The sequence below is a fragment of the Curvibacter sp. APW13 genome (assembly GCF_032337135.1).
GTDB lineage: Bacteria > Pseudomonadota > Gammaproteobacteria > Burkholderiales > Burkholderiaceae_C > Allorhodoferax.
In genome coordinates, this window is record NZ_JAVXZZ010000001.1 from 227,973 (window position 1) to 341,753 (window position 113,781).

Sequence of the window (113,781 nt, forward strand, 5' to 3'; positions counted from 1 at the left end):
CCCCGCCCTGCAGGCGGCCGCCTATCTGCCCAATGCCGTGGCCATGCACCAGTTCCATGCCCTGGGACTGATCGCGGTGGGCGTGCTGCTGCGAGCTGGACCGACCAGCCGCTGGTGGCCCCTGTCAGGCACCGCCTTCGCACTGGGGCTGCTGCTGTTCAGCTTCAACCTCTACGCCCGCGCCCTGTGGGACTTCAACGCCCTGCGTGCGCTCGTGCCCACCGGAGGCATTTGCTTCATGGTGGGCTGGGTACTCATGGCGCTCGGCGCCTGGCGTCAGCGCGGCTGAATCGCGGCGTGCAGTCGCTCCTGCACACAGGCCAGTGCCGCTGCTTCGGTATCGAAGATTTCGAGCGGGTAGTCGCACTCGACATAGAGCTGGCGCCAGTGCATCTCCATGAGCGCACGGCCTTCGACCGAGGGCGGCACGTACCAGACGTTGACGACCTCGCGCGGCAGCATGCCACGGCCTTGGCGCAACACCCCACGGTAGGCCTGCAATGCGTCTGGGGACGCCAGCATGCTCTTGTGCCAGTACGACACGGTGGCAAATGGGCCTTTGGGCTTCCACGACATCAGCAGCTGGGCCATGGCATACCCCAGGGCCTGCAATGCCTCGGCATTGAACGGCCCATGGACGTCGAAACGGATCAACTCTCCGTCCGGGGTAATCAGCACCTCACCATGCGGTGCAAAGCGGCTGCGCGCGTGCTCGGTACTGACCAGCGATTCCTTGGCGGTCTGCATGGCACCAGTGTGCCCCCCGACAAAAGCACCGGTGTCCGGCAGGGTTTTGGGGCGTGCCGCCCCACCGAAACGCGAATGCCCTATTTGACCTGACGCATGGCCTGCGCCAAGGCGTCATGGCCCCGCCCCTGCAGCATGTCGGCGGCATGGAGCCGGTCGCGGTCTTCGCGGTTCTGGCTCAGCTTGGCCTTGCCCTCCATGCGCGTGATGCGGATCTCGATACCCACGATGGCCTGGAGCATGGTGTCGATGACACCGGGGGCGGCGTCGGCCATCTTCCAGGGCTGGGGCTCGGTGGCTTCATGGGTGCGTGTCAGGCGCCCCACCACTGCGCGGGTGAACTTTTCCTGGTCCTGCACCGTCAGGCGCCCATGCACATGGACCACCTCGTAGTTCCAGGTCGGAACCAGGCGGTGGGTTTCGTGCTTGCTGGGATACCAGTTGGGCGAGACATAGCCCTCGCTGGCACGAAACACCACCAGGACGTCCGCACCATCACCGCATTGCTGCCAGACCGGGTTGGCGCGTGCCACATGGCCGGTCAGCACGCCCGCTTGCGCATCCAGTTCGAACGGAATGTGGTTGGCATCCAGCCCCTGTGGGGTCTGGGTGACCAGCACGCCCAGCGGGTGGGCACGGATGATCCGGTGCATGGTCTGGGGGTCCGGCATGGCAAAGTGGGCGGGAATGTACATGGTGGCTCCGGTTCGGTGGGCAGGCGCGTGACACGCATTCTCGGGCCCACATGGTTTAGCATGAAGATCCCGTTTTGAACAAAATAGGCATACCAGTTTTCCATGCCCCCTCCTGCATCGAGCCCGCGCATCTGCGAGCTGTTCCGGCGCCAGATCGACGCTGGGGAGTTGCGCCCGGGCCAGGCGCTGCCTTCGACCCGGGCACTGGCCCAGGAACTGGGCGTTTCCCGCTCCACCGTGGTCAACGTCTACGAGCAACTGGTCAGTGAGGGCTACATCGAAACCCGCCCCGGCGCGCGCGCCCGCGTGGCCCCAGGTGCAGTGGTGCAGGCGGCGAAGCGCCGCCGCCCCGCGCAGGCCGCGCAGCGTGGCGCGCCGCGCCCGCTTTCGGCCTACGGGCAGCGCACCGCCCAAATGTCCCTGGTGCTGCCCAGCAGCGACAGTGCCGACATCAACTTCCTCTACGGCGCCATTGCAGAAGACGACTTTCCCAAACTCCTGTGGCGCCGGCTCTACAACCAGGCGCTGATGCAGCGCCAGCCGGCCCTGTACTACGGCCCGCCGGAAGGTAGCCTGGAGTTGCGCGCCGCGCTGCAGGACTACCTGCTGCGCGCGCGGGGCCTGTCATGCACCCAGGAACAGATCATCGTGGTCCAGGGCTCGCAGCAGGCCATTGACCTGTGCGCACGGCTGCTGGTGGACCCCGGCGCCGCCGTGCTGATGGAAGAGCCCTGCTACCAGCGGGCCCGCGCCGCATTCGCGGCCGTCGGCGCTGACATCACCCCGATTCCGGTCGACGAGCACGGGCTCGTGACCGCAATGTTGCCCGACACCCGCCATGCACTGGCCTATGTCACGCCATCGCACCAGTTTCCGCTCGGCTCGGTGCTGTCCATCGGGCGCCGGCGCGAACTGCTGGCCTGGGCCACCCAAAACCGCTGCTGGATCATCGAGGACGACTACGACAGCGAGTTCCGCTACGGCCTGCAGCCCACGCAGCCCCTGCATGCACTTGATGGAGACGGCTGCGTGCTCTACATGGGCACGTTTTCCAAGACGCTCTCGCCACAGTTGCGGCTGGGCTACCTGGTGCTGCCTGAAGCGCTGGTGCCGGTCTTTCGCCAGGCCAAGCTGCTGACCGACCGCCATGCCCCCTACCCGGAACAGCAGGTGGTGGCACGCTTCATCCGCAGCGGTGCCTATGAACGGCACATCCGGCGTGTGCGCCGGGCCAACGAACACCGGCGCACCGTGCTGGTAGACGCCATCCAGCGCTTCCTTCCCGCTCGCGTGGAGGTGGAAGGCACGGCCTCGGGGCTGCACATCGTGGTCTGGCTGCACGACCTGCCGATTGACCAGGAGCCGCAGCTGATGGCCGAAGCGCGCAAGCGGGGTGTGGGCCTGTGGAGCATCACGCCGCTGTATGCCGCCGGCCAGCGGCTGCGGCGCCACCGCTGTGCCGGCCTGGTCATGGGCTATGCAGGGCTCACACCGGAGCGCATCGTCACGGGGGTGGAACGCATGGCCCAGGCGGTGCGTGCGTGCCTGGAGCAGCATCAGCGCGGGGGTTCACAGCAGAAATGAAAAACGCGCCGGAAGGCGCGTTTTTGCGGATTGGCGGAGAGGGAGGGATTCGAACCCTCGGTAGTGTTACCACTACGCCTGATTTCGAGTCAGGTACATTCGACCACTCTGCCACCTCTCCTGAAATAGCGTCGCTCTGGTCGAAGCGAAGCGCGCATTCTACCGCACTCAGGGGGCGATTTTCTCGAGGCCGCCCATGTAGGGGCGCAATACCTCGGGTATCACCACGCTGCCGTCGGCCTGTTGGTAATTCTCAAGAACGGCCACCAGGGTGCGGCCTACGGCCAGGCCGGAGCCGTTCAAGGTGTGCACCAGTTCGTTCTTGCCCTGGGCGTTCTTGAAGCGGGCCTGCAGGCGGCGGGCCTGGAAGGCTTCGCAGTTTGAGACCGAGCTGATCTCGCGGTAGGTGTTCTGCGCCGGCAACCAAACCTCCAGATCGTAGGTCTTGGCGGCGCCAAAGCCCATGTCGCCGGTGCACAGGCTCATTACGCGGTAGGGCAGGCCCAGCTTCTGCAGGATGGCTTCGGCGTGGCCGACCATGGCGTCCAGCGCCTCGTAGCTCTTCTCGGGATGGGTGATCTGCACCATTTCCACCTTGTCGAACTGGTGCTGGCGGATCAGGCCACGGATGTCGCGCCCGCCGCTGCCGGCTTCCGAGCGGAAGCACGGGGTGTGGGCGGTGAGCTTGATGGGCAGGTCTGCTTCGGCCACGATCTCGTCGCGCACGAAGTTGGTCAGCGACACCTCGCTGGTGGGAATCAGGTACAGCGCCACGTTCTCGTCGGCACCTTCCTGCCCGCCCTTCTTGGCGGCAAACAGGTCTTCCTCGAATTTGGGCAATTGGCCGGTTCCACGCAGGCTGTCGCCGTTGACGATGTAGGGGGTGTAGCACTCGGTGTAGCCGTGCTCGACGGTCTGGGTGTCGAGCATAAATTGGGCCAGGGCGCGGTGCAGGCGGGCGATCTGGCCCTTCATCACCGTGAAGCGGGCCCCAGTGAGCTTGATGCCCATCTCGAAGTCCAGGCCCAGTGGCGTACCGACATCCACATGGTCTTTGGTGGTGGCATCGGGCACGCGCGGTGTGCCCCAGGTGCGCACCACCACGTTGCCGGACTCGTCGCTGCCCACCGGCACGCTTTCGTGCGGCAGGTTGGGCACGGCCAGCAGCATCTTTTCCATGTCCGCCTGGATGGCCTCCAGGCGCGTGGCCGAGGTTTCCAGCTCGGTCTTGATGCCGGCCACCTGGGCCATGGCCGCTTCGGCCTCTGCGTGCTGGCCCTTGCCCTTGAGCATGCCGATCTGCTTGGAAACCGTGTTGCGTTGGCTCTGCAGTTCTTCGGTGCGCATCTGGATGGTCTTGCGCTCGGCTTCCAGCGCGCGGAAGGCATCCACGTCCAGGAAGGCCTGCGGGTTCTTGCGGGTGAGCAGTCGCGCCACGACCGAATCGAGGTCCTTGCGCAGCAGGGTAATGTCTAGCATGTCGTTCTCTTTTACTAATCAAATCAGGCTCTAGCCCGCTATTTTATTGCGCAAGCCGCTAGCATTTGCATAGCGGCTGCAGACCAATCACTCCGGTGACTCTTCCAGCCGCAGCCCTTTGGGCAGCGGGAACTTGATGGTCTCCTCGATGCCGTCCATCTTGCGCACGGAAATGGCACCCAGTTCCTTGATGCGGGCGATCACCGCCTGCACCAATACATCGGGTGCGGAGGCCCCGGCGGTGAGGCCCACGCGGCGGGCGTTGGCAAACCACTCGGGCTGCAGCTCGGCCGCCGAATCGACCATGTAGCTGTCGGTGCCCAGCTTGTGGGCCAGTTCGCGCAGGCGGTTGCTGTTGGAACTGGTGGGGCTGCCCACCACGATCACCACGTCCACCTGGGGGCTGAGCACCTTCACGGCGTCCTGGCGGTTCTGGGTGGCGTAGCAGATGTCCTGCTGCTTGGGCTGGCGCACCTGGGGAAAGCGCGCCTTCACGGCGGCGGTGATCTCGGCGGCGTCGTCCACGCTCAGCGTGGTCTGCGTCACCACGGCAATCTTGTCGGTCTGCGGCAGCTGCAGTTTGGCCACGTCTTCCACGTCTTCCACCAGGTGGATGCCGCTGTCGAGCTGGCCCATGGTGCCTTCCACCTCGGGGTGGCCCTTGTGGCCGATCATGATGAACTCGAAGCCTTCCTTGTGCAGCTTGGCCACTTCCACGTGCACCTTGGTCACCAGCGGGCAGGTGGCGTCGAAGATGCGAAAGCCGCGCGCCTGGGCCTCCTTCTGCACCGCCTGGCTCACGCCGTGCGCCGAGAACACCAGCGTAGCACCGGCCGGTACCTCGTCGAGTTCCTCGATGAAGATGGCGCCGCGGCTCTTGAGGTCGTTCACCACGTAGGTGTTGTGCACGATCTCGTGGCGCACGTAGATGGGCGCTCCGAACTTCAGCAGCGCCTTTTCCACGATGTCGATGGCGCGGTCGACCCCGGCGCAGAAGCCACGCGGCTCTGCCAAAACAATTTCGCCTTCACCCCGCATGGGAACTGCGTGAACAGCTTCCGAATTCATAGCACCCCGATCACATGCACGTCAAAGCGCACCGGTTGCCCGGCCAGCGGGTGGTTGAAGTCGAACTGCACCGCCTGCAGCTTGCCATCCGCCTCGCGCGTGGCCAGCACCACGCCGGCAAACTGGCCGGCCCCGTCGGGGGTGGGGAAGTGCACCACGTCGCCCACGGCGTATTCCTCGCCCGGCTCGCCCATGGCGCGCAGTTCCTTGGCATCCAGCCACTGCTGCATGGTGGCGCTGCGCTCGCCGAAAGCCGCACCGGCTGGCAGGTCGAAACTGGTCTGCGTGCCCTCCTCCAGTCCCATGAGGCAAGCCTCCAGCGCCGGGGACAGCTGGCCGCTGCCCAGGGTGAGCGTGGCCGGCTTGCCCTCGAAGGTGCTGATGGCGTCGCCCGCTGGGCCGCTCAAGCGGTAATGCAGGGTGAGGAAGGCCCCAGGCTGGACCTGGGCAGGGGTGGTGGTCATACAAAGTCCCGATAAACTGACCCGTATTGTAAAAACCCCTGCCCTTCCCGCCCCGCCATGCCCCTGGATGACCTTCCCCCGGACGCCCGCCCGCGCGAAAAGCTGCTGGCCAAGGGCGCCTCGGCGCTGAGCGACGCCGAGCTGCTGGCACTGCTGCTGCGCACCGGCATTGCGGGCAAGAACGTGCTGCACATGGCCCAGGAACTGCTGGCGCTGCCACACAGGAATGGCCAGGGCGGCGGCTTTGACGGCATTGCCGGGCTGCTGAACGCCACCGCGCAGGACCTGGAGCGCGTCAAGGGCCTGGGCCCGGCCAAGCGCGCCGAACTGCTGGCCGTGCTGGAACTGGCCCGCCGGGCCGCGCAGCAGCAACTGCGCGAGCGCACCGTGCTCGATGCCCCGGCCACGGTACGCGAATACGTGCAACTGCACATCGGCCAGCGCCGGTACGAGGTGTTCGCCGTGCTTTTCCTGGACAGCCAGCACCGCCTGCTGGCACTCGAAGAACTGTTCCGGGGCACCCTGAGCCAGACCAGCGTCTACCCGCGCGAGGTGGTGCTACGCGCCCTGCACCACCACGCCAGCAGCGTGATCCTGGCGCACAACCACCCCAGCGGCAGCGTGGAGCCCAGCCGCGCCGACGAAGCGCTGACGAACACGCTGAAGGCCGCGCTCGCCCTGGTGGACGTGCGCGTGCTCGACCACATCATCGTGGCGCCGGGCCAATCCCTTTCGATGGCCGAGCGGGGGCTGCTGTGAAGAACCCCGCACTCACCGTGCGTGGCCTGGGTGAACTCGCCCAGGTCCGAAAAGCCTTGGTGCAGCGGGCAGAGGCTGCGGCGCAGGAGGCCGCACGGCAGAAGGAAGAAGCGGCCCGCGCCCATGCGCACAAACACCTGTTTCGTCTGTCGGTCGGCAAGGTACAGCCGCTCAAGACCGCGCCGGTGGCCGACCTGCGCCCACGCCCGGCCGAGCCCATCCCGAAGCAGCGCGAGCTGGACGAGGCCGCTGCGCTGCGCGAGGCGTTGAGCGACGAGGTCGACATCAGCACCCTGCTCGACACGGACGAGCACCTGAGTTTTCGCCGCCGCGGCGTCGGTGCCGACGTGACGCAACGCCTGCGCAAGGGCCACTGGGCCGTGCAGGCCCAGATCGACCTGCACGGCCTGCGCACCGACGACGCCCGCGAAACCCTGGGACGGTTCGTGCACGACTGCCACGCCCAGGGCCTGCGCTGCGTGCGCGTGGTGCACGGCAAGGGCCTGGGTTCGCCCGGCAAGACCCCGGTGCTCAAGGACAAGGTGCGCAAGTGGCTGGTGCAGAAAAGCGAGGTCGTGGCCTTCGTGCAGTCGCCGCCCGCGCACGGCGGGGCTGGGGCCCTGCTGGTGCTGCTGCAGCCGGTGCGCCAGCGGGCCAGTACCCGCCCACAGGGCACCTGATTCGGGGACTTGTCACCCACGCCCGAGGCTGGTACGGTGGCGCCCTGAAGCAACGTTTTCTGGATTCAGTCACAGGAGGAGCTTGGGCATGGCAATCCGTACTGTCCTCATGCTGCTGGCGGGGTTTCTGACCAGTCTGGCCGCGCAGGCCGAATGCGACAAGCTGGTGCTCACCGCCGACCCCAGCTACCCACCCATGCACTGGTACGACGGCACCCAGTTCCATGGTGCCTCCGTCACGATCGCCAAGCGCGTGCTCGACGAGCTGAAGATTCCCTACGAAGTGCGCTACCTCGGCCCGTTTCCGCGCGTCGTCAATGCGGCCGAACAGGGTGATGTGGACATGGTCGTGACACTGAAGAAAACGCCGGAGCGCGAGCAGTTCCTGCTCTACCCGCGTACCGCGGCGCTGGCCAACCCGGTGGCGGTGTTTGCCTCGCGTGAACGCATGTTCAAGTTCAAGGATCGCACCGACCTCGTGGGGCGTCGCGGCGGCATCACGCGCGGCAACGTGTTCGGCGACGACTTCGACGAGTTCCTGCGCCACCACCTGAGCATCGAGGAGGCGGACAGCCCGGAGAACAACTTCAGCAAGCTCGGGGCCGCCCGCATCGATTACTTCATCACCGGGTACTACGCCGGCATGGCCTACCTGCTCAAGCGCGGCGACGAGATGCGCTTTACCGCGCTGAGCCCATTCGTGGTCGACACCCCCAACTACCTCGCCCTCACACGCAAGGGCCGCTGCGCCGACAAGCTCGATGCCATCGACGCCAAGTTGGCCCAGCTCAAGAAGAGCGGTGTGGTGGAAGAGTTGATCCGCCAGGCCTTCGCGCAGTGGAAGCAGAACCCTGTGGTAGCGGTGAAGTAGCTATTTTTCCGCAAAAACACACCCAAGCCGGCGCAGATACTGCGCATGCAGCTCCTATTTTCGTAGCGACTGCAATACCTTCTCGCGCCGCCACTGCAGCGGGCTCTGGCCCAGCCACTGCCGAAACGCGCGCGTGAACGAACTCTGCTCTGCATAGCCCAGCAGCAGGGCCACGTCGAGCATGCTCAGCGAGGCATCGCGCAGGTAGACCTTGGCCAGGTCCTTGCGCACCGCATCGAGAATCTGCCCGAACGAGGTATTGGCTTCGGCCAGCCGACGCTGCAGGCTACGGGCGGGCACCCCCAGTGCACGGGCCACGTGCGCCAGCGTGGCCTCGCACTTGGGCATGAGCGGAATCAGCGCCGCACGCACCTGCTGCGCCACGTCGGTGCTGCCAAAGGCCTTCTCCATCGCGGCCCGGGCCTGCTCGCGCATGGCCAGGTGCAGGGTTTCATCGGCCTGCACCAGGGGCATGGCCAGCAGACTGCGCTCGAACACCAGGGCATTGGTGTGCTGGCCAAAGGCCACGGGGCAGCCGAAGAACTGCGAAAAGGCCTCACCGGCACCTGCGGCCGCGTGCTGGAACGTGACCTGGCGCAGCGGCAGCGGCACGCCCGCCATCCAGCGCCCGAAGGCGAACCAGCTGGCGATCAGCGCCTCGGCCAGTACCGGGCTGTAGGACAGCTGGGGCTGCAGCACATGCCACTCCAGCACCGCGTGCGCACCCTGCTCGCTCATGCGCATTTCGCTGTAGCCGATGTCGAACACCAGGCGCCGGTAGTGCGGCACCAAGGCCAGCGCTTCGCCCAGGGTGCGGCAGGTCATGAGCGCATAGCCCAGCACCTGGAAGGTGCCGGGTCGCACCTGGGCTGCGAACTCCAGGCCAATATCGCGGCGCCCCGTCAGCCGCTGCGCCGCCTCGAACAGGGCCACCACATCGCCCACGGGCCAGCGGGCCTGTCCCTCCTGGGGCGTGTCCTGCGCCAAGCCCGCGGCACGCAGCAAGGCACTGCGCTCCACCCCCAGTCGCTGGGCGGTTTCGAACAGTCCGGCCACGAAGCCGCCACCGACGGTACTGAGTGTGTGCATGGATGGGGTGTTGAATGCGCCGACAGACTGGCGCAAAATGACAAAAACAAGGCATTGTCGGACAAGCCGAAATCTGCCGCAAGTCCTAGCATCCGGTCATTGCCCAAGCTGCGCGCAACAACACATCCAACCAGGAGACACGCATGCTGCCCATCGACCAGGTACAACTGCAATTCAACCCGGCCACGCTGGCCGGGCTCAACGCCATCCTCGGGCTGGTGATGTTCGGCATCGCGCTCGACCTGCGCGTATCCGACTTCCGCGAGGCCTTCCGCAGCCCCAAAGGACTGCTGCTGGCCACCATCGGACACCACATCCTGTTCCCGGCCATGACCTACGTCCTGATCTGGATCATGCAACCGAGCCCCAGCATTGCGCTGGGCATGATCCTGGTGTCGTCCTGCCCGGCCGGTCACCTGTCCAACTTCCTCACCCACCTGTCCAAGGGCAACGCCGCGCTGTCGGTGAGTGCCAGCGCCATCTCCACCGCGCTGGCCATCGTGATGACCCCGCTGAACTTCAACTTCTGGGGCAACCTGCACCCCATCACCCACGACCTGATGCAGACCATCTCCATCGACCCGTGGGTGATGCTCAAGGACATCATCATCCTGCTCGGCATCCCGCTGGTGGCAGGCATGGGTGTGGCGCACAAGTTCCCGGCGTTTGCCAAACGCGCCGAGAAGCCCATGAAGCGCTTTTCGATGGTGGTGTTTGCGCTCTTCGTGGTGGGTGCCCTGGCGGCCAACTTCCAGCACTTCCTGCAGTACATCCAATTCGTGGTGCTGCTGGTGTTCATCCACAACGGTCTGGCACTGGTCACGGGCTACGGACTCTCCACCTTGCTTCGCTTGCCCGAACGCGACCGCCGCGCCGTCACCTTCGAAATGGGCATCCAGAACTCCGGTCTGGGTCTGATCCTGATCTTCAACATGTTCCACGGCCTGGGTGGCATGGCCATCATCACCGCCTGGTGGGGCATCTGGCACATCGTCTCGGGCCTCTCGCTGGCACTGTTCTGGAGCAAGCGCGACCCGCAACCCGGCATCCGTGGCTATTGATCGAAGGCATTCCATGAGCACCCAGACCATTCTCGTCACCGGCAGTTCGGGCTACCTGGGCAGCCAGGTGCTGGCCACGCTGGCACAGCGTGCCGACCTGCGCATTGTCGGCCTCGATGTCCGTGAGCCAACCCAGCGCCTGGATGGCGTCACCTACGCGGTAGCCGACATCCGTGCGGTGGAAGTGGACAGCATCGTCGCCACGCACCGCCCCGACGTTGTGGTGCACCTGGCCAGCATCGTCACCCCCGGCAAGGACAGCAATCGCGCCTTCGAATACGACGTGGACGTGAACGGAACGCGCAACCTGCTGCAGGCCTGTGTGGCGCATGGCGTGCGCCGCGTCATCGTGTCCAGCAGCGGGGCCGCCTACGGCTACCACGCCGATAACCCGGAATGGTTGGTCGAAACCGACCCAGTGCGCGGCAACGAGGCCTTTGCCTATTCGCACCACAAGCGCCTGGTCGAAGAGATGCTGGCCGAGTACCGTGCCCAACACCCCGCGCTGGAACAGGTGGTGTTCCGCATCGGCACCATCCTGGGCCCGACCGTACGCAACCAGATCACCGACCTGTTCGAGAAGCCGCGCCTCATTGCCATTGCGGGTAGCGACAGCCCCTTCGTGTTCATCCACGACCAGGATGTGGTCGGCGCCATCGTGCATGGCATCGATTCGGCCCAGACCGGTATCTTCAATGTGGCCGGAGACGGCAAGCTCAGCATCCACCAGATCGCGGCCAAGCTCCACAAGCAATGCGTGGTCTTCCCCGCATGGGTATTGCGCAGTGCGCTATGGATTCTGAAGCAACTGCACCTCACCCAATACGGCCCGGAACAGCTCGACTTTCTGCGCTACCGCCCGGTGCTGCTCAACACGCGGCTCAAGACCGAGTTCGGCTACACGCCCAAACTCAGTTCGGCACAGGTGTTCGACCTGTACCTGCAAGCCCGCAAGGGCCAAGTGCAATGAATGCTCGACGGGTAGTGCTGATCAGCGGCGCGGGTGGTGGCCTGGGCACTGCCCTGTGCCGCAGCTACATCGCCCGGGGGGATTGCGTGGTGGCACTGGAGCCTGACGCCGCGAACGCGACAGCACTGGAGCGATCCCTGCCAGCCAAGCAACTTCTGGTGTGCAGCGGGGCCCTGGGCGACGTCACCAACGCCGAATCCTGCAGGCAGGCCGTAGCCGCCGCTGTGGAACGCTTCGGTCGCATCGACATCGTCATCAACAACGCCGGCATCACCCAGCGCAGCCTGTTTGTAGAGGCAGACCTGGCGCAGCTGCGCCGCGTGATGGAGGTGAACTACCTCGGTGCCGTGCACCTGACCCACGCCGCCCTGCCCCAGTTGGTCCAACACCGGGGCGTGGTCGCTGCGGTGTCCAGCGTGGCGGGTTTCGCTCCGCTGCTGGGGCGCAGTGCCTACTGCGCCAGCAAGCATGCGCTGCACGGCTTTTTCGATACCCTGCGCTGCGAGCTGGCGCCCCAGGGCGTGGCGGTGTGCCTGGCCAGCCCCTCCTTCATTGCCACCGCAATCGCCCGCAGCGGTGAAACGGCGCGTGTGGCCACCGGTGGCGAATCCAGCCCGGACCAGATCGCTGCGGCCATCCTGCAGTCCATCGACCGACGCGAACCGCAGCTGCTGCCCGACCGCACCTCCCGCATGGCGTGGTGGGTCAGCAAGCTCGCACCCCGCTTCTATGCCCGCACCATGACGCGGCGCATTGCCCCGGAATACCCCTCATTCATCCCGAAGGAAGGCGCATGAAAAAAACCGTATTTGCATTGCTGGGCCTGGTGGCGCTGCAAAGTTTCGCCGCACCGGTGCAGGTGGTCGATACCCACGGCAAGCCGTTGGCCACCGTCATGGTCAGTCGCCAGCCAGTCAAGGCGGCCGTGCTCGACACCTCGGACGAAGGCTATCCCGCCAGCGGCAAATTGCAGCAGTCCTATATCGAGCTCACGCGCTTCACCGATTCCCAGGGTCGTGCCGACATTCCCGCGGCCGAGCACGCCTGGAAGCTGCGCCTGCGCAAGGCCGGCTACAAGGACCGGATCGTCAGTCCCGCCGAGGCCTCCAAGCCGGTGGTCATGCAGGCCGAGACCGACCCGGCAGAACTCGCAGCCCAACGGCCCTCGAACGCCTGGACTTCCACCATCGACTTCGGTGATGCGGCACTCAAGAAGGAGTTCATGCTCCAGTGCAACTATTGCCACCAGCAAGGCGGCGCCCTGCTGCGCCGCGAGCGCAGTGCCGACGAGTGGAAGGAAGCCATGAAGCGCATGGTGCGCTACGGCTCGCGCCTGTCCAGCGAAGCGCGCGAGAAGATTCCCGCGCTGCTGGAGGCGCACTGGAAGGACATCGCCGCCCACCCCGAGAAAGTGCCTGCCGGCACGCCCTGGTCCGCCGATCTGTCCAAGGTGACAGTGCGTGAAATGCCCGTGGGCGACGCCATGTCGCAGATGCACGATCTGCTGGTGCACTCCAACGGCAAGGTGTACATCGGCGACAACCTGCAGGACCGCCTGTACGAGATCGAACCCACCACCGGCAAGTTCACGGTATTCCATGTGCCCAAGCAGGACGGCGACCGCCTCGGTGGCCTGATGCCCGGGCGCCTGGTGGACTTCCCCAAGCACCAGACCTACCAGGGCATCCACTCGCTGGCCGAGTCCACCAAGGACGGGCACATCTTCCTCACGCCCTCGCACCAGCGCCGCCTGATCGAATTCGATCCGGTCAGCAAACAGTTCGTCCAGCACGAGATGGAGCGCGGCTTCTACCCGCACACCGTGCGCATCGACGCCAAGGACCGCGTCTGGTTCACCCTGGCCCTCTCCAACCAGGTGGCCATGTTCGACCGTACGACTAAGCAATTCACCTACTACGACCTGCCCGCGCGCTCGTTCATGGAAGGCCTCACCATCAAGCTCACGCCCACACTCATGGGTCTGACGCGCTTTGGCATTCCCGTAGCCAACCTCGTCAAGGTCGACCACCAGAGCACCGGCGTGCCCCTGCCCTACGGCCTGGACATCACCCCGGACGGCAAGGTCTGGATCGCCCGCCTCTACACCAACGAGATCGGCGTCATCGACCCCGACAAGGGCTCGGTCACCATGATCGCGACCCCCTTCACGGCGCCGCGCCGACTGCGTGCCGATGCCCAGGGTAACCTGTGGATCGCGGCCTTCAACGAGTCGCTGATTGCCCGCTACAACCCGGCCAAGGCCGAGTTCACCACCTTCGACCTGCCCGTGGTGCCCAAGGGCAGCGACACCCCCTACTCGCTCAACGTGGACCGCCAGCGCAACCAGGTGTGGGTCAACGGCACCAATTCGGACTCGGTGTACCGCTTCGACATTGCCGCTGGCAAGTGGAATGTGTACCCGATGCAGCGCAAGGTCACCTTCACGCGTGACGTCGAAATCACCAAGGATGGCAAGGCCTACGTGAGCGGCGCGGCCTTTCCGAGCTGGCACATCGAGGACCAGCAGCCGACCCTGATGGAAATCACGCCGTGACGCGGTTTTACCTGTCGTGCCTGCTGGCCTTCACGGCCGGGCACATGGTGAACTACACCGTGATCCTGTACCTGCAGGAAACGGTGGGCTCGGACCTGCTCTCCGGCATAGGCTTCGGGCTCTCGTTCGGCTCCTCGCTGCTGTTCGGCTGGTTCGCCGGCGTGCTGTGCGACCGTGTGGCCCCGCACCGGGTGATCCAGTGGGCGCAGACGCTGTTCGTGGTCTGCCTGGGCTTGCTGTGGTGGATCGACGCGAAAGCCAGCGGCGACACGCGTGTGGTGCTGGTCATGCTCGCGGCGCTGTTCTCGGGCCTGGGCTGGTCCTTCGTGGGACCGGCGCGCCTGGCCGCCCTGGGGCAACTGGCCGACCCGGCACGCCTGAAGCCCGCCACCATCCTGTTCAACGTGCAGGTCATGCTGGGCTTCGGCCTGGCCCCCATCGTGCTGGCCGTACAGCGCCACTACGGCGGCTGGCCCTGGGTGTTTGCCACCGGCATGGCACTGTTCGCGGCCTCGGGGCTCATGCTGCTGGGCATCCGTACCCGCGAGGCGGCGGCCTCCCAGCAAAGTGCCACCCGCGACCTGCTCGACAGCTTTGCCTTCATCGGCCGCACCCCCTTGCTCAAGCAGCTGCTGCTGGCCGCGGTCATTGCCTACGCCATGACCGGCCCGCTGCAGATCATGCTGCCCAAGCTGGCGCGCGAGACCCTGGGCCTGAGCGAAATCGAACGCGGCATGTACCTCGGGCTGCTTGCCCTGTCGCTCATCGGCGGCGGCATAGCGGCCCTGGTGGTGGGCAAGCACCTGCACCATGGCCGCGCCATCCTGGCCGCCACCCTGGTGGCCTGCCTGCTGTTCGCCAGCCTGAGCCAATGGCAGGTGCCGGCGCTCTCCGCCACGGTGCTCGCGCTCGTCGGTCTGCTCGGTGGCATGACCATCAGCTTCGTGGTCGCAGGCATACAGGCCCAGGTGCCCGACGTGCTGCGCGGCCGGGTGATGGCGGTCTACGCCATCATTTCGCAGGTCATTCCGGCCCTGTCGGGCGTGGTGGCGGGTGTCCTGGTGCGCAAGGCCGGGCTGACCGATGCCCTGCTGGGCGCCGGCATCGGCCTGGCCCTGGTCGCCGTGGCAGGCGCCGCAGCCATGCCCCAGCTGCGGCGTATGGCGCAGTAAGTTTCTTCGGTCATCCAGATTATCGGAGTTTGACCGTTGTCTTTGCTGGGCTGGCAGTAACGGCAGCGGTGGACTGGAAGCGGTCGTACGGTCATCAACAACCAATTCACGCAATCGACCCATTGCGGAAGTCTAGGCCAACAGTTTCAGCGCCTGAAAGCGGTCATTCAGAGATGACTGCGTTTCATGATGACGGGCCACGGGATTGCAGCGATAGCAGTCAGTCTACGACAACTAAAAGGCAGGCCGCATTGAGCAACACACAGCAACATAGGTCGAAAGTCTGATCTGGATAGCTAAAGGTTGTCAGCGACCCAACTGCCCAGGTCGACTAAAGAACTTCCGAATAAATGCAATCGTTGCCTTCGCAGAGACCGTTGCCGCGTATGCCTGATACTTATCGGCTTTTTCCTTATCCCCTACATCGCAGACCGACTTCAAGGAGACGAAGGCCTTGACCGAGCTTGATGACTCTGCGGCGACATATACAGGGTAGGTTTCCATATCGAGTCCGACCACAGCGCGATGCTGAGTCTGTGCGATAGAGTCGCGAACTTTCGCGTCTGCAAGAACGGCCGCGCCCGTCGCAACCGGGCCGCACACCAGCTTCGGCGTGGCAATGCCAGCTTCACGTGAAGCGGCGCCAAATGCGTTCCAAATTCCATCGTCGCGCATCATTTCCAATAGGCACTGTTTGACCAAAGGGCTGACATGCACCTGGTGAGGCGACTCCTGAAAAGCCGAGACTCCATCCGTCACCGAGAACTTCCCGTCTTGCCATAGCCAGGAAGTCTCCGCAGCTAACACATCACCAATGTTCGCTTTCTTGGGGAACCCAGCGCAGATGCCAGCCATCACAACGAGTTTTGGTGTAAGCGCCTGACAGAGCTTTGACGTCGATACTGCAGCATGCACTGGCCCCATCCGCTCGCAATGAGCCACTGCAATCGACAGCTTTCGTGCATCCGAGAGATCCAATTCTCCCAGTCTGTAGTACTGCCGTACGTCCAGCGGACGAACTGCGCCTAGCGAGGGCAGTGCTCGTTCGACCGAAACGAACTCAGGTTCAAGCAGCGCGGTGATGATGAGGACGTCAACATCAGGACTTCTTTCCGCCTGACCTGCTTGAGCCTTCTGGATGTACCTGGCAATCGAAATGATGTCCTCAAGACAAACCGTAGTGTCGTCTCGATAGCGCAGTAGCCCCCAAGGTCGACCTGAGAAAAATTTCTGGGTCTCAGGAGATAACTGATCCGCACGCGAAATCGATAGTGTGTAGGCGGCTCCGCATGCATCTTCGAACTGCTCAACTGACTCAAGTAAGTCCACTCCATTCGCTTCAGATGCCTCTCCACGGTACTGACGGGGAAGAATTAGGTCAGCCAATAGCAAGTCGAAGCGGCTCGACGCGAGTCGCTCAAGCGCACTGGCCGTCGTCTCGACGACTTGAGGCTCGTCAAAGAGTTCAGGGTGCGCTCTTATGGTCTCCAGCAGGCGAGTCTTTTTATGAAGCTCGTCTTCGACAAATAGAACTTTAAGTGGCTTCACGTCTTGAGCGCCTTTCGAATGAGTTCAGATAGCTCGCTAGCCCATACTGTGTATACGGAGTCAAAAAGGACGCTTCCTCGAAAGAGTCCTGGATAGGCTACGCGAAGCTGCGTCGAGATCTCTTCAAGTGAGATCAACGAGCCCTTTTCTTCCAGTGCCCCGTATGCGCTTACGACGATGACTGGAACTTCAATACCAATCCCGTCTAGATGCGCGAACAACTCCATTCCGCCCCGAGGGCGTGGAGTGCCGCCACCTTCTGCCTTCGTAAGGTCATAGGTGGGCAACGACATGTCCAGAAGTACAAGGCAGTAGTCATGCTCATTTAGTAGCTTGATTGCGGAATTGACTGAAGCTGCGGAGTCGACTTGAACGTCGGAAAACGCAGCTACAACAAGCTGTTCCACGCTCAACCTCTTGGTTTCGATGTCTTCGACGATGAGCACGCGAAATGTCACGGCGCACCGCCTTCAAGCTCGTCGTTTGAACGCTTGCTGATGTGCAAAGGAAGGGCAAACTTTGTAACCAAGGTCGACGCTTCGTGGTCCAAGGTCATTGACAGTTGTCCGCCGCGACCAATTGTGAGGCTCGATAGCTTTCCTAAACCGGACCCCTTGTTTTGCTTAGCGACCGATGCCGCACCACGCGCTGCGATCTCACTCTGAACTCCAGCGAGCCTACCCGCCTCAAGCTCAGCAAATACTGCCGACGCAATCGTGCAAGTGAAGCTAACCCACAAACTGGTGTCATCGGCAGTAATGGTCACTCGAATATCAGGCCGGGCAACCTTTGAATGTGCGGCGGCGTTGTCGAACAGAATGTAGAGCGCATCATGCAGGAGCATGGCGTTGTCAAGTGACAAGGCTTCAACTGGCGCGTTGATAGACACTTCCGGCTCGAAGTCGCTGTGTTGGCCGCGTATGTGCATCTCCGTGCCGTAAGCGACATGGCTTACGCGAAGGTACGCAGACGTCTCGTCGGCCTTCGGTACGGCCAGCCAGCTCAGGACTGTCTCGCCCTTAGTTAGCACTTTGTCAGTCGCAAGTTGAGCTCTGTCAATCAGGACGCGATCAGGCAGATTCAGCCCCTTCAGTTCGGTCTGCAGCTTTGTGCAGGCGTCTTTGAGTGACTTCTTTACGTACGCGGAAATGACCGGGCGCTCTCGCTCAATGTTTGCGTAGATGCTCACCCAGAACATCACGAAACAGACGCGAACGAACTCTTCGAATGGTTGGTCTTGGCTAGCTAAGTGAAGCAGGCCAGCTAAGCTCCTGGCGTTTACCTCCAGAGCAAAAGCCGGGCGCAACCTAGATGTGGGGTTCTGCCGTTGACACTGAAAGACATCATCGCACAAGACTTGGCATAGGTTATCTATTGCGGTCGAAAACTTGCTTAGAGCTGCTGAGACAGCTGTGCGCTGTTTCGGTTGGTATGCCGACAATTCATCCGCAAGTCGATTTGAGACTTCATAGGGCGCGCCAGCCTTAGGGCGGTGACTGATCATGCCAACATGGTCCAGCGTTCCGCGGAGCGCACCGGTGATTTCCCCGTGACGAATTCGGCGACCTATTACGGAGTCCAACCCAGCCGAGGGGTCATTGAGGAACATGTCCAAAACTCCAACAAAGATCTCGCGCAAAAGGCGCTGTGAGTCACTGATGTCGGCGTCAAGATCTGCAGGGCCAATGCGCAAAATATCGTCAAGATCAACTTCGCTAAGAGGCCGTTCTTCGACCAAACCTCGGTAGTGTTCGTAGGTGAGCCGGTATTCAAGCGCAGCCTTATGAATTAGTTCCGATTCACTTACGAAAACCTTGGTGGCATCGATGGTCCCCCTTGCCATCGCTATCGCAATCGAATGTTCTACCTCGGCAATGCGAGCTTCCATGCCTGCAACGTCGGCATCAGGTAGTTGAGATCCAGCTCGCAATGTGTTTAGCAGCTCTTGCTGCGCTGCATTGGTGCTGTCGGCGATTCCAATTAGCTCTATGAGGGGGAGGTCTAGGACTTGCCCAACGAAGAAGTTCAGTACGCGTGGCTCAATGTTTGGACTTGCACCTAGTTTTGAAACTAGTGAGACCAAGTCCGAACATCCCTCTCGCCTCATCAAAGCCGAAACCGCAAACCGTTTTGTAGTCTTTGCCTGCGAATCGCCGGTTGCGGAATGGTAAAGCTGCAATGCGCAGGACAGCTCCAGCAGCGCATCAAAGTGCTTAAGGTGCTTCCACGATTTAGCCTCGAACAATTCAACGAGCGGCGTGGATTCCACCACTCGCTGGTTCCGCAGTCCCGTATGCAACGCCACACGCATTGCTTCCGCGGGATATCCCCCTCGGAGCAATGCCCAGGCTAGTGCTACCTCCAGACAATCTCGCGCAGTCTTGCTGAGGTTCTCGACGCGTTGCAGGAACGCGGCGTCGTTCAATAGGCCAAGAGCGTGGTCACAACCGATACTGTCGATCAAAAGCTTAAAGGCTGACTCTTCGTGTCCCGAGACGCTATTGAGGAAGGCTCGTGCGACCTGAGCATGAACCGGGACTTCAGCCGACCGTGATCGCTGTTCAGCGATATCACAAACCAGCTGAGGTAGAGTCTGAAGCGGGAGCGCTGGTCGAAGCTGGATGGACCACGGATGAGTAGGGAAGCAGGCGGTGAAGTGATGAAGCCGCTCTTTGGCTGAGGCGTCTTCCCCGGTCAGCTGAGCTGCGATAGCTGCTTCAAGCCCAATTTCGCCTGCTGATAGCTGCGTTGCCCTATCAAGCAGAGAGGAAACTGCTCCTCGGATGAAGCGAGAGAGGTCCGAACAAACAGTTCCGCTGGCGGAGGTTTCGGGCAATGGGAGCGATAAAAATGGGGCCCCGTACCTAGATAGTAATGTCTCAACTGCAGCATTAGTACGCTCGTCAATCGATGCTCGACGGGCAAAGAGAGCGTAGGCAGTCGAGACAGCCGAAAGAATTCCGTCCAGAGGTGGCAGTAAGAGCTCATAGGCCATGATCGTCGCAAGGTCGTCCTCGCTGACCGGTAAGGTTGCAGTAGCTCGGTACTGAGTATGTACCTTCTGTGGTTCGATGAGGTCAGAGTTTCGGATGCGCCGCCCGAGGAGAGCCAGCTGCCTGGTTGCTAGCTGAGCGCTGTCGCTACGGGTGGCCGCGGCCGAAAGAAAAAAGCGCACCAATCCGCGTTGATTGCCACTCAGCTGCTTCTGAAGAGTTCGTACTTCCTCTGAAGTTGCACGAACATTGGCTAGAGCGATTTCAGTTTCGGCAGACCAATATGACGCGCCAAATTTTTCCCGATGTGCCTTCAGCGCTCCCTCGGCCTCAAGAAGCTTATTCTCTGCGATCAGCTTGTTTACGCCCCTAACCGCAAGGAGTTGATCCTGAATCGCGACTTGATTGCTATCAAGCAATTGCAGCGCGATCTGAAATGAATCGTGCAGCGGAAGAACTACCACCTCTCTGGGGGTTTCGTATAGCACATCAAGACGTGCTCTGTAATCTTTGGACCGGCTACGAAGTTCAATCTCCCCCATGAGCCAGTGCTCAAAGCGAAGCAACTCGCTTATCGGCAGGTAGATGCGTGCATCGCTGCGGGCTTTGAGGAGGTTTCTCTGCCGAGTCACCGAGCGTGCAAACGCTGCGTGAGGGTGCTCAATATCACTTGCGATGAAGCCGCTTTGCAATGCTGCCAATGCGCGATGTTTGAGCTCGGCGAACGGGGTGCGGTGTTGATTCAAGGAATTGTCGGCGAGAAGTAGCAGCAACAGAAACTCACCCTGCTGGGCCGAGTGATTGGCATTATGCACATGACGCACACTGTGGATTTTCTACAACGACGTCCCTCCGGAATTGAATAGCATGTGGGCTTGAAGTCCCATCCAACAGGCTGGCAATTCTAGTCACCAAAGCCTTTCAACACATTTTCTGATTGCGGTCATTCGCCAAAGACTGCAACTGGCCCGGACCAGATGCTGGGATTGAGCAGGGTCATGACCGCCATCGCGGCAAACCTCACATTCATTGCAATTTAGGGGCGCGTCAGGTGAACCTTGGGCCCGATCGCCCCCTGGAGGCTGATTGGGACGCAGAAAATCCGGATGTCCGGGTCTGCCTACTTGTCGTGCAGCACCAGCTGCACACCAGTCTCACCGCGCTGCAGGCGCTGCAGGTGCATGGCAACCACGCCGTCCTGCGGATAGCGGGCCGCCAAGGCTTCGAACGTCTGCAAGGCCTGCGGGTCATTCGACTCCAGCCGGGCATAGGCTGCCCCATAGTCTTCCAGAGGCGCACAGCCGGGGAGCTGGGCGGCACAGGGCTCCCACACCGCCAATGCCTGCGTCTTGCCCTTGAGCACCAGGTGGGCTACGGGGCGCGCGGGCACATCGGTGCAGGCCGAGAGGGTCGCCTCCGAAATGCACACCAGGCTGCCGAGGTACTTGTTGGCCCCCTCCAGCCGTGACGCTGTATTCACCGGGTCGCCCAGCGCGCGGTAATCGAACATGGTGGAGCCACCAAAGTTGCCCACAATGACCTCGCCCGAATGCACGCCGATGCGGGTGTAGCCAAAGGGCACCTGGCGCTCGGTCTGGATGCGCTGGGCATAGGCTTGTGCAAAGGCACTCATCTCCAGCGCGCACTGCACGGCCCGCTGGCGATGGTCGGGCTGTACCAGGGGCGCGGAAAACACCACGGCCACGGCGTCGCCGACAAACCGGTCCAGCGTGGCGCCATGGGCGAAGGCAATCGCAATCATGCGGTCCAGGTAGTCGTTGAGCAAGGCCACGGCGCCACCGGGGTCCATGGATTCCATCAGCGTGGTGAACCCGGCCAGGTCGGTAAACACGAAACTGCATTCCTGGCGCTTGCCACCGAGTTCGAGTTGCTCCGGGTGCGCCACCAGGTGATCCACGCGGTTGGGCGAGACATAGCGCGAAAAGGCCTGGCGGATCCAGCGTTCCTCGCGCTCGGTATCCAGGTGGCGCTGCACGCTGCACAACAGGAATGCCAGCACCATCCACAGCGCGGGCTCCAGGCCGTTGAGCAGCAGCCGGTACTGCACAAAGGCCCACCACGCGCCACCCACCACCACGACCACAGCCAGAAAAGCCCAGGTAGCCGACACGGCGGCCCGGGTGCTGGCCGCGGCAAAGCCTACGGCCAGGCAGCCGAGCACCACCACCAGCGCTTCCAGCCCCATGGCCCAGGAGGGGCGCTGCAGTGCCTGCCCCCCCAGGACCTGCTCCAGGGCCTGCGCGTGCGCCGTCACCCCGGGCATGACATGGCCCAGGGGGCTGAAGCGTAGGTCCATCAAGCCCTGGGCCGAAGTCCCCACCAGCACCAGCTTGCCAGCGATGCGTCCCGGCTCGGTCTTGCCCGCCAGCACCCGCCAGGCGGGCTCGAAGCGTTCGCTTTGCGGGGCGCTGTAATGCAGCCACATTTCCCCCTCGGCGGTGGTGGGAATGGTGAATGCGCCAATGCGCACCTCCTGCAGGCCCGCGCCATCGTGCCCCGCCCCCTTGAGCATGTAGTTGCTCGCCCCCTGCGCCACCCGCAGCATTTCTGCCACCAGGGTGGGCGCCAGTTGCTGCTGCACGGCAAACAGCATGGGCACGCGCCGCACCACACCGTCCGGATCGGCCACAAAGTTCAGCGAACCGAGGCCCGCACTGGCCGCACGGATTGCAGGCAGGGGCAGGCGGGCACCATCAAAGCGGTGCAGGCGCCCTGCGGCGGAGTCGCCCAAGGTCAGCACCCGGTAGGGCACCACGTCCGGCAGTGGCTGCAGACCGCCGGGACCGGTGCCATCGCCCTGCTCCAGCGCCATGCCCACCACCGTGCCACCTGCTTGCAGTGCGCGGGCCAGTACCTGGTCGTGGTCGGGCAGCTGGCGCAGCGCCTGGCGCATCTCAGGCGAAATGGCCCATTGGGCTGACGCGCGTTGCGGCGAGGTCCGGTCCGGCTCCACGAACAAGGCATCCAGGCCGATGACGACTGCGCCCATGGCGCGCAGCCGCTGCACCAGCTCGGCCACGCGCGTGCGCGGCCAGGGCCACTGCCCGTAGGTGCGCAGGCTCTCGTCGTCCAGATCGACAACCACCACCCCGACATCGGCATAGTCGCGCGGGTGCCAGCGCTGGAACTGGTCGAACTGGACATTGCGCAGCACCTGCAGCGCTACCGGCTGTACCCAGACCGACAGCAGTGCCAGCACGGCACACAGCAAAGGGAGAATGGCCTTGCGCAAGGCGCTGTGCATCACTTCGGCGATTCAACGCACCGAGATCTCCACGCGCCGGTTGCGTGGTTCATCGGTTTCATCGGGCGTGGGAACCAGCGGGTTGCGTTCGCCGTGCGATTCCACGCTCAGCGCAAAGGCCTGCAGGCCCTGCTCGGTCAGCAGGGCGGCAATGCCCTGCGCGCGCTTGAGGCCCAGGGCTTCATTGGCTTCGGCGTTACCCACCGTGTCGGTGTGGCCGATGACGCTGACGTCGGCCACCGGCCGACGCCGCACATCGTCGAGGATGGTGGCCAGCAGCGCCTGCGACTCGGGCGTCAATTCGGCACCGCCGCTCTGGAAGTAGAGCAGGTAGCGCTGGGGCAGCACAGGCTGTGCCGCCAGCACCGCCGCAAAGTCGGCCTCGAAGCGGCGCACGTCCACCGGTTCGGGGGGCTTGGCACCGTCGAGCGACGTTGCATCCATGGCGCGGTCTATCATTTGCGTGCCATTCTTGCCGCGCACGGTAACCTTGCCAACGCCGCCTTGCGGGTCTTCCAGCAGCACCACATACGACGGGCTGGCGCAACCAACCAGGACCACGGCGGCCCACGCCGCACACCAGGCCCTCATTGTTCTTCCTCAGCCTTGACCACGAAGTGGGTGCCGCGCACGCCGATGACGGCGCCCGGCGTCTTCACCGACACGGCTTCCGGGCGCGCCTTGGCAATGGCCCCGGATATGTAGTTCAGGGCGCCCTTACCAAGGTTGGCGCCAAACTTGTACTGGCCCTGGTTGGGGTCGTACACGTATTCGTCCACGGTCAGCCGGGTGTCGGCCCCCAGGGACAGCACCGTGCTGTCCTTGAAGGTGAGGCCCAGGCTGGCGTCCTTGCCGGTGCGGATTTCGCTACCCAGATAGACCGGCGTTCCCACCGCGGCTTCCACGGTCTGCGTCTGGGTACGGATGGTTGCCTGGCCACGCAGGGTCTTGACCCGGCCCACCGGCTCGGCAGACCCGGCCACCGGTGGTGCCGTCTGGGCCGACGCGGTCATGCCGACCCACAAGGCACACACCACCAAGCACCGGTTTCGAAAGTTCATTGCCTGCTCCTTGCAAGAAGCCCCGACTATACGGCGGCACGGCGCAGGGTCTCCACCACCGGTCTGCGCAATACGTCACGCAAACCCCACCAACCTGCAAGCCAGGCAAGCAAGGCGCCCGCCAGGGCACCGGCAAATGGCGTGGCCCATTGCAGCGACCAGTCGAACTCGAACACATAGCGCGCCAACGCCCAGCCCACGGCCAGTGCGACGACGGAGGCCAGCAGCCCGGCCAGCGCCCCCACGCCCGCCAGCTCGGCGCGCTGCACCTGGCGCAGCAGGGAATTGCGGGCCCCCACCGCCCGCATGATGGCAAACTCGCGGGCGCGCTCCTCACGCGTGGCCGTGACGGCGGCGAACAGCACCACCAGCCCAGCCGCGAGCGTGAAACCGAAGAGGAACTCGACCGCGCGGATGACCTGGTCGAGCACGCGCTGGATCTGGTTCACGGTGAGCGTCATGTCGACGTTGGTGACATTGGGGAAACGCCGCACCAGGGCGTTGTCGAAGCCCTTGGTATCGGGTGCCCGGTAGGCCCCCATGTAGGTCACCGGCACGCCTTCCAGCGCCGCCACCGGGAACATGACGAAGAAGTTGGCCCGCATGGAGCCCCAGTCCACCTTGCGCAGCGAGGTGATGCGCCCTTCGCGTTGCATGCCACCCATGTCAAACCGCAGGGTGTCGCCCAGCTGCAGCTGCAGGGTCTTGGCCAAGCCCTCTTCCACACTGATGCCCTCGCGCTCCTGCGGCGTCCAGCGCCCCGCCACCACGGTGTTGTTGGGCGGAGCGTGTTCGCTGTACGAGAGGTTGAATTCGCGGTCGACCAGCCGCTTGGCTCGGTCTTCCGCGTAGTCATCGGGCGAGACGTTGCGGCCATTGACCGCCACCAGGCGCCCGCGCAGCATCGGGTACCAGTCGTACTTCTGCACCCCGGCCTCGGCCAGGGTGGCGCGGAAGTCCTGCGCCTGCTCGGGCAGCACATTGATGACAAAACGGTTTGGCGCATCGGCCGGCGAGGCCTTGCGCCAGCTGCTCACCAGGTCGGTACGCAGCAGCACCAGCAGTACCAGCGCGAGCAAGCCCACGGCGAGGGCACTGACCTGCACCACGGTGAAGGCCCGGCGCGCCGCCACCTGCCGCGTGGCCAAGGCCAGCCAACGCGGTGCGCGCGGACTGCGCTCCACCAGCACCCGCACCAGCGCCACCATGAACCAGCTCACGCCCGCAAACAGCAGCACCGCACCACCGAAGCCCGCCACGGCGATGGCGCCCAGCGTGGCGTCGCGGCTTACCACCAGCAGCAGCGCAGCAAAGCCCGCCAGCCCCAGGCCCAGCACCCCGAGCGAAGCCGGGCGCAGTTGCCCGACATCGCGCCGGATCACGCGCAGCGCGGGCACGCGGGCCAGCTGCAGCACGGGCGGCAGGCCGAAGGCCAGCAGCAGGGTCAGGGCCATGCCCAGGCCATAGGCCACCGGCTGCCAGCCCGGCGCGGGCAAGCTGCTGTCCACCAGGCCGGCCAGCAGCACCACAAACCCTAAGTGCACGCCATAGCCCATTGCCACGCCCAAAAGTGCAGCCAGCAGGCCCACGGTGGTGAATTCCAGCGTGTAGGCCGCCGCCATGGTGCGTTGGCTCAGGCCCAGCACGCGCAGCATGGCGCAGTCGTCCAGGTGGTGCTGGGCAAAGCGCCGCGCCGCCAAGGCCACCGCCACGGCGCTGAGCAGGGCCGCCAGCAGCGACACCAGGCTCAGGAACTTCTCGGCGCGCTCCAGCGTCTGGCCCATTTCAGGGCGTCCGCCCTGCAGCGACTCCAGCCGCACCCCGCGCATGGCCTTGTCCTTGAGGTAGCGGTCGGCCCAGGTGCTGTAGCCCGTCACCGCGGCGTCGGGGCCGGCCAGCGCCAGGCGGTAGGTCACGCGGCTGGCCGGTTGCACCAGCGCAGTTGCGCCCAGGTCGGCGCTGTTGAGCATCACCCGCGGAGCGAAGTTCATGAACCCCGCGCCGCGGTCCGGCTCGACCGCAATGACGGCGTCGATGCGCAGCAGGCTTTGGCCCAGGTGCAGCCGGTCCCCCACCTGCAGACCCAAGGCCTCCAGCAGCGCGCCATCGACCCAGACCGTGCCAGTGGCCGGAATACCCTTGGCAGGCTCCACCCGTTCACCGACCTGCAGCTGCAGGGTTCCACGCAGGGGGTACCCGGCCTCGACCGCCTTGAGCGCCACCAGCTTGGCCGCGCCACCGCGTTCGTCGGTGGCCCGCGCCATGGTCGGAAAAGTGGCCGACAGGGCCTGGTCCAGGCCGCGCTGGCGGGCTTGCTGCAGGAATTCGGCAGCAGGCGGGTTGTCGCTGGCCACCACCACGTCGCCCCCCAGCAGCTGGCGCGCATCGCGCTGCAGCCCGCCCTGGATGCGGTCGGCCAGGAAACCCACCGCCGTCAGGGCCGCCACGGCCAGGGCCACGGCCACCACCACCAGACGCAACTCACCGGCGCGCAGATCGCGGACCAGGGAGCGCCAACCCAACTGCCAGAATGTGCTTTTCATGGGCACACCTTAGCGCAAAAGGGGTTTGCCCCGGTGGGGATGGTGTTTTCTGGGGTTCTTTGATGGGGAGCCATGTGGCGATGCCTTGGTTCGGAGGAAATGCTTGGTCTTGTTTTTTCCTCACGCCCCCCTCACTCCCCCAGCCCCTCTCTCGCCCCGCCGGGCGAAAGAGGGGAGCCTGAACAGCCACATTTGGCTGTCACGGAAAACAAGGGAAGTGCACGCGCCACGGCCTCGTGGGCGCTGTGGTTTGCGAGATCATCGTGCTATTGCTATCGTTTTGCTAGCTGTCGACGCAATTTCTATGGGGGCTAGAGGCCAATTTGGCACCTAAAACCATCCACCCGCCCTGCCCCAACGCCAGGCGGCGCGTGCACTTCCCTTGTTTGAACACGCGGCCAAATGTGGCTGTTCAGGCTCCCTCTCGCCCGGCGGGGCGAGAGGGCGGGGGGTGAGTGGGGGCCGTGTGGAAGCCGCCTGCAATGGCAATGCCTCCGAACCAAGGCATTGCCGCATGGCTCCCAAAGAAAACACCAGAGGCCAGCGCTTTCACCCTCGCAGTTCCCGGCAGGCCAGAGAACAAAGGCGGCCTCCAGCATTGCCCGACGCTAGCGCAAACCCGCAATCCCCCTACCCATGCACCCCCCAACATGGCATAGTGGCCGTTCGCTCGGATTTCGCTACACCCCATGTATCTCGTTGGTACCCGCTTCAACCGATACGCCCTGCTGGCCATGGGGTGGCTGTGGGCGATCCTGCCTACCCATGCGGAGACATGGACTATCCGTGCGGATCACTGGTGCCCGTACAACTGCACCCCGGGCACCGACCGCCCGGGCTACATGATCGAGATACTGCAGCGAACTGCGGCCAAGCATGGGCACACCCTGGACTACCGGCTCATGCCTTGGCCACGGGCCTTGCAGCAAGCCCGCGAGGGCTTGATCACGGGGGTGGTGGGCATGGTGGCGAGCAACCGCGAGGGGCTGCTGCTGTCAGACAAGATGGGGGTGGATGCCACCTGCGTTTTCGTCCTCAAGGGAAGCACCTTGCGATATCGCAGGGTATCCGACCTCGACAGCTTCGGACGCATCGGGATCGTGGAGGGCTATGGCTATCCCGACGAATTCATGCAATGGCAAAAGCGCCATGCACGCCAGGTGCAGGCAGTCGCCGGCGAAAACACCTTGCAGATGCAGGCCAAGAAGCTGACCTCCCAACGCATCGAGGCATTCGTGGAAAACGTCAATGTCGTGCGCCATTCGGAGTCGGAGGTACCGGAACTGCGCTGGGTGGGGAATGCCGGCTGCATGCAGGAAGAAGACCTGTACTTCGGCTACAGCAAGAAAGTCCCGCACGCCGCGTCAATCAAGCAGATGGTGGATCAGGAACTGGCTGCAATGAAGAAGAACGGCGAGCTGAACAAGCTGCTGGAAAAGTACCGCGTAGCCCCCTGGTAGGACGCTTCCCGTTCAGCCCGTGGCTTCATGGCAAGCCACGCACAGCTTGTTCCCATCGGGGTCCCGGATGTAAGCGCCGTAGTAATGCGCGTGGTACTCGGGCCGCAGGCCGGGGGCCCCCTCGTCCGACCCACCATGCGCCAGGGCCGCCGCATGCATCGCATCCACCTGCGCCCGGGTCGTGGCCAGAAAGCCTGCCATCTGGCCATTGCCTGCACTGGCTGGCGCACCGTCAAAAGGTGCCCCGATGAGGAACAGCGGCCGGGCCTGCCCCGGCATCTGCCAGCCTGCCCAGGGGCGCTCACGCTCCACGAAACGCTGGGTCAAGCCCAGCACGGCCAATACCGGTTGGTAGAACGCAAGTGCACGTTCGAAATCGCGCACGCCGACAAACACATGGGAAAACATGGCACCTCCAAGCAAAGACTGCAGGGGAGGACTTTACGCCACGGTGACTGCCCGGTGTTGCGGCGCGAACAGCAGACGCTCGTGGCCGCAGTAGCACAGGAAGCGCTGATGCAGCGCACGCCCGATGGCGCACACCCCCAGGCTCTGAGCCAGCGACAGGCCCATGTGGGTGATGCCGCTGCGCGACACCACCACGGCAATGCCCATGGTGGCGGCCTTCATGACCATTTCGCTGGTCAAGCGCCCAGTGGTGTAGAGCACGCCCTGCTCCACCGGCCGCTGCTGCAGGGCCATCCAGCCGGCCAGGGTATCGATGGCGTTGTGGCGCCCCACGTCTTCCACGAACAGCTGCAATTCGCCGCCCGAGAACAGCGCGCACCCATGGACCGACCCGGCTTGCTTGTAGACGCTGTCCTGCTGGCGGATGGTTTCGGTGATCGATTGCAGCATCTGCGGCGTCACCGTAGTCGGCGGCAAGGCGCGGCGCGACACGCTGTCCAGCAGGTCGCCGAACATGCTGCCCTGCCCGCAGCCCGTGGTGACCACCCGGGTAGCAGTCTTGGCCGCGAGGTCCGTGATGCCACGGTGGGTATGGATGCCGGCCGCGCCCACTTCCCAGTCCACCGTGATCGACTCGACATCGCTGGCGCTGGCGATGAGTTGCTGGTTGAGCAGGTAACCCAGCACCATCCACTCCGGGTGGGCACCGAGGGTCATGAGCGTGACAAGTTCACGCTTGTCCACATAGAGCGTGAGGGCGCGCTCCGCCGGAATCTGCAGCTGCTGCACCTCACCGCGTTCGTTCACCACCTGCACCGCCTGCAACAGCGGTGCACGGGCTTGGGTCAGGCGCGGCAAGCCGGCACTCACGGCAGGGCCTCCAGGGCATAGCCGGCCTGCGCCTGCAGCTTGCCTCCCTTGGCCACCGCCACCGCGCAGTACTTGAACTCGGGGATCTTGCCGAACGGGTCCAGCGCCGGGTTGGTCATGAGGTTGGCCGCCGCCTCGTGGTAGGCGAAGGGCATGTACACCGCGCCCTGGGGCGTGCCGTCGTCGCGGCGCACATGCAGCACGACTTCACCGCGGCGCGAACGTACGGTGATGACATCGCCCGCCACCAGCCCCAGCGCCTGCAGGTCGGCCCCGCACAGGCTGGCCGTGGCCACAGGTTCGATGGCATCGAGCACGGTGGCGCGGCGCGTCATGCTGCCAGTGTGCCAGTGCTCCAGCTGGCGCCCGGTGATGAGCACGAAGGGGTAGTCGGCATCGGGGCGTTCGTTGGCCGGGATGATGTCGGCCGGCACCAGGTGCACCTTGCCGTCGGGCGTGGCGAAGTGGTCGTGGAACACGATGGGCTGGCCCGGGTCGTCCGCCGACAGGCAGGGGTAGGTGACGCTGTGTTCGCGCTCCAGGCGCTCCCAGGTGATGCCTTCAATGGCCGCATGCATGGCCTGGCGCATTTCCTCGTACACCGCCGCCACGCCGGCATGCTCGCCGGGGTAGTTCCAGGCCAGGCCCATGCGTTGGGCGATGTCCTGGATGATGGCCAGGTCCGGCCGCGCCTGGCCCGGTGGCGTGATGGCCTGGCGGCCCATCTGCACCATGCGGTCGGTGTTGGTCACGGTGCCGGTCTTCTCGGGCCAGGCCGTGGCAGGCAGCACCACATCGGCCAGCCAGGCGGTCTCGGTCATGAAGATGTCCTGCACCACCAGGTGTTCCAGCGAGGCCAGGGCGTGGCGCGTGTGGTTCAGATTGGGGTCACTCATGGCCGGGTTCTCGCCCATGATGTACATGCCGCGCACCTTGTGCGGGTCGCTATCCTCGGCCAGGATCTTGTGCATGATCTCGACCACGGTGTAACCGGGCTGGTCGTCCAGCTTGGTGGCCCAGAAGTTCTCGAACCAGTCGTGCGCGGCCTGGTTGGTCACGCGCTGGTAGTTCGGGTACATCATGGGGATGAGGCCGGCGTCGGACGCGCCCTGCACGTTGTTCTGGCCGCGCAAGGGGTGCAGCCCCGTGCCGGGTCGGCCGATCTGGCCCGACACCATGCACAGCGCGATGAGGCAGCGCACGTTGTCGGTGCCATGCACGTGCTGGCTCACGCCCATGCCCCACAGGATCATGGAGGATTTGGACGAGGCATAGGCCCGTGCCACTTCGCGCAGCGTCTGCGCCGGGATGCCGCAGATCGGCGCCATGGCTTCGGGGCTGTAGCCCTGCACGTTGTCGCGGATTGCTTCGAAATTCAGAGCACGTTGCGCAATGAATTCGCGGTCCACCAGGTTTTCTTCGACGATGACGTGGAGCATGGCGTTGAGCATGGCCACGTCGGTATCGGCCTTGAACTGCAGCGTGCGCCAGGCATGGCGGCCGATGTCGGTCACGCGCGGATCGGCCAGAACCAGCTTGGCACCGCGCTTCACGGCGTTCTTCATCCAGGTGGCAGCCACCGGGTGGTTGTTCGACGGGTTGGAGCCGATGACGAGAATGAAATCGGCATTCTCCACGTCCTTGGCCGGATTGCTGACCGCGCCGGAGCCCACGCCTTCGAGCAGGGCCGCCACGCTAGACGCATGGCACAGCCGCGTGCAATGGTCCACGTTGTTCGAGCCAAAGCCGGTGCGCACCAGCTTCTGGAACAGGTAAGCCTCCTCGTTGCTGCCCTTGGCGCTGCCGAATCCGGCCAGCGCCTTCTTGCCATGGGTGTCGCGCAAGGCCTTGAGCTTTCCCGCGGCGAGGTCCAGCGCCTCTTCCCAGGTGGCTTCGCGGAACACCGCCGACCAGTCGGCCGTGTTGCGGTTCAGGTGGTTGAGCGCCTCAGGGTCCTTGGGCACTCCGGGCTTGCGGATGAGCGGCACAGTCAGGCGCTGGGGGTTGTGCACGTAATCGAAGCCGAAGCGGCCCTTCACGCACAGGCGCCCCTCGTTGGCCGGACCGTTGCGGCCCTCGACATTGACGATGCGGTTGTCGCGCACGTGGTAGGTCATGAGGCAGCCCACGCCGCAGAACGGGCAGACCGAATCCACCTTCTTGTCCACCACCTGGCTGCCGATCAGCGTCTTGGGGCTCAGGGCGCCCGTGGGGCAGGCCTGCACGCATTCGCCGCAGGCCACGCAGGAACTCTCTCCCATCGGGTCGTTCAGGTCAAACGTGATGGCGCTGTGGCTGCCGCGGAAGGCATAGCCGATCACGTCGTTCACCTGCTCCTCGCGGCAGGCGCGCACGCAGCGGTTGCACTGGATGCAGGCATCGAGGTTCACGGCCATGGCCGGGTGCGAGGTGTCGGCCGCAGGCTGTTCGCGGCGCAGGGCCTGCAATGCCGGGCGCACGGCCACCCCCTGCGACTGGGCCCACTGGCTCAGCTCGCCATGGGGCAAGGCGCCCTGCGCATCGGCCCATTTGTGCCCTTGCCCGGGCATGTCCGACAGCAGCAGCTCCAGCACCATTTCCTGGCTCTTGCGGGCCCGCGGGCTGTCGGTCTGCACGTCCATGCCGGGGGTGACGGTGCGGCAGCAGCTCGGGGCCAGCGTGCGCTCGCCCTTGATTTCGACCACGCAGGCACGGCAGTTGCCGTCGGAGCGCAGACCGTCCTTGTGGCACAGGTGCGGCACCTGCACGCCGCAGCGCTGGGCCACCTGCAGGATGCTCTCACCGCTGTAGGCCTGCACCGGCTGCTGGTTGAGCGTGATGTCGATCATGGGGCCGTGTTTCATGGGGGCGTTCATGCCTTCTCTCCCTGGGCAGTCACTTCGTGGGGGAAATAGCGCAGCACCGAGCGCACCGGGTTGGGCGCCGCCTGGCCCAGGCCACAGATCGAGGCGTCTTCCATCACCTGGCTCAGGTCCTCCAGCGTCTGGGCGTCCCACACCGCGCTTTCCATCAGCACGGCGGCCTTGGCCGTACCCACGCGGCAGGGCGTGCACTGGCCGCAGGACTCGTGGGCGAAGAAGCGCACCATGTTCAGGGCCGCATCGCGCACCCGGTCGTGCTGGCTCAGCACGATGACCGCCGCCGAGCCGATGAAGCCGCCATGCGGCTGCAAGGTGTCGAAGTCCAGCGGCACATCGGCCAGCGACGCCGGAAAGATGCCGCCCGAGGCGCCGCCCGGCAGGTAGGCGTACAGGGTGTGGCCTTCGAGCATGCCGCCGCAATACTCGCCAATGAGTTCGCGCAAGGTGATGCCGGCCGGGGCCAGCTTGACACCCGGCTGGCGCACCCGACCGCTGACGCTGAAAGACCGCAAACCCTTTCGCCCATGGCGGCCATGGCCGCTGAACCACTGTGGGCCCTTCTGCACGATGTCGCGCACCCAGTACAGGGTCTCGAAGTTGTGCTCCAGCGTGGGCCGGCCGAACAGGCCCACCTGGGCAATGTAGGGCGGGCGCATGCGTGGCTCGCCGCGCTTGCCCTCGATGCTCTCGATCATGGCCGACTCTTCACCGCAGATGTAGGCTCCGGCACCGCGGCGCAGTTCGATCTCCGGCAAGGGGCATGGCGGATCGGCCTGCAGTTCGGCAATGGCCTGCGCCAGGATGGCGCGGCAGCCGTGGTACTCGTCGCGCAGGTAGATGTAGACCTTTGCTATCCCGACCACCTGGGCCGCGACCAGCATGCCCTCCAGGAAACGGTGCGGATCGCGCTCCAGGTAGGTGCGGTCCTTGAAGGTGCCGGGCTCGCCTTCGTCGATGTTCACAGCCATGAGCCGTGGACTGGGTTGGTCACGCACGATGCGCCACTTGCGCCCGGCGGGAAAGCCGGCACCGCCCAGGCCGCGCAGGCCCGAGTCTTCCATGGCCTGCAGCACGGCATCCGTGGTGAGGCTGCCGTCGGCCAGCTGTGTCGGCAGCTGGTAGCCACCCGTCGCCCGGTAACTCGCCAGGCGCAGCACCGCGGGTGCAACCGCTGACAGGTCTGCATTCGCCACATCAGTCGCTACGAATTTCGTAGCTGGCTGCGCAATCGGATGGCGGGCTACAGCCAAATTCAGCCCCGAAACCAAGGCCGAACGGGCCAGTTCTGCCACCTGCTCGGCTTGCGCCTGCGGCACCGGGCGCTGGTGCACCACGGCCACCGGCGCCTGCTCGCAGCGGCCTACGCAGGGCGCTGCCACAACGCGCACGCCCTCGGGCCCCAGCAAGGTGGATACCCGCTCCAGCAAGTCCTTGGCACCACCCATCGCACAGCTCAGGCCGTCACACACGCGCACCGTCAGGGGCGCCGCCGTGTCGCCATCGCGCACGATGTCGAAGTGGTGGTAGAACGAAGCCACCTCGAACACCTCGGCCATGGAGATGTTGAGCAGCTTGGCCAGCGCCACCAGATCGGCTTCGAGCAGCCCCTGGAAGGCATCCTGCAGGCGGTGCAGGTACTCGATGAGCAGGTCGCGCCGATAGGGCCCGTCGCCCACCAGCGCCTGCACCCGCGCCAACGCGGCTTCACTGGGCTGGCGCCCCTTGAGCTGCCCCTTGCGGCGGCCGAGTTGCTCACGCATCTCGGCCACGGTGGCCAAGGGGGTGGTGCGGACAGAGGTATCGGATTCCATCAATGCATTCCTGATTTGTTTCGTTCTTCCATCGACTGCGCGCCGCACTAGGGCAGCTTCAGCCCCGCAGAAGCGGCACGCCTGGGAGCCAGACCATGGAAGCGCAAGCGCCTAGTATGCAAAAGGAGTGCGCCCGCTGTCCAATCGGAAACGCACATGGATCGATTCAGAAACTAAATGCCAGCGACCGCGTGCCGTGTTCCCTATCGCATGGCACCGCTATGCGTACGAACGATGCTCGCCCAGGACGGGGAGCGAGCCAGCTCCAGCGCCGCATCCAGTGCCTGGGAGGGACGCACGGCGGCATGGGTGAGAAACCCGATCGGTGTACGCACCTGCGGGTCTACCAGAGGCAATGCCTCCAACTGCCTGTCATGGAGCACCGACCCCACCAAGGCACCGGGCAGCACGCTGCACACGTCACCGGCCGCCACCGAGAGGATGAGCGTCAGGATGGAATTGGTTTCCATGGCCGGCACCACGGCCACCCCGGCGGTGGTGAACGCCGAATCCACGATGGTGCGGTTGTGCATTTCCTCGACCAGCAGGCACAAGGGAAGCTTCGCTGCTTCCTGCCAGGAAAGCGGCGCCCCGAACGACAGCCCGGCACGCCGGCCCGCAGTGTGGGCCTTGCGCACCAGGAAGTAGTGCTCGGTGTACTGCGCCAGGCTGCGCAGACGGACGCGAGGACTCATGCGCTCGGTGTAGCCCAAGGCCATGTCGACGGAAAGCTCCTCCAGACCGCGCTCCAGTGACGAAGAGCTCATGGACAAGACCACGGGCTGAATTCCGGCATGGCATTCCCGCAGCGACGCGGCAAAGCGCGCGGCGATGGGGATCGCCGTGGGTACGGCTCCGATCCGTAGCGTTCCCTGGATCTGCTGCGGGGCAGCCTTGAGCTCCTGCTTGAGTACCTCGGCTTCGCGCAGCAGGACGAAGGCCGTGGCCAGCACACGCTCGCCTTCGGGTGTGAGCCCGGCAAAGTTGCGCCCCCGGCGCACGATCACCGCGTCGAACTCCTTCTCCAGCGCCCGCAAGGCATTGGACAGGGCCGGCTGGGTGATGTGGCAGGCGGCCGCGGCGCGCCCGAAGTGCTGGTGCTCGTTGAGCGCCACCAGGTAGCGCATGGACGTGAGCAGGTTCATGGCGTCAGCGCCGCAGGCTGCGGACCAGGCACCCTCAGGTGTTCTTGGAAATGGTGATGGTGGGGAACTTGGTGGTGAAGCCCTTGGCCTGCGCGGCAACGGCCACTGCCACCTTGCGCGCCACCGCGCCGTACAGGCCCGCCACTTCGCTCTGCGGCGCAGCCACCACCGTGGGTTGGCCGCGGTCCGCATCCTCGCGGATCGGCAGGGCCAGCGGCAGAGCACCGAGGTAGTCCACCTTGTACTGCTCGGCCAGGCGCTTGCCGCCATCCACGCCGAAGATGTGCTCGGTGTGGCCGCACTGGCTGCACACGTGCACGGCCATGTTCTCGACAACCCCGAGGACCGGAACGCCCACCTTCTCGAACATCTTGATGCCCTTGCGCACATCGAGCAGGGCAATGTCCTGCGGTGTGGTGACGATGACCGCACCGGTGAGCGGCACCTTCTGCGCCAGGCTCAGCTGGATGTCGCCGGTGCCCGGTGGCATGTCGATGAGCAGGTAATCCAGGTCTTTCCAGTTGCTCTGGCGCAGCAACTGGTCCAGGGCCTGGATGGCCATCGGGCCACGCCAGATCATCGCTTCGTCCTGGGCCACCAGCAGGCCGATGGACATGATCTGCAGCCCGTAGTTCTCGAGCGGCTCCATGGTCTTGCCGTCATGGCTCTCGGGGCGCCCACTCACGCCCAGCATGGTCGGCACGCTGGGGCCGTAGATGTCGGCATCCAGCACGCCGACTTTGGCGCCTTCGGCCGCCAGGGCCAGGGCCAGGTTGACGGCTGTGGTGCTCTTGCCCACCCCACCCTTGCCCGACGCCACGGCAACGATGTTCTTGACACCCGGCAGCAGCTCGACGCCACGCTGCACGGCATGGGCCACCACCCTGCTGCGCACCTGTACCTCGGCAGAGGCCACGCCGGGCACGGCCAGCACCGCCGCACGCACTTGGGCGGCAATCGCACCATGCTGCGTCTGCGCCGGGTAACCCAGTTCGATCTCCAGCCGCACCGTGTCAGCCTCAACGCTCAGGCTGCGAATCGCCTTGGCCGAGACGAAGTCCTTGCCGGTGTTGGGATCGATGACGGATTGCAGGGCTTGGCGGATGGTGTTGTCGTTCACGGTACTCATGGGGTTCACTCCTGCCCCGAGTGTAGTGCTGCATTCGGGTAAGCCCGCATGCAGCGGGGATTTACAAGGCCACTGCGCTGCCCATAATGAATCCATGCCCAGCCCCGCCACGCCACCCTCCCCCACCGGCCTGTTGCTCACCGGGGGCGGTGCGCGTGCGGCCTACCAGGTGGGGGTGCTGGAAGCCATCGCCGACATCCGCAAGGAATGTGGCCACCTGGACGATCCGAACCCCTTTCCCATCATCACCGGCACCTCGGCTGGCGCCATCAATGCCTCGGCGCTGGCCTGCGGCTCCGACAATTTCGACGCTACGGTGCGCCTCATCGCCCAGACCTGGCGCGACTTCCACGCCCACGACGTCTACCGTGCCGACCACCTGAGCATGCTGCGCTCGGGTGCGCGCTGGATGACCCTGCTGTCACTGGGCTGGGTGCTGGCCAAGTGGCGCCGCATCAAGCCGCGTTCGCTGCTGGACAACAGCCCGGTGTGGGGCCTGCTGGAGCGCATGGTGCCGCTGGAGCGCCTGCCGCTGCTGATCCGCCAGGGGCATATGCAGGCGCTGGCCGTGACCGCGTCCAGCTACAGCTCGGGGGAGCATGTCACCTTCTTCCAGGGTGACAAGCGCCTCATGCCGTGGATACGCAGCCAGCGCATTGCGGTGCGTGACAGCATTACCCACGCCCACCTGATGGCCTCCAGCGCCATTCCCTTCGTGTTTCCTGCGGTGCAGTTGCATATACGGGGCCGAGACGAATACTTCGGCGACGGCTCGATGCGCCAAAGCGCCCCGATCTCACCAGCCATCCACCTTGGCTCCGAACGCATCCTGGTCATCGGTGCCGGGCGCATGCACGAGCCCAAGAACGAAGAGCACCTGTACACCAGCTCGGCCTACCCCAGCATCGCGCAGATTGCCGGCCATGCGCTCTCCAACATCTTCCTGGATGCTCTCTCGGTCGATGTGGAGCGCGTCAAGCGCATCAACCACACCATCAACCTGGTGCCAGCCGAGATGCGCCAGTCCAGCGCACTGCGCCCCGTGGACCTGCTGGTCATCGCACCGAGCCAGCGCATCGACGCCATTGCGGCCCGCCACATCGACGCCCTGCCCCACGCCGTGCGCACCATGCTCGGTGGGGTGGGTGTGTCATCCCGCCAGGCCGACGTCAAAGGCTCCGCCCTGGCCAGCTACCTGCTGTTCGAAGCCCCGTACACCCAGGAGCTGATGAAGCTCGGCTACGAGGACGCCCAGCGCCAGCGCGCTGAGGTGTGCACCTTCTTCGGCTGGACCGACCCGAAGGCCACGCCCGCCGAGGCCCATTACCCGCCATTCCAGGAACGCCGCAACGATCCGCTGCGGGTGCGCTGAATCAGCCGTCTATTCGAAATCCTTCACCAACCCGGTGAACGTGTTGCCGACCAGGTTGCGCGCCTTCTTGGCGTTGCCCAGGTAGGCACCCATGCCGGCTGCAGGGACGTGGTCAGCACTGCTCTTGTAGGCATCGCGCAGCGTGACCAGACCGTCCTTGGCCGTTATGGCGCTGGTCAGTTCAAAAGCTCGGTCCTTGATCACAGTGGTGCCATCCTGGAATTTCCACGCCTTCGGTATCCGAACGTAGGTGGTTTCGCTCACATCGACCGGGTGCTGGAGCCCCAGCGGCTCTACCCGCACCGATGCACCGGGCGCCCGCAGGTACTCGTAGACCGAAGGACTCGGGACGTAGGCTTCCACCTTGTCCGAGTCTTTGGCAGACCAGAAATCGGTAATGCCATAGCGCTCGGTCAGCACAATTTGGTTGGCGACCACATCGTCGGACACCACCAAGGCAGCTTTCGACGCGATGGAAGGGTAATACCGAGCCCACTGGTTCAAAAACTGCTTCTCCAATTCCCGGCGCGGCTCCGATGCCAGACGCTGACGCAGCAACTCTGCGCTGCGGCCTTCAAAGAACGACACCACTGACAGGCTTGCCTCTCGCCCGGGGCCCGCACTGGCATCGAGTTCAGCCAGTGAGCGGCGGTAATAGGCCGAGGATGCACCTGGATTCATGGCAGTGAGCGTGCTCTCCTGCGGCGCAATCACCAGCGCATAGCCGAAATCCGGCTGCGAAATCGATTCGAGTGTTCCCTCCTGCGGTGGGCGTGTGGGGTCGACCCAGAACACCTGTCCATCAATCACCGCCTTCACGATCACATGATCGAACACCACCGGCATGGGCAGTTGGTCCACCGTGCCGCGGCGCACCTTGGTGTGGACCAAAGCCGCATGGGCCTCGATGCCCAAGGCCCGCAGCATGGTCAGTGTGAGCAAGGACTTGTCCTTGCAGTCGCCGAAACGGCGCTTCATCACGAGCTCCGGTGCAGTGGGCGCATGCGACGAGGCCCCGACTTCGATACCGAGATAGCGCACGTTCTTCTGTACGAAGCGCAGCGCCTGCACGGCGCGCTCATGCGCGGACAAGCGCAAACCCCACAGGCGCGTGACTTCCTGCTGAACCTCCGCCGGCAGGACGGCCGGTGGCTGGTACAAAGGCTCTGCCCAAGCCACCACGGAACGCCAATCCGCAAAGTCGCTGTATTGGACAGCAACATAGGGGTCGTACCAACCCGGCGCATCGTCTTTGACACGCAAACCCGCCACGTTGGAAAACGACCAGGTCAGCGCTTTCATGCCCTGCGGGCCAGCCTCCTCGGTAGGCAGAGGAGCTTGGTTCAGGTAGCGCAGCTGCAGTGGCCGCCCCGGATCGGTCACCAGCCGCATGCGCAGTTCCTGCACCGGAACGCTCCACTGCATGTCGATCTGGCCCGAGAGCTTGCCGCCGAATACCGGATTGGCGCCCTTGCGGGTGTAGGCGAATTCAACCAGGTCACCTACCCGCACATCCTCCAGAAACAGGTTGGCCGTCTTGGTGCCGTCATAGATCTGGCTTTCCAACGACTTCTCGCGCTGTACCAGGCGCATCGATTTGAGGTTCAGCTGCGCCATGCGCTGGCTACCGCGGTGGATGTAGACATAGTGGAACTGCAGCTGCTGGTAGCTCGGATCGAAATCAATGGCGATATGGGCCGCTCGCTCCAAACCACTTTCATTGACGACCTGGGTGACGGAGTGCGAAAAGATCTGGCGCTCACTTCCACGCAGATAGATCTGCCGGTCGAACAACAAATACGCTTCACCCTGCACCTGCAGGTTGGCCACGTCCACTGCATTGGCGTTGTGCTCCACTGGTTTGACCCAGGCCGGCGCAGGCGCCACCACGACTTCGGGCACCGGGCTGGGCGCAGCCAAGGCAGCAACGGCCCAGACCCACAGCAGCGACGCAACGGCCAGGCCTTTTAGCTTCAAGTTTTTCTCGGTCATACGATCCCTTTGATGTTTCCTGCTGCCGTACTGACAGTCAGCGGGCCAGATGCGTCTGCAGTACCGGTACGAACCGGCCAGGCTCGCGCAACTCGGTGGCCAGGCGGCGCCCCTGCGCGAGCTGCGCCGGTGTCAGCGTGACGGGCAGGGAAGCCTGGTAGCGCGCCAGTTCGTCCGCACTGTCCGGGCTCTCCGCATAGGCCAGGAAATTGAGCGCAAATGCCAGTGGAAGGTCCTGCACCACACAGCCACCCTCCGCGTAATTGCGCGACAGCCAGGCCATGGCCTTCTTGTTCCCTTGTGCAGCAGCTTCGTGGATGATGCGCAGTCCGTCTGAGCGATCCTTGTCTGTATTTCCGTAATACACCAACAATGTTCCATACTCCAACACTGCGGTTTCGCTTCCAAGCTCAATCGCCTTTCGATAGGACGAATGCCGTTCCTCACGAGAATTGGTGATGCGCGCCAATGCCAAATAAGCCGAGGCAGTTCCACTGTGTGTCGCCTCGCGCGCTTCGCTCAATTCCCTGTTGCTTTCCGTTCGCCACGACCTCCTTGTTGCCAATCCGTTCAAGTTGTCTTCGGCGGGACCGTATCCTTTGGCAGCTGCCGCCCTCCACCATTTTTCCGCCACATCTTGGTTTGCGGGCACGAGACCATCACCACCATCGTGCATCAAACCCAAGTAGTTCATCGCACCTGCGTCCCCAGCATCGGCAAGCTGCTGCGCCCACGCAAGGGCAGCCTGTCTTCCTCCACGAAAATGAGAAATCAACCCACCCATCCGCTCATACGCTGCGGAACTGCCTGTACTCAAGCCCCTCTGTGCCCAGAGGAATGCTTCCTTTTCATCGGCAACCACGCCAGTTCCTGTTTGGTACATCCAGATCAACCGGTCATATGCACGAAAGTCACCCGAAGCTGCAGAGACACGTAGTAGTGGCCATGCTGATTCATACCGGCCAGCGTCATATTCCGCCAGTGCGCGGTCCGCGAGTGCTGTTCGGTCGCCGTTGAATGCTGCCTTCAGCAACCATGCATCTTCCGTGGCGGCGATGTCTGGAAAATGCTCACGATGTCGAGAAATGTCACCGGGAAGAATAAATGCGCCATTGATTTGCTGCGTGTCGGAAAATTGGCTGAACATCCGTTTTCCCGTGCGGGCATCCTTGGGTAGGCCCAACTCGCCATTCATGTAGGCGAGTGCGATGATCCCAGTGGCACCCCGATCGCCACTTGAAATTTCCTTTTGGAGCATCGCGAGCCCCTTAGACGGGTCTTGTGCGACTCCGATTCCGCACAAATGGAGAAGTGCAGCCAATACCCTCTGGTCAGAGCTATCGATTGACGAAACCGCACGCGCAACGTCAGCCAAGCTTACCTTTTTCTCAACGGCAGCTGCCTTCACCTGCTCACGAATCGCATCGCAAGTTGGTCTGCCTTCCATACCAGCATGCACTTGCCCCGCCATTGCGGCAAACGCCCACACCAAGACCCAATGCCTCGCCCCCATGCCTTCCTCCCTATCTTTGCCCGGCATTCTAGGAGGCCCACCGACTAAAATTGAGGGCTAAACCCAAAAACGCAGATTCCCATGCCCCGCCAGCTTTTCGTCACCACCGCCCTGCCCTACGCCAACGGCAACTTCCACATCGGCCACATCATGGAGTACATCCAGGCCGACACCTGGGTGCGGTTCCAGCGCATGCGTGGCGTGGCGGTGGACTTCTGCGGCGCTGACGATACCCACGGCGCGCCGATCATGATTGCGGCCGAAAAAGTGGGCAAGACACCGCAGCAGTTCGTGGCTGACATTGCCGCCGGTCGCAAGCAGTACCTGGACGGCTTCCACATCCGCTTCGACAACTGGCACAGCACCGACGCGCCCGAAAACCACGAACTGGCAAAACAGATTTTCCTGGACCTGCAGGCCAATGGCCTGATCGAAACCCGCACCATCGAACAGTTCTTCGACCCCGAGAAGAACATGTTCCTGCCCGACCGCTACATCAAGGGCGAGTGCCCCAAGTGCCACGCGCAGGACCAGTACGGCGACAACTGTGAAGTCTGCGGTGCGGTCTACGCACCCACCGACCTGATCAAGCCCTTCTCGGCGCTCTCCGGCGCCACACCGGTACTGAAGAACTCCGAGCATTTCTTCTTCAAGCTGTCCGACCCACGCTGCGTCGATTTCCTGCAGGCCTGGACCCAGGACGGGCGCCTGCAGCCCGAGGTGGCCAACAAGGTGAAGGAATGGTTCACCGTGCGCACCAACCCGGACGGCTCCACCAGCGAAGGCCTGGGCGACTGGGACATCTCGCGCGACGCACCCTACTTCGGCATCGAGATTCCGAACGCACCGGGCAAGTACTTCTACGTCTGGCTGGACGCGCCCATCGGCTACCTGGCCTCGCTGAAGAACCTGCTGGACAAGCGCGGCCAGAGCTATGACGAGTACATGGCCAACCCCGAACTGCGCCAGATCCACTTCATCGGCAAGGACATCGTCACCTTCCACACCCTGTTCTGGCCCGCCACGCTGAAGTTCAGCGGCCGCAAGGTGCCCGACAACGTCTACGTGCACGGTTTCCTCACCGTGAACAACGGCGAGAAGATGAGCAAGAGCCGCGGCACCGGCCTGGATCCCCTGAAGTACCTGCAGCTCGGCATGAACGCCGAATGGCTGCGCTACTACCTGGCCGCCAAGCTGTCGGGCCGCAACGAGGACATCGATTTCAATGCCGACGACTTCATGGCCCGCGTCAACAGCGACCTGATCGGCAAGTACATCAACATCGCCTCCCGCGCCGCCGGCTTCCTGACCAAGCGCTTTGACGGCACACTCACCACCGGCTTTGCCGACGACGGCCAGGCCCTGCTGGAAACAATCCGCGCGCAGAGCGAGCAGCTGGCCCAGTGGTACGACGAGCGCGAGTTCAGCAAGGTCACCCGCGAGGTGATGCTGCTGGCCGACAAGGTGAACAGCTATGTGGACGTGCACAAGCCCTGGGACCTGGCCAAGGACCCGGCCAACAACGCCGCCCTGCACCAGGTGTGCTCAGTGCTGGTGAATGCCTTTGCGCTGCTTACGCGCTACCTGGCTCCGGTGCTGCCGGGCCTGGCGGCGCAGGTGGAAAGCTTCGTGGGCCAGAGCATGACCCAGTGGGATGCCCAGGCCCTGGTGGAGCGCATCCAGCCCTACCAGCACCTGATGCAGCGCGTGACACCCGAGCAGCTCGATGCGCTGTTTGGCGTAAAAGAGCCTGAAGCCCAGGAAAAACCTGCGCAAGCCGCTCCTAAAAAGGCAGCAAAAGCAGCCCCTGCGCCGGTCGACCCGAACGCTCCCGGTGGCGAGGCCCTGGCCCCCACCATCAGCATCGACGACTTTGCCAAGGTGGACCTGCGCATTGCCAAGATCCTGGCCTGCGAGGCGGTGGAAGGATCGACCAAGCTCTTGCGCCTGACGCTGGATGCAGGCGAGAAGAATGCCGAGGGCCAACCGACTACGCGCAACGTGTTTTCCGGCATTGCCAGCATGTACCAGCCCGAGCAACTGGTGGGCAAGCTCACCGTGCTGGTGGCGAATCTGGCACCGCGCAAGATGAAATTCGGCATGTCGGAGGGCATGGTGCTGGCTGCCAGCCATGCCGACGAAGCCGCCCAGCCCGGCATCTACGTGCTCGAACCCTTCCCCGGTGCCCAGCCGGGCATGCGCATCCACTGATCGGCAGTCGCGGCGCATGATTCCCCTGCTGCACGGTTGGACGACAGTTCAGCGGTCTGCCAAGACCAACCTGCGGCTGGGAGCTACCCTGTGCTTTGTGGCCGGGGCTACCAATGCAGGTGGCTTTCTGGCCGTGGGCCAGTACACCTCACACATGACCGGCATCGTCTCCTCCCTGATGGACGATGTGGTGCTCGGCAATTTCGCCCTCGCCGCTGCCGCACTGGCCTCGCTGGCAGCGTTTGTGGCCGGCGCCATGACCACGGCCTGGATGGTGAACTGGGCCCTGCGCCGCAAGTTGCACAGTGCCTATGGCCGCCCGCTGCTGCTGGAAGCGGCGCTGCTGCTGGTGTTCGGCCTGTTTGGCGTGGCGATTGCCGACTTGGCCCACGTTGCCGTACCCGCCACGGTGCTGATCCTGTGCTACATCATGGGGCTGCAGAACGCCGTCATCACCAAGATTTCCCACGCTGAGATCCGCACCACGCACCTCACGGGCCTGCTCACCGACCTGGGGATCGAGCTCGGCAAGCTGTTCTACGTGAACCGACTGGACCGCAAGAACAAGGTGCACGCGGACCGTGGTCGCCTCAGAATCCAGTCCACGCTAATCGCCAGCTTCTGCATCGGGGCACTGGCCGGCGCCATGGGTTTCAAGCATTTCGGCTACATCGCGACCGTGCCCCTGGCGCTGTTGCTGGTGCTGCTGGTCATGCGCCCCGTGCTGGACGACGCCAAACGCTGGATCCACCCGCACTGAGCCCCTGCCCCCATGGCCTCTTCCCACCACGCCCCAACACCCCCTGCGGCCCCGCGCAAGCACAGGCTGTTCCGGCCCAAGCTTCTTGACAGCCTGAAGGGCTACCAGCGCACCCAACTGGGCGCTGATATCGGTGCGGGCATTGCGGTCGGGCTCGTGGCACTGCCGCTGGCCATGGCCTTCGCCATAGCCAGTGGCCTCGGCCCCCAGGCAGGCTTGTTCACCGCCATCATTGCCGGCTTCCTGATTTCGGCACTGGGCGGCAGCAGGGTGCAGATCGGCGGCCCCGCAGGCGCCTTCATCGTCATCGTCTACGGCATCGTGCACCGCTACGGCGTGGCCAACCTCGTCATCGCCACCGCCATGTCGGGCGTGCTGCTGCTGGCCATGGGCTTTTTCCGCCTGGGCACGCTGATCCGATTCATTCCCGTGGCCGTCATCATCGGCTTCACCAATGGCATCGCCGTGCTGATTGCGCTGTCGCAAATCAAGGAATTTCTCGGCCTGCAAGTCCAGGGGGCGGTACCGGCCGACTTCTTCGGCCTGCTGCGCACGCTGTGGCAGGCACTGCCCACCTGGAACTTCCTGTCGGCCTGGGTCGCCATGGTCTGTCTGGTCGGGCTGGTGTGCTGGCAGTTTGTGCTGCCACGCGTGGCCGCGCGCTGGCCGGTTTTGGCCCCTTTGCAGCGCCTGCCCGGCTCGGTGATCATGCTGCTCAGCAGCACGGCCTGGGTCGCCTTCATCGGCTGGGACGTGGAGACCATCGGCAGCCGCTTTGGCGGCATCCCTTCGAGCCTGCCGGGTTGGCAATGGCCCGAATTTTCCTGGGGCACGGTGCGTTTCCTGTTCGTGCCAGCGCTGACCCTGGCGCTGCTGGGCGCTATCGAGTCGCTGCTGTGCGCGCGCGTGGCCGACAGCATGATCGACGACCGCCACGACCCCAACCAGGAGCTGATGGCCCAGGGCGTGGCCAACCTGGTGACCCCCTTCTTTGGCGGCATGCCGGCCACCGGCACCATCGCCCGCACCATGACCAACATCCGAAACGGCGCCACCAGCCCGGTGGCCGGCATGGTGCATGCGGTCACGCTGCTGGCCATTGTGCTGCTGGCGGCGCCACTGGCAGCGCACATTCCGCTGAGCGCCATGGCCGCCATCCTGATGTTCGTGGCCTGGAACATGGGCGAATGGCGCGAATTCCTGCACCTGCGCCAGTACCGCATGCCCTACCGACTGACCCTGCTTTCGGTGTTCGTGCTGACTGTGATCGTCGACCTGACCGCGGCGGTGGAGGTCGGTCTGGTGGCGGCCTGCCTGACCTTCATCTACCGCATTTCCAGCCTGTCGCGCGCCGACCCGGTAGGGGCCGCCGACTACCCGGCCTTGGCCGGCCAGGAACACAGCATCCACGGCTACCGCCTGCACGGGGCCCTGTTCTTTGGTGCCGTGAAGCTCCTCGAAGACATGGCCGACCACCTGCCGCAACGTGTGCTGGTGCTCGATTTCAAGAACGTGCTGTACGTCGATTCGTCCGGGGCCGACAGCCTGGCCGACCTGCTGCGGGCCTGCGGCAAGCACCAGGTCGCGCTGGTCATCTGCGGCCTAGCGTACCAGCCCCTCGACATCCTCCAACGCTGCGGCATCGCCCAGTCCATGGACCCGGACAATCTGTGCGCGACCATGCCCCAGGCAATTGGCCGTGCACTTGCCATTCTTTCCCACCCCACGACCGTTGACGACGGCGCCCCAAGCCATGTCCAGTGACCGAATTTCTTCCCACACGGTGGCAATGCCGCTGCAATTTGACGTGCTGATCGTCGGCAGCGGCCTGGCCGGCCTGTCCACCGCATTGCTGCTTCCCGCCACCCAGCGCGTGGCCATCATCACCAAGCGCTCGGTGTCCGAAGGCTCCAGCGGCTGGGCGCAGGGCGGCATTGCCGCGGTATGGGCCAAGGACGACAGCTTTGCCGCCCACGTGGACGACACGCTGGTGGCCGGTGCCGGCCTGTGCGACCTGGACGCCACCCGCTACGTGGTGGAGCACGCGCCCGAGGCCATTGGCTGGCTGCAGCAGATGGGCGTGCCGTTTTCGGCCGAGGTGGACGGGCAATTGCACCTCACGCGCGAAGGCGGCCACAGCGCCCGGCGCATCGTGCACGTGACCGATGCCACCGGCGCGGCTGTGCAGCAGACGCTGATCGCCCAGGTACGCCAACGGCCCAACATCACGCTGTTCGAGCACCACACGCTGGTCGACCTGATCACCAGCAGCAAACTGGCCGCTACCAAAACAGGAGCTGCTCACGCAGATTCCACGCGGGCTACAGGCCAAAATAACCAGGAAAACCGGTGCCTGGGCCTGTACGCGCTGGACGACCACACCGACCAGGTGCTGACCTTCTCGGCCCCGCACACCGTGCTGGCCACGGGCGGTGCCGGCAAGGTCTACCTCTACACCACCAACCCCGACACTGCCACCGGCGACGGCATTGCCGCGGCCTGGCGCGCGGGCTGCAGGGTGCAGAACATGGAGTTCATCCAGTTCCACCCCACCTGCCTGTACCACCCGCACGCCAAGAGCTTCCTCATCAGCGAAGCGGTACGCGGCGAGGGTGGCCGCCTGCTGCTGCCCGATGGCACCCGCTTCATGCCCCAGCACGACGAGCGTGCCGAGCTGGCCCCGCGCGACGTGGTGGCCCGCGCCATCGACTTCGAGATGAAGAAGGGCGGCTTCGACTGCGTCTACCTCGACATCTCGCACCAGCCCAAGACCTTCCTGCTGGAGCACTTCCCCAACATCTACGCCCGCTGCCTGGAACTGGGCATCGATATCAGCCAGCAACCGATTCCCGTGGTGCCGGCGGCGCACTACACCTGCGGCGGCGTGGTGGCCGACCTTGCCGGACGCACCGACATTGCGGGGCTGTACGCCGTGGGCGAGACCGCCTGCAGTGGCCTGCACGGCGCCAACCGCCTGGCCAGCAACTCGCTCGTGGAGTGCATGGTGTTTGCCAAGGCCGCGGTGGAGGCCATCGGCCAGGGCGCACCAGCCACACAGGCCGTGCTGCCCGCCTGGGACGACAGCCGCGTGACCGACTCGGACGAGACGGTGGTCATCTCGCACAACTGGGACGAGCTGCGCCGGTTCATGTGGGACTACGTGGGCATCGTGCGCACCAACAAGCGCCTGGAGCGTGCCGCCCACCGCATTGCCCTGCTGCAGGGCGAAATCCAGGAGTACTACGCCCACTTCCACGTGAGCCGCGACCTGCTGGAGCTGCGCAACCTGGTGCAGGTGGCCGACCTGATCGTGCGCAGCGCCCAGTCGCGCCACGAGAGCCGTGGACTGCACTTCAGCCGTGACTACCCGCTGCCCGACCCGAACAGCAAACCCACGGTGCTGCAGCCTTGAGAGGTCAGTCCAGTGTGGTGTAGCCAATCGGCCGTACACTGCGCGCCGTCACGCAAGGAGGCTTCCCATGCAACGCTTCACCGTCCTGGCCCTGGTGGCCCTGCTCTGCGGCCCATCCTGGGCGCTGGACATCGCCGCACCCGACATCGTGGCGATGCGCTGCGGCGCCTGCCACGGCCCGCAGGGCCAGGCCACCAGCCCCATCTACCCCTCGCTGGCCGGGCAGAACCCCCAGTACATCGCCAAGCAGCTCAGCGATTTCGTGGCCGGGCGGCGCGTGAACGAAACCATGTCGCCCCAGGCACAGGACCTGAGCCCGCAGAACATTGCCGAGCTGGCGGCCTTCTTTGCCGCCAAGCCGCCGCGCATCGGCCGCGTGTCCAACGCGGACTCGGTGGCCCATGGTCAAGCCCTGTACACCCAGGGCAAGGCCGCCAGCGGCATACCGGCCTGCGCCAGCTGTCACGGCTTGGACGCCCACGGCACCGCCACCCTGCCACGCCTGGCCGGCCAGAATGCCCGCTACCTGAGTACCCAGCTGCAGGACTTCACCCTGCGCCGCCGCACCAATGACAACGCCGTGATGCACGACATCGCGGCCAAGCTCAGCCCCGAGGACACCAAAGCCCTGTCCGACTACCTGACCCAACTACCCTGAGATTGCCCATGTTCCGTACCCTGCTCAAATCCAAGATCCACCGCGTCGCCGTCACCCAGTGCGAGCTGCATTACGAAGGCTCCTGCGCCATCGACGAAGACCTGCTCGACGCCGCCAACATCTGCGAGAACGAGCAGGTACACATCTGGAACATCAACAACGGCGAACGCTTCATCACCTACGCCATCAAGGGCGAGCGCGGCAGCGGCATGATCTCGGTCAACGGCTCGGCCGCCCGGCGCGCCAGCAACGGCGACCTGCTCATCATCGCGGCCTTTGCCCAGGTGCACGAGGACCAGGTCGCCAAGCATGAACCCCAGCTGGTGTTTGTGAACGAGAAGAACCAGCAGGTGGAGCTGCGGCACAAGGTGCCGACACAGATGACCCCTTGACCCCGCGCCTAGCTCTGAATAACTCGCCAATGTTCTGGATTCTTCCGCCAACGAAAACTCTCAAAAACTCGGTTGATCTTCACCCAATGCGTGCTACCTACTCAGTCCTGATTTCCTTGGCGGCAGGCCTCCTTTGTTCATCGGCCCAGGCACAAGTCGCCCTAACCTTCGCCTGGCCGGACGGTCTGCACGCGGAGGTCACCCACACTGTGACCCGGACGCAATTCGGTAGCGCCCCAAGACCGGCCGTTACGATGACAACGCTCTACGACATGAAGGCAAGCAAGCGCGCCAATAGTGTCCTGGTGTCCTTTGACAACATGCGTTTCAACATGGAATCGCTACCGCCATCCCTTAAGGACGCGGATCGACAGTCCATCGAACAGTTTGCGCAGTTGGTACTACCTCCATTTGTCATCAGTCCGTCTGGCGAATTCCTTCACATTGATGACGCGGCCGCTTATCGAACGGCCGTTTTGACGCAGTTCGCACAAACATTCTCTGATTTACCCGACCAGCGGAATCCAAGAATGGTTCTTGGCAAGTTGCTGTCCGAAGAACAGCTGAATGTCATGGCGCGCGCCCGATGGAACCAACCCGTCGGCAGTTGGTCTGATGCCACGATGGAGGTAGGAGAAGCCTACGACTTGGAGTTCAGGAACTCACTCCCAATCCTCTCCGGCCAAACTGTCACTGTACATTCGAGCATACAGATCAAGGACGAGCCACCCTGTACGCGGGGCGGCCAGGCCCGGCGCTGTGTACGGATCGAAGTACAGACACGACCCAACCAACAGGAACTGCAAAGCGTACTGTTGGCACTTTTCAAAGAACTGAGTCCGAATACCAAAACGGCAATCCCGGAGATGATCGAGTCCTTGGACTTTGAGGAGGATCTAGAACTGATCACCGAGTCCGAAGGACTGATTCCGCACGTACTGAAAACTAGCAAACGTATCGTTGTAACAGCGCGCAACGGCAAGGAGAGCGCGTCGATAACACGAATGGAACAGACAACCACCAGATACCGCTACAGGGATACGCCACCATGACGTCGACCGCCGAACGAAGAATGGAATCAGGTCTTGTACTGTGCCCTTCTCTGAACACCGCATCAGCAACGGCGACCTGCTCATCGTCGCGGCCTTTGCCCAGGTGCACGAGGACCAGGTCGCCAAGCATGAACCCCAGCTGGTGTTCGTGAACGAGAAGAACCAGCAGGTGGAGCTGCGGCACAAGGTGCCGACGCAGATGGCGGAATGATCCGCTTGGAGCTTGGCTCCTTCCATTCACCGGGGAACCGTGTCGCTTTGCCTGGTTTCGGAGAGTTTGCCTTTGCAGGCGGCTTCCTCAATTCCCCCACTCACCCCCCGCCCTCTCGCCCCGCCGGGCGAGAGGGCGCCCAACAGCCACATTTGGCTGTCGCGGTAAACGAGGGAAGTGCACGCGCGACGGCCACGTGGCCGCCGTGCTGTGCGGAACCGTTTTGAAATCGCTACGTAATTGGCAGCTGCTTACGCAATAAATACGCGGGCTACAGGCCACTTTTGCGCTGAAACTCGCCTGCCACAACGCCAAGTGGCGCGTGCACTTCCTTCGTTTGAAGACGCGGCCAAATGTGGCTGTTCAAACTCCCTCTCGCCCGGCGGGGCGAGAGGGCGGGGGGTGAGTGGGGACAGTGTGGAAGCCGCCTGCAAGGAAATTTCTACGAATTAAAGCAATGCCGCATGGCTCCCGCCTTCGGTAACCGGATACGTCAGTGCCGCGCAGGCACCCAGCAACTCAGTCAAACCGTCCCGTTCTTCAGCACCAAAGATCCGGCCACCTGCCCACTCTTGAGGGCCGCCTTGAACGCCAGCATGTGGTCAATGGACACACGAACGCCAAGCCACGACATCAAATATTTGCACTATGTACACCGCTGAAAACGACCTAGCCATACATTCATTCAGAACACTAGCACGGTGGGCACCGCAAATTTCTCACTCGCTATGTATTGGACTTCTCAGTCCGTTTGAAAGACACCCCACAGTGTTGGCAACGCAATTTGAAAACCAACAAATTGTCAAAAGCCTTTTCACCGCAATGAAAGCATCTCATTGACGTGAAACGCGACCCCAGCCAGATTAAAAACACCATGTATGTTGCCAAGGAAGCAATCATCGGAATCAAGGGGTCTACTGCAAAAAATACTGCCGAATAGACCCAAACCAAAAATGGACCTGCGATCAACCAACATGGGAACATCAAAAGAGCAATGCGTCGACGCTTTCTGGCCTCCTTCCAAAAAGCTTCTGACGCCTCAGATTGGCTCGCTAAAAGCGCCTCAGGGTCGGGGCTCTCTTTATAGAAAAACGTGTAATAGAAATACAGCGCCGCACAAACGAAAAAACCAATGGCAATTGCCGTGCCAATGAGTACTCTCGATACTTCCCAATCTTGGAGGCTCATTTGGACAAGTATTGAGAGCAAGGCGAACACAAGTCCTGCGTACCGCAACTTCTCCCTGTGTGGATGCAATGCTTCGAGCCAACCTTTCAATTTCTCCACTATTTCGATCCTCTCGAATTCTCGGTATTTGACCGGGTGCACCCAACTGCGCTACTGCTGCGAATATTCGAAAGGACTTGAAGCTCAAGCCGCCCCAATCTTCGGCACCAACGATCCCGCCGCCTGCCCGCTCTTGAGCGCCGCCGTGAACGCCAGCATGCGGTCAATCGGCAGCCGTGCGCGGTCGATCAGGGCCGCATCCACATGCACCTCGTTCGTGCCATGTTCCAGCACATGCGCTACCGCCGCCAGGCCGTTCATGGCCATCCAGGGGCAGTGGGCGCAGCTCTTGCAGGTGGCGCTATTGCCGGCCGTGGGGGCTTCGATGAAGGTCTTGCCGGGGTTGAGCGTGCGCAGCTTGTGCAGCATGCCATTGTCCGTAGCCACGATGAACTCCTTGGCATCGAAGGTCTGCGCCGCCTTGAGGATGGCACTGGTGGAGCCCACTGCGTGGGCCAGGGCCACCACGTCCTTGGGCGACTCGGGGTGCACCAGCACCTTGGCTTGGGGATGCTCGGCAATCAGGGCTTCGAGCTCGAAGGCCTTGAACTCGTCGTGCACGATGCACGAACCTTCCCAGAACACCATGTCGGCCCCGGTTTCGCGCTGGATGTAGCCGCCCAAGTGCTTGTCGGGCGCCCACAAAATCTTGTGGCCCTGATCTTTCTGCGCGCGCACGATGTCGAGCGCGCAGCTGGAAGTCACCAGCCAGTCGGCGCGCGCCTTCACGGCCGCGCTGGTGTTGGCATACACCACCACGGTGCGGTCGGGGTGGGCATCGCAGAAAGCCGAGAACTCGTCGATCGGGCAGCCCAGGTCAAGCGAGCAGGTGGCGTCCAGGTCGGGCATCAGCACGGTCTTGTGCGGCGACAGGATCTTGCTGGTCTCGCCCATGAACTTCACGCCCGACACCACCAGTGTCTGGGCGCTGTGGTCGCGCCCGAAGCGGGCCATTTCCAGCGAGTCGCTGACCAAGCCGCCGGTTTCCTCGGCCAGGTCCTGCAGGTCCGGGTGCACGTAGTAGTGCGACACCATGACCGCGTTCTTTTCCTTCAGCAAGCGCCGGATCTTGTCCTTGAGCGCAGCGCGCTCGGTAGGGCTGGGTTCCACGGGCACACGGGCCCAGGCATGCTTGGTGGAACAGGCCGGCTGTTCGTATTCGACATCAATCACGTCGGCCATCACAGATCCTCGAAACGCATGGAAAAATCGGTGGCCTTCACGTCCTTGGTGAGGGCCCCGATCGAAATGCGGTCCACCCCGGTGGCCGCGATGTCGCGCACCGTATCCAGGTTCACGCCACCCGACACTTCGAGCACGGCACGGCCGGCGTTGATGGCCACGGCTTCGCGCAGCTGCGCCAGGTTCATGTTGTCCAGCAGCACCATGCGGGCTCCAGCGTCGAGCGCCTCGCGCAACTGGGCCAAGGTTTCGACTTCGATCTCGATGAACTTGGCGTCCGCGGCTACACGTTCAGCACTGCGCAACACGGCGGTCACGCCACCGGCCGCGGCAATGTGGTTTTCCTTGATGAGGACGGCGTCATGCAGGCCAATGCGATGGTTGGTTCCGCCGCCCATGCGCACAGCGTACTTCTGTGCCAGGCGCAGCCCAGGAATGGTCTTGCGGGTGTCCACGATGGCGGCACGGTTGCCCGGCACGCCGTTCACGGCATCCACGAACACGGCCGTCTTGGTGGCCACGGCGCTCAGCAGTTGCAGGAAGTTGAGCATGGTGCGTTCTGCCGTCAGCAGCGCGCGGGCGTTACCCTCCATCTGCAGCACCACCTGGTCGGCGTCGCAACGGGCACCCTCGCCCACCGACCAGCCCCAGGTGGCAGTAGGGTCCAGGCGGCGCAGCGTGGCCTCAGCCCAGGGCACGCCGCACAGCACGGCGCTTTCGCGCACCAGGATGCGGGCGCGTACGCGGCGTGCGGGGTCAATCAGTCCGGCAGTCAGGTCACCCGCGCCGACATCCTCCTGCAAGGCGCGGTCCACGTCGTGCTCGACCTGGGCCAGCCATTGCGCGTCATTCGATGTTTTCTGTGTCATACAAGCTTGCGAAAACGGTGTCGTCCGTGAAGGCGACGATCAATCAGGGCCAGAAGCGGCTCTCGGTGGCGCGGAAGCGGCTGTAGCCGGTCTCCGAGCGGCTGTCGCGGAAGTCATCCGGGTACAGACGGCGCTCCAGCCAGTTCATGCCCAGGATGGCCACCAGGTAGCCCCCCATGCTGATGGCCGAGGCCCGTGCAATGGTCCAGGTGTCGAACCCCTGCGCCAGCAGCGGAAAGTACCACTCGACCAAGGGTCCCAGGGAAAGACCCACGCACACTGCAAGAACACGCCACCAGAACATCTTGAACCTCCAACGTCATGACGCCCCGCGGGGGCATGTTGCGCGCCCCGGAAGCCAGGACGCAAGTGTAGGGCCAATGCCATGGCCACGTCAGGCCCTCGGTCTCCTGCCAGCGCACGGTAAAATGCAGCCCAAGAGGTACCCACCATGCATTTGTTCCGACGCCCCGACTACCGCTCCGACGCCACCCAGTTCATCGACCAGCTCAAGGCCGCCAAGCCCCAGCTGGAACAAGGCCAGCGCGAAGGCCGCGCCCTGCTGTGGGACAAGCAGGTAGACCGCGAAGCCCAGGCGGGCTACCAGGCCGCCCGGGTGGCGCAGAAGCCCTACGTCTACCAGAACGAGCACTGAAATATCCTCTAGACCGCGCAGTTACTGCGTAGGCAGCTATTTTTTGCATAGCAACTCATGATTGCCACGCCATCCGGCGCCTCCGACACAACGCCGGAGCAGGCGCTGACTGCGGCCACGCCCGAGGTGGTGGACCAGGTCGCGCTGGCGCGCCTGTACGGCGAGCCGCTATTCGCGCTGCCGCAGGACCTGTACATACCGCCGGACGCGCTCGAAGTCTTTCTCGAAGCCTTCGAAGGCCCGCTGGACCTGCTGCTGTACCTGATCCGCAAGCAGAACTTCAACATCCTCGACATCCCCATGGTCGCGGTGACGAAGCAGTACCTGGCCTATGTAGACGAGATCCGCAGCCGCAACCTGGAACTGGCCGCCGAGTACCTGCTGATGGCGGCGATGCTGATCGAGATCAAGTCGCGCATGCTGCTGCCGCCCAAGAAGACGGCCGACGGCGAGGAAGCCGAAGACCCGCGTGCCGAGCTGGTGCGCCGCCTGATGGAATACGAGCAGATGAAGCTGGCTGCAGCCCGCATCAATGCCCTGCCGCAGCACGGCCGCGACTTTCTCAAGGCGTCGGTCTACATCGAACAGTCGCTGCAGCCGCGCTTTCCGGACGTGCACATCGTCGACCTGCAGGAAGCCTGGCGCGACATCCTCAAGCGCGCCAAGCTGGTCCAGCACCACAAGATCACGCGCGAAGAGCTTTCGGTGCGAGAGCACATGAGCCTGGTGCTCAAGAAGCTGCAGGGGCGCAAGTTCATCGAATTTGAGCAGCTGTTCGACCCCAGCCAGGGCGTCCCGGTACTGGTGGTGACCTTCATTGCCCTGCTGGAACTGGGCAAGGAAACTCTGATCGAGATCACCCAGGCCGAGGCCTTCGCACCGATCTACGTGCGCCTGGCCTACCAGCCCGCATAGGGTCTTTCGGCCACCGAGCGTTCTACGGTTAGTATTCGCCCCCACTTCGGTCCCGTTTTTGTTGGAGCCCTCCACCATGACCCAAAGCACCAGTGCGACCCAGGCCACAGGCACCCCCTACGGCACGCTGCCACCGGCGTCTCCCTTGCCCAGCCGCAAACCCATCAGCCTGCCGCGCATCCTGGAGATGCGTGCGCGCGGCGAGAAGATCACCATGATCACGGCCTACGACGCCACCTTTGCCGCGGTGGCCGACGCCGCGGGCATCGAGTGCATCCTGGTCGGTGACTCGCTCGGCATGGTCTGCCAGGGCCTGCACACCACCGTGGGCGTGACCCTGGACGACATGCGCTACCACACCGAGATCGTGGCCCGCGGCCTGCGCCGCGCCCAGGGCACGGCCTGGCTCATCGGCGACCTGCCCTTTGGCAGCTACCAGGAATCCAAGGAACAGGCCATGCGCAGTGCCAGCGTGCTGATGCAGGCTGGTGCCCATATGGTCAAGCTGGAAGGCGGTGGCTGGACCACCGAGGTGGTGCACTTCCTGGTCGAACGCGGCATTCCCGTGTGCGCCCATCTGGGCCTGACACCCCAGACCGTGCACGCGCTCGGAGGCTACCGGGTGCAGGGGCGTGGCGACCAGGCGGCCGAGCACATGAAGAAGCAGGCCCACGCACTGCAGGATGCCGGTGCCTCCATGCTGGTGCTGGAAATGGTGCCCGCCCCCCTGGCCACCGAACTGACCAACGAGCTGACCCACTGCGCCACGATCGGTATCGGCGCCGGCAAGGGCACCGCGGGGCAGGTGCTGGTGATGCACGACATGCTGGGGCTGAACCTCGGCAAGAACCCAAAGTTTGTCCGCAACTTCATGGAAGACGCACCGAGCATCCGCGGCGCCTTCGAGGCCTATGTGGCCGCCGTGAAGGACGGCAGCTTTCCCGTGGACAGCGTCCACGCCTGGTGAAATGACTCCCCCCCGAAGCGCCTGCGGCGCCTCCCCCTCCAGGGGGCGACACCAGTGGCCCGGCCGAGCCGGTTCCACGGTGTCCCGGAACATGGGGACCTACTCCGAACTACGATGAAAATAATCCACACCATCGCCGAGCTGCGCGACGAATTGCGCGCCTACCGCCACCCTGCCGTGGTGCCCACCATGGGCAACCTGCACGCAGGCCACCTGGCGCTGGTGCGCCAGGCCAAGCCGCTGGGCGATGTGACCATCTCGACCATCTTCGTGAACCGGCTGCAGTTTGCGCCGCACGAGGACTTCGACACCTACCCGCGCACCCTCGACGCCGACTGTGAGCAGCTCGAAGCCGCCGGGTGCGACCTCGTGTTCGCGCCCAAGGAAACCGAGATGTACCCGCAGCCCCAGACCTTCAAGGTGCACCCACCCACCGAGCTGGCCGACATTCTCGAAGGGCACTTCCGCCCGGGTTTCTTCATCGGTGTCTGCACCGTGGTGCTGAAACTGCTGTCCCTGACGCAGGCGCGTACAGCCCTGTTCGGCAAGAAGGACTACCAGCAGCTCATGGTGATCCGCAACATGGTCAAGCAGTTCGCCATGCCCATCGACATCATCGGCGGGGAGACCCAGCGCGCCGACGACGGCCTGGCCCTGTCCAGCCGCAACGGCTACCTGAGCGCCGCCGAACGGACCCAGGCCCTGCAGTTGAGCCAGGCCTTGCGCGGCATCGTGGAAGCCGTGCGTGCCAACCCCACCATGGATGCAGTCGCTCTGGCGCGGCTGGAGAACCAGGCCATGCAGAGCCTGAGCCACCAGGGCTGGCGGCCCGACTATGTGGCGATCCGCCGCCAGGCCGACCTGCAGCCGCCACAGGCAGGTGACGCCAAGGTGGTGCTCGCCGCCGCACGGCTGGGCGCCACGCGCCTCATCGACAACATGGAAATTTGAGCCAATTCAGGCTCTAGCCCGCACATATAGTGCGTAAGCAGCTACGAATTTCGTAGCAACTACATGAACCGGTCAAGAATGCGCTTGCTATGCGCATCGAGTGCGTACAGGTCGCGCACCAGGTACTGGATGCTGTGCGAATCGGCAATCAAGAGCGTGCCCTCGGTGCCCAGACGGCGGATGTCCTCATCCCCCCGCAGCACGAACTGGGTTGACCCGCGGTCGGTCTGCACCGTCCAGGTACAGGGGGTGGAAAAGCTCGTGACGGACTCGATGCGCTCGATCACCGGCATGAACTCGCGCCCGGCCAGCTCTTCGCGGATCAGGCTCTGCGCGGGCTCGGGCACATCGGCCAACGCCTCCACCCAGGCCATTTCCTTGCCGTCGGTAGCCACCAGGCCGATACCGACCTCGGGCGACTGGATCGGAAAGGCCCGGACCGGCACCACACCCTCGTGCACCGAGCCATCGGCCAATTGCAGGATCAGCTTGCCAAACGGGTCACGCTGCAGGCGCCAGTCCGGCGTTGCGGTAGAGGACTGAGCGGAAGATAACGGAGCGGTATTCATTCGGACTCCTTGGCGGAGGTTTCAGCGCCTTCTGCATTGCGCGCCTGCGCCTGGTACAGCTGGTAGTAGGCCCCCTGGCGGGCCATGAGCTCGTCGTGCGGCCCCTCTTCCACCACCTTGCCGCGGTCCAGCACCACCAGGCGGTCGGCGCGGTGGAGGGTGGACAGCCGGTGGGCGATAGCAATGGTGGTACGCCCCTGCACCAGGTTTTCCAGCGCCTTCTGGATTTCCTTCTCGGTCTCGGAGTCCACCGACGAGGTGGCTTCATCGAGGATCAGGATGCGCGGGTCGATCAGCAGCGCGCGGGCAATGGAGATGCGCTGGCGCTCACCGCCGGACAAGCCCTGGCCCCGCTCCCCCACCATCGAGTCGTAACCCTGGGGCAGGCGCAGGATGAACTCGTGCGCATGGGCCGCACGGGCTGCGGCAATGATCTCCTCGCGGGTTGCATGCGGCTTGCCGTAGGCAATGTTCTCGGCAATGGTGCCGAAGAACAGGAAGGGTTCCTGCAGTACCAGACCGATGTTGCGGCGGAAGTCCGCCACGGCGTAGGAACGGATGTCCACCCCGTCAACCAGGATGGCGCCTTCACTGACGTCGTAGAAACGGCAGATCAGGTTGACCAGGGTGCTCTTGCCCGAACCACTGTGGCCCACCAGACCGATCATTTCGCCGGGGGCAATCTTCAGGCTGATGCCCCGGTTGACCTGGCGGTTGCCATAGCGGAAGCCCACTTCCCGCACTTCGATGGCACCCTTCACCGTGTCCAGCGGCACCGGCTTGACCGGCTCGGGCACGCTGGAGACATGGTCCAGGATGTCGAAGATGCGCTTGGCCGCCGATGCCGACTTGTGCGTGACGGAAACGATGCGGCTCATGGAATCGAGCCGTCCGTAGAAGCGGCTGATGTAGGCAATGGCTGCCAGCAGCATGCCCACGGTGATCTGCCCGCGCGAAATCTGCCAGATGCCAAAGCCCCAAACCACCAGCAGGCCGATCTCGGTGAACAGGGACACGCTGGGCGAGAACAGCGACCAGATCTTGTTGATGCGGTCGTTCACCTGCAGGTTGTGGCGGTTGGCTTCACGGAATCGCGCGGCCTCGCGCTGCTCCTGGGCAAAGGCCTTCACCACGCGGATGCCCGGAATGGTGTCCGACAGCACATTGGTCACCTCACCCCAGACGCGGTCAATCTTCTCGAAACCGGTGCGCAAGCGGTAGCGCACGAAGTGGATCATCCAGCCGATGAAGGGCAGCGGCACCAGGGTGATCATGGCCAGCAGCGGGTCCATGGAAAACAGCACCACGGCGGTCATCATGATCATGATGACGTCGCTGGCGAAGTCCGTCAGGTGCAGCGACAGGTAGACCGCAATGCGGTCGCTCTCCGAGCCGATGCGCGACAGCAGATCCCCGGTGCGCTTGCCGCCGAAGTACTCCAGCGACAGCTTGAGCAGGTGTTCGTAGGTGGTGGTGCGCAGATCGGCCGCGATGCGTTCCGAAGCCAGCGCCAGCACATAGGTCTTGCCCCAGCTCAGAACCCAGGCCAGCAGGGCCGAGCCTAGCAAGCCCCCGAGGTACAGCGCCACCGTGGAGGTGGGTATGGTCTTGCCACTCTGGAACGGGATCAGCACCTCGTCCACCAGTGGCACGGTCAGGTAAGGGGGCACCTGGCTGGCAGCGGTACCCAACAGCATGAGGATGAAGCCCAGCAGCAGTTGCCCCTTGTAGGGCTTGGCAAAGCGCCACAGACGGAACAAGGTGCCGGTCGAAGGCGGGGTGTGCTCCACCTTGGCGCAGATCGGGCATTCCTCGTCCTCGGAGTCCAGTGGCGCCTTGCAGCTGGGGCAGACGTTGCGCAGTGCCGGCACCAGCGGCTTGCCATGCGCCACACTGTCCAGCACCGAACGGAACTGGTCCACCAAACGAATCGCCTGCAGGTTCTGGCCCAGCGTGAAGCGCCAATGGGCCAGTCGCCCCTGCCTGTCGACCAGCGCCACATGGCCGACCCCGGCATGGTCATGGTGCTGCAGCGCCTGTCCCGCCTGCAGCGGCCACTGGCGCCACGCCCCCTCGGGTCTATCGCAGGCCAACAGCCGCGCCGTGGTCAGCACCAGCAGCCCGGGCACGAAGTGCAACTGCGCATCCAGGTCAACCTCCAGCAAGGCCACGACGTTTTCATCGGAGGACAGTTGCTGGCGCAGGCTCGGTGCCCAGGCAGCGGGCACTTCCGGCACGGAAGTGACGGCGTTGGGTAATTCTTGTGTCATTGAAAGCGCAGGTTTTTGTTGAATTTTACGTTTACGGCCAATCGCCACGGCATGCACACCGCCCCGGACGCCAACCGGGATTTCGACGGGCGGATCGACTCTTTTCCAAGCGGCACCGAGTTCGACGAAAATACTTAACGCAGAATATGCCTATACGGTGGACAGTTTCCCCTTGCAATCCATGACGCCCCCAAAAAACATCCAAATCCTGCGGGTAACCCACCTGCGCGGCCCCAACATCTGGACCTACCGCCCCGTGATCGAGGCCTGGCTGGACATCGGCGAACTGGAAGACCACCCTTCCAACACCCTGCCCGGGTTCTATGAACGGCTCACCGCCTGGCTGCCCGGCCTGGTGGAGCACCGCTGCAGCCCCGGCGTGCGCGGCGGCTTTCTGCAGCGCCTGCAGGAGGGCACCTGGGCGGCCCACATCGTGGAACACGTCACACTGGAACTGCAGACCCAGGCCGGCATGCGCACCGGTTTCGGCAAGGCGCGCCAGACGTCGCAGCGCGGCGTCTACAAGGTGGCTTTCCGTACCCGGGAAGAGAGCGTTGGCCGTGCCGCCCTGCAGTCTGCCGTCGAACTGGTCTTGGCCGCCATCAATGACACCCCCTTCGATGCGGCGGGCCGCATCGCCGAACTGCGTGACCTGGTGGACCGGCGCTGCCTGGGCCCGTCCACCCAGCACATCGTCGATGCCGCGACCGACCGGCGTATTCCCCACATCCGCCTGACCGACGGCAACCTCGTGCAACTGGGCTACGGAACTGCCCAACGCCGCATCTGGACCGCGGAAACCGACCAGACCAGCGCGATTGCCGAAGAGATTGCCAGCGACAAGGACATGACCAAGGCCTTGCTGAAAGCCTGTGGTGTACCCATCCCCCATGGCGAACTGGTGCGCAGCGCCGACGCGGCCTGGGCTGCAGCACAGGATGTGGGCCTGCCCGTAGCCATCAAGCCGCTGGACGGCAACCATGGCCGCGGTGTCTCGCTGGATCTTCGCGATGAAGCCAGCGTCCGCACCGCCTACGAGGTAGCCCATGAACAGGGCAGCGGCAGCGTCATCGTCGAAGAGTTCATTCCCGGCAATGAACACCGCTTGCTGGTAGTGGGCAGACACGTCGTTGCCGCTGCCAAAGGGGAAACCGCCTGGGTAGTCGGCGACGGGAAATCAACCGTCACTGCCTTGGTGGACCAGCAACTCAACACCGATCCGCGCCGCGGAGAGACGGAGGAGTTTCCACTGGGCCTGATCAAGCCAGCAGAAAGCCCGGAAATCCTGCTCGACCTCGAACGCGCAGGCCTGACACCTGATTCCATCCCGGCCGCCGGCCAGAAGGTACTGATCCAGCGCAACGGCAATGTCGCCGTCGACATCACCGACACCGTGCACCCCACAGTGGCTGCCGCCGCTGCCCTGGCAGCGCGTGTTGTCGGCCTGGACATCGCCGGCGTCGACATGGTGCTGGAGGATGCCTCCAAACCCATGCGCAGCCAGCGCGGCGCCGTCATTGAGGTGAATGCCAGCCCGGGCCTGCTGGCCCACATCAAGCCGGTCAATGGTGCGGGGCAGCCCGTGGGCAAGGCCATCATCGACCACCTGTTCACGGCTGAAAAGACCGGACGTATCCCTGTGGTGGGTATCAACGGAAGCCAGAATACAGCGCGCATGGCACGCTTGCTGGCCTGGTTGATCCACATCAGCGGCAAGCAGGTGGGACTGGCCTGCGCCGAGGGCCTGTTCCTCGACAGCCGCCGTGTAGACGCCCGCAATTGCGCCACGTTCGAAGCCGGACAGCGCATCCTGATCAACCGCTCGGTCGAGGCAGCCGTGTTCGAGAACCCCAACGCGACCATCCTGGGCGAAGGGCTGGCCTACGACAAGTGCGACGTCGGCATCGTCACCGACATTGGCTGGACTGAGGACTTGCGCCGCTTCGACATCCTGGACGACGAGCAGGCCTTCAAGGTGGCCCGCACCCAGGTGGACGTGGTGCTGCCGACCGGTACCGCCGTGCTCAACGCAGCCGAACCCCAGGTGGTGGACCTGGCCGCGCTGTGTGATGGGCAGGTGATCTACTACGGACTCGATGAAAACCAATCGGTACTGGCCACGCACCGTGCCAATGGCGGGCGCATTGTCTTCCTGCGCGACCAGGCCATCGTCCTGGCCAATGGAGCGGAAGAACTGGCCCTGCTGCCGCTGGCGGACCTGAAGCCGGCCAAGGCGGCATTGCCCGAAATGGTGATGGCCGCCGTGGCCGCTGCATGGGCGCTGCAGATCCCGGTCGAATTGATTGCAGCCGGACTGCGCACCTTCGAATCCAACCCCAAGAAAACCCCCTACTGAGCACGCCATGGAAGTCTCTCGCATCCGCGCCCTGCGCGGCCCCAACCTGTGGAGCCACCACACCGCCATCCAATCGGTGGTGTCTTGTACCGTGCAGGAGTGCAACATCAACCTCGTGGCAGGCTTCGAAGCGCGGCTGCGGGCACGCTTTCCGGCCATGGGGCCGCTGCAGCCCACGGGGCACGACGACGCCATCCCGATGGCCCGCGTGCTCGAGATGGCCGCATTGGGCCTGCAGGCCCAGGCAGGCTGCCCGGTCACGTTCAGCTGCACCATGCCGACGCTGGAACCCCAGGTATTCCAGGTGGTATTCGAGTATTCCGAAGAAGACGTGGGACGGCAGGCCATGGAGCTGGCCCAGCAGTTGTGCCAGGCCGCCTGGGACGACAGCCCCTTCGACCTGACTGCAGCGCTCGAACAGTTGCGCGAACTCGACGAGGACGTTCGCCTGGGCCCCAGCACCGGCTCCATTGCCGATGCCGCAGTGGCCCGCGGCATCCCGATCAGCCGCATGACCGAAGGCAGCATGGTGCGCCTGGGTTGGGGCAGCAAGCAGCGCCGCATCCAGGCAGCAGAAATGGATGTCACCAGTGCCATTGCCGAGAGCATTGCACAGGACAAGGAGCTGACCAAGAAACTGCTGGCGGCAGCCGGTGTTCCCGTGCCCCAGGGCCGCGGCGTGAAGGACGTGGAAGATGCCTGGGCAGCGGCCCAGGAAATCGGCCTGCCCGTCGTCGTCAAGCCGCAGGATGGCAACCAGGGCAAGGGCGTCACTGTGAACATCACCACACGCGAACAGCTGGAGCGGGCTTACACCGTGGCGGCGGGTTTCCGTGACGATGTCATGGTCGAGCGCTACATGCCGGGCAACGATTTCCGACTGCTGGTCGTCGGCGATCGCCTGGTCGCAGCAGCCCGACGCGATCCGCCGCGCGTGGTCGGCGACGGCGAACACACCATTGCGCAACTGGTGGAAGAGGTCAACAAGGACCCGCGCCGCGGAACCGGCCATGCCACCTCACTGACCAAGATCCGCTTTGACGACATTGCGCGCTCCTGCCTGGCCTCGCAGGGTTACACCGCCGAGTCGGTGCCTCCCAAGGGCAAGCCGGTGAACCTGCGCAACAACGCCAACCTGTCTACCGGTGGCTCCGCGACCGATGTCACGGACGACGTGCACCCCGAAGTGGCTGCGCGTGCCGTGGCGGCAGCCCAGATGGTGGGCCTCGACATCTGCGGCGTGGACCTGGTATGCGACAGCATCCTGCACCCGATCGAAGACCAGGGTGGCGGCATCGTGGAAGTCAATGCCGCTCCGGGCCTGCGCATGCACCTATCGCCCTCGTTCGGCAAAGGGCGTGCCGTCGGTGAAGCCATCATCTCTGCCATGTTCAAGGATGGTGAGGATGGTCGCATTCCCATCGTCGCCGTCACGGGCACCAACGGCAAGACCACCACGGTACGGCTCATCTCCCACATCCTCGCCCAGCAAGGCAAGTGCGTGGGCATGACCAATACGGACGGCGTCTATGTGGGTGGCGACTGCATCGACACCGGCGACTGCAGCGGCCCCAAGAGCGCCAAGAGTGTTCTGCACCATCCGGACGTGGATGCAGCGGTGCTCGAAACTGCCCGCGGCGGCATCCTGCGGGAAGGCCTGGCCTTCGACCGCTGCGACGTTGCCGTGGTCACCAACGTGGGCAGCGGCGACCACCTGGGCCTCAACTACATCACCACCGTGGACGAGCTCGCTGTGCTCAAGCGCGTGATCGTGATGAACGTCGGCACCCAGGGGACCGCCGTGCTCAACGCCGCGGATCCGATCGTGGCGGCGATGGCTGCCAAGTGCAAGGGCAAGGTCATCTTCTTCGCGCAGGACAAGCACAACCCGATCATCGCCACCCACCGTGCCAAGGGCAATGCCGTGGTCTACACCGATGCGGGCCACCTGATTGCGGCCAGGGGCGAGTCGCTGCTCTCCCTGCCCTTGTCCGAAGTACCGGTCACGATGAACGGAACCGTCGGCTTCCAGGTGGAAAACGTCCTGGCCTCGGTGGCTGCTGCCTGGGCGCTGAATCTGCCCTGGGAAGGCATTTGCGCGGCGCTGCGCAACTTCTCCAACGACAACGACAACGCCCAGGGACGCTTCAACCTGTTCAACTACCGCGGTGCTACGGTGATTGCCGACTACGGGCATAACCCGGACGCCATGCTGGCCCTGGTACGGGCCGTGCAGCAGATGCCGGCCACGCGGCGCAGCGTGGTCATCAGCGGCGCGGGTGACCGGCGTGACCAGGACATCCGGCAGCAGACCGAAATTCTGGGCGACGCGTTCGAAGAGGTGGTGATGTTCGAGGATGCCTGCCAGCGCGGCCGCAAGGACGGTGAAGTGCTGGCCCTGCTGCGCGAAGGATTGGCGAACGCCAAGAAGACGGTCAGCCAATGCGAGATCCGTGGCGAGTTCCTGGCCATCGACACCGCCATGGACAAGCTGCAACCGGGCGAGCTGTGCCTGATCCTGGTAGACCAGGTGGAAGAAGCGCTGCGCCATATCAGCGCCAAGGTGGCTGCGGCAGCCTGAAACCCTGACGCCAGCAGACTCTCGGCGGCGCACCCGCCCCACCGGGAGGCTGCTGGACCACGTACTCAGCCGAGGTCGGAGGGCGTGCTGGCCTCTTGCGCGGGGTCGCGCGCCATCAATCGGGCAACGGCTTGCGCCGGGGTAATTCGACCATCGAGCAAATCCACCACCGCCTGGGTAATAGGCATGTCCACCCCGAGGCTGGCAGCCCGATGCGCGACCGTACGCGCACTGTAGACGCCCTCTGCCACATGTCCCAGGGCATCGGTGGCCTGTTGCAAGGTTTGGCCAGCGGCCAGGGCCAGACCCACGCGGCGATTACGCGACAGATCCCCGGTGGCGGTGAGCACCAGATCCCCCAGACCGCCCAGGCCCATGAACGTTTCCAGCCGCGCGCCCAGCGCAAGTCCCAATCGGGTCATTTCCGCCAAGCCGCGTGTGACGAGCGCCGCGCGCGCATTCAGCCCCAAGGTCAGGCCATCGCACAGTCCGGTGGCGACAGCGAGCACATTCTTCACGGCACCGCCGACCTCCACACCCACGACATCGTCGTTGGCGTAGACACGCAGACTGGGGCTGTGAAAGGCCTGAACCATGGCCTGACGCACATCGGCATGGGCGCTGGCAGCCACCAACGCCGTGGGCTGTGCCCGGGCCACCTCCAACGCAAAGCTTGGCCCGCTGAGCACACCACACCGCAAATTGGGCGCCACCGCGTGCTGGACTTCATGGCCCAGCAACCCCAAGGCGCCCGCTTGCGACGATTCAAACCCCTTGCACAACCAGACCACGGGCACTGCTGCATTGCGCACCCGCTCCAATGCGCCACGCAAGCCCGCCATGGGGGTGGCGATGACCAACAGTTCACTGCCCTGTATAAGGGCGGCAAGCGCTTCGTCACCACCCGAGAGTTGCAGGCTTTCGGGCAGCACGATATCCGGCAGGTAGCGCGCGTTGCGGCGAGCGGTCTGCATGGCAGCAGCCTGCTCGCTGTCACGGGCCCACAAGGTCACCGCATGGGCATGGTGGGGTTGGCTGCTGGCCGAAACAGCCAGCGCCGTGCCCCAGGCACCTGCGCCAATTACTACTATTTTCATAGCTGCCTACGCAATATTCACGCGGGCTAGATGCATATTTCTCTGATTACTGCGGCAAGGTCCCGCTGGGGGCGCCGGCGGTTTCGACCTGCTGCTGCTCGTACATGGCCTGGAAGTTGATTTCGGCCAGGTGCACGGGAGGGAAGCCGGCGCGCTGGATCAGGTCCGCCACGTTGCCACGCAGGTAGGGGTAGACGATCTGCGGGCAAGCGATGCCCATGATCGGACCCATCTGGTCTTCGGGCAGGTTGCGGATCTCAAAAATGCCGGCTTGCTTGGCTTCGACCAGGAACACGGTCTTGTCCTGGATCTTGGTCTGCACGGTGGCAGTGACGGCAACCTCGAACACACCATCCGCCACGGGCGCGGCGCCCACGGCCAACTGGATGTCCACGGAAGGAGTCTCTTGCTCCAGCAGGATCGCGGGAGAATTGGGCTGCTCCAGCGAAGCCTCCTTGAGGTACACGCGCTGGATCTGGAATACGGGGTCTTGGTCTGCCATCAGTTTCTTTCTGAACAATCAAAGGCCGCCCTTGCGGCGGCTTCTGCGCCAGGCGGCGCAAGCCCCGCATTATGTCAGGCCGATTGCAGCAAAGGCATCAAGCCACCACGGGCATCCAGCGCCATGAGATCGTCGCAACCGCCCACATGGGTTTCGCCGATGAAGATTTGGGGTACCGTCCGTCGCCCCGTCAGTTCCATCATCTTGATGCGCTCTTCGGGCTGGCTGTCGACCCGCACTTCCTGGATCGTCGCGACCCCCTTGGACTGCAGGATGCGCTTGGCTTGAATGCAATAGGGGCACACGGCAGTGGTGTACATCTTCACGGTTTGCATGGCGATGCTCCTGTATCCGTCAGGCTTTTTCGGTGGGCAGGTTCGCCGCCGCCCAAGCCTTCAGGCCACCACCGAGCGATTGGGCATTCTCGTAGCCGAGTTTCTTGGCCACTGCGACGGCGCGCCCGGACCGGGCCCCCGACTGGCACACCAGGATCAAGGGCACGTTCTTGTTCTTGACCGCTCCCGCCAGTTTGGATTCAAGCTCCCCCAGGGGAATGTTCTTCGCGCCGCCGATGTGGCCCGCCGCAAATTCGGCAGGCTCGCAGACATCGACCACCACCGCCTTTTCGCGGTTCATCAGCATCACGGCGCTTTGCGGATCCAGCCCCGCAGTCGCAGCCCCCTGCACCACCGGCAACATCAGCATGGCAGCGGACAGGATGGCGATGGTGACGAGCATCCAGTTATCGAGCAAAAATTTCACTTTTTCGTTTCCTTTGTGGGCTGCGACCCGACGGGCGCAATAGCAGCATTTTAAAATGCGCAGCTTTGGGACCCCTGCGGCCCCTCCAAGCAACCCTAGCCCTCCTGTGACCATGCACAAACTCGTTCTCATCCGCCACGGCGAATCCACCTGGAACCTCGAAAACCGCTTCACCGGCTGGACCGATGTGGAACTCACGCCCACCGGCATTTCACAGGCCATGTCCGCGGGCAAGTTGCTCAAGGCCGAGGGCTATGAATTCGACGTGGCCTACACCTCGGTGCTCAAGCGCGCCATCCACACGCTGAACTACTGCCTGGACGAAATGGACCGCACCTGGTTGCCGGTGGTCAAACACTGGCGCCTCAACGAGCGCCATTACGGCGGCCTGCAGGGTCTGAACAAGGCCGACATGGCCAAGCAGTACGGCGACGAGCAGGTGCTCATCTGGCGCCGCAGCTACGACACCCCGCCCCCCGCGCTGGACGCCAATGACCCGCGTGGACAGCGCCAGGATCTGCGCTATGCCGGTCTACCGGCGGAACAGGTGCCCCTGACCGAATGCTTGAAGGACACGGTGGCGCGCGTCCTGCCTTACTGGAATGAAGAAATCGCGCCTGCAATCCAGTCCGGCAAGCGCGTGGTGATCGCTGCCCATGGCAACTCCATCCGCGCGCTGGTCAAATACCTCGACAACATCTCGGACAACGACATCGTTGGACTGAACATCCCCAATGGCATCCCGTTGGTGTACGAACTCGACGCCCAGCTCAAGCCGATCCGCCACTACTATCTGGGTGACGCCGAAGCTGCGGCCAAGGCCGCTGCCGCCGTCGCAACCCAAGGCAAGGCCTGAGTCCCGTCGGTGCTGCGGGAATTTGCAGCCCACAGTGCCGACCGAATCGCAGCGCCGTGTATAGTGCACCGCACAGGAATACCTATGGGCCACAAACTGAAAATCACCGGCTGGATTGCACTGGGCGCCCTCGCTGGCGCGTTGACCACCGTTTCACTGCAAACGGTGGCGCGCAACACGCTCGACCCGCTGCCGTTGGAAGAACTGCAGCAACTGGCTGCCGTGTTCAACCTGATCAAGTCCGACTACGTCGAGCCGGTCGATGAGAAGAAACTGATCACCGATGCCATCTCCGGCATGGTGGCAAGCCTGGACCCCCATTCCCAGTATTTCGACAAGAAGGCCTTCAAGGAATTCCGTGAAGGCACTTCCGGCAAATTCGTCGGTGTGGGCATCGAGATCACGCAGGAAGAGGGCCTCGTGAAAGTGGTCTCTCCGATCGAAGGTTCACCCGCGTTCCGTGCCGGACTCAAGCCCAACGACCTGATCACCCGCATCGATGACACGGCGGTCAAGGGCCTGACCCTGAACGAAGCCGTCAAGCGCATGCGTGGCGAGCCCGCCACCAAAGTGCTGCTGACCATCTTCCGCAAGGACGAGAACCGCACGTTCACCGTCACCATCGTCCGCGAAGAGATCAAGCAGCAGTCGGTCCGTGCCAAGATGATTGAGCCCGGCTACGCCTGGCTGCGCATCAGCCAGTTCCAGGAGCGGACGGTCGAGGACTTCGCCAAGAAAATCGATGAGCTGTACAAGCAGGACCCCAAGCTCAAGGGCATTGTGCTGGACTTGCGCAACGATCCGGGCGGTCTGCTTACCGCAGCGGTTGCGATTTCGGCCAGTTTCCTGCCCGACAACGTCACCGTGGTCTCCACCAATGGGCAGACCCCCGACAGCAAGCAAGTGTTCAAGGCCAACCCCAAGGACTATGCAGGCCGTGGAGCCGACCCGATCAAGGCCCTGCCCGCCGCACTGAAGAAAATCCCGCTGGTCGTCCTGGTCAATGAAGGCTCTGCTTCGGCCAGCGAAATCGTGGCGGGCGCCCTGCAGGATCACCAGCGTGCGACCATCATGGGAAGCCAGACCTTCGGCAAGGGATCAGTGCAGACCTTCCGACCACTCGGCCCCGATACCGGCCTGAAGATCACGACATCGCGCTATTACACGCCTTCGGGGCGTTCTATCCAGGCCAAGGGCATCGTCCCCGACCTGATGGTGGACGACACCGAAGAGGGTAGTCCCTACGCCGTGCTGCGGATGCGCGAAGCCGACTTGGACAAGCACTTGCAGAGTGGCCAGGGCGAGGAAAAGAAAGACCCCGAGCGGGAGCGCGCCCGCGAACAGGCCCTCAAGCGCCTGGAGGAAGAAGCGCGCAAGCCAGAATCGGAACGCCGCCTGCCCGAATTCGGTTCCGACAAGGACTTCCCGCTGATCCAGGCCCTGAACAAGCTTAAAGGACGCGAGGTACTGGTGAGCAAGACGCTGACGGAGCGCAAGCCCGAGGTCAAGGACAACTGAGCACGTACCCCACCGTCGATGCATCCACGTTAAAGCGCGCATTCACCAGTGTTTTTCGCCATTTGAACTGGCGCTGAACTGCTAGACTTGCATCACCGAACTTGACCGAAACGCACCTTGGACGCTTCCAGCCCCGCATCCCCCGTTTCGCTGCAAGCCCTGCAGCTGGACGATGCGCGTGCGTTGCTGTCGCATAGCCAATCGCCGAAACTCCCTTCGCCCGACAGCGTGACGGCCACGGCCTATCTGCAGGCAGTCATCGACGGGCTGTGCGAGCTATCTTCCCGCGATCCGCTGACGGGACTGGCCAATCGCCGCCACTTCCAGGCGGTGCAGGAACGCACCATCGAAATGGTGGCGCGTTCGGGTGAATCGGCCTTGCTGCTGATCCTCGACATCGACCATTTCAAGAAAGTCAACGACAACTACGGTCACCAGGCTGGTGACCAGGTGTTGCGCACCGTGGGTGAGGCTCTGACGGGATGTGTACGTCCGATGGACACCGTGGCCCGCTTTGGTGGCGAGGAATTCGCCATCATCCTGCCCAACTGCCATGGCGCCTATGGCGCTCTCGTGGCCGAGCGCATCCGCGCCTGTGTGGAGGCGCTGGAGATTTCCGTGGCACCGCACCAGAACCTGCGCGTCACCATCAGTATCGGTGGCGCCTTTGCACCGGAGTGGGTGCGCTCCACCGCTTCGCTGTGGACCGAACGCGCGGACATTCAGCTGTACCAAGCCAAGGCCCAGGGGCGCAACCGTGTGTGCCTGGACCACCAACAGGAAATCTATGTCAGTGCCGAGGAAAAGAACCTCCTGTTTGGCCACCTTTCGTTGGGCGACCCCGTCTGGCCAGACGCCAATTCCACAGCCGAAACGTCGGATGCCGTGGATGAATCCTTGCACAGGGTGAATTGATGACCGAAACCACCAACACCCCCACCGCTTCGTTGGAAGAAAAGCTCCCGCTCAAGCCGCTGGGCAAGGTCATTGCAGTCACCAGCGGCAAAGGCGGTGTGGGCAAGACCTTCGTTTCTGCCAATCTGGCCGCGGCTTTGGCAAAACGTGGACAGCGGGTACTCGTACTTGACGCCGACCTGGGTCTGGCCAACCTGGATGTGGTACTCAATCTGTACCCCAAGACCACCCTGCACGACGTCTTCACCGGCAAGGCCAAGCTGGAAGAAGCAATCATCCGCGCACCAGGTGGTTTTTCAGTGCTCTTGGCCGGCTCCGGCATGGTCGAATACTCGCGCCTGACGACCGAGGTGCGCGACGATTTCCTGCGGATCATGGAAGGTTTGGTGCCGCACTACGATGTGGTCATTCTGGACACCGGCGCGGGGATCTCGGATGTGGTGCTGTTTGCCGTATCACTGGCGTCGGAAGTGCTGGTGGTAGCCACCCCCGAGCCCACTTCCCTGACCGATGCCTATGCCACCATCAAGGTGCTGGCTGGTCAGCAAAAGCGCTACACCATTCGAATGGTCATCAATCAGGCGGCACGCCTGGGAGATGGACGGGCCATCACCACCCAATTGCAGCAGGTGCTGGACCGCTTTGTCACGGTCGAGCCGGGACGCTCTGTCAAGCTCCAGCACATGGGGGATATTCCGGTCGATGTATCGGTCCGCCAAGCGGTCATGCGGCGCCAGTTGCTGCTCGCTGCTGCCCCTGGCTGCCCAGCTGCACTGGCGATTGGCCAGCTCGCAGGCAAAGTCGAAGAAATGGTGGCCGCCAAGAGCGCAGCCTGATTGCTCTTGCCCCGCAAGGGCCCTCAAGCCCGACCGATGATGGACGCGGTGGCCATGAGTTCTTCCATCAGCGCCAGTGACACTGCACCAGATACGGAATACGGATCCAGTTCTGGCTTTTCCGCATACTTGAGGAGAATGCTGGCGTTGATGCGGCTGGTGTTTACCTGGCCCATGGTCCATCCGCCAAAACGCCGCTCCATGATTTCCTCGTAGTGCAGCAGGACCACGTCCTTGTGCCTGCGGTCGCGCACGATATGGCTGTACAACTCATTGACCGCCGAACGCCCGCCCTCTATGGCTTGCAGGAAGATGCCACCCCCATAGCAGAGTATGCCGGTGATCCCGCAGGTCGGGTTGAATTGGCGGGACTGGGACAGAATCGACTCGATGGCCACCTCACTGGGGTCCACGGCGCGACTGGCGTACAACAAGCGAACCAGCATGGCTCAGGCCTTCCGCGGAATCAGGGACAAAAACTCGCGCCGCAGCGTCGAATCCTTCAGGAACACACCGCGCATGACCGAGTTGATCATCTTGCTGTCCATGTCCTTCACACCGCGCCACGCCATGCAGTAGTGACTGGCTTCCATGACGATCGCCAGCCCATCCGGCTGGGTCTTTTCCTGGATCAGGTCGGCCAGCTGTACCACGGCCTCTTCCTGGATCTGCGGGCGGCCCATGATCCACTCGGCAAGGCGCGCGTACTTGGACAGACCGATCACGTTGGTGTGCTCGTTGGGCATCACACCGATCCAGATCTTGCCGATGACCGGGCAGAAATGGTGGCTGCAGGCACTGCGCACGGTGATCGGACCGACGATCATCAACTCGTTGAGGTGCCCGACGTTGGGAAATTCGGTAATGCTGGGCCCCTGCACATAGCGGCCACGAAACACTTCGTTCACGTACATCTTGGCCACACGACGGGCAGTGTCATCGGTGTTGTGGTCGTTCTCGGTGTCGATCACCAGGCTGTCGAGCACGCCCTTCATCTTCTGCTCGACTTCATCGAGCAGTTGCTCCAGTTCACCCGGCTCGATGAACTGGGCAATGTTGTCATTGGCGTTGAAGCGTTTGCGGGCGGCTCGAATCCGTTCGCGAATCTTCACGGAAACTGGGGTCCCCTCGTCTGCGTCGGATGCCTTCATGGTCGGTTGCGTCTGCATTAACATGGCTGGCATCGTACCAGCCTTTCGCCAACAGGGTTATTCGCCCTTCACCCCAGAAAACAGGGTGTAGACAGCTATCAATTCAGTAGCGCTTCCCCAGAAGGAACACGGAGAGACGGGCTACGGCATACGCCAGTGCATCGAAAAAGCGCTGCTTCAGGGGACGCCGGGCGAAGACGGCGGGATCCAGTTGGCGTGTATGGCCGTGTACGCGCGCCAACAATTGTGAACGAAGCGTAGCGGCGAATTGGGCATCGTCCACCACCACATTGGCCTCACGGGCGAGCAGCAGGCTCAGCGGGTCCAGATTGGAAGAACCCACAGTGCTCCAGTGTCCATCCACCACCGCCACCTTTGCATGCAGGAACCCCGCCTGGTACTCCCAGATCTCGATCCCCGCCAACAATAGCTTACCATACACGGCACGAGTCGCGTGGTATTGCAGAAAGTATTCGTAGCGTCCCTGCAGCACCAGGCGCACCCGCACCCCACGTCGTGCCGCCTGCACCAGGGCCTGCCGCAAGGCGCGACCTGGCAGGAAATACGCGTTGGCAATCAGTATCTCGGACCGAGCCTGCGTGATGGCGCGGCGGTAGGCCCTTTCGATGCGCAGGCGGTTGCGAACATTGTCACGAAGGATCAGTCCGGCCTTCGCCACCTCGACTGCCGTGCCATCGGACCAGTCGGAGACATCGATATGGGTCGGCCATTGCTTCGCACTGCTGCTGACCAAGCTGGCACCCGCAGCACGGTACTGCCGCTCTTCAAACTGATGCTGCGCCAGCAGGCGTGCCCAGAACCCAGCCATCAGGCGCTGCGCCTGTCCAACCATCTCACCCGACACGCAGACCGCAAAATCGAGTCGTGCAACTTCCTGTGGTCCGTGGTTGAGGTCGATATGGTCGTCCAACAGATTGATCCCCCCACAGAACAGCAAGCGCCCATCAATGACGCACAGTTTGCGGTGCAGCCGTCGCCAGCGCCTGGGAACCATGACCTGCAAACCCTGCAGAGGCAGGAAACGATGCCACTGCACACCGGCCAGGGCCATCGCCTGGACCCAATGGTCCGGCAGGGTGGGCGTACCCGCTCCATCCACTACCAGGCGAACCACCACTCCACGACGTGCAGCGCGCAGCAAGGCATCCACCACGGCGACCACCGCCCCTTCCACGTGGAGGATGTAGGTCTCCAGCAACACTTCGCGGTAGCTCGCATCAATCGCCTGCACCAGCGCATCAAAGTACGCCTGCCCGCCCGTCAGCAGGCGGATGCGGTGGGATTGGATGGCGGAACTGCCCATGTCGGTTCAGGCATCCAACCGGAATTCCGCGACCAGTGGCAGATGGTCCGACATGCGCGCCCAGGCAGTACCGCGCGGCACCCATTGCGCCAGCGGCTCCATGCCCCGTGCATAGACATGGTCCAACTGCAACAAGGGCAGGCGCGAGGGAAAGGTCAAGGCCTGTACCGGCCCGAAGCAACGCAGCCCCGCCTGCAGCATGGTCTGGTGGGCCCAATCACCCCACTCATTGAAATCGCCAGCCACGATCAGGGGTTGGTCGGCACCGATTTCGCGGCCGATGAAGCGGATCAGCTGCTGTAGCTGCCGCACCCGGCTGGAGCGGACCAGCCCCAGATGCACCACCAGAACATGCACGCGCCGACCATGGACCTCCACCTGCACATGCAGCAGACCACGCTGCTCAAAACGGTGGTCTGACATGTCTTCGTGCTGGTGGTCGCACACGGGCCAACGGCTCAGCAAGGCATTGCCATGCTCACCATGGCGCGTCACCGCGTTGGTGCGGTAGACCGCTTCATACCCACCCGGTGCCAGGAAGTCCGCCTGCGGCAACGTCGGCCAATGCGCAAAACGCCGGGCTTCGCGTCGATTGCTATGGCGCACCTCCTGAAGGCACACGAGGTCGGCATCGAGCTGCTCCACCGCCAAGCCCAGATTGTGGATCTCGAGCCGCCTGAGCGGACCGATGCCTTGGACTCCCTTGTGGATGTTGTAGGTAGCGACCCGCACTATCGGCATGGATCCTCCGCGCGTGAAAGTGAAGCCCGTCGGATGTGCGGCAAACTCAGGATCGCTTCGGCATTGGAGGCCGAATAGCACCGATCGGCCGCCTCAATCCAAGGGAGCCAGCAATATGCCCGATGCTCTGCAGCGCTCAGGCGAACAGGATACGGTTCGGGGACACACAGGCCAAAAACGCGCTCGACATTGAAGAAGACCCCGGGGGCATAGCGATTGCGCCACCGCGGGTAGATGGGATAGACGTTTTCCAGCGCCCAGTCTTGCAAACAGGCCGCTGGCCAGCCCAGCCCACACTGCAGACCGGTCTCCTCCTGCACTTCCCGCGCGGCGGTCTCGGTCCATCCCGCATCGTCCGCTTCCTGCGACCCTGTCACAGACTGCCAAAATGGCGTGCCATCCGGAGCATCGTTGCGCCTACGCAGCAGCAATACATCCCACCGGGGTGTGTGGATCACCACCAGCACCGAGCGCGGTACCTTGAAGGGCTGCTGTGGATTCATGGCAGAAAAAAGGGCGCTGCAAGCGCCCTTCGATTCTGCCTCAGTCTGGGTCAGACGGGCTGCGGGTTGCGCAGCTTGATGTGCAGTTCGCGCAACTGCTTTTCGTCCACGGGTGATGGCGCTGCGGTGAGCAGACACTGGGCACGCTGGGTCTTGGGGAAGGCGATCACGTCACGGATGGACTCGGCACCGGTCATCAGCGTGACGATGCGGTCCAGGCCGAAGGCCAAGCCGCCATGCGGGGGCGCGCCGTACTGCAGGGCATCGAGCAGGAAGCCGAACTTGGCTTGCGCTTCCTCGGGTCCGATCTTGAGCGCGTCGAACACCTTGCTCTGCACATCGGCGCGGTGGATACGGACCGAGCCACCCCCCATTTCCCAGCCGTTCAGGACCATGTCGTAGCCCTGGGAGATGCACTTCTCGGGGGCCGTGACCATCCAATCCTCGTGGCCTTCCTTGGGCGCGGTGAAGGGGTGGTGCACGGCGGTGTAGCGCTGGTTTTCCTCGTCGTACTCGAACATCGGGAAATCCACCACCCACATCGGGCGCCAGCCGGCCGTGAACAAACCGTTCTTCTTGCCGAATTCGCTGTGGCCGACCTTCAGGCGCAGTGCGCCAATGGCGTCGTTGACGATCTTTTCCTTGTCGGCACCGAAGAAAATCAGGTCGCCGTTCTGGGCACCGGTGCGCTCCAGCACCGCTGCCAACGCAGCGTCGTGGATGTTCTTGACGATGGGGCTCTGCAGACCGTCACGGCCCTTGGACAGGTCGTTGACACGGATGTAGGCCAGGCCCTTGGCACCGTAGATCTTGACGAATTCGGTGTAAGCGTCGATCTCGCCGCGGCTGATGCCACCGCCTTCGACCGAGCCACCGGGCACGCGCAGGGCCACCACGCGACCACCCTTCATGGTGGCAGCGCTGGAGAAGACCTTGAAGTCCACGTCCTTCATCACGTCGGTAAGTTCGGCGAACTGCAGGTTCACGCGCAGGTCGGGCTTGTCGGAGCCGTACAGGTGCATGGCATCCTGGTAGGTCATGACCGGGAACTCACCCAGGTCCACACCGATGGTGTTCTGAAACACGGTCTTGATCATGCCCTGGAACATGGCACGGATGTCCTCTTCCGTCAGGAACGAGGTCTCGATATCGATCTGCGTGAATTCGGGCTGGCGGTCGGCGCGCAGGTCTTCGTCACGGAAGCACTTGGTGATCTGGTAGTAACGGTCAAAGCCGGCCACCATGAGCAACTGCTTGAACAGCTGGGGCGACTGCGGCAGCGCAAAGAACTGGCCATCATGCACACGGCTGGGCACCAAGTAGTCGCGCGCGCCTTCGGGCGTGCTCTTGGTGAGCATCGGGGTTTCGATATCGATGAAGCCGTTGGCGTCGAGGTACTTGCGCACTTCCATGGCGACGCGGTAGCGCAGCATCAGGTTGTTCTGCATGTAGGGGCGGCGCAGATCCAGCACGCGGTGCGTGAGACGGGTCGTTTCGGACAGGTTGTCTTCGTCGAGCTGGAACGGGGGAGTGACCGAGGGGTTGAGCACCTTGAGCTCGTGGCACAGCACTTCGATCTGGCCGCTCTTGAGCTTGTCGTTGGTGGTGCCTTCGGGGCGTGCACGCACGACACCCTTGACCTGGACGCAGAATTCGTTGCGCAGGTCTTCGGCCACCTGGAACATCTCGGGACGATCGGGGTCGCAGACCACCTGCACATAGCCCTCGCGGTCACGCAGATCGACGAAGATCACGCCACCATGGTCACGGCGACGGTTGACCCAGCCGGCGAGGGTTACGGTTTGGCCCAACAGGGCTTCGGTCACCAGACCGCAGTAATGGGAGCGCATGGCCATAGCTAGCTTTCGGTTTGCTGCCTTGTGGGCAGCCAAAGTTAAGGTTGATCGGAAACCGGCGCGGCGGCGCGGGGTGGCAGGGCCCCCGGCGCCACGGCACCCATGGAAATGACGTAGGTCAGTGCCTGGTCGACGCTCATGTCGAGCTCGATCACGTCGGCACGGGGTAGCATCAGGAAGAAGCCGCTGGTGGGATTGGGCGTGGTGGGAACGTACACACTCACAAAATCGCCCCCCAGACGCTGCTGCACTTCACCACTTGGCGTACCGGTCTGGAACGCGATGGTCCACATGCCCGGGCGCGGGTACTGGATCAGCATCGCGGTCCGAAAGGCGTTGCCATTGCTGGAAAACAGCGTGTCGGACACCTTCTTGACGCTGTTATAGATGGACTTGACGATGGGGATGTTGGTGAACAGCTTGTCCCACTGCTTGACCCACCACCGCCCAGCCACGTTGGAAACCAAGGCGCCCGTGAACAGCAGTACCGAAGCCACCAGAATCACCCCAAGGCCAGGGATGTGGCGCAACTGGTCGATCACGGGCAGCAGCGACGCTGGCGTCACGGCAGCCAAGCCCGACAGGAAAGCCCCGAAAACGCCATCGAGCAAACCGATGAGCCACAGAAGTACCCACAGCGTGATCGCCAGGGGCAACCACACCATCAGACCAGTCAGCAGGTATTTGCGAAAGGGCACAGCGGTCAATCGTTGTTCAGGCTTGGGCTGCCACGGGGCAACTCGCACAGGCTGCCGCAGGGGCATCGCCCGAGGCCGCGGGGGCGGGCGCACAGGAGGAGCCGCCCTTGAAGTCGGTGGCGTACCACCCCGACCCCTTGAGCTGGAAGCCAGCGGCAGTCAATTGCTTGGAAAAGGTGTTTTTGCCGCACGAAGGGCATTCCTGCAAGGGCGCATCCGACATTTTCTGCAACACGTCCTTGGAAAACCCGCAGGCATCACATTTGTAGGCGTAGATAGGCATGGTTCAAGACTCGCTCGGGAATCAGCAAAACCTTGAATTATAGAACGGCCGTCAGAAAAGTCGGATCCGGACCACGATCTGCATGACCACCAGGCCCGCCACGAAGCCCAGTGCGACGGACAGAATAGTCTGCAACAGACGATTCGTGCGACGCTGCTCCGCCAGCAACTCCTGGTGCATTGAGCTCTCCTGCAGGGAGGTTCTCTGAAGGTAGGCATGCAGCAGGAGCGGCAGCTCAGGGATCACTTTGGCGTAGTGCGGCGCATGGAACTTGAACTGGTCCATGAGCTTTTGGGGGCCGACCTGCTCCATCATCCAGTTCTCAAGGAAGGGCTTGGCGGTAGCCCAGAGGTCGAGGTTGGGGTCCAGCTCGCGCCCCAGCCCTTCGATGTTGAGAAGTGTCTTCTGCAGCAGTACCAACTGCGGTTGAATCTCAACGTTGAAGCGCCGCGAAGCCTGGAACAGCCGCAGAAGCACCATGCCCAGTGAAATTTCCTTCAGCGGGCGATCGAAATAGGGCTCGCAGACCGCGCGCACCGCCCCTTCAAGCTCGTTGACCTTGGTGGTGCGTGGCACCCATCCCGACTCGATGTGCAGTTCTGCGACCCGCTTGTAGTCACGCCGGAAGAATGCGGCGAAGTTCTGGGCCAGGTACTCCTTGTCCACTTCGGTCAGGGAACCGACGATGCCGAAGTCGAGCGAGATGTAGCGTCCGAAGGTAGCCGGGTCGATGCTGACCTGGATATTGCCTGGGTGCATGTCGGCGTGGAAAAAACCGTCACGGAACACCTGGGTGAAGAAGATGGTGACACCGTCACGTGCCAGCTTCGGAATATCCACGCCTGCGGAACGCAAGCGATCGACCTGGCTGATGGGAACGCCGTGCATGCGCTCCATCACCAGCACTTCCGTCGAGCTGAAGTCCCAGAACATTTCCGGGATCAGCACCAGGTCCAGACCTTCCATATTGCGCCGCAACTGGGCCGCACTGGCTGCTTCGCGAACCAAGTCGAGCTCGTCATGCAGGTACATGTCGAACTCGGCCACCACTTCCTTGGGCTTGAGACGACGACCATCGACCGACAGCGCATCGAGCCAGTTGGCCATCATGCGCATCAGGCGCAGGTCCTTGCGGATAGCCTCCGTCATGCCAGGGCGCAGCACCTTCACCGCAACTTCCTTGGGCGCGCCCTTCCAGTCCTTCAGTACCGCGAAGTGCACTTGGGCAATGGAAGCACTGGCGACCGGTTCGCGCTCAAAGGAAGCAAACACCTGGTCCAAGGGGCGTCGCAGATTGCGTTCGATGGTGGCGATGGCGATGTCCGCACTGAATGGCGGCACCCGGTCCTGCAACAAGGCCAGTTCGTCAGCAATATCCACCGGCAGCAGGTCACGGCGGGTCGACAGCACTTGGCCCAGTTTCACAAAGATCGGCCCCAAGTCTTCCAGCGCCTGGCGCAGGCGCTGTCCGCGCGGTGCCTCCAACCGACGCCCCATGCGCAACAGACCTGTCATGAAGCGGGCCACGGGGTGGTCCAGGCCGGCCAGCAGCATCTGGTCCAACCCACGCCGCCAGAACACCCACAGGATGAAGAAAGCCCGAGCAAAACGGCTCATGCGGCGTCCCCCGAGCGTGGACCACGCCCGACAAACTGAGCCAGGGTCTGCGCCATGCTGCGCACCGCCTGCGACATGGCGTGGGCTGGCGCATCGCCCATGATTCGGGCCAGGTCTTCCTCCACGTCCCATCGGACATGGTCAGCCAGCCAGTTGATTTCGGCAGCGAGTTGCACATCGCCCTCAATCCGCACGGCGGGCTTGTCGCCCTGAAGCAGTGCCTGAGCCACCTCCAAGGGCGAATCCTGGGTCATGGTCAGCGTCAGATCCGCCTGGGCATCGACACTGGCCAGATCCAGCAAGCCAGCTGGTGTAACCACCACCTTGAAGGAGAACTGGCGCCAAACCACGAGCACCACGGAGCCTTTGATGCGCATCAGGCGCTCCATGGCCACGGGCTCCTGCATCAGCACATGGTTGAGCAAGAGGACCACGCGTCGATGGGTTTCATCCACCACCCAAGCAGGAGGTGCAACGGGAACAGGGAGCGTGCGGAGGAAGTCCTCCAAGAAAGAAAAAGGGGACTGTGTTGCCATAGTCCCCTATTATGTCCGCTGGGCCGTGGGGCCTGCGCTCACTGCAGAGCCTGCACACCGGCCACCAGCCAGCCACCACCGGCCTTCGGTTTGGTCATGTTCCATACCTCGCGGAACGGGTTCGGGCTGGTGCCCGCTTCCTCGCGGATCATGCCCGAAAACTCGACGCTGGCCATGTACTCGGCGTCCAGCTCCTCAATGCCCAGCAGGTGCGCATCCAGCATCACCACCTCGGTCATGTTGGCCATGCCAGGCTGCTGTTTTTCGCGTTCGGCCAATTGCGCCTTGATTTCCGCCACCATGTCGTCGGTCATCATGGAGCGCAGGGTGGCGATGTCACCCTTGTCCCATGCCGCCTGCAGATTGATGAAATTGGTCTTGGCGGCCTTGACAAAGCCGTCGGTGTCGAAACCGGCAGGAATACCCCAATTTTGCGCCCCCGACAGTGCAGAGCCGATGATGGAGCCACCGGACGTTGCACTCACGGGGGCCTGGAACGCGGTGCTGTTCCGCTCCCAGGGGCGTGCGGAGGCGTCGTTGCCGACGTTCTTGGGGTTGTAGGGCTGCGACACCGCGAAAGGCGCATGACCTGCACCCTGGGCAGCATAGCCCCCGACAGCCACCGGGCTGGCCCTGCGGCGCATGAACCAGCTGATAGCCATGAACACCAAGCCCGCAAACAGCAGCAGCGTCAGCATGTTGCCCATGCCTTCGCCCAGGCCCATGGAATGGGCCAGCCAGGCCAGGCCCAGACCGGCAGCCAGACCGCCCAGCATGGCGCCCCAGGGGCGTTTGGCTGGCTGTGCCGGCGCAGGCGTCGGAGTGGGCGCCACCGGTTTGTTGGCGGACGGCGCTGCAGCGCTATTCTGCGCGGGCGCCGGGGCTGGCGCCGGAGTGGCTTGCCGCTGAGTCACGTTGCTGCTTTGTTTGCCCATGGAGCCGCCGCCCCCCAGGCGCTTGGCGGCCTCGGCATGCACGCCGGTCAGGACCAGTGCCGCGGCCAGGAATAGGTTCCACAATTTCATATCGACTCCAAAACAAATTCAACCAGGCAGGTATGACCCAAGTATCGGATTCCAAGCCTCAGCACTTGATTCCAACATGCAAAGCGACCACCCCGCCCGTCATGTTGTGGAAGTCCACATGTCCAAAACCACATTTGTGCATCAGGGTCTTTAACTCTTCCTGGCCCGGATGCATACGGATGCTTTCTGCCAAATAGCGGTAGCTGCCTTCGTCACCGGCAACCATCTGCCCCAGCTTGGGCAGGATCTTGAACGAATACCAGTCGTAGAGTTTTTCCAGCGGCGGGGCTACCTTGGAAAACTCCAGCACCAGCAGCTTGCCGCCGGGCTTGAGCACACGGTTCATTTCCTTGAGTGCCTGGTCCTTGTGCGTCATGTTGCGCAAGCCGAAGGCAACACTGACCAAATCGAAATGGGCATCGGGAAAAGGCAGTTTCTCGGCATCGCAAACCACGGTAGGCAACGCGATGCCGTGGTCCAGCAACCGGTCACGACCGGTGCGCAGCATGGCTTCATTGATGTCGGTATGCACCACCTGGCCACTCTTTCCGACTTTCTTGGCAAATGCCATGGCCAAGTCGCCGGTGCCTCCCGCAATATCCAACGCACGGTCCCCCTCCTGCAGGTTGGCGACCATCACGGTGTAAGCCTTCCAGGCACGGTGCAGTCCCATGGACATCAGGTCGTTCATGATGTCGTACTTGGGGGCCACCGAGTCGAACACGCCACGCACATGGCGTGCTTTTTCCGACTCGTCCACGGTCTTGAAGCCAAAATGGGTCGAGCTCATCAAAATTCCAATCAATTCGGGCTCAGGCCCTTGTAAATACAGCGCAGTGAGCTATCAAAAACAGAGCAATCAATGCCCACCGCAGGATTTTCCGGCAGCTTCCGGCATGGGATCGTCGCGATGACGCTGCGCAGCCTCGAGTCTATCCAAATAGGACTGCCACCGGACTGACTGCTCGGCACCGAGTTGGTAGAGGTAGTCCCAGGTGTAGATGCCGGTGCTGTGCCCATCGGAGAACGTGGGTTGCACGCCATAGTGCCCGACCGGATCCAGCGCCACGATATCGACTTGGCGCTTGCCGGTCTGCAAGACCTCCTGGCCGGGCCCATGGCCCTGCACTTCGGCCGACGGGGAGTAGACCCGCAGATACTCAAACGGCAACGAAAACCGCGCCCCGTCGGAAAAGCGGACTTCCAATATTTTCGAGGTGGAATGCACCACCATTTCCTGCGGCACAACGCCACCCGGTTGCAAACCGGCCATAGAACACCCCAATATTCAAAAACGTGCGGTCAGATTGACATGCAACTTGCTGTCGCCCTGCGCCGGCAGGTCGGACGCGGAACCGCTGGTCACGCTGGCGCCGCGAACGATACGCGCCCATTCTGCCGTCAGCCCCAAATTGCCTACACCGTAGCGCAAACCAAGGCCCACACTGGACAAGCCATCGGTGGACGCCTTTGTCGTAACCTTGTCGGTGTTATTGCTTGCCAAGATGCCCGCATCGAGAAAACCGACCAGTCGCAGCCCCGGTGTGAGTTCCGGTGTGCTGAGTTCCAACGATGCGAACACGCCACTATCGCCGGAAATCGGGCGCTCAGAGGTTCCCCGGACCGATGATGCCCCGCCCAATCCGAATTGTTCGCCCGAAATCAGCGCATCGGATGTGAGCTGGAATTGGGTCTTTGCCCCCCACAACCATCCGGCAGCGAACGCCTTGGTGTAGCTGGCATCACCGCGCAGAGCGTTCCAGCCGACCGTCTGGATTCGGCCATCCTCTGCTTGGTAGGCGGCAAGCGATGCCCCTGTCCCGGACGCCATGTTGGACGCCCAGTTGACGCTGTAGCTCCACATCGCGGTATCGGATTCCGTGCGTGATGCGTAGCCCAAGGTGAGGGGCTGACTCTTGCGGTTAATCGGATTGAAGCTCAGATCCACCGGGGTGTACTGCACGATACCGCCAACCGTGATTTTGGTTGCATTAAAGGTCTTGTCTTCCCACCCCAGCGTCAGGTAGGAACGACGCCCACCTTGCGGCTGGAGGTAATGGCTGTAGGAAACACCATAGGTTTCACCCACGCCGCTGGTGTTGAAACTGGCAAACTTGCCCACAACATCGGAATTGGTATAGCTCGCCGATAGCGCGCCACCGTACGCATACAGCGGAATGCGGTAGCTCAGACCCAATTGCTTCACATCACTGCTGCGCTCCAGTGAGGTTGTGTAGGCCACCGAGGCCTGGTGATCCAAGCCAAACAGGTTGTTGTGAGCTGCGACCACGGCCAAACGGTCTCTTCCGGTCGCCTCATTGCCGGTATTGCTCAACCCGAGCAACAGGCTCAACGGGCGCTCGTCGACCACTTGCACACGGGCGTCGATGCGGTCCGGCTCTTCCGACTCCCGCAAGCCGACCTGGATGCGCTTATTGGGATTTTCGTTGGCCAACGCAGTCTGCACGGCCAGTCGACTGAAGCTCGGTGCGCCACCCTCGCGCAATTCAGGGATACTGGCTCGAATATTCTGCTCGGTGTTGAACTTGGCACCCTCGACCACCACCTTGCCGATCACGAACTTGACGATGTTCAACGTTACCTTGTCTCCGACCTCCTGCGGTGGCAGCGCAACACGGTGGAGCAAAAACCCCCGATCCCTCAAAGCCTTCTCCAACGCCGCACTGGCCTGCTGAAGTGTTTCGATGGTTGCCTGGTTGCTGATGAAAGGTGCCAAGAGACGTGTGGTCTCCTCGGAGGGCAGCGGGATGTCGCCCGTAAGCTCAAATCCGCGTATGCGAAACGAAGGAGAAGCCGCAGCAGGGCCTTCCTGGCCCAGCGCGGGCACCGCTAGCACCGACAATGAACCTGCCAGAATCCAGGCCGAAGGTAGAGCAGGAGCGTACCGACCGAAGCAGTTACTCATGGTGCGCATCCTTATCGACATTGCTGACCCGAAGTCGCATTGATATCTCCCATCAGGCTGGACAAGCCCGGATTGGGGTTGTTCGGCAAGGGCAGTCGATCGGTCTGGATGAACAACGGCAGACTTCCCGGGCGACCGGTGCTTCCATCAGGCAGGGCGAAACCAGTCTCTCCCCGACCCAAGTGCAGCGTTTCCTTAGACGAAACAACTTCGATATGGCCATCGCGCACGAACACGAACAGGCCCTCCTCCTCAACGTTGGGCTGACCCACACCAAACAACTGCTGCAGGTTTACCGGAACCTGATCCGGGCGCGGCAGGTTGTCCAGCGTCGGGGCATTCAACGGACGAATGCCGCTGGGCCCAACGAACAATCCCTGACCCGCTTGAAGTACCTGCAAGGCTGTCTGGCCCGTGGGCGTTACTTCGATGGTCCCCAACCAAGTGTAGAAGGCGCAGGTGGCGCCGCCACTGCAGTCCAGATCCAGCCCAGTGCCACGAATGCCGATGGTAGCAGTGGACGTACTGAAGCCCACATTGCGGTTGTTGGCCTTGCCGATCAGCCCGGTCAAGGCCCGCAGCGAGCCACGCAGCAAGGTCACCAGAAAGCGGCCTTCGCTGGCGTTCTTTTCATCAAAAACAAAGTTGTCCACGCGGAATTGGGCATTGCTCCCAAGGGTCAAGCGGCTGTCATCGCGAAACACCAACACTGTGCGGGCGCCCGCGGCTGTTTCGACCATATCGCCCGGGTAGATGCTGCCCCCGGTTACCAATACGCGCCTGTTGCCATTGACATCGCGCGCACTGATGCTGCCGATCGCATCCACCAGCTTGGCACTGGCCAGCACGGCGTTCGGGCGCGCGGGGTCGCTCACCTTGTCGCTCTCGGCCTTGCAATCCTTGGTACATAGACGCGCATCAAAATCGGTCCCCCGAATACCGATAGTGGCCGTGGCTGTCTGCACCTTCGCAGCATTTGGCGAGCCTTTGGAGATCAGGCCGGTAATGGCTCGAAAACCGCCCCGCAACAGCTGCATCACCATGCTGTTGTCCTGTGCACCGTCCTTGAATTGGTATTGCTGCACCACCAAGTCGGAGTTGGGCCGTACTGTCATCCGGGTACCGTCCTGCAACTTGATGATGGCAGAACTGCCATCGGAGGTCGTGAGGCGGTCGCCTTCCTTCAAAGGCAAGCCTTTGCCCAGGACGCGCGGCGTCTGCCCTGCGCTCTGGGCGAACCCCACGCCGCGTGAGAACTCCACCTCCCCCACCGTCTGGGCCTGAGCCACCAGCGCGGACAAGGCCAAAACGCCAACGAACGCTTTTATGCCAATCATCGGAACTTTCCTCATCGTAGACATATTTCCCCCGTTGCGCTGCCGCTCAACAGCGGATCATCCTTCTTCTCTTCGTTCGACGCCAACTGCGTTTCGGTCGACTGTCCTTCCAAGGCCGCAGTCAATGTCTCTTCAAATGTGGTGACCAACGCGCCACTGCTGGTCGCGGTGGCGATCGGGTCGATTGGAGGCGTCACCGCCAGACCCCCCGTAGTGGTGTAGCTCACCGGGGCACCCGAGGTTGTAGCGGCACTGCCGTAGACAAAGGAGCTGGCTGTCGCTGAGACACCAGTGGCCCCGAAAACAGAACCGTTCTGTTTCAGCGCACCACCTGTCGCTGAAAGGCTCACACTCCCCGCACCGGACTTGACCGGGCCATTGAGGGTAAGGTCTCCGGGACTGGCGGCGGTAAGTGTCACGTTACCACTGGCAGAAACCCCTCCCGCGCCGACGGTCAATGGGCTCGCGGCTGTCATCGTCACTGCGCCGTTGCTTGTCGATACCAGGCCTGTCGTGGTAATGCCTCCGGAGTTCGAAACCACGATGTCTCCGGCATTCGCCGTCATGCCCTGAATGGTGACGGCCGCCCCGCTTTGGATATAGACACCGCCCGTGTTGGTGCTGGCAGTGACCACAGGAATGCTGAAGACGTTGAACTTGCTGGCACTGGTTCCTATGCCCGTTCCTGCAGTCAGCGAGACAGACGATGCCGCAAAGCTCGACGCACCCGATTGGCTCAGACTCCCTCCACCAACCAGGGACACGGCATACCCGCTGGCCGAAATGCTGCCTACGATGAGATTGCCCCCCGCCTTCAGCGTCACCGCCCCGCTTGCCGACAGCCCGCCCAATTGCATGTTGTTGGCATCGGTGATGGACAGCGATGTTGGAGCCCCCGTGAAGTTGATTGACGAGAAATCATTCGAGCCGCCAGTCAATGAAATGCTGCCATTGCCAGAGGCGTTCAAAGTCGTGCCGCTGCCACCATCCTTGACACTCCCACCGGTTTGATTGATCGCGCTACCCGCTATTCGAGCACTGGAAATGGTCACGGATCCCCCAGAAACCTCCCCAGCGGAGATCGTGACCCCACCCCCCGTAGAGCCGCCTGCATCCTCCAGCGTCACGGATGAATTCACCCCCCCCGTGGCCTTGACGTTGTTGCCCACATTGAGTCCACCACTGCCATAGTTCTTCAGGGTAACCGAAAGCTGTGCACTGATGCCCGCATTCCCCCCTACGGACGCGACATTGACCGCGTTTGCGGAATTGCTGAACAGACTGAAGAAGCCAGCGACACTTTTGCCCGATACGTATTGGACCTGGTTGGCAGTATTCGTCAACTCGACATCCTGGTATGCCACCGCCTCGAGCTTTTGCACACTGATGGCATTGCTGCCACCCGCCTCTTGTCGAATGGTTCCGGAATTGGCACCCGTGCGGTTGCCAGCCAGCAACTTCAGCATTCCGCCGGAAGCGCTGATGCTCCCCCCCAGGGAACTCAGCGTAATGTCGTTGTTGGCATCCAAGGTCAGGGTCGCAGAACCCGACCAGCTTATCGCCGATTGCACAGTGATGTTTCCACTGCCGCCGGAAAGCGATGTCGGATTCAGTGTCGTGTCATAAGTGGTCACCGTGACATTGGTTCCGGAATTCAAGGCCGAGTTCAGCGTATTGGTTCGAATGACCGAAGCCGCGACATTCGGCACCCAAATGCCCGACCCTGCGGCGGACTCGACCATGCTCTCAGGACCAGTGCCGCCCTGAATGGAAACATCTGCCGGATCCAGCAACCAGGTACCGGCCTTGCCAGCTACTGCCGAAGCACTGGCACGAATCCCTTCGACATCCAGACTGCGCTTGCCCGAGGTCTCGATGAAACCGCCGTCGCCCCCTTGCGCTCCGCCCTTGGCCTCGATGGTGCCGTAGGCCCGCGTGGTGTCGTCGGCCCACACGATCACGCGCCCGCCGTTGCCATTGCCATTGCCGGTGGCATTGGCCAGGACACTGACGTCCTTGCCCACGTAGGCGAACTCCGCGTTGGGCACGGCCGTGTTCTTGCCCTGGTAGTCGCCGCCGATGCGCACCTGTCCGCCGCCCTGTGCGCCAGAGACGTCGATGCGGGTGTTGTCGATCAGGCCCACGCGCTTTCCCAGCACGTCGACGCTGCCGCCGCGTGTGCCCGTGGCGGTGATGCTGGCATTGCCTTCGAGCATGGCGTCGCCGCTGGCCTTGAGCACGACCTTGCCGCCCTCGAGCGTGGCGCGCGTGGCCTGGATGGCTCCGCTGTGCTTGAGGGTGCCGGCGAAGATGCCCACGGCATCACCTTTGAGCGTACCGAGGTTGACGGCGTTGTTGTCCGGTGCCTGCACGGTCATGGAGATGCCCTCCAGACCGCGCCCGGTGATTTCGACCTGGTTGCCCGCAGCCAGGATGGTGCTGCCGTTGGGGGCCTGGATGAGTGCACCCTGGCCGGTGTCCACGGTGCTTCCGATGAGCACCACGTCACCGCTGCGGGCCAGCACCTGGCCTTGCACCGAGACATTGCCACCGCTGCTGCCGTCACCAAAGCGCATGCGCCCGGCCAGTGCGTCGGCATCGCTCATCTTCAGGGCCGAGGCGGTGAAGCCAGCCGTATCCACTACCGCACCAGCACCCACCGTAATGCCGGATTGGTTGATCAAGACCAAGTGTCCGTTGCTGCCCAAGGTGCCAAACACCTGCGATGGTGTGTTGGTGACCACGCGGTTGATGACCGTGCTGGAACTGGAGGGCTGAGCGAAGTAGGTGCTACTCCCTTGGGGAATGGAGAAGGACTGCCAGTTGATCGCCGAGAAGTTCCCGCCGGCACCGTTCTGGGTCGTGACGGTGAGCTGGTTGCCCTGGGTGCCGGTGCTCATGCCGCCCACCACGGCCACACCGCCCGTCGGATTTGCAGCCGCTACGGAAGCTATAGCGCCCCACGCAATAGCCACAAGGGCTGAATTTGTTCTTAGTCTGAAGACCTTGCGCTCTGCCACCACGCCACGTTGCTGCGACACCAAACTACCATGCATCAACGCAAGCATATTTCCCCCGTTGAAACGCCGCCCAACAGCGGGTCGTCCTTCTTCTCTTCATTCGATGCCAATTGGACTTCCGTGGCCTGCTCCTGGACCGCAGCGGTCAAGGCATCCTCAAAAGTGGTCACGAGCGTGCCGCTACTGGTCGCCGTAGCGATCGGATCGAGGGGGGCCGACACCGCAGTTCCTCCCGCCGTGTAACTGATGGGAGAACCAGAAGTTGTCGCAGCTGCACCGAATACCATTGAACTTGCTGAAGCTGAAACACCAGCCGCACCAAACACGGAACTATTTTGGGTCAACGTCCCGCCGGTCGCAGACATCGTCACGCTGCCAGCACTGGATTTGACAGGTCCATTGAGGGTCAGGTTGCCCGTGTTCGCTGCAGTCAGCGTGATGTTGCCAGTAGCGGACAATCCGCCCGAGCCAATCTCCAACGGACTGTTGGCCGTCAAGGTCACTGAACCGCTTCCCGTAGAAACCAGGCCCGTAGACTTGAGGCCTCCGTAGTTCACTAGGTAGATATCACCGCTGTTGGTGGTGATTCCCTCCACCACCAGATCGGAGGACAGGGGCGCGCCAGAGTCGGCACTCTGGACATACACCCCACCGCCACCTGATGCCGCCGAAACAACCGGGGTTTTTTCAATGCGGATCATGCTGGAGGAACTACCAATGCCAGTACCCGCCTTCAACACTACTTTGCTCCCCAAAACCTCGTATGTGGTGTCTGCCATCGAATTCCTAGATATGGCACCGCCAGCAGTCAAACTCACTGTGCCCGTTGGATTGGCACTGGACATGGCTACGGCCTTCACATTCGCGCCCAAAACAATATCGCCGGCAGCGCTCAAATCGATGGATCCCGCACCGTTCACGTACACGACATAGTTAATCGTGAGAGAACCCGCTGCCTGCTTGATCTTCACTAGCCCGGCATTGCCACCATAAACTGCGGACGAATTGCCAACACTGCCGATGGTTAACCCACCCGAATTCGCATTCTCCAATCGAAACCCACCCACCCCACTCTGGCCGGCGATGGTGGAAATTTCATTGTTGCCAACAAGGTTGACCGTGCCACTGGTTCCGCTTGCCACTACCTCCACTCTGGCAACTTTGATCAAGCCAGAAGTGGTATTGGTGACGTTACCGGTAAGCGTTGATCCCCCGTAGGCCTGCAACTTCAGCGTCGCACTCGAATTGGTCGCAGTCAACGCAGCACCAACCGTGACGTCACCATTGTTGGCGAGCAGGTTCAACATGTTGGCACTGGTCCAAGTCACTGGATCCAAAACAGAAATCCCCGACGAAGACATCAGCGACACGTCACCATTGGCTAAGCCGCTTTCAATGTCCGCTGGTGTGACCAATGACCCCGCGCCCCCCGAAAACAAGCCGGAGCTTGCAGTCACCGTGCTCGTTCCATTTTGAATGGTCATGTCCGAGGGGTCCAACAACCACATCCCAGCCAAACCTGCACTACTTCCGGTTCGAACCCGTATACCCGCGACATCCAGACTGCGCTTGCCCGAGGTCTCGATGAAACCGCCGTCGCCCCCTTGCGCTCCGCCCTTGGCCTCGATGGTGCCGTAGGCCCGCGTGGTGTCGTCGGCCCACACGATCACGCGCCCGCCGTTGCCATTGCCATTGCCGGTGGCATTGGCCAGGACACTGACGTCCTTGCCCACGTAGGCGAACTCCGCGTTGGGCACGGCCGTGTTCTTGCCCTGGTAGTCGCCGCCGATGCGCACCTGTCCGCCGCCCTGTGCGCCAGAGACGTCGATGCGGGTGTTGTCGATCAGGCCCACGCGCTTTCCCAGCACGTCGACGCTGCCGCCGCGTGTGCCCGTGGCGGTGATGCTGGCATTGCCTTCGAGCATGGCGTCGCCGCTGGCCTTGAGCACGACCTTGCCGCCCTCGAGCGTGGCGCGCGTGGCCTGGATGGCTCCGCTGTGCTTGAGGGTGCCGGCGAAGATGCCCACGGCATCACCTTTGAGCGTACCGAGGTTGACGGCGTTGTTGTCCGGTGCCTGCACGGTCATGGAGATGCCCTCCAGACCGCGCCCGGTGATTTCGACCTGGTTGCCCGCAGCCAGGATGGTGCTGCCGTTGGGGGCCTGGATGAGTGCACCCTGGCCGGTGTCCACGGTGCTTCCGATGAGCACCACGTCACCGCTGCGGGCCAGCACCTGGCCTTGCACCGAGACATTGCCACCGCTGCTGCCGTCACCAAAGCGCATGCGCCCGGCCAGTGCGTCGGCATCGCTCATCTTCAGGGCCGAGGCGGTGAAGCCAGCCGTATCCACTACCGCACCAGCACCCACCGTAATGCCGGATTGGTTGATCAAGACCAAGTGTCCGTTGCTGCCCAAGGTGCCAAACACCTGCGATGGTGTGTTGGTGACCACGCGGTTGATGACCGTGCTGGAACTGGAGGGCTGAGCGAAGTAGGTGCTACTCCCTTGGGGAATGGAGAAGGACTGCCAGTTGATCGCCGAGAAGTTCCCGCCGGCACCGTTCTGGGTCGTGACGGTGAGCTGGTTGCCCTGGGTGCTGGTACTCATGCCGCCCACCACGGCCACACCGCCCGTCGGATTTGCAGCCGCTACGGAAGCTATAGCGCCCAACGCAATAGCCACAAGGGCTGCAGAGGAATTCAGTCGAAACAAACGAGATGCGGTCGATGCTGCTCCGCCCGCGCCCGGCGACTTCCGCGCCGCACTGCCGATTTCCGAAACCGCCACCATGGCCCCCAGTGCCTGGTTCCAGACCGTTCGAAAGACATGGTTGAGTGATGCGTGGTTCCACATGATGCAACCCCTTAGTAGACAGCAAGCCGCCCTTCCAACACAGGCGTTTCCTGCATTAAACCACCGCACTCTGGCTTTGCACTGCAAAAAATACCCCCTGCTCTATGCCATTTGTCGCCATTTCGCCGCTCTGTTGCCAGCACTGACCCGCATCGCACCCAAAGTTGCCAGTCCGAAGCGGCACGTCACCTAGGGAAAACACGTCTGTCAGCCCGTTTCTGCACTCGCCAGAATCGCGCCCTTCACTACCGCAAGCCCTTACCATGCAGTCCACCGTCACCGTCAAGCCCTCCGACCTGCCCTTGCAATGCCTGTACCGCTGGGAGTCACAACGCCGCGACGCGGTGTACCTGACCCAGCCCACCGGCGGTGGCGCCGTGGACAACATCACCTGGGGCCAGGCCGCCGAGCAGGTGCGGCGCATGGCCACTTGGCTGCAATCCCACGGCTGGGAGGCAGGCAGCCGCGTAGCCGTTCTGGGCAAGAACAGCGCCCATTGGATCCTGGCCGACCTGGCGATCCAGATGGCAGGCTACGTGTCGGTGCCGATCTACCCTACGTTCAATGCCGAGGCGCTTGCCTACATCCTGGAGCACAGCGAAGCCAAAGCCTGCTTCATTGGCAAACTCGACGACACCGCCAATGTGCATTCCGGCATTCCACAGGGCTTTCCTGTGGTGGTGCTGCCCCTGGCACCGGCGGATGTGAAGGGTCTGGCCTGGAATGAGCTGCTGACCGGCAATGCCCCCTTGCAGGGACAGCCCGTCATGGATGGGAACCAGGTCAGCACCATCATCTACACCTCGGGCACCACCGGCAAACCCAAAGGGGTAGTGCACACCTTCAACACCATGGCCTGGGGCGTTTCGTCGGCCACCAAGCGCATCCCCATGGACGCCAACGACCGCTACATTTCCTACCTGCCGCTGGCCCACGTGGCCGAGCGCATGCTGGTGGAACAGGCCTCGCTGCGCTATGGCGGGCAGATCTTCTTCGCTGAGTCGCTGGACACCTTCTTGCAGGACCTGCAACGAGCCCGTCCGACCATCTTCTTCTCGGTTCCCCGTCTGTGGGTCAAGTTCCAGCATGGCATCCATTCCAAGATGCCTGCCAAGAAGCTCAATTTCCTGCTTTCACTGCCGCTCATCGGTGGCCTGGTGCGCAAGAAGATCCTGACCGGGCTGGGCCTGGACCAGTGCCGCATCGCGGCAGGCGGTGCCGCCCCCATGCCGGCCGAAGTGCTGCGCTGGTACCGCCGCCTCGGCCTGGACCTGATCGAGGTGTACGGCATGACCGAAAACTGCGGTGTCTCGCACTGCACGTTGCCGGGCTCCGACAAGTCGGGCAATGTGGGCTTCCCCTACGAGGGGGTGGACCAGCGCATCGACCCCGAGACTGGCGAGATCCAGATGCGCTGCCCTGCCCTCATGCTGGGTTACTACAAGGAACCGGTCCTCACGCGTGAGGCGATCGGGGCCGACGGCTGGCTGCACACGGGCGACAAGGGCCAGATCAATGCCGAAGGGGCCATGGTCATCACGGGCCGCGTGAAGGACATCTTCAAGACCAGCAAGGGCAAGTACGTGGCACCGGCCCATGTGGAAGACCTGCTGGTGCGCCACACGGCAGTGGAAGCCTGCCTGGTGACCGGGGCCAACCTGCCGCAGCCGATTGCGCTGCTGCTGCTCTCGCCCGACGCCAGCGCCAGCGCACAAAATGCTGAAGGCAAGGCCGCGCTCACCGCCGAGCTGGCACAGCACCTGAAGGACGTCAACGCCCAGCTCGAACCGCACGAGAAGCTGGACATGCTGGTCACCATGACGACCCCCTGGACCCCCGAGAACGGCTTCGTCACGCCCACGCTCAAGGTCAAGCGCCCGGTCATGGAAGCGGCGTTCTCGGCGCAGTTCGAGGCCTGGCTGGCGCAGAAGCAACCGGTGGTCTGGTCGGGCCAATAAGCCAACACCCACAGGGGCAGACGCTACACTGCAGCCATGCCCCCGCCCCTGCGTCGATCACCCTTTTCCCTGCGCTCCGTGCTGCAACGCGCGGACAAATCACCTGGCTTTGGCGTCCAGTCCGATTTCCTGGGCGCCTACTCACCCAACCAGATGATCGAAGACCTGCGCCAGGCGCAGGCCGAACTCGAAATCCAGAACCAGGCCCTGCGCTACAGCCAGCAGGAAGCCGAAGGCGCGTCCGAACGCTTCGCCACGCTGTTCTCCAACGTGCCGCTGGCACTCATGGTGGTCGACGAGGAAGGACTGGTTCACTCCAGCAACGCCATGGCCTTGCGCCTGTTCCAGCCCCAGGAGCACGACCGCCCACTGACCTACCTGCTGCCCTTCGTGGCCGAGGGCCATGCCGACGAGGTAGCCGTCGCCTTCATCAATGCCAAGAACGAAGGCAGCAGCCAGGTGCACGAAGTGCGCTTTCTGGTCGGCAGCGACGGCGTGTTCACGGGCGACCTGCATGTGGCGCGGCTGGAAAACCCGGGTGGTGAACTGGCCCAGTTCATCTGTGCCGTGGTGGACCAGGGTCCGATGCTGGCGCAGCGTGAGGCGCTGCAGGAAAGCGCCGCCATCCTGCGCCAGAAGAATGAGCAACTGCTGCTCAGTGAGAACCGCATGGCCGCGGTCATCAATTCCTCGCTGGACGCCATCATCTGTGTCGACGAGCAGCAGCGCATCACCGTGTTCAACCCCGCAGCGACGCGCCTGTTCGTGTGCCCGGCGGCCAAGGCACTGGGCATGCCGCTGGGGCGCTTCTTGCCATCGCTGGAAGCCCGTATCCGCTCGGAAGCCATCCCTTCGCAGGCCATGCTGGGCGAGTTCGAAGGCCTGACCTTGGGCGGAGACACCTGTCCGGTCGAAATCAGCGTGAGTTTCGAGCGCCGTTCACGCAAGCGTCCGAGCAGCACTGCCGCCTCACCCGAGCCATGGATTCATGAGCGGGGCAATCGCAAGGGCAGCATCACCACCATCTTCGCGCGCGACTTGACCGCCCGCAAACTGGCGCAGAAGCAGCAGGAGCTGCTGGAAGCGCAATTGCGCGAGTCGCAGAAGATGCAGGCCATGGGCACCATGGCGGGCGGCATCGCCCACGACTTCAACAACATTCTTGGCGCCATCCTGGGCAATGCGGAGCTGGCGCGCCAGGACAGCGCTCCAGACTCCCCGGCCTTGGCCAGCCTGGCGGAAATCGTCAAGGCCGGCCGGCGCGCGCGGGACCTGGTGCGGCAGATCCTGACCTTCAGCCGCAACGAAGCGCCCAAGCGCAGCCCCGTGCGCATGGCCGAAGTGGTGCACGAGACCGAACACCTGGTGCGCGTCACCTTGCCGCCCCATGTGCGTCTGATCGTTGACGCGGCCGACACCGATGCCACCGTGCTGGCAGACGCCACGCAGGTGGAACAGGCACTGCTCAACCTCTGCACCAACGCGGTCCTCGCCGTGGGGTCGGGCGGCGGTGAGGTGCACATGCAACTCGAGCGCACCAGCCTGGCGGCCGAGCAGGCTGAGCCACTCGGGCTGGAGGCCGGTGAGTTCGTGCGGGTCGTGGTGCGCGACACCGGTGTGGGCATGGACACCCAGACGCTGCAACGCATCTTCGAACCCTTCTTCACCACCCGCCAGGTCGGCAAAGGCACCGGTCTGGGCCTGAGCGTGGTGCATGGCGTCATGCGCAGCCACCAGGGCGCGGTCGAGGTGCAGAGCACGCCCGGTGAAGGAAGCCGGTTTTCCCTGTACTTTCCGGCCCTGGCCGCCACCGTTACTGCGCAGGCAGCTCCTGAAAACATAGCGACACCATCACCGGGCGGGCAAGGCCAACGCGTGCTCTATGTCGATGATGACGAAGCCCTGGTGTTCCTGGTGCGGCGCGTGCTCACGCGCAAGGGCTTTGACGTGACCACCTTCACCAGCCCGCAGGAAGCCCTGCAGTGGCTGAAAGAAGCACCGCACCGCATCGACCTGCTGGTGACCGACTACAACATGCCAGGATACAGCGGCGTGGACCTGTTGCGCGACGTCAAGGCACTGCGCCAGGAATTGCCCGTGGCATTGGCCTCGGGCTACGTGACCCCGGAAATCGAGCAGAACGCCCTGGCCCATGGTGCCGCAGCCCTGATCCACAAGCCCAACGATGTGAGCGAACTGTGCGACACCGTGCAGTGGCTGCTGCAGCCGACCGCATGAACGTTGCCGGGCTGCCCACCAGCCCAGAAGCCTGCCAGTGGCTCTATGCCGATGACCACCTGCTGGCACTCAACAAGCCCAGTGGCGTGCTGTCGGTGCCCGGCAAGGGCGAGGACAAGCAGGACTGCGCCTGGCACTGGGCGCGCAAGACCTACCCCGACGCCCTGGTGGTACACCGCCTGGACATGGCGACTTCGGGCGTGCTGCTGTTCGCACGCACCCTGGAGTGCCAACGCGCCCTGGGACAAGCCTTTTCCGAACGCCAGGTGCACAAGCGCTATGTCGCCCTGGTTTCACCCGCACTGCCCACCCGCATCGGCGAGTGGCACGACATTGACCTGCCCATCGGCTTCGACTGGGCACAACGACCGCTGCGCAAGATTGACCTGGAGACCGGCAAACCCAGCCACACCCGCTACTGCGCCCTGCCGCAACTGCCCTGCTCCCATGCCAGCCGGGTCGCGCTGGAGCCGCTTACCGGGCGCACCCACCAGCTGCGCGTGCATCTGGCCGCCATCGGCCACCCCATCCTCGGCGACACCCTGTACGCCCCACCCGCGGTGCAGGCCATGGCCCCGCGGCTGCAGTTGCACGCCGAATCCCTGCAGTTGCTGCACCCGGTGACGGGCCTGCCGCTGACCTTGCACTGCGAAGCCGATTTCTAAGCGCCTAAAATGCGGTGTGACCTCCACCACCCTGCTCAACGCCGACCTCCACTGCCACTCTGTCGTCTCTGACGGCACGCTCACACCCGAGGCCGTGGCAGAGCGCGCCGCCGCCAATGGGGTCGACCTGTGGGCCCTGACCGACCACGACGAGGTGGGCGGCCAGGACCGCGCCATCGCCGCGGCCCACGCCCATGGCATGGGCTACCTCACCGGCACCGAAATTTCTGTCACGTTCGCAGGCAAGACCGTGCACATCGTCGGTCTGGGCTTCGACCACCACAACGACGCCCTGGTCAGGGGCCTCTACAACACCCGCAATGGCCGCGGCCCCCGCGCCCAGGAAATGGGCGCCGAACTGGCCAAGGTGGGCATCAAGGGCGCTTTTGAGGGCGCATTGAAGTACGCAGGCAACCCCGAACTCATCTCGCGCACCCACTTTGCCCGTTTCCTGGTCGAGACCAAGGTCTGCAAGGACACCAACGAGGTCTTCAAGCGCTTCCTCACCGAAGGCAAGCCCGGCTTTGTGCCGCACCGCTGGGCCACCTTGAAGGATGCGGTCCAGTGGATCACGGGTGCAGGAGGCATGGCCGTGGTGGCCCACCCGGCCCGCTACGATTTCACCCCGACCGAAGAGTACGCCCTGTTCACCGAGTTCAAGGCCCATGGCGGCCAGGGCGTGGAGGTGGTGACCGGCAGCCACACCGTGGCCGAGTACGGCGAATACGCCGACATCGCCCGCGAGTTCGGCCTGTTTGCCTCGCGCGGCAGCGACTTCCACAGCCCGGACGAGAGCCACACCGAGCTCGGCAGCCTGCCCGGATTGCCCGCAGGCCTCACCCCGGTGTGGGAGTCCCTGGCCGACCGGGTGCTGCGCGCCGCCGCCCACTGAACCTATCCCATGGCCCAGCTTTTCGAAGTCCACCCCGACAACCCGCAGCCGCGCCTGCTCAAGCAGGCTGTCGCCTTGCTGCACAAGGGCGGCATCCTGGCCGTGCCCACCGATTCCAGCTACGCGCTGGTGTGCCACCTGGACGACAAGGCCGCGGTGGACGCACTGCGCCGCATCCGCGGTGTGGACGACAAGCACCACCTGACCCTGTTGTGCCGTGACCTGAGTGAACTGGCAGCCTACGCCCGCGTGGACAACCGCCAGTACCGCCTGCTCAAGTCGGCCACGCCTGGCCCCTACACCTTCATCCTGGAAGCCAGCAAGGAAGTGCCCCGGCGCGTGAGCCACCCGTCGCGCAAAACCATCGGCCTGCGCGTGCCGGAACACACCACCTTGCTCGAACTGTTGGCCCTGCATGGCGCGCCACTGCTGGCCACCACACTGATTGCCCCGGGGGACGACATGCCCATGAATGACCCCGCCGAAATCCGCGAACGCTTCGAGCACCAGCTCGCAGGTGTCATCGACGCCGGAGCCTGCCCACTGGAGCCCACCACGGTGGTCGACATCTGCGGCGAGGAGCCCGAACTGATCCGAGAAGGCCGCGGCGACCTGGCCCGCATCGGGCTCTAGATTTTTTGTATTGGACCATTTGTGGACATCGGACACCTGATTCAAACCGTGGCGCTGTACGCGCTGCCGGTCATCTTCGCCATCACCCTGCACGAAGCGGCGCACGGCTACGCCGCCATGCGCTTCGGCGACAAGACCGCCTACATGATGGGCCGTGTCACGCTCAACCCCATGGCCCACATCGACCCGGTGGGTACCATCCTCATGCCCCTGCTGCTGTATTTCGGCACCGGGGGCGAGTTCCTGTTTGGCTATGCCAAGCCGGTGCCGGTGCGCTTTGGCAACTTGCGCCACCCCAAACGCGACATGGTGTGGGTGGCACTGGCCGGGCCGGGCTCCAACTTCGTACAGGCGTTTGCCTGGGGTGTATTGCTGCACCTCATGCTGACGCTGGGTGTCAGCGAACCCTTCTTCCTCAAGATGTGCCAGGGCGGCATGCTGGTCAACGTGGTGATGTTCGCCTTCAACCTGTTTCCGCTGCCGCCGCTGGACGGTGGCCGCATCCTTGTTGGGCTGCTGCCCATGCGCCAGGCACTGGCGGTGAGCCGCATCGAACCCTGGGGCTTCTTCATCGTCATGGCGCTGGTGTTTACCGGCATCGTCAGTTCGGTGTGGATGCGCCCGCTCATGTCCCTGACCGGCGGCGTGCTGCAAGTGCTGCTCACGCCTTTCGCCTTGCTTTCCCATTAAGAATATTTCGCTTTTTCCGTCATGGCTACCACCCGTTTCCTCACCGGCATCACCACTTCGGGCACCCCGCATCTGGGCAACTACGTCGGCTCCATCCGCCCCTCCGTGCGCGCCAGCCTGGCCAGCAATGTCGAAAGCTTCTACTTCCTGGCCGACTACCACGCGCTCATCAAGATCGATGAGCCGGCGCGCATCCAGCGCTCCACGCTGGAAATTGCCGCGAGCTGGCTGGCCTGCGGGCTGGACCCGGCCAAGGTGGTGTTCTACCGCCAGTCCGACATTCCCGAAATTCCCGAACTCACCTGGTTCTTCAGCTGCGTGCTGGGCAAGGGCGTGCTCAACCGCGCCCACGCCTACAAGGCTGCCGTGGACAAGAACACCGCCGCGGGCAACGACCCCGACGCCGACGTGAACGTGGGCCTGTTCATGTACCCGGTACTGATGGGCGCGGACATCCTCATGTTCAACGCCCACAAGGTACCGGTGGGGCGCGACCAGATCCAGCACATCGAGATGGCGCGCGACATGGGCGCCAGCTTCAACCACCTCTACGGCGAGCATTTCGTGCTGCCCGAAGCGGTCATTGAGGACAACGTGGCGACGCTGCCGGGGCTGGACGGCCGCAAGATGAGCAAGAGCTACGACAACACCATCCCGCTCTTTGCCAGCCGTGAACAGTTGAAGAAGCTCATCGGCGGTATCGTCACCGACTCCAAGGCCCCAGGCGAGCCCAAGAGCACCGAGGGCTCGGCCCTGTTCCAGATCTACCAGGCCTTTGCCGATGAGGCCGAGACCGCTGCCTTTGCCAAGGCCTTCGCTGAGGGCATCGCCTGGGGCGACGCCAAGCAGATGCTGTTCGAGCGAATCGACCGCGAGATCGCCCCGCTGCGCGACAAGTACCAGGCGCTGATGGCTGAGCCGCAGCGCATCGAGGAAATCCTGCTGGCGGGTGCCGCCAAGGCCCGCGCCCAGGCCACACCGCTGATGCGCACCCTGCGCCACGCCGTAGGCCTGCGCCCACTGGGTGCCGGTGTGCAGGAAGCTGTGACCAAGGCTGCCAAGGCCGCCACGGCCACCCTGAAGCAGTACCGCGAGAAGGACGGCAAGTTCTACTTCAAGCTGCTCAATGCCGAGGGCGTGCTGGTGCTGCAGAGCACGGGCTTTGACAATCCCAAGGCAGCGGGGCAACGCATCGCGGCCTTGCGTGCCGAGGGCGTATCTGCGCTGGCTGGCATGGCTGCACAGGTGGACGTGGCGGCTGTGGCTGTGAATGAAGCAGCGGTGGCAGAAGCCTTAGGGCAGCTGGGCTGAACGCCTGCGGCTTTTGGGCTGGATGCAGTTGCTACTGAATTAGTAGCTGTCTGCGCAGTTTTTACGCGGGCTACCGATCGATTTTACCTACCATTGCTTTCGGGAACCATGGGGCAGTGCCGTGGTTCGGAGGCAATGCTTGGTTTTGTCTTTTCCTCACGCCCCCCTCTCGCCCCCCGCCCTCTCTCGCCCCGCCGGGCGAAAGAGGGAGCCTGAACAGCCACATTTGGCTGTCGCGGTAAACAAGAGAAGTGCACGGGCGACGGCCACGTGAGCGGTAGGCCGCGCGGGACCGCCTTGCAGTCGCTACGTAATTGATAGCTGCTTACGCAATAAATACTTGGGCTGTAGGCCAATTTGGCACAAGAATCCGCACACCCCTGCCCCAACGCCAAGCGGCGCGTGCACTGCCCTCGTTTGAACACGCGGCCAGATGTGGCTGTTAGCTCCCTCTCGCCCGGCGGGGCGAGAGGGCGGGGGGTGAGTGGGGGAAGTGTGGAAGCCGCCTGCAAGGCAATTTCTCCGAAACCAGGCAGTGCCGCATGGTTCCCCATGCGTAAAACCCCAACCTTACCGAACCGGTATATCCCACTGCTTCTGAGAAGCAAACACCGCATTCGGGTATTCCGGCTTGCCACGCGAGCCGTTGTAGCGCCCCAGGGCCATGTACAGGTCGCCCTTTTCGCGGTCCAGGTAGTGCCGCAGGATGACGCAGCCAAAGCGCAAGTTGGTCTGCATGTGAAAGAGCTTGCCCGGGTCACCATCGCCGATGAGCCTCGTCCAGAACGGCATGACCTGCATATAGCCACGGGCACCGACCGGGCTCACGGCGAATTTGCGGAAGCCGCTTTCCACCTGGATCAGCCCCAACACCAGCGACACATCGAGCCCCGAGCGCTTGGCCTCGTACCACACGGTCTGCAGGAACTCCTTGCGCACTTCCAGTTCGGTCTTGCGCTTGCGCAGGCGGTAGCTGGCGGTCACCAGCCAACGCAGGTAGGCCATGCGCTCCATGGTGCTGGAAAACTCGGGTACGGGGGGGGCGGCGTTGTGGATGGCCGAACTCAGTGCCGTGCGCACCGCGTCGGCCAGGGGCTCTTCCAGCTGTCCACCCGCATGGGCCTGCTCCCAGAACGAGAGCGGCAAGCCCAGCAGCAACAGCGGGCGGAGGCAGCTACGCCTGGTGACGCTGGCGTCAACAGGCGCGGACCTCATGCCTGCAGGCGGGCGCGCAGGTGGGCTGCAATGTCGGCCACGGCGACCTTGGTGGCTTCGCTGTCACGGCGGTGCTGGTATTCCACCACGCCTTCCTTGAGCGCGCGATCACCGATGGTCACACGGTGTGGCACACCGATCAGTTCCCAGTCGGCAAACATGGCGCCTGGGCGCTCGTTGCGGTCATCCAGAATCACGTCCACGCCTGCGGCCAGCAGCTCAGCATAGAGCGCGTCGGCCGCAGCCTTCACGTCCGGGAAGCGGTCGGGGCTGATGGGGCACAGCACCACGGTGAAGGGCGCGATGGCGTCGGGCCAGATGATGCCCTTGTCGTCGTGGTTCTGCTCGATGGCCGCCGCGGGCAGGCGGGTGATGCCAATGCCGTAGCAGCCCATTTCCATGAACTGGGGCTTGCCGTTCACGTCCAGGAAGGTGGCATTCATGGCCTTGGAATACTTGGTGCCGAGGTAGAACACGTGGCCCACTTCGATGCCGCGCTCGATCGCCAGCACACCCTTGCCGTCGGGCGAGAGGTCGCCAGCCACCACGTTGCGGATGTCCGCCACGAAGTCCGGTTCGGGCAGGTCGCGGCCCCAGTTCACGCCACGGATGTGAAAGTCTTCGGCGTTGGCGCCGCAGATCCAGTCAGCCATCACCGCCACGTCGCGATCGGCCACGATCTTGAGCGGTTTCTTCAGGCCAATGGGGCCGAGGTAGCCGGGTTTGCAGCCGAAATGCTCCTCGATTTCACCCACGGTGGCAAAGCGGAACTCGGCCAGGCCGGGCAGCTTGCCGACCTTGACCTCATTCATGTCATGGTCGCCGCGCACCAGCAGCAGCCACACCTGGGTCTTGACGACCACGCCCTTGTCGTCCTTCTCGTCGGTCGCCAACACCAGCGACTTGACCGTCGTGGAGAGCGGCACGCCCAGCAAGGCCGCGACATCTTCGCAGGTGCTCTTGCCCGGGGTGGGAATCTTTTCCATCGCTGTCGCAGCGGCAGGGCGTGGTTGCTGCGGAGCCAGGGCCTCAGCCTTTTCGATGTTGGCCGCGTAATCGCTGGTCGGGCAGTAGATGATGGCGTCTTCGCCGGTGGAGGCAATTACCTGGAACTCTTCCGACAGGTCGCCACCGATGGCCCCGCTGTCGGCCGCCACGGCACGGTAGCGCAAGCCGAAGCGGTCGAAGATCTTGCGGTAAGCGTTGGCCATGACCTGGTAGCTGGCCTTGGCGCTGTCCTGGTCGCGGTCGAAGCTGTAGGCGTCCTTCATGATGAATTCGCGCCCGCGCATCAGGCCGAAGCGGGGGCGGCGCTCGTCACGGAACTTGGTCTGGATCTGGTAGATGTTCTTGGGCAGCTGCTTGTAGCTCTTGATTTCCTGCCGCGCGATGTCAGTGACCACTTCCTCACTGGTGGGCTGAACCACGAAGTCGCGGTCGTGGCGGTCCTTGATGCGCAGTAGCTCCGGTCCCATCTTGTCGAAGCGCCCGGTTTCCTGCCACAGTTCGGCGGGTTGGATCACCGGCATGGTCATCTCCATGGCGCCGGCCCGGTTCATTTCCTCGCGCACGATGGCCTCGACCTTGCGGATCACCCGCAGCCCCATGGGCATGTAGTTGTAGATGCCGGCACCGAGCTTCTTGATGAGTCCGGCGCGCATCATGAGCTTGTGGCTCACCACTTCCGCATCGGTCGGGGCTTCTTTGAGGGTGGAGATCAGGAATTGGGAGGCTTTCATCGGGGGAACTCGCAGGCAACCGGAGGCGGACCACTTGATGCGCGACAAGGGCCGTGCATAATGGACGCAGTTTAAAAATTTGGGGTTTGATTATGCTCGACCGGGACGGTTTTCGGCCCAATGTCGGTATTGTCTTAATCAACCAGAAGAATCAGGTATTTTGGGGCAAGCGCATACGCACGCACTCGTGGCAGTTTCCCCAAGGCGGCATCGACCGGGGCGAGACGCCCGAGCAGGCGATGTTCCGCGAGCTGCACGAGGAAATCGGCCTGGAGCCGAAGCACGTGAGTATCGTGGCCCGTACCCGAGACTGGTTGCGTTACGAGGTACCCGACCGCTACATCCGCCGCGACGCCCGCGGCCATTACAAAGGCCAGAAGCAGATCTGGTTCCTGCTGCAACTCGTGGGCAACGACTGGGACCTGAACCTGCGCGCCACCAGCCACCCCGAGTTCGACGCCTGGCGCTGGAACGACTATTGGGTACCGCTGGATTCGGTGATCGAATTCAAGCGTGGCGTCTATGAGATGGCATTGACCGAGCTAGCGCGTTTCCTGCCGCGCACGGAAGGGCGTGGCGGCCGTTTTCTTCGCCACGGTCCACGCAACTCCATGGAACACACCGGGGATCGCCATCGATCGGTATTGCCATTGCATGGGCGGGTCGAGTTGCCTCCCGGTGGTTCGATGGATCCCGATCCCATGGCCCACGCAGAGGGCCGCAAGCAATGAAAAGCGAATATCTGCGACACGTCGGCGGCGCGCTTCTGGCCTTGCTGGGCCTAACCCTGTCCGTGCAGGCCGCTCCCAACAACAATTACGTGCCAGAAGTGGAATGGGTCGAGGCTGCGGTACCGCCCGCTCCCGCCTTCCAGCCCAGTGGTGGTCTGGCCATTGCCATGCCCTTGCACGTCAGCGTGAAAGTTGCTGTCGATCCCAGTACCGTGGTCATTGGCAGTGACGGCGTGGTTCGCTACGTGGCATACATGACCAACCAAAGCGGGTCGATTAGCGCGGTTTACGAGGGTATTCGCTGCCCTACCGACGAAGTGAAGACCTATGCGCGCTGGAACCAGAGCAATGGCTGGTTGCCGATAGCCGAACCGGTGTGGAAAGAGATCAACTCCAACCTTCCGTCCAAGCACGCCTTTGCCATTGCCCGCCAGGGTGCCTGCGATGTCCGCTTACCCCGCAGCTCGGTAGCGGAAATTCTTGGCGCCCTCAAGCGGGGAGCACCGCTGCGCTGAGCTTGCCAAGGCCGCCTGTGGCGGCCAAGCGGTATTGGCATCGCCCCCTTGGCCTCAGCGGCAAGGGCACAATGGGTTCTTAACGGGCCAGTACGAGATTGTCGCGGTGCACCATCTCCGGCTCGGCCGCATAACCCAGCAGCCGGGCAAATTCCGTGGACGACTTTCGGCAAATCAGGCGCGCCTCGGCGCTGGCGTAGTTCGCCAGGCCACGGCCAATTTCCATGCCAGCGCCATCGCGAATGGCAATGACATCGCCGCGGGAGAAGTCACCCTCTACCGTCACCATGCCAATCGGCAACAGGCTCTTGCCCTCATCGCGGAGTTTGGCCACGGCACCGTCATCCACCGTTACGGAGCCACGCAGTTGCAGATGGTCCGCCATCCACTGCTTGCGAGCCTGGGTCTTCTGGGTAGGCGCTATCAGCAAAGTACCAATGGCATCACCCTGCGTCAGGCGGATCAGGGCGTCGGGCTCGCGGCCCCAGGCAATGACGGTCGAAGCTCCGGACCCCGCCGCCCGCTTCGCGGCCAGAATCTTGGTCAGCATGCCACCACGGCCAATGCTCGAACCCGCACCACCGGCCATGGCCTCCAATGTCGCATCACCAGCCTGGGCCTCGTGCACGAACTCGGCCTCGGGATGCTTGCGTGGGTCTGCGGTGTACAGGCCCTTCTGGTCGGTCAGGATCACCAGGGCATCGGCCTCCACCAGGTTGGCCACCAGCGCACCCAGGGTGTCGTTGTCTCCGAACTTGATCTCGTCGTTGACCACGGTATCGTTTTCGTTGATGACCGGCACCACGCCGAGCATGAGCAGGGTCAGCAGCGTGGAGCGCGCATTGAGGTAGCGTTCGCGGTCCGCCAGGTCAGCATGGGTCAGCAGCACCTGTGCCGATCCCAGATCGTTGGCGCGCAGCTTGGTTTCGTACATCTGGGCCAAACCCATCTGCCCCACGGCGGCGGCGGCCTGCAGTTCCTGGATTTCTGTCGGTCGGCTCGACCAGCCCAGACGCTTCATGCCTTCCGCGATGGCACCACTGGACACCATGATCACCTCGCGCCCGTCGCGCATCAGATGGGCCATCTGCCGGCACCATTCACCAATGGCCTGCTCATCCAATCCCCGCCCCTCGTTGGTCACGAGGCTGGAGCCCACCTTGATCACGATGCGGCGTGCGTCCCGCAGCACCGTAGAACTGAACTTCTTGTGCATCATTTCCGCCACTAGCCCTCTTCGATACTGCGTAGGCCGCTACTCAAACCATAGCGAATTAACCATCCCATGGTCAGGGCTGGGCATCCGGTGCAAAGCGGGGATCCACCTCGACCGTCACCTGCTCCGCCACCTGCTGCGCCTTCACATGCTTGTAGATCTCGCGAATCAAGGGCTCGCACCCCTCTCGCGTGAGCGCCGAAATCTCGAACACCGGCCCCTTGTACTTGAAGCGCTTCACAAAGTCCTTGACCAGGGCTTCGCGCTGCTCAAGGGGCACCATGTCCAACTTGTTGAGCACCAGCCAGCGCGGCTTCTTGTACAAGGCCTCGTCGTATTTCTTCAGTTCGTTGACGATCGCCTTGGCCTGGGCCACGGTATCCACGGACTCATCGAAAGGTGCTGCGTCCACCACATGCAGCAGCAGACGCGTGCGCTGCAAATGGCGCAAGAACTGGTGCCCCAGCCCCGCGCCTTCGGAGGCGCCTTCGATCAGGCCCGGAATATCCGCGACGACAAAGCTCTGCTCCGGCCCGACGCGTACCACCCCGAGGTTGGGGTGCAGGGTCGTGAAGGGGTAGTCGGCAATCTTGGGGCGGGCGTTGGAAACCGCTGCAATGAACGTCGACTTGCCCGCATTGGGCATGCCCAGCAGGCCCACGTCAGCCAGTACCTTCAGTTCCAGCTTGAGGCTGCGGCGCTCGCCCGGCCAGCCCGGCGTCTTCTGCCGCGGCGCCCGATTGATGGCACTCTTGAAACGCAGGTTGCCGAATCCGCCGTCGCCACCCTTGGCAATGGTGATGACTTCGCCCGGATGCAGCAGTTCAAACAGCACCTCACCCGTTTCCGCGTCCGAGATGATTGTCCCGACGGGCATTTTCAGGGTGATGTCGTCGCCTGCGGCACCGAACATGTCGGAACCCATGCCATGCTCACCGCGCTTGGCCTCGTAGCGACGCGCGTATCGATAGTCCACCAAGGTATTGAGGCTCGGATCTGCGACGGCAAACACGTGCCCACCCCGACCTCCATCGCCACCGTTGGGGCCACCGAATTCCTTGTACTTCTCGTGCCGGAACGAGACGCAGCCATTGCCACCATCTCCTGCGGCGATGTCGATGAATGCTTCGTCAACGAATTTCATGGCAATGTCCCGTTCAAAAATGAAAAACCCCGCGCGAAGGGCGCAGGGTTTTGCCTGAGAGCATGGTGCTGCGGATTAGGCCGCGGTCACGCTCACAGTGTGCTTGTTCAGCGCGCCCTTCACAGCGAACGACACATGGCCGTCGACCAAGGCAAACAAGGTGTGGTCCACGCCCACGCCCACGTTGGCGCCGGGATGGAACTTGGTACCGCGCTGGCGAACGATGATGGAACCTGCAGTGACGAGCTCGCCACCGAATGCCTTCACGCCGAGCATCTTGGGCTTGGAATCGCGCCCGTTACGCGTAGAGCCGCCGCCTTTTTTCTGTGCCATGACCTAAGCTCCTTAAGCAGAAATCGCACCGATTTGCAGTTCGGTGAACTGCTGACGGTGACCTTGGTGCTTCGCGTAGTGCTTACGACGGCGCAGCTTGAAGATGCGCACTTTGTCGTGCTTGCCGTGCGAAACGACAGTGGCTTTAACAGTAGCACCGGACACCAAGGGCGTGCCCACCTTGAGCTCAGCGCCGTTACCCACAGCGAGAACCTGGTCGATCACGATTTCCTGGCCTACGTCCGCAGCAATCTGTTCTACTTTGATTTTTTCGCCAGCAGCAACGCGATATTGCTTGCCACCGGTTTTTATGACCGCGTACATGTGAACCTCTTAAAACGAAGAATCCGCACGAAGGTATTTCGCGCAGAGCCCGAGATTCTACCATGCAGGCTTTGCCATGGCAAGTTGCTTCACCCAGAGCCAGGGCGTGGACACAAAGGCTTTCTATAATTAGGCCCAAACATCTAACCGGATTCCACGCCTTGCAATCCCCCGCCACCGCCACCGCCACCGCCGCCGCCGGACTCTCCCTGATCGCGCCCGACATGCTCGAAGTCGACCGCGTGATCTCCCAGCGCCTGTCGTCCGATGTTCCCCTGGTGGGCAGCGTATCGCAGTACATCATTGCCGCGGGTGGCAAGCGCCTGCGCCCCGCGCTGCTGCTGCTGTGCTGCGGCGCTCTGGGCTATACCGGCACTCAGCGGTTCAATCTGGCCGCAGTCGTCGAGTTCATCCACACCGCAACCCTGCTGCACGACGATGTGGTGGACGAGTCCATGCTGCGGCGCGGCAATTCCACCGCCAATGCCAAGTTCGGAAACCCCGCCAGCGTGCTGGTCGGTGACTTCCTGTACTCCAGGGCCTTCCAGATGATGGTGGAAGCGCAGAGCATGCGCATCATGGAGGTTCTGGCCGACGCCACCAACGTTATCGCCGAAGGCGAGGTCATGCAGCTGATGAACATGCACAACGCCGAACTCACGGAGTCGGGCTACCTGCAAGTCATCCGATCCAAAACCGCCAAGCTGTTCGAAGCCAGTGCGCGCGTCGGAGCCCTGCTGTCGGGCGCCACGCCAGCCCAAGAGCAGGCCTGCGCCGACTACGGCCAGGCCTTGGGAACTGCCTTCCAGGTGATCGACGATGTCCTGGACTATGCAGGCGATGCCGCGGTGATGGGGAAGAACCTGGGGGACGACCTGCGTGAAGGCAAGACCACGCTACCCTTGATCGCCGCCATGAAACGGGCTGACCCACAGGATGCGGCTTTGATCCGTCATGCGATCGAACACGGTGAGCTGGACCAATTGGAGAATGTCGTACGCATCGTTCGCGGCACCGGGGCACTGGACGTCGCGCGCGATGCAGCGCGCAAGGAAGCCGAACGGGCCGCACAGGCTGCGGAGCAACTTCCCGCAAATTCCTACCAAGAGTGTTTGCTACAATTGACAGCAAAATCATTGCAACGCGACCACTGAGACAGTCGGCGCCGACGCAAATAGCACCGCGGGGTGTAGCTTAGCCTGGTAGAGCGCTACGTTCGGGACGTAGAGGCCGGAGGTTCGAATCCTCTCACCCCGACCACTTTCTGCCCCCCCGCGCCTTCCCTCGCTTTGTATCAATGTGTATGCTTTACCCTAAAGCAGCTATACACTCGGGCTAAGCCTGTAGGCACCAGCCATTTTTTGGTGGATGATTGCCCACAACTAGCAGGGAAAACAGGCAGACAAACACATGGCCGTATCTGACGCAGTTTCAAAGGACGCCCCAGGCATCGCCTTGCCGGGCGTGGGAAGAGCCTTGGTGGCCGCGGGCAAATTGGGCCAGCGCGCGGCTGAAGAGGTCTACAAGAAAGCGATCGCTGGAAAGAAGAGCTTCGTTGCGGAGCTGGTCGGTTCGGGTGCAGTGTCCGCCTCCGATGTGGCCCACACGCTGTCCGAAGCGTTTGCGTTGCCGCTGCTGGATCTCAATGCCATCGATACGCAGAAGTTGCCCAAGGGTCTGCTGGACGGAAAGATCAGTGGCGATTACCGCATCCTGGCATTGAGCAAGCGCGGTAATCGTTTGGTTCTGGCCACTGCCGACCCTTCAGACCAAACCGCGACGGAGAAAATCCGGTTTTCCACCCAGCTTGCCGTTGACTGGGTCGTCGCGGAATACGACAAGCTCTCCAAGCTGGTTGATGCGGCATCCACCAGTGCAACCGAAGCGGTAGAGGACATCATCGGTGGGGACTTCGAATTCGACGAGACCGCTGCCGAAGCTGTAGTCGACGACCAGGCCGCCCCATCCTCTGAGGTCGAGGATGCGCCGGTTGTACGTTTCCTGCACAAGATGCTGATGGATGCCTTCAGCATGCGTGCCTCCGACCTGCACTTCGAGCCCTACGAACACAATTACCGTGTACGTTTCCGCATCGACGGCGAGCTCAGGGAAATCGCTAGCCCGCCTATTGCCATCAAAGACAAGCTCGCGTCCCGGATCAAGGTGATCTCACGCATGGACATCTCGGAAAAGCGGGTCCCGCAGGATGGTCGCATGAAGCTCAAAGTCGGCCCGGATCGGGTGATCGACTTCCGCGTCAGCACGCTGCCCACACTGTTTGGCGAAAAGATCGTGATCCGTATCCTGGATCCGAGTAGCGCCAAGCTGGGCATCGATGCCCTGGGGTATGAGCCTGAGGAAAAGGAGCGACTGCTCCATGCCATCGGTCGCCCCTACGGCATGGTGCTGGTCACTGGGCCCACAGGTTCGGGCAAGACCGTTTCGCTCTACACCTGCCTAAATCTGCTGAACCAGCCTGGCGTCAACATTGCCACGGCAGAAGATCCCTCGGAAATCAACCTGCCGGGTGTGAACCAGGTCAACGTCAATGAGAAGGCCGGCTTGACCTTCGCAGCGGCACTCAAGTCCTTCCTGCGCCAAGACCCCGACATCATCATGGTCGGCGAAATCCGAGATCTGGAAACCGCAGACATTTCCATCAAGGCGGCACAAACCGGTCACTTGGTGCTGTCCACGCTGCACACCAACGACGCGCCGACCACACTGACCCGCATGCGAAATATGGGCATCGCGCCCTTCAACATCGCGTCCAGCGTGATCCTGATCACGGCGCAACGTCTAGCCCGGCGCCTATGCACCAATTGCAAGGCCCCAGCCGACATTCCACGCAGTTCGCTACTGGATGCTGGATTCAAGGAGTCCGAGATTGACGGAAGTTGGAAACCGTACCGGGCAGTCGGCTGCAACATGTGCAATAACGGCTATAAAGGCCGGGTCGGTATCTACCAGGTGATGCCTGTGAGCGAGGAGATTCAGAAAATCATCCTCCGCGATGGTAGCGCCATGGAAATTGCAGCGCAGTCCGAAGCTGAAGGGGTGCGCTCGTTGCGCCAGGCTGGGCTGCACAAGGTCAAGGTGGGACTGACTTCGCTGGAAGAAGTTCTGGCAGTCACCAACCTGTAATAACAAGAGGGCTTCATGGCGACACAGAAAAGCGCAACGGCCGCTGAGGTGGTCTACGAGTGGGAAGGCAAGGACCGCAACGGCAAGCAGGTGCGCGGCGAAACGCGCGCAGCCGGTGAGAACCAGGTCAAGGCCTACTTGCGGCGGCAGGGCGTGACACCGACGAAGATCAAGAAACGCCGCATGGGCTCCGGCAAGTCCATCAAGCCCAAAGACCTAGCCATCTTTACCCGCCAATTGGCAACCATGATGAAAGCGGGGGTTCCTCTACTGCAGGCCTTCGACATCGTGGGCCGCGGCAATCCCAACCCCAGCGTCACCAAACTGCTCAACGACATCCGCATGGACGTCGAAACAGGGACCGCACTCAGTGTGGCGTTTCGCAAATATCCCATCTATTTCGATAACCTGTACTGCAACCTTGTCGAAGCTGGAGAGTCCGCCGGTATCCTGGACCAGTTGCTGGATCGGCTGGCCGTCTACATGGAAAAGACCGAGGCGATCAAGTCCAAGATCAAATCGGCGCTCATGTACCCGATCTCCGTATTGATCGTGGCCTTCGTTGTGGTATCAGTGATCATGATTTTCGTGATCCCGTCCTTTAAGCAGGTGTTCACTTCCTTTGGTGGGGAATTACCGGCACCGACCCTGTTCGTGATTGCCATGAGCGAGTTCTTCATTCAGTACTGGTACTTGATTTTTGGCGGCATCGGCGGCGGTGTGTACTACTTCCTGCAGGCATGGAAACGCAGCCCCAAGGTACAGGCCTTCATGGACCGCGCCTTGCTCAAGATGCCTATCTTTGGTGTCCTGGTCGACAAGTCCTGCGTAGCGCGCTGGACACGTACCTTGTCCACCATGTTTGCCGCTGGTGTGCCGCTAGTCGAAGCCTTGGACTCCGTCGGTGGTGCAGCCGGCAACATCGTGTATTCCGATGCCACGCAGAAGATCCAGCAAGAGGTTTCCACCGGAACATCGCTGACGGCGGCCATGTCCAACGCCAACCTCTTTCCGTCCATGGTGCTACAGATGTGCGCCATTGGCGAGGAGTCCGGTTCGATTGATCACATGCTCGGCAAGGCTGCCGACTTCTTCGAAGCGGAAGTCGATGACATGGTCGCAGGTATTTCCAGCCTGATGGAACCCATCATCATCGTGGTGCTCGGCACCGTCATCGGCGGCATTGTGGTCTCGATGTACCTGCCCATCTTCAAGCTGGGTCAGGTGGTTTGATGGATTGGAACAGCTACGCAGCCTACGGACTGTTCGTTCTGGGCCTGTTAATCGGAAGTTTCCTCAACGTCGTCATCCACCGTCTGCCTATCATGCTCGAGCGGGGGTGGCAACGCGAGTGCCGCGAGATGCTAGGCGCTGAGGTCAAAACGCCTCTGCCTGAGGAAAACCAAGACCCATTCAACCTCGTCGTACCCCGATCACGCTGCCCCCATTGCGGCCACGGCATCACCTGGTATGAAAACATCCCTATCGTGAGCTACGTGGCGTTGCGGGGGCGCTGCTCTGCCTGCCGTGCATCCATCAGCCCACGCTATCCGCTTGTGGAGCTGGTCACCGGGGGGCTTTTCGCGTGGTGCGGCCTGCGCTTCGGAGCCTCATCCGCAGCGCTGGCCTGGTGTGGTTTCTCTGCCGCCTTGCTCACACTGGCATTGATCGACTGGGACACCACGCTGCTGCCAGACGACATCACCCTGCCCTTGGTGTGGGCCGGACTGCTTGCCGCGCAGTGGGGCCTCAGCGGCCTATCGCTCAGCAATGCCCTGTGGGGAGCCGTTGCCGGCTACCTGTCCTTATGGTCGGTGTACTGGCTCTTCAAGTTGGCTACCGGAAAAGAGGGCATGGGCTATGGCGATTTCAAGCTGTTCGCCGCGCTGGGCGCATGGTTTGGCTGGGAAGCTCTGATCCCGATGATTCTCATGGCTTCGGTCATTGGCGCGCTGGTTGGCATCGCCATGAAGATCAACAGCCAGTTGCGCGAGGGCGGCTATGTTCCTTTCGGCCCGTTCCTGGCTGGGGCGGGGTTCGTCACGCTGGCATTCGGCACGGCAACGGTTCAGCGCGTGATCGGCCTTTAATCCCCTCACCACGTGATTCATCTCGGCGTCACTGGCGGCATTGGCAGCGGCAAGTCAACCGTGGCCGCCTTGCTGGCACGTCTATGCACAGGGGTCGTGCTTGACGCCGACCACATGGCCCGAGCTGTCACCTTATCTGGCGGGTCGGCCATTCCTGCGTTGCGAGCACGCTTTGGCGAGGCCATCGTCGGCGCGGATGGCGCCATGGACCGCGGCATCGCACGCCAGCGAGCCTTTGACGACCTGGCTTTTCGGGCCGAACTCGAAGCCATCATCCATCCGCTGGTTCAGCAGGAAATTGCCAACGCACAGGACGCAGCCCTGCGGCGTGGCTCCCGAGTATTCCTGTACGACATTCCCTTGCTGATCGAATCCAAGCACTGGCGTGCTCGTCTGGACCGTGTTCTTGTCGTGGATTGCTCCGCCGAAACGCAGATGGCCCGCGTGATCCAGCGCAGCGCATTGCCGCCGGCGCGAGTGAAGTCAATCATGCAGGCACAGGCTTCGCGTCAGCAGCGACTGGCGGGCGCTGACCTCGTACTCTTCAATGATGGCATCGGCCTGGCTGATTTGGAAAAACAGTGCCAACAAGTCTGTACCATACTTGGTTTGCACACATTAGCGAAAGATTCAGCGTGATTCTTTACGAGTACCCCTTCAACGAGCGCATTCGCACCTTCTTGCGGTTGGAGCACCTGTTCCTGAATCTCGGCACATTGATGGCGCGCACGGATGCGCTGGACCATCACTATGCACTGACCACCATGTTCGAAGTCATGGACGTGGGAGCACGCGCTGATCTCAAGGCCGACGTACTTAAGGACCTGGATCGCCAAAAGCAGGTGCTCAATGGCTATCGCGGGAACCCTGCCATCGCAGAAAGCATGCTGGACCACGTGATCGGGCAACTCGAGCGCTGCTTCACTAACCTCAATAGCCAGCCGGGCAAAGCCGGCCAGTCGCTGACCGAGAACGATTGGCTCATGGGCATCCGTAGCCGTGTAGGTATTCCCGGGGGTACCTGCGAATTTGACTTGCCGGCCTATTACGCTTGGCAGTACAAGCCCGCTGCGTCACGCCAGCAAGACCTGCAAGCTTGGGCTGCCACGCTGGCGCCGCTGGCTGAAGCGATTCAGTTGCTTCTCAAGCTACTGCGTGACTCTGGATCACCGCAAAAGGTGGCCGCCAATGGTGGGCAATACCAGCAGAACCTGCCGGCGGGGCGAACCTTCCAGCTGCTGCGCTTGGTCATCGACCCCGAGCTGGGCCTGATCCCAGAGATCAGCGGCAATCGCCTGATGGTCTCGATCCGATTGATGCAGCAGGGTGAGGACAATCGCAACCACAGCACCCAGTCGGATGCCGCTTTCGAACTCACGCTGTGCGCGTGATGCTGATGCCCATAAGACTCGTCAGCCCAGAAATGCGGAAAAATCTGCCGTAATCCTTACCAATACTACGCACTTAGCTATAACACTTATAGCAACCGATTGCGCGGTGTACGATCAGTCCCGGGCCAGCCAGTCCAGCACTGGGATCGTCCCGGGCAAGATGGGGTGGACCTGAACGGGTAAGGACTGCCACGCGCAGTCTTGCCCTTCAAGCATGCGCAGCTCACCGTCCCAGCGCAGTACCCGGCAGAAGTGCAAGCGCACCAGCGCATGGGGGTAGTCCACCAGAAGCGTCTTCCACGGAAGCGCTTCCCTCACCTGGATGCCGATTTCCTCAGCCAACTCACGCGACAGGGCACTGACGACGTCCTCTCCGGCTTCCAGCTTGCCACCCGGAAATTCCCAATAGCCAGCGTACGCCTTGCCCGGCGGACGGGTGCATAGCAAGAAGCGTCCATCGGACTGCAGCAGCATTCCAACAGCCACATCAATGGGCGCACGCGCGTTGTCTGGCCGCACGATGTCGGCATCCACCACCAACAAAGACGACTCAGGCGCGCTGTTGCCCATGGCGACCTGCATAGTCTCGCGCAAACTGGTAGGCCACCCGACCACTGCGCGAGCCGCGCTCCAGAGCCCACACCAAAGCATCGGCGTGGGCCTGGGTCGATGCTTCAGGGCTCACCCCATAGCCGACCAGCCACTGGTCCACAATGCGCAGGTATTCCTCTT

100 protein-coding genes, 2 tRNA genes and 2 pseudogenes (2 of these 104 running past the window's edge) are annotated in these 113,781 nt (G+C 63.1%); 46 read left to right on the forward strand and 58 right to left on the reverse strand.

Annotation, left to right across the window (positions count from 1 at the left end; all coding sequences use genetic code 11):
- Positions 1–289: the 3' portion of a DUF423 domain-containing protein gene (locus RQP54_RS01010; RefSeq protein ID WP_315676283.1), read on the forward strand. It extends 83 nt beyond the left edge of the window; only the last 289 of its 372 coding nucleotides appear in the window; the start codon falls outside the window, past its left edge; it ends in the stop codon at positions 287–289.
- On the opposite strand, the gene RQP54_RS01015 is transcribed toward RQP54_RS01010, so the two are convergent.
- Positions 277–747, reverse strand: coding sequence for a hypothetical protein (locus RQP54_RS01015; RefSeq protein ID WP_315676285.1), 471 nt, complete (start codon positions 745–747; stop codon positions 277–279). The two genes, RQP54_RS01010 and RQP54_RS01015, sit on opposite strands and share 13 nt — an antisense overlap.
- Positions 748–827: 80 nt before the next feature.
- On the reverse strand, positions 828–1,442 hold the full coding sequence (locus tag RQP54_RS01020) for an FMN-binding negative transcriptional regulator (RefSeq protein ID WP_315676287.1): 615 nt from the start codon (positions 1,440–1,442) through the stop codon (positions 828–830).
- Positions 1,443–1,544: 102 nt separating this feature from the next.
- Here RQP54_RS01020 and RQP54_RS01025 point away from each other — a divergent pair, with 102 nt between their 5' ends.
- Positions 1,545–3,026 carry a PLP-dependent aminotransferase family protein gene (locus RQP54_RS01025; protein WP_315676289.1) on the forward strand — a complete coding sequence of 494 codons (1,482 nt, stop codon included), beginning with the start codon at positions 1,545–1,547 and terminating at the stop codon, positions 3,024–3,026.
- Positions 3,027–3,057: 31 nt separating this feature from the next.
- Here RQP54_RS01025 and RQP54_RS01030 read toward each other — a convergent pair.
- From RQP54_RS01030 to RQP54_RS01045, 4 genes are all read right to left on the reverse strand, one after another.
- Positions 3,058–3,147 (reverse strand) — tRNA-Ser (locus RQP54_RS01030).
- 47 nt (positions 3,148–3,194) lie between these two features.
- The gene (gene serS, locus RQP54_RS01035) at positions 3,195–4,505 is read right to left on the reverse strand and encodes a serine--tRNA ligase (protein WP_315676291.1); all 1,311 of its coding nucleotides are present in this window, start codon (positions 4,503–4,505) and stop codon (positions 3,195–3,197) included.
- An 87-nt stretch (positions 4,506–4,592) separates the two neighbouring features.
- On the reverse strand, positions 4,593–5,543 hold the full coding sequence (ispH, locus tag RQP54_RS01040; RefSeq protein ID WP_315677729.1) for a 4-hydroxy-3-methylbut-2-enyl diphosphate reductase: 951 nt from the start codon (positions 5,541–5,543) through the stop codon (positions 4,593–4,595).
- Positions 5,544–5,569: 26 nt separating this feature from the next.
- Positions 5,570–6,037 (reverse strand): peptidylprolyl isomerase, encoded by a 468-nt coding sequence (locus RQP54_RS01045; protein ID WP_315676293.1) that lies wholly within the window; start codon positions 6,035–6,037, stop codon positions 5,570–5,572.
- A gap of 57 nt (positions 6,038–6,094) precedes the next feature.
- Between RQP54_RS01045 and radC the strand changes: the two genes are divergently transcribed.
- The 3 genes from radC (at position 6,095) to RQP54_RS01060 (ending at position 8,347) form a co-directional block, all read left to right on the forward strand.
- Entirely contained in the window at positions 6,095–6,796 is a 702-nt protein-coding gene (radC, locus tag RQP54_RS01050; RefSeq protein WP_315676294.1) for a RadC family protein, read from the forward strand.
- The gene (locus RQP54_RS01055) at positions 6,793–7,476 is read left to right on the forward strand and encodes a Smr/MutS family protein (RefSeq protein ID WP_315676296.1); all 684 of its coding nucleotides are present in this window, start codon (positions 6,793–6,795) and stop codon (positions 7,474–7,476) included. Before radC ends, RQP54_RS01055 begins: the two co-directional genes overlap by 4 nt.
- A gap of 88 nt (positions 7,477–7,564) precedes the next feature.
- The gene (locus RQP54_RS01060) at positions 7,565–8,347 is read left to right on the forward strand and encodes a substrate-binding periplasmic protein (RefSeq protein ID WP_315676298.1); all 783 of its coding nucleotides are present in this window, start codon (positions 7,565–7,567) and stop codon (positions 8,345–8,347) included.
- Between the two features lie 54 nt (positions 8,348–8,401).
- On the opposite strand, the gene RQP54_RS01065 is transcribed toward RQP54_RS01060, so the two are convergent.
- Positions 8,402–9,436, reverse strand: coding sequence for an AraC family transcriptional regulator (locus RQP54_RS01065; RefSeq protein ID WP_315676300.1), 1,035 nt, complete (start codon positions 9,434–9,436; stop codon positions 8,402–8,404).
- A 143-nt stretch (positions 9,437–9,579) separates the two neighbouring features.
- On the opposite strand from RQP54_RS01065, the gene RQP54_RS01070 reads away from it, so the two are divergent.
- Genes RQP54_RS01070 through RQP54_RS01090 form a run of 5 tightly spaced genes read left to right on the forward strand, consistent with a single transcriptional unit; the run spans position 9,580 to position 15,193 of the window.
- Complete coding sequence (locus RQP54_RS01070; protein WP_315676302.1) at positions 9,580–10,497, forward strand: bile acid:sodium symporter family protein; 918 nt, start codon at positions 9,580–9,582, stop codon at positions 10,495–10,497.
- A 13-nt stretch (positions 10,498–10,510) separates the two neighbouring features.
- A complete protein-coding gene (locus RQP54_RS01075) occupies positions 10,511–11,467 on the forward strand; it encodes an SDR family oxidoreductase (RefSeq protein WP_315676304.1) in 957 nt (318 codons plus the stop codon).
- Complete coding sequence (locus tag RQP54_RS01080) at positions 11,464–12,264, forward strand: SDR family oxidoreductase (protein WP_315676307.1); 801 nt, start codon at positions 11,464–11,466, stop codon at positions 12,262–12,264. The genes RQP54_RS01075 and RQP54_RS01080 overlap by 4 nt, the downstream gene beginning before the upstream one ends.
- Positions 12,261–14,021, forward strand: coding sequence for a hypothetical protein (locus tag RQP54_RS01085; protein ID WP_315676309.1), 1,761 nt, complete (start codon positions 12,261–12,263; stop codon positions 14,019–14,021). Before RQP54_RS01080 ends, RQP54_RS01085 begins: the two co-directional genes overlap by 4 nt.
- Positions 14,018–15,193: an MFS transporter gene (locus RQP54_RS01090; RefSeq protein ID WP_315676311.1), complete on the forward strand. Its 1,176-nt coding sequence runs from the start codon at positions 14,018–14,020 to the stop codon at positions 15,191–15,193. The genes RQP54_RS01085 and RQP54_RS01090 overlap by 4 nt, the downstream gene beginning before the upstream one ends.
- A 306-nt stretch (positions 15,194–15,499) precedes the next feature.
- On the opposite strand, the gene RQP54_RS01095 is transcribed toward RQP54_RS01090, so the two are convergent.
- From RQP54_RS01095 to RQP54_RS01125, 7 genes are all read right to left on the reverse strand, one after another.
- On the reverse strand, positions 15,500–16,741 hold the full coding sequence (locus RQP54_RS01095) for a hypothetical protein (protein ID WP_315676313.1): 1,242 nt from the start codon (positions 16,739–16,741) through the stop codon (positions 15,500–15,502).
- Positions 16,738–17,199, reverse strand: a complete 462-nt coding sequence (locus tag RQP54_RS01100; protein ID WP_315676315.1) for a response regulator — start codon at positions 17,197–17,199, stop codon at positions 16,738–16,740. The genes RQP54_RS01095 and RQP54_RS01100 overlap by 4 nt, the downstream gene beginning before the upstream one ends.
- Positions 17,196–20,549, reverse strand: a complete 3,354-nt coding sequence (locus tag RQP54_RS01105) for a hypothetical protein (RefSeq protein WP_315676317.1) — start codon at positions 20,547–20,549, stop codon at positions 17,196–17,198. Before RQP54_RS01105 ends, RQP54_RS01100 begins: the two co-directional genes overlap by 4 nt.
- 305 nt (positions 20,550–20,854) lie before the next feature.
- The gene (locus RQP54_RS01110; RefSeq protein WP_315676319.1) at positions 20,855–22,999 is read right to left on the reverse strand and encodes an adenylate/guanylate cyclase domain-containing protein; all 2,145 of its coding nucleotides are present in this window, start codon (positions 22,997–22,999) and stop codon (positions 20,855–20,857) included.
- 12 nt (positions 23,000–23,011) lie between these two features.
- Entirely contained in the window at positions 23,012–23,590 is a 579-nt protein-coding gene (locus tag RQP54_RS01115; protein WP_315676320.1) for an OmpA family protein, read from the reverse strand.
- The gene (locus RQP54_RS01120) at positions 23,587–24,060 is read right to left on the reverse strand and encodes a FecR family protein (protein ID WP_315676322.1); all 474 of its coding nucleotides are present in this window, start codon (positions 24,058–24,060) and stop codon (positions 23,587–23,589) included. Before RQP54_RS01120 ends, RQP54_RS01115 begins: the two co-directional genes overlap by 4 nt.
- Before the next feature lie 26 nt (positions 24,061–24,086).
- Positions 24,087–26,603, reverse strand: coding sequence for an ABC transporter permease (locus RQP54_RS01125; protein ID WP_315676324.1), 2,517 nt, complete (start codon positions 26,601–26,603; stop codon positions 24,087–24,089).
- Between the two features lie 689 nt (positions 26,604–27,292).
- Here RQP54_RS01125 and RQP54_RS01130 point away from each other — a divergent pair.
- Complete coding sequence (locus RQP54_RS01130) at positions 27,293–28,063, forward strand: substrate-binding periplasmic protein (RefSeq protein ID WP_315676326.1); 771 nt, start codon at positions 27,293–27,295, stop codon at positions 28,061–28,063.
- Between the two features lie 12 nt (positions 28,064–28,075).
- Here RQP54_RS01130 and RQP54_RS01135 read toward each other — a convergent pair whose 3' ends face one another.
- The 6 genes from RQP54_RS01135 to apbC form a co-directional block, all read right to left on the reverse strand.
- Positions 28,076–28,471, reverse strand: a complete 396-nt coding sequence (locus tag RQP54_RS01135) for a VOC family protein (protein WP_315676327.1) — start codon at positions 28,469–28,471, stop codon at positions 28,076–28,078.
- Between the two features lie 33 nt (positions 28,472–28,504).
- Entirely contained in the window at positions 28,505–29,341 is an 837-nt protein-coding gene (locus tag RQP54_RS01140; RefSeq protein ID WP_315676329.1) for a formate dehydrogenase accessory sulfurtransferase FdhD, read from the reverse strand.
- Positions 29,338–32,196: a formate dehydrogenase subunit alpha gene (gene fdhF / locus RQP54_RS01145; protein ID WP_315676331.1), complete on the reverse strand. Its 2,859-nt coding sequence runs from the start codon at positions 32,194–32,196 to the stop codon at positions 29,338–29,340. The genes RQP54_RS01140 and fdhF overlap by 4 nt, the downstream gene beginning before the upstream one ends.
- A complete protein-coding gene (locus tag RQP54_RS01150) occupies positions 32,193–34,013 on the reverse strand; it encodes an NADH-ubiquinone oxidoreductase-F iron-sulfur binding region domain-containing protein (RefSeq protein WP_315676333.1) in 1,821 nt (606 codons plus the stop codon). Before RQP54_RS01150 ends, fdhF begins: the two co-directional genes overlap by 4 nt.
- A gap of 203 nt (positions 34,014–34,216) precedes the next feature.
- Positions 34,217–35,158 carry a LysR family transcriptional regulator gene (locus tag RQP54_RS01155; RefSeq protein ID WP_315676334.1) on the reverse strand — a complete coding sequence of 314 codons (942 nt, stop codon included), beginning with the start codon at positions 35,156–35,158 and terminating at the stop codon, positions 34,217–34,219.
- 34 nt (positions 35,159–35,192) lie between these two features.
- On the reverse strand, positions 35,193–36,287 hold the full coding sequence (apbC, locus tag RQP54_RS01160; protein ID WP_315676335.1) for an iron-sulfur cluster carrier protein ApbC: 1,095 nt from the start codon (positions 36,285–36,287) through the stop codon (positions 35,193–35,195).
- A gap of 94 nt (positions 36,288–36,381) precedes the next feature.
- Here apbC and RQP54_RS01165 point away from each other — a divergent pair, with 94 nt between their 5' ends.
- Entirely contained in the window at positions 36,382–37,659 is a 1,278-nt protein-coding gene (locus RQP54_RS01165) for a patatin-like phospholipase family protein (RefSeq protein WP_315676336.1), read from the forward strand.
- A gap of 9 nt (positions 37,660–37,668) precedes the next feature.
- On the opposite strand, the gene RQP54_RS01170 is transcribed toward RQP54_RS01165, so the two are convergent.
- Together RQP54_RS01170 and RQP54_RS01175 are read right to left on the reverse strand one after the other, a co-directional pair.
- A complete protein-coding gene (locus RQP54_RS01170) occupies positions 37,669–39,651 on the reverse strand; it encodes a DUF3857 domain-containing transglutaminase family protein (protein WP_315676337.1) in 1,983 nt (660 codons plus the stop codon).
- 37 nt (positions 39,652–39,688) lie between these two features.
- Positions 39,689–41,098 carry a tetratricopeptide repeat protein gene (locus RQP54_RS01175; protein ID WP_315676338.1) on the reverse strand — a complete coding sequence of 470 codons (1,410 nt, stop codon included), beginning with the start codon at positions 41,096–41,098 and terminating at the stop codon, positions 39,689–39,691.
- A 147-nt stretch (positions 41,099–41,245) separates the two neighbouring features.
- Between RQP54_RS01175 and metG the strand changes: the two genes are divergently transcribed.
- The 8 genes and pseudogenes from metG to RQP54_RS01215 all read left to right on the forward strand — a co-directional run.
- Positions 41,246–43,375 carry a methionine--tRNA ligase gene (metG, locus tag RQP54_RS01180; RefSeq protein WP_315676339.1) on the forward strand — a complete coding sequence of 710 codons (2,130 nt, stop codon included), beginning with the start codon at positions 41,246–41,248 and terminating at the stop codon, positions 43,373–43,375.
- Between the two features lie 16 nt (positions 43,376–43,391).
- Positions 43,392–44,135: a YoaK family protein gene (locus tag RQP54_RS01185; protein WP_315676340.1), complete on the forward strand. Its 744-nt coding sequence runs from the start codon at positions 43,392–43,394 to the stop codon at positions 44,133–44,135.
- A 12-nt stretch (positions 44,136–44,147) separates the two neighbouring features.
- On the forward strand, positions 44,148–45,899 hold the full coding sequence (locus tag RQP54_RS01190) for a SulP family inorganic anion transporter (protein ID WP_315676341.1): 1,752 nt from the start codon (positions 44,148–44,150) through the stop codon (positions 45,897–45,899).
- Positions 45,900–45,924: 25 nt separating this feature from the next.
- Positions 45,925–47,547, forward strand: coding sequence for an L-aspartate oxidase (nadB, locus tag RQP54_RS01195; protein ID WP_315676342.1), 1,623 nt, complete (start codon positions 45,925–45,927; stop codon positions 47,545–47,547).
- A gap of 67 nt (positions 47,548–47,614) precedes the next feature.
- Positions 47,615–48,205, forward strand: coding sequence for a c-type cytochrome (locus RQP54_RS01200; protein ID WP_315676343.1), 591 nt, complete (start codon positions 47,615–47,617; stop codon positions 48,203–48,205).
- 8 nt (positions 48,206–48,213) lie between these two features.
- Positions 48,214–48,597 (forward strand): aspartate 1-decarboxylase, encoded by a 384-nt coding sequence (gene panD / locus RQP54_RS01205; RefSeq protein ID WP_315676344.1) that lies wholly within the window; start codon positions 48,214–48,216, stop codon positions 48,595–48,597.
- Positions 48,598–48,626: 29 nt separating this feature from the next.
- On the forward strand, positions 48,627–49,649 hold the full coding sequence (locus RQP54_RS01210) for a hypothetical protein (protein ID WP_315676345.1): 1,023 nt from the start codon (positions 48,627–48,629) through the stop codon (positions 49,647–49,649).
- A 58-nt stretch (positions 49,650–49,707) separates the two neighbouring features.
- Positions 49,708–49,860 (forward strand): annotated as a pseudogene (locus tag RQP54_RS01215) (aspartate 1-decarboxylase); the annotation flags it as partial.
- Between the two features lie 726 nt (positions 49,861–50,586).
- Here RQP54_RS01215 and RQP54_RS01220 read toward each other — a convergent pair.
- The 4 genes from RQP54_RS01220 to RQP54_RS01235 all read right to left on the reverse strand — a co-directional run bounded on the left by RQP54_RS01220 (position 50,587) and on the right by RQP54_RS01235 (position 53,502).
- On the reverse strand, positions 50,587–51,048 hold the full coding sequence (locus RQP54_RS01220; protein WP_315676346.1) for a hypothetical protein: 462 nt from the start codon (positions 51,046–51,048) through the stop codon (positions 50,587–50,589).
- A 183-nt stretch (positions 51,049–51,231) separates the two neighbouring features.
- Positions 51,232–52,329, reverse strand: coding sequence for a quinolinate synthase NadA (gene nadA, locus RQP54_RS01225; RefSeq protein ID WP_315676347.1), 1,098 nt, complete (start codon positions 52,327–52,329; stop codon positions 51,232–51,234).
- Positions 52,329–53,198 carry a carboxylating nicotinate-nucleotide diphosphorylase gene (gene nadC, locus RQP54_RS01230; protein ID WP_315676348.1) on the reverse strand — a complete coding sequence of 290 codons (870 nt, stop codon included), beginning with the start codon at positions 53,196–53,198 and terminating at the stop codon, positions 52,329–52,331. The genes nadA and nadC overlap by 1 nt, the downstream gene beginning before the upstream one ends.
- 43 nt (positions 53,199–53,241) lie before the next feature.
- Entirely contained in the window at positions 53,242–53,502 is a 261-nt protein-coding gene (locus RQP54_RS01235; RefSeq protein WP_315676349.1) for a hypothetical protein, read from the reverse strand.
- A gap of 147 nt (positions 53,503–53,649) precedes the next feature.
- Between RQP54_RS01235 and RQP54_RS01240 the strand changes: the two genes are divergently transcribed.
- From RQP54_RS01240 to panC, 4 genes are all read left to right on the forward strand, one after another.
- Positions 53,650–53,853 carry a DUF3460 family protein gene (locus RQP54_RS01240; protein WP_315676350.1) on the forward strand — a complete coding sequence of 68 codons (204 nt, stop codon included), beginning with the start codon at positions 53,650–53,652 and terminating at the stop codon, positions 53,851–53,853.
- Positions 53,854–53,910: 57 nt separating this feature from the next.
- A complete protein-coding gene (locus RQP54_RS01245; protein ID WP_315676351.1) occupies positions 53,911–54,768 on the forward strand; it encodes a ScpA family protein in 858 nt (285 codons plus the stop codon).
- Between the two features lie 76 nt (positions 54,769–54,844).
- A complete protein-coding gene (gene panB, locus RQP54_RS01250; RefSeq protein WP_315676352.1) occupies positions 54,845–55,735 on the forward strand; it encodes a 3-methyl-2-oxobutanoate hydroxymethyltransferase in 891 nt (296 codons plus the stop codon).
- Positions 55,736–55,849: 114 nt separating this feature from the next.
- Positions 55,850–56,686 carry a pantoate--beta-alanine ligase gene (panC, locus tag RQP54_RS01255; RefSeq protein ID WP_315676353.1) on the forward strand — a complete coding sequence of 279 codons (837 nt, stop codon included), beginning with the start codon at positions 55,850–55,852 and terminating at the stop codon, positions 56,684–56,686.
- A 59-nt stretch (positions 56,687–56,745) separates the two neighbouring features.
- On the opposite strand, the gene RQP54_RS01260 is transcribed toward panC, so the two are convergent.
- Both RQP54_RS01260 and RQP54_RS01265 read right to left on the reverse strand, forming a co-directional pair.
- Positions 56,746–57,255, reverse strand: a complete 510-nt coding sequence (locus tag RQP54_RS01260; RefSeq protein ID WP_315676354.1) for a DUF1854 domain-containing protein — start codon at positions 57,253–57,255, stop codon at positions 56,746–56,748.
- The gene (locus RQP54_RS01265; protein WP_315676355.1) at positions 57,252–59,525 is read right to left on the reverse strand and encodes an ABC transporter ATP-binding protein; all 2,274 of its coding nucleotides are present in this window, start codon (positions 59,523–59,525) and stop codon (positions 57,252–57,254) included. Before RQP54_RS01265 ends, RQP54_RS01260 begins: the two co-directional genes overlap by 4 nt.
- Before the next feature lie 181 nt (positions 59,526–59,706).
- Here RQP54_RS01265 and cphA (RQP54_RS01270) point away from each other — a divergent pair, with 181 nt between their 5' ends.
- Positions 59,707–61,881: a cyanophycin synthetase gene (gene cphA, locus RQP54_RS01270; protein WP_315676356.1), complete on the forward strand. Its 2,175-nt coding sequence runs from the start codon at positions 59,707–59,709 to the stop codon at positions 61,879–61,881.
- A 7-nt stretch (positions 61,882–61,888) separates the two neighbouring features.
- Positions 61,889–64,462 (forward strand): cyanophycin synthetase, encoded by a 2,574-nt coding sequence (gene cphA / locus RQP54_RS01275; RefSeq protein WP_315676357.1) that lies wholly within the window; start codon positions 61,889–61,891, stop codon positions 64,460–64,462.
- A 65-nt stretch (positions 64,463–64,527) separates the two neighbouring features.
- Here the strand turns inward: cphA (RQP54_RS01275) and RQP54_RS01280 are convergent, their stop codons facing one another.
- From RQP54_RS01280 to RQP54_RS01295, 4 genes are all read right to left on the reverse strand, one after another.
- A complete protein-coding gene (locus RQP54_RS01280; protein WP_315676358.1) occupies positions 64,528–65,559 on the reverse strand; it encodes an NAD(P)H-dependent glycerol-3-phosphate dehydrogenase in 1,032 nt (343 codons plus the stop codon).
- 46 nt (positions 65,560–65,605) lie between these two features.
- Entirely contained in the window at positions 65,606–66,061 is a 456-nt protein-coding gene (secB, locus tag RQP54_RS01285; protein ID WP_315676359.1) for a protein-export chaperone SecB, read from the reverse strand.
- 74 nt (positions 66,062–66,135) lie between these two features.
- Positions 66,136–66,396 (reverse strand): glutaredoxin 3, encoded by a 261-nt coding sequence (gene grxC, locus RQP54_RS01290; protein ID WP_315676360.1) that lies wholly within the window; start codon positions 66,394–66,396, stop codon positions 66,136–66,138.
- A gap of 19 nt (positions 66,397–66,415) precedes the next feature.
- Positions 66,416–66,823: a rhodanese-like domain-containing protein gene (locus RQP54_RS01295; protein WP_315676361.1), complete on the reverse strand. Its 408-nt coding sequence runs from the start codon at positions 66,821–66,823 to the stop codon at positions 66,416–66,418.
- Positions 66,824–66,935: 112 nt separating this feature from the next.
- On the opposite strand from RQP54_RS01295, the gene gpmA reads away from it, so the two are divergent.
- From gpmA to RQP54_RS01315, 4 genes are all read left to right on the forward strand, one after another.
- Positions 66,936–67,679: a 2,3-diphosphoglycerate-dependent phosphoglycerate mutase gene (gene gpmA / locus RQP54_RS01300; protein WP_315676362.1), complete on the forward strand. Its 744-nt coding sequence runs from the start codon at positions 66,936–66,938 to the stop codon at positions 67,677–67,679.
- Between the two features lie 84 nt (positions 67,680–67,763).
- A complete protein-coding gene (locus RQP54_RS01305) occupies positions 67,764–69,197 on the forward strand; it encodes a S41 family peptidase (protein ID WP_315676363.1) in 1,434 nt (477 codons plus the stop codon).
- A gap of 117 nt (positions 69,198–69,314) precedes the next feature.
- Positions 69,315–70,112 carry a GGDEF domain-containing protein gene (locus RQP54_RS01310; protein WP_315676364.1) on the forward strand — a complete coding sequence of 266 codons (798 nt, stop codon included), beginning with the start codon at positions 69,315–69,317 and terminating at the stop codon, positions 70,110–70,112.
- Positions 70,112–70,948 (forward strand): MinD/ParA family protein, encoded by an 837-nt coding sequence (locus RQP54_RS01315; RefSeq protein ID WP_315676365.1) that lies wholly within the window; start codon positions 70,112–70,114, stop codon positions 70,946–70,948. The genes RQP54_RS01310 and RQP54_RS01315 overlap by 1 nt, the downstream gene beginning before the upstream one ends.
- Before the next feature lie 23 nt (positions 70,949–70,971).
- Here RQP54_RS01315 and RQP54_RS01320 read toward each other — a convergent pair whose 3' ends face one another.
- From RQP54_RS01320 to RQP54_RS19790, 18 genes and pseudogenes are all read right to left on the reverse strand, one after another.
- Positions 70,972–71,394, reverse strand: coding sequence for a BLUF domain-containing protein (locus RQP54_RS01320; protein WP_315676366.1), 423 nt, complete (start codon positions 71,392–71,394; stop codon positions 70,972–70,974).
- 3 nt (positions 71,395–71,397) lie between these two features.
- The gene (folE, locus tag RQP54_RS01325; protein ID WP_409997536.1) at positions 71,398–72,123 is read right to left on the reverse strand and encodes a GTP cyclohydrolase I; all 726 of its coding nucleotides are present in this window, start codon (positions 72,121–72,123) and stop codon (positions 71,398–71,400) included.
- A gap of 79 nt (positions 72,124–72,202) precedes the next feature.
- Positions 72,203–73,423, reverse strand: coding sequence for a cardiolipin synthase ClsB (clsB, locus tag RQP54_RS01330; protein WP_315676368.1), 1,221 nt, complete (start codon positions 73,421–73,423; stop codon positions 72,203–72,205).
- 6 nt (positions 73,424–73,429) lie between these two features.
- Positions 73,430–74,164 carry an endonuclease/exonuclease/phosphatase family protein gene (locus RQP54_RS01335; RefSeq protein ID WP_315676369.1) on the reverse strand — a complete coding sequence of 245 codons (735 nt, stop codon included), beginning with the start codon at positions 74,162–74,164 and terminating at the stop codon, positions 73,430–73,432.
- Positions 74,155–74,667 (reverse strand): dihydroneopterin triphosphate diphosphatase, encoded by a 513-nt coding sequence (gene nudB, locus RQP54_RS01340; RefSeq protein ID WP_315676370.1) that lies wholly within the window; start codon positions 74,665–74,667, stop codon positions 74,155–74,157. The genes RQP54_RS01335 and nudB overlap by 10 nt, the downstream gene beginning before the upstream one ends.
- A 50-nt stretch (positions 74,668–74,717) precedes the next feature.
- Positions 74,718–76,523 (reverse strand): aspartate--tRNA ligase, encoded by a 1,806-nt coding sequence (gene aspS / locus RQP54_RS01345; protein WP_315676371.1) that lies wholly within the window; start codon positions 76,521–76,523, stop codon positions 74,718–74,720.
- Between the two features lie 38 nt (positions 76,524–76,561).
- Positions 76,562–77,188: a DUF502 domain-containing protein gene (locus tag RQP54_RS01350; protein WP_315676372.1), complete on the reverse strand. Its 627-nt coding sequence runs from the start codon at positions 77,186–77,188 to the stop codon at positions 76,562–76,564.
- Between the two features lie 49 nt (positions 77,189–77,237).
- A complete protein-coding gene (locus tag RQP54_RS01355) occupies positions 77,238–77,504 on the reverse strand; it encodes an FmdB family zinc ribbon protein (protein ID WP_315676373.1) in 267 nt (88 codons plus the stop codon).
- A gap of 51 nt (positions 77,505–77,555) precedes the next feature.
- Positions 77,556–79,121, reverse strand: a complete 1,566-nt coding sequence (gene ubiB / locus RQP54_RS01360; protein WP_315676374.1) for a ubiquinone biosynthesis regulatory protein kinase UbiB — start codon at positions 79,119–79,121, stop codon at positions 77,556–77,558.
- Positions 79,118–79,555: an SCP2 sterol-binding domain-containing protein gene (locus tag RQP54_RS01365; protein ID WP_315676375.1), complete on the reverse strand. Its 438-nt coding sequence runs from the start codon at positions 79,553–79,555 to the stop codon at positions 79,118–79,120. Before RQP54_RS01365 ends, ubiB begins: the two co-directional genes overlap by 4 nt.
- A 140-nt stretch (positions 79,556–79,695) precedes the next feature.
- A complete protein-coding gene (locus tag RQP54_RS01370) occupies positions 79,696–80,682 on the reverse strand; it encodes a Tim44-like domain-containing protein (RefSeq protein ID WP_315676376.1) in 987 nt (328 codons plus the stop codon).
- 58 nt (positions 80,683–80,740) lie between these two features.
- Complete coding sequence (gene ubiE / locus RQP54_RS01375; RefSeq protein ID WP_315676377.1) at positions 80,741–81,472, reverse strand: bifunctional demethylmenaquinone methyltransferase/2-methoxy-6-polyprenyl-1,4-benzoquinol methylase UbiE; 732 nt, start codon at positions 81,470–81,472, stop codon at positions 80,741–80,743.
- Positions 81,473–81,541: 69 nt separating this feature from the next.
- Positions 81,542–81,955, reverse strand: coding sequence for a DUF971 domain-containing protein (locus RQP54_RS01380; protein ID WP_315676378.1), 414 nt, complete (start codon positions 81,953–81,955; stop codon positions 81,542–81,544).
- A 15-nt stretch (positions 81,956–81,970) separates the two neighbouring features.
- The gene (locus RQP54_RS01385; protein ID WP_315676379.1) at positions 81,971–83,608 is read right to left on the reverse strand and encodes a ShlB/FhaC/HecB family hemolysin secretion/activation protein; all 1,638 of its coding nucleotides are present in this window, start codon (positions 83,606–83,608) and stop codon (positions 81,971–81,973) included.
- Positions 83,609–83,619: 11 nt separating this feature from the next.
- On the reverse strand, positions 83,620–84,945 hold the full coding sequence (locus tag RQP54_RS01390) for a FecR domain-containing protein (protein ID WP_315676380.1): 1,326 nt from the start codon (positions 84,943–84,945) through the stop codon (positions 83,620–83,622).
- Between the two features lie 11 nt (positions 84,946–84,956).
- Positions 84,957–87,845: a beta strand repeat-containing protein gene (locus RQP54_RS01395; protein WP_409997516.1), complete on the reverse strand. Its 2,889-nt coding sequence runs from the start codon at positions 87,843–87,845 to the stop codon at positions 84,957–84,959.
- Positions 87,846–88,000: 155 nt separating this feature from the next.
- Complete coding sequence (locus tag RQP54_RS01400) at positions 88,001–90,574, reverse strand: filamentous hemagglutinin N-terminal domain-containing protein (RefSeq protein WP_315676382.1); 2,574 nt, start codon at positions 90,572–90,574, stop codon at positions 88,001–88,003.
- Between the two features lie 141 nt (positions 90,575–90,715).
- Positions 90,716–90,820 (reverse strand): annotated as a pseudogene (locus tag RQP54_RS19790) (ESPR-type extended signal peptide-containing protein); the annotation flags it as partial.
- Positions 90,821–91,083: 263 nt separating this feature from the next.
- Between RQP54_RS19790 and RQP54_RS01410 the strand changes: the two are divergent.
- From RQP54_RS01410 to RQP54_RS01440, 7 genes are read left to right on the forward strand one after another with little or no spacing between them, the layout of a single operon-like run.
- Positions 91,084–92,778, forward strand: coding sequence for an AMP-binding protein (locus RQP54_RS01410; protein WP_315676384.1), 1,695 nt, complete (start codon positions 91,084–91,086; stop codon positions 92,776–92,778).
- 36 nt (positions 92,779–92,814) lie between these two features.
- Positions 92,815–95,016 carry an ATP-binding protein gene (locus RQP54_RS01415; RefSeq protein ID WP_315676385.1) on the forward strand — a complete coding sequence of 734 codons (2,202 nt, stop codon included), beginning with the start codon at positions 92,815–92,817 and terminating at the stop codon, positions 95,014–95,016.
- Entirely contained in the window at positions 95,013–95,681 is a 669-nt protein-coding gene (locus RQP54_RS01420; protein WP_315676386.1) for an RluA family pseudouridine synthase, read from the forward strand. The genes RQP54_RS01415 and RQP54_RS01420 overlap by 4 nt, the downstream gene beginning before the upstream one ends.
- Before the next feature lie 16 nt (positions 95,682–95,697).
- On the forward strand, positions 95,698–96,573 hold the full coding sequence (locus RQP54_RS01425; RefSeq protein ID WP_315676387.1) for a 3',5'-nucleoside bisphosphate phosphatase: 876 nt from the start codon (positions 95,698–95,700) through the stop codon (positions 96,571–96,573).
- Positions 96,574–96,582: 9 nt separating this feature from the next.
- Complete coding sequence (locus RQP54_RS01430; RefSeq protein ID WP_315676388.1) at positions 96,583–97,206, forward strand: L-threonylcarbamoyladenylate synthase; 624 nt, start codon at positions 96,583–96,585, stop codon at positions 97,204–97,206.
- A gap of 21 nt (positions 97,207–97,227) precedes the next feature.
- Positions 97,228–97,896, forward strand: coding sequence for a site-2 protease family protein (locus RQP54_RS01435; RefSeq protein WP_315676389.1), 669 nt, complete (start codon positions 97,228–97,230; stop codon positions 97,894–97,896).
- Positions 97,897–97,917: 21 nt separating this feature from the next.
- Positions 97,918–99,207 (forward strand): tryptophan--tRNA ligase, encoded by a 1,290-nt coding sequence (locus RQP54_RS01440; protein ID WP_315676390.1) that lies wholly within the window; start codon positions 97,918–97,920, stop codon positions 99,205–99,207.
- Between the two features lie 570 nt (positions 99,208–99,777).
- Here RQP54_RS01440 and RQP54_RS01445 read toward each other — a convergent pair.
- Positions 99,778–100,422 (reverse strand): lytic transglycosylase domain-containing protein, encoded by a 645-nt coding sequence (locus RQP54_RS01445; RefSeq protein ID WP_315676391.1) that lies wholly within the window; start codon positions 100,420–100,422, stop codon positions 99,778–99,780.
- Positions 100,419–102,161: a proline--tRNA ligase gene (locus tag RQP54_RS01450; RefSeq protein WP_315676392.1), complete on the reverse strand. Its 1,743-nt coding sequence runs from the start codon at positions 102,159–102,161 to the stop codon at positions 100,419–100,421. The genes RQP54_RS01445 and RQP54_RS01450 overlap by 4 nt, the downstream gene beginning before the upstream one ends.
- 92 nt (positions 102,162–102,253) lie before the next feature.
- Between RQP54_RS01450 and RQP54_RS01455 the strand changes: the two genes are divergently transcribed.
- Entirely contained in the window at positions 102,254–102,892 is a 639-nt protein-coding gene (locus RQP54_RS01455) for an RNA pyrophosphohydrolase (RefSeq protein WP_315676393.1), read from the forward strand.
- Positions 102,889–103,407: a CNP1-like family protein gene (locus RQP54_RS01460; RefSeq protein ID WP_315676394.1), complete on the forward strand. Its 519-nt coding sequence runs from the start codon at positions 102,889–102,891 to the stop codon at positions 103,405–103,407. Before RQP54_RS01455 ends, RQP54_RS01460 begins: the two co-directional genes overlap by 4 nt.
- 79 nt (positions 103,408–103,486) lie before the next feature.
- On the opposite strand, the gene proB is transcribed toward RQP54_RS01460, so the two are convergent.
- From proB to rplU, 4 genes are all read right to left on the reverse strand, one after another.
- Positions 103,487–104,623 carry a glutamate 5-kinase gene (proB, locus tag RQP54_RS01465; RefSeq protein WP_315676395.1) on the reverse strand — a complete coding sequence of 379 codons (1,137 nt, stop codon included), beginning with the start codon at positions 104,621–104,623 and terminating at the stop codon, positions 103,487–103,489.
- Between the two features lie 73 nt (positions 104,624–104,696).
- On the reverse strand, positions 104,697–105,767 hold the full coding sequence (cgtA, locus tag RQP54_RS01470) for an Obg family GTPase CgtA (RefSeq protein WP_315676396.1): 1,071 nt from the start codon (positions 105,765–105,767) through the stop codon (positions 104,697–104,699).
- 75 nt (positions 105,768–105,842) lie between these two features.
- Complete coding sequence (gene rpmA, locus RQP54_RS01475; RefSeq protein WP_315676397.1) at positions 105,843–106,100, reverse strand: 50S ribosomal protein L27; 258 nt, start codon at positions 106,098–106,100, stop codon at positions 105,843–105,845.
- Positions 106,101–106,112: 12 nt separating this feature from the next.
- On the reverse strand, positions 106,113–106,424 hold the full coding sequence (gene rplU, locus RQP54_RS01480; protein WP_315676398.1) for a 50S ribosomal protein L21: 312 nt from the start codon (positions 106,422–106,424) through the stop codon (positions 106,113–106,115).
- A 224-nt stretch (positions 106,425–106,648) separates the two neighbouring features.
- On the opposite strand from rplU, the gene RQP54_RS01485 reads away from it, so the two are divergent.
- The 7 genes from RQP54_RS01485 (at position 106,649) to zapD (ending at position 113,049) form a co-directional block, all read left to right on the forward strand.
- Positions 106,649–107,578: a polyprenyl synthetase family protein gene (locus RQP54_RS01485; RefSeq protein WP_315677730.1), complete on the forward strand. Its 930-nt coding sequence runs from the start codon at positions 106,649–106,651 to the stop codon at positions 107,576–107,578.
- Positions 107,579–107,607: 29 nt separating this feature from the next.
- Positions 107,608–107,684, forward strand: a tRNA-Pro gene (locus RQP54_RS01490).
- Positions 107,685–107,834: 150 nt separating this feature from the next.
- Positions 107,835–109,568 carry a type IV-A pilus assembly ATPase PilB gene (pilB, locus tag RQP54_RS01495; protein WP_315676399.1) on the forward strand — a complete coding sequence of 578 codons (1,734 nt, stop codon included), beginning with the start codon at positions 107,835–107,837 and terminating at the stop codon, positions 109,566–109,568.
- 15 nt (positions 109,569–109,583) lie between these two features.
- Positions 109,584–110,801: a type II secretion system F family protein gene (locus RQP54_RS01500; RefSeq protein ID WP_315676400.1), complete on the forward strand. Its 1,218-nt coding sequence runs from the start codon at positions 109,584–109,586 to the stop codon at positions 110,799–110,801.
- Positions 110,801–111,658, forward strand: coding sequence for an A24 family peptidase (locus tag RQP54_RS01505; protein WP_315676401.1), 858 nt, complete (start codon positions 110,801–110,803; stop codon positions 111,656–111,658). The genes RQP54_RS01500 and RQP54_RS01505 overlap by 1 nt, the downstream gene beginning before the upstream one ends.
- Before the next feature lie 12 nt (positions 111,659–111,670).
- The gene (gene coaE, locus RQP54_RS01510) at positions 111,671–112,297 is read left to right on the forward strand and encodes a dephospho-CoA kinase (RefSeq protein ID WP_315676402.1); all 627 of its coding nucleotides are present in this window, start codon (positions 111,671–111,673) and stop codon (positions 112,295–112,297) included.
- Entirely contained in the window at positions 112,294–113,049 is a 756-nt protein-coding gene (gene zapD / locus RQP54_RS01515; protein ID WP_315676403.1) for a cell division protein ZapD, read from the forward strand. The genes coaE and zapD overlap by 4 nt, the downstream gene beginning before the upstream one ends.
- Before the next feature lie 114 nt (positions 113,050–113,163).
- Here the strand turns inward: zapD and RQP54_RS01520 are convergent, their stop codons facing one another.
- Both RQP54_RS01520 and RQP54_RS01525 read right to left on the reverse strand, forming a co-directional pair.
- Complete coding sequence (locus tag RQP54_RS01520; RefSeq protein WP_409997517.1) at positions 113,164–113,619, reverse strand: NUDIX domain-containing protein; 456 nt, start codon at positions 113,617–113,619, stop codon at positions 113,164–113,166.
- Positions 113,600–113,781, reverse strand: partial view of an ATP-binding protein gene (locus tag RQP54_RS01525; protein ID WP_315677732.1) — the final stretch only. 700 nt of this gene lie beyond the right edge of the window; 182 of the gene's 882 nt are visible here — the last part of the coding sequence; its start codon lies beyond the right edge, outside the window; it ends in the stop codon at positions 113,600–113,602. Before RQP54_RS01525 ends, RQP54_RS01520 begins: the two co-directional genes overlap by 20 nt.

What these genes read in the sequence shown, in the direction of transcription:
- RQP54_RS01015 (WP_315676285.1), bottom strand. Translation starts at nt 747, where the DNA reads ATGCAGACCGCCAAGGAATCGCTGGTCAGTACCGAGCACGCGCGCAGC.
- RQP54_RS01020 (WP_315676287.1), bottom strand. Translation starts at nt 1,442, where the DNA reads ATGTACATTCCCGCCCACTTTGCCATGCCGGACCCCCAGACCATGCAC.
- RQP54_RS01025 (WP_315676289.1), top strand. Translation starts at nt 1,545, where the DNA reads ATGCCCCCTCCTGCATCGAGCCCGCGCATCTGCGAGCTGTTCCGGCGC.
- serS (WP_315676291.1), bottom strand. Translation starts at nt 4,505, where the DNA reads ATGCTAGACATTACCCTGCTGCGCAAGGACCTCGATTCGGTCGTGGCG.
- ispH (WP_315677729.1), bottom strand. Translation starts at nt 5,543, where the DNA reads ATGCGGGGTGAAGGCGAAATTGTTTTGGCAGAGCCGCGTGGCTTCTGC.
- RQP54_RS01045 (WP_315676293.1), bottom strand. Translation starts at nt 6,037, where the DNA reads ATGACCACCACCCCTGCCCAGGTCCAGCCTGGGGCCTTCCTCACCCTG.
- radC (WP_315676294.1), top strand. Translation starts at nt 6,095, where the DNA reads ATGCCCCTGGATGACCTTCCCCCGGACGCCCGCCCGCGCGAAAAGCTG.
- RQP54_RS01060 (WP_315676298.1), top strand. Translation starts at nt 7,565, where the DNA reads ATGGCAATCCGTACTGTCCTCATGCTGCTGGCGGGGTTTCTGACCAGT.
- RQP54_RS01065 (WP_315676300.1), bottom strand. Translation starts at nt 9,436, where the DNA reads ATGCACACACTCAGTACCGTCGGTGGCGGCTTCGTGGCCGGACTGTTC.
- RQP54_RS01070 (WP_315676302.1), top strand. Translation starts at nt 9,580, where the DNA reads ATGCTGCCCATCGACCAGGTACAACTGCAATTCAACCCGGCCACGCTG.
- RQP54_RS01075 (WP_315676304.1), top strand. Translation starts at nt 10,511, where the DNA reads ATGAGCACCCAGACCATTCTCGTCACCGGCAGTTCGGGCTACCTGGGC.
- RQP54_RS01080 (WP_315676307.1), top strand. Translation starts at nt 11,464, where the DNA reads ATGAATGCTCGACGGGTAGTGCTGATCAGCGGCGCGGGTGGTGGCCTG.
- RQP54_RS01085 (WP_315676309.1), top strand. Translation starts at nt 12,261, where the DNA reads ATGAAAAAAACCGTATTTGCATTGCTGGGCCTGGTGGCGCTGCAAAGT.
- RQP54_RS01110 (WP_315676319.1), bottom strand. Translation starts at nt 22,999, where the DNA reads ATGCACAGCGCCTTGCGCAAGGCCATTCTCCCTTTGCTGTGTGCCGTG.
- RQP54_RS01115 (WP_315676320.1), bottom strand. Translation starts at nt 23,590, where the DNA reads ATGAGGGCCTGGTGTGCGGCGTGGGCCGCCGTGGTCCTGGTTGGTTGC.
- RQP54_RS01120 (WP_315676322.1), bottom strand. Translation starts at nt 24,060, where the DNA reads ATGAACTTTCGAAACCGGTGCTTGGTGGTGTGTGCCTTGTGGGTCGGC.
- RQP54_RS01125 (WP_315676324.1), bottom strand. Translation starts at nt 26,603, where the DNA reads ATGAAAAGCACATTCTGGCAGTTGGGTTGGCGCTCCCTGGTCCGCGAT.
- RQP54_RS01130 (WP_315676326.1), top strand. Translation starts at nt 27,293, where the DNA reads ATGTATCTCGTTGGTACCCGCTTCAACCGATACGCCCTGCTGGCCATG.
- RQP54_RS01135 (WP_315676327.1), bottom strand. Translation starts at nt 28,471, where the DNA reads ATGTTTTCCCATGTGTTTGTCGGCGTGCGCGATTTCGAACGTGCACTT.
- fdhF (WP_315676331.1), bottom strand. Translation starts at nt 32,196, where the DNA reads ATGAACGCCCCCATGAAACACGGCCCCATGATCGACATCACGCTCAAC.
- RQP54_RS01150 (WP_315676333.1), bottom strand. Translation starts at nt 34,013, where the DNA reads ATGGAATCCGATACCTCTGTCCGCACCACCCCCTTGGCCACCGTGGCC.
- RQP54_RS01155 (WP_315676334.1), bottom strand. Translation starts at nt 35,158, where the DNA reads ATGAACCTGCTCACGTCCATGCGCTACCTGGTGGCGCTCAACGAGCAC.
- apbC (WP_315676335.1), bottom strand. Translation starts at nt 36,287, where the DNA reads ATGAGTACCGTGAACGACAACACCATCCGCCAAGCCCTGCAATCCGTC.
- RQP54_RS01165 (WP_315676336.1), top strand. Translation starts at nt 36,382, where the DNA reads ATGCCCAGCCCCGCCACGCCACCCTCCCCCACCGGCCTGTTGCTCACC.
- RQP54_RS01170 (WP_315676337.1), bottom strand. Translation starts at nt 39,651, where the DNA reads ATGACCGAGAAAAACTTGAAGCTAAAAGGCCTGGCCGTTGCGTCGCTG.
- RQP54_RS01175 (WP_315676338.1), bottom strand. Translation starts at nt 41,098, where the DNA reads ATGGAAGGCAGACCAACTTGCGATGCGATTCGTGAGCAGGTGAAGGCA.
- metG (WP_315676339.1), top strand. Translation starts at nt 41,246, where the DNA reads ATGCCCCGCCAGCTTTTCGTCACCACCGCCCTGCCCTACGCCAACGGC.
- RQP54_RS01185 (WP_315676340.1), top strand. Translation starts at nt 43,392, where the DNA reads ATGATTCCCCTGCTGCACGGTTGGACGACAGTTCAGCGGTCTGCCAAG.
- RQP54_RS01190 (WP_315676341.1), top strand. Translation starts at nt 44,148, where the DNA reads ATGGCCTCTTCCCACCACGCCCCAACACCCCCTGCGGCCCCGCGCAAG.
- nadB (WP_315676342.1), top strand. Translation starts at nt 45,925, where the DNA reads ATGCCGCTGCAATTTGACGTGCTGATCGTCGGCAGCGGCCTGGCCGGC.
- RQP54_RS01200 (WP_315676343.1), top strand. Translation starts at nt 47,615, where the DNA reads ATGCAACGCTTCACCGTCCTGGCCCTGGTGGCCCTGCTCTGCGGCCCA.
- panD (WP_315676344.1), top strand. Translation starts at nt 48,214, where the DNA reads ATGTTCCGTACCCTGCTCAAATCCAAGATCCACCGCGTCGCCGTCACC.
- RQP54_RS01210 (WP_315676345.1), top strand. Translation starts at nt 48,627, where the DNA reads ATGTTCTGGATTCTTCCGCCAACGAAAACTCTCAAAAACTCGGTTGAT.
- RQP54_RS01220 (WP_315676346.1), bottom strand. Translation starts at nt 51,048, where the DNA reads ATGAGCCTCCAAGATTGGGAAGTATCGAGAGTACTCATTGGCACGGCA.
- nadA (WP_315676347.1), bottom strand. Translation starts at nt 52,329, where the DNA reads ATGGCCGACGTGATTGATGTCGAATACGAACAGCCGGCCTGTTCCACC.
- nadC (WP_315676348.1), bottom strand. Translation starts at nt 53,198, where the DNA reads ATGACACAGAAAACATCGAATGACGCGCAATGGCTGGCCCAGGTCGAG.
- RQP54_RS01235 (WP_315676349.1), bottom strand. Translation starts at nt 53,502, where the DNA reads ATGTTCTGGTGGCGTGTTCTTGCAGTGTGCGTGGGTCTTTCCCTGGGA.
- RQP54_RS01240 (WP_315676350.1), top strand. Translation starts at nt 53,650, where the DNA reads ATGCATTTGTTCCGACGCCCCGACTACCGCTCCGACGCCACCCAGTTC.
- RQP54_RS01245 (WP_315676351.1), top strand. Translation starts at nt 53,911, where the DNA reads ATGATTGCCACGCCATCCGGCGCCTCCGACACAACGCCGGAGCAGGCG.
- panB (WP_315676352.1), top strand. Translation starts at nt 54,845, where the DNA reads ATGACCCAAAGCACCAGTGCGACCCAGGCCACAGGCACCCCCTACGGC.
- panC (WP_315676353.1), top strand. Translation starts at nt 55,850, where the DNA reads ATGAAAATAATCCACACCATCGCCGAGCTGCGCGACGAATTGCGCGCC.
- RQP54_RS01260 (WP_315676354.1), bottom strand. Translation starts at nt 57,255, where the DNA reads ATGAATACCGCTCCGTTATCTTCCGCTCAGTCCTCTACCGCAACGCCG.
- RQP54_RS01265 (WP_315676355.1), bottom strand. Translation starts at nt 59,525, where the DNA reads ATGACACAAGAATTACCCAACGCCGTCACTTCCGTGCCGGAAGTGCCC.
- cphA (WP_315676356.1), top strand. Translation starts at nt 59,707, where the DNA reads ATGACGCCCCCAAAAAACATCCAAATCCTGCGGGTAACCCACCTGCGC.
- cphA (WP_315676357.1), top strand. Translation starts at nt 61,889, where the DNA reads ATGGAAGTCTCTCGCATCCGCGCCCTGCGCGGCCCCAACCTGTGGAGC.
- RQP54_RS01280 (WP_315676358.1), bottom strand. Translation starts at nt 65,559, where the DNA reads ATGAAAATAGTAGTAATTGGCGCAGGTGCCTGGGGCACGGCGCTGGCT.
- secB (WP_315676359.1), bottom strand. Translation starts at nt 66,061, where the DNA reads ATGGCAGACCAAGACCCCGTATTCCAGATCCAGCGCGTGTACCTCAAG.
- grxC (WP_315676360.1), bottom strand. Translation starts at nt 66,396, where the DNA reads ATGCAAACCGTGAAGATGTACACCACTGCCGTGTGCCCCTATTGCATT.
- gpmA (WP_315676362.1), top strand. Translation starts at nt 66,936, where the DNA reads ATGCACAAACTCGTTCTCATCCGCCACGGCGAATCCACCTGGAACCTC.
- RQP54_RS01305 (WP_315676363.1), top strand. Translation starts at nt 67,764, where the DNA reads ATGGGCCACAAACTGAAAATCACCGGCTGGATTGCACTGGGCGCCCTC.
- RQP54_RS01315 (WP_315676365.1), top strand. Translation starts at nt 70,112, where the DNA reads ATGACCGAAACCACCAACACCCCCACCGCTTCGTTGGAAGAAAAGCTC.
- RQP54_RS01320 (WP_315676366.1), bottom strand. Translation starts at nt 71,394, where the DNA reads ATGCTGGTTCGCTTGTTGTACGCCAGTCGCGCCGTGGACCCCAGTGAG.
- folE (WP_409997536.1), bottom strand. Translation starts at nt 72,123, where the DNA reads ATGTTAATGCAGACGCAACCGACCATGAAGGCATCCGACGCAGACGAG.
- clsB (WP_315676368.1), bottom strand. Translation starts at nt 73,423, where the DNA reads ATGGGCAGTTCCGCCATCCAATCCCACCGCATCCGCCTGCTGACGGGC.
- RQP54_RS01335 (WP_315676369.1), bottom strand. Translation starts at nt 74,164, where the DNA reads ATGCCGATAGTGCGGGTCGCTACCTACAACATCCACAAGGGAGTCCAA.
- nudB (WP_315676370.1), bottom strand. Translation starts at nt 74,667, where the DNA reads ATGAATCCACAGCAGCCCTTCAAGGTACCGCGCTCGGTGCTGGTGGTG.
- aspS (WP_315676371.1), bottom strand. Translation starts at nt 76,523, where the DNA reads ATGGCCATGCGCTCCCATTACTGCGGTCTGGTGACCGAAGCCCTGTTG.
- RQP54_RS01350 (WP_315676372.1), bottom strand. Translation starts at nt 77,188, where the DNA reads ATGGTGTGGTTGCCCCTGGCGATCACGCTGTGGGTACTTCTGTGGCTC.
- RQP54_RS01355 (WP_315676373.1), bottom strand. Translation starts at nt 77,504, where the DNA reads ATGCCTATCTACGCCTACAAATGTGATGCCTGCGGGTTTTCCAAGGAC.
- ubiB (WP_315676374.1), bottom strand. Translation starts at nt 79,121, where the DNA reads ATGAGCCGTTTTGCTCGGGCTTTCTTCATCCTGTGGGTGTTCTGGCGG.
- RQP54_RS01370 (WP_315676376.1), bottom strand. Translation starts at nt 80,682, where the DNA reads ATGAAATTGTGGAACCTATTCCTGGCCGCGGCACTGGTCCTGACCGGC.
- ubiE (WP_315676377.1), bottom strand. Translation starts at nt 81,472, where the DNA reads ATGAGCTCGACCCATTTTGGCTTCAAGACCGTGGACGAGTCGGAAAAA.
- RQP54_RS01380 (WP_315676378.1), bottom strand. Translation starts at nt 81,955, where the DNA reads ATGGCCGGTTTGCAACCGGGTGGCGTTGTGCCGCAGGAAATGGTGGTG.
- RQP54_RS01385 (WP_315676379.1), bottom strand. Translation starts at nt 83,608, where the DNA reads ATGAGTAACTGCTTCGGTCGGTACGCTCCTGCTCTACCTTCGGCCTGG.
- RQP54_RS01390 (WP_315676380.1), bottom strand. Translation starts at nt 84,945, where the DNA reads ATGATTGGCATAAAAGCGTTCGTTGGCGTTTTGGCCTTGTCCGCGCTG.
- RQP54_RS01395 (WP_409997516.1), bottom strand. Translation starts at nt 87,845, where the DNA reads ATGAGCACCGGCACCCAGGGCAACCAGCTCACCGTCACGACCCAGAAC.
- RQP54_RS01400 (WP_315676382.1), bottom strand. Translation starts at nt 90,574, where the DNA reads ATGAGTACCAGCACCCAGGGCAACCAGCTCACCGTCACGACCCAGAAC.
- RQP54_RS01410 (WP_315676384.1), top strand. Translation starts at nt 91,084, where the DNA reads ATGCAGTCCACCGTCACCGTCAAGCCCTCCGACCTGCCCTTGCAATGC.
- RQP54_RS01415 (WP_315676385.1), top strand. Translation starts at nt 92,815, where the DNA reads ATGCCCCCGCCCCTGCGTCGATCACCCTTTTCCCTGCGCTCCGTGCTG.
- RQP54_RS01420 (WP_315676386.1), top strand. Translation starts at nt 95,013, where the DNA reads ATGAACGTTGCCGGGCTGCCCACCAGCCCAGAAGCCTGCCAGTGGCTC.
- RQP54_RS01430 (WP_315676388.1), top strand. Translation starts at nt 96,583, where the DNA reads ATGGCCCAGCTTTTCGAAGTCCACCCCGACAACCCGCAGCCGCGCCTG.
- RQP54_RS01440 (WP_315676390.1), top strand. Translation starts at nt 97,918, where the DNA reads ATGGCTACCACCCGTTTCCTCACCGGCATCACCACTTCGGGCACCCCG.
- RQP54_RS01445 (WP_315676391.1), bottom strand. Translation starts at nt 100,422, where the DNA reads ATGAGGTCCGCGCCTGTTGACGCCAGCGTCACCAGGCGTAGCTGCCTC.
- RQP54_RS01450 (WP_315676392.1), bottom strand. Translation starts at nt 102,161, where the DNA reads ATGAAAGCCTCCCAATTCCTGATCTCCACCCTCAAAGAAGCCCCGACC.
- RQP54_RS01455 (WP_315676393.1), top strand. Translation starts at nt 102,254, where the DNA reads ATGCTCGACCGGGACGGTTTTCGGCCCAATGTCGGTATTGTCTTAATC.
- RQP54_RS01460 (WP_315676394.1), top strand. Translation starts at nt 102,889, where the DNA reads ATGAAAAGCGAATATCTGCGACACGTCGGCGGCGCGCTTCTGGCCTTG.
- proB (WP_315676395.1), bottom strand. Translation starts at nt 104,623, where the DNA reads ATGCACAAGAAGTTCAGTTCTACGGTGCTGCGGGACGCACGCCGCATC.
- cgtA (WP_315676396.1), bottom strand. Translation starts at nt 105,767, where the DNA reads ATGAAATTCGTTGACGAAGCATTCATCGACATCGCCGCAGGAGATGGT.
- rpmA (WP_315676397.1), bottom strand. Translation starts at nt 106,100, where the DNA reads ATGGCACAGAAAAAAGGCGGCGGCTCTACGCGTAACGGGCGCGATTCC.
- rplU (WP_315676398.1), bottom strand. Translation starts at nt 106,424, where the DNA reads ATGTACGCGGTCATAAAAACCGGTGGCAAGCAATATCGCGTTGCTGCT.
- RQP54_RS01485 (WP_315677730.1), top strand. Translation starts at nt 106,649, where the DNA reads ATGCTCGAAGTCGACCGCGTGATCTCCCAGCGCCTGTCGTCCGATGTT.
- pilB (WP_315676399.1), top strand. Translation starts at nt 107,835, where the DNA reads ATGGCCGTATCTGACGCAGTTTCAAAGGACGCCCCAGGCATCGCCTTG.
- RQP54_RS01500 (WP_315676400.1), top strand. Translation starts at nt 109,584, where the DNA reads ATGGCGACACAGAAAAGCGCAACGGCCGCTGAGGTGGTCTACGAGTGG.
- RQP54_RS01505 (WP_315676401.1), top strand. Translation starts at nt 110,801, where the DNA reads ATGGATTGGAACAGCTACGCAGCCTACGGACTGTTCGTTCTGGGCCTG.
- RQP54_RS01520 (WP_409997517.1), bottom strand. Translation starts at nt 113,619, where the DNA reads ATGGGCAACAGCGCGCCTGAGTCGTCTTTGTTGGTGGTGGATGCCGAC.